The organism is Kineothrix sp. MSJ-39 (assembly GCF_018917935.1).
GTDB lineage: Bacteria > Bacillota > Clostridia > Lachnospirales > Lachnospiraceae > CAG-194.
This window is the reverse complement of the sequence record NZ_JAHLPN010000008.1, coordinates 1-115,343: the sequence shown is the minus strand read 5'-3', so window position 1 is coordinate 115,343 and position 115,343 is coordinate 1. Positions and strand designations below refer to the sequence as shown.

The 115,343-nt window shown below is 43.1% G+C and carries 99 protein-coding genes, 10 tRNA genes, 1 rRNA gene, 1 other RNA gene and 1 CRISPR repeat array (1 of these 112 running past the window's edge); of the genes, 28 read left to right on the top strand and 83 right to left on the bottom strand.

The window, feature by feature from the left end; genetic code table 11:
* The 3 genes in view from KQI22_RS07275 to KQI22_RS07265 are tightly spaced (at most 38 nt apart) and all read right to left on the bottom strand, a layout consistent with a single transcriptional unit that may run on beyond the window.
* On the bottom strand, positions 1-174 hold the 5' end (the start) of the coding sequence (locus KQI22_RS07275) for a galactokinase (RefSeq protein ID WP_216551432.1). Its footprint begins 1,104 nt before the window's first position; the window shows 174 of its 1,278 coding nt (coding positions 1-174); it begins with the start codon at positions 172-174; its stop codon lies off the left edge, out of view.
* Complete coding sequence (locus tag KQI22_RS07270; RefSeq protein ID WP_216551431.1) at positions 171-1,538, bottom strand: MFS transporter; 1,368 nt, start codon at positions 1,536-1,538, stop codon at positions 171-173. The genes KQI22_RS07275 and KQI22_RS07270 overlap by 4 nt, the downstream gene beginning before the upstream one ends.
* Before the next feature lie 38 nt (positions 1,539-1,576).
* Positions 1,577-4,615: a glycoside hydrolase family 2 TIM barrel-domain containing protein gene (locus KQI22_RS07265; RefSeq protein WP_216551430.1), complete on the bottom strand. Its 3,039-nt coding sequence runs from the start codon at positions 4,613-4,615 to the stop codon at positions 1,577-1,579.
* Between the two features lie 363 nt (positions 4,616-4,978).
* Between KQI22_RS07265 and KQI22_RS07260 the strand changes: the two genes are divergently transcribed.
* Positions 4,979-5,836, top strand: coding sequence for a helix-turn-helix transcriptional regulator (locus KQI22_RS07260; RefSeq protein WP_216551429.1), 858 nt, complete (start codon positions 4,979-4,981; stop codon positions 5,834-5,836).
* A gap of 447 nt (positions 5,837-6,283) precedes the next feature.
* Here the strand turns inward: KQI22_RS07260 and KQI22_RS07255 are convergent, their stop codons facing one another.
* The 5 genes from KQI22_RS07255 to KQI22_RS07235 are packed head-to-tail and all read right to left on the bottom strand — an operon-like array spanning position 6,284 to position 11,055.
* Entirely contained in the window at positions 6,284-6,793 is a 510-nt protein-coding gene (locus KQI22_RS07255) for a tRNA (cytidine(34)-2'-O)-methyltransferase (RefSeq protein WP_216551428.1), read from the bottom strand.
* A 23-nt stretch (positions 6,794-6,816) separates the two neighbouring features.
* The gene (locus tag KQI22_RS07250; protein ID WP_216551427.1) at positions 6,817-7,989 is read right to left on the bottom strand and encodes an aminotransferase class I/II-fold pyridoxal phosphate-dependent enzyme; all 1,173 of its coding nucleotides are present in this window, start codon (positions 7,987-7,989) and stop codon (positions 6,817-6,819) included.
* Positions 7,986-8,468 (bottom strand): Lrp/AsnC family transcriptional regulator, encoded by a 483-nt coding sequence (locus KQI22_RS07245; protein ID WP_022003418.1) that lies wholly within the window; start codon positions 8,466-8,468, stop codon positions 7,986-7,988. The genes KQI22_RS07250 and KQI22_RS07245 overlap by 4 nt, the downstream gene beginning before the upstream one ends.
* Before the next feature lie 2 nt (positions 8,469-8,470).
* Positions 8,471-9,457 (bottom strand): AIR synthase-related protein, encoded by a 987-nt coding sequence (locus KQI22_RS07240; protein WP_216551426.1) that lies wholly within the window; start codon positions 9,455-9,457, stop codon positions 8,471-8,473.
* A 29-nt stretch (positions 9,458-9,486) separates the two neighbouring features.
* The gene (locus KQI22_RS07235) at positions 9,487-11,055 is read right to left on the bottom strand and encodes a VanW family protein (RefSeq protein WP_216551425.1); all 1,569 of its coding nucleotides are present in this window, start codon (positions 11,053-11,055) and stop codon (positions 9,487-9,489) included.
* Between the two features lie 154 nt (positions 11,056-11,209).
* Between KQI22_RS07235 and KQI22_RS07230 the strand changes: the two genes are divergently transcribed.
* Positions 11,210-11,821 (top strand): tetratricopeptide repeat protein, encoded by a 612-nt coding sequence (locus KQI22_RS07230; RefSeq protein ID WP_216551424.1) that lies wholly within the window; start codon positions 11,210-11,212, stop codon positions 11,819-11,821.
* Here KQI22_RS07230 and KQI22_RS07225 read toward each other — a convergent pair.
* From KQI22_RS07225 to KQI22_RS07210, 4 genes are read right to left on the bottom strand one after another with little or no spacing between them, the layout of a single operon-like run.
* Positions 11,796-12,524 (bottom strand): 3'-5' exonuclease, encoded by a 729-nt coding sequence (locus tag KQI22_RS07225; protein ID WP_216551423.1) that lies wholly within the window; start codon positions 12,522-12,524, stop codon positions 11,796-11,798. The two genes, KQI22_RS07230 and KQI22_RS07225, sit on opposite strands and share 26 nt — an antisense overlap.
* A complete protein-coding gene (gene nth, locus KQI22_RS07220; protein WP_216551422.1) occupies positions 12,517-13,146 on the bottom strand; it encodes an endonuclease III in 630 nt (209 codons plus the stop codon). The genes KQI22_RS07225 and nth overlap by 8 nt, the downstream gene beginning before the upstream one ends.
* Positions 13,147-14,907, bottom strand: a complete 1,761-nt coding sequence (locus tag KQI22_RS07215; RefSeq protein WP_216551421.1) for a B12-binding domain-containing radical SAM protein — start codon at positions 14,905-14,907, stop codon at positions 13,147-13,149.
* A gap of 11 nt (positions 14,908-14,918) precedes the next feature.
* The gene (locus tag KQI22_RS07210; RefSeq protein WP_216551420.1) at positions 14,919-15,845 is read right to left on the bottom strand and encodes a carbohydrate kinase family protein; all 927 of its coding nucleotides are present in this window, start codon (positions 15,843-15,845) and stop codon (positions 14,919-14,921) included.
* A 165-nt stretch (positions 15,846-16,010) separates the two neighbouring features.
* Here KQI22_RS07210 and KQI22_RS07205 point away from each other — a divergent pair, with 165 nt between their 5' ends.
* The 10 genes from KQI22_RS07205 (at position 16,011) to KQI22_RS07160 (ending at position 28,784) form a co-directional block, all read left to right on the top strand.
* Complete coding sequence (locus KQI22_RS07205; protein ID WP_216551419.1) at positions 16,011-16,991, top strand: LacI family DNA-binding transcriptional regulator; 981 nt, start codon at positions 16,011-16,013, stop codon at positions 16,989-16,991.
* A gap of 287 nt (positions 16,992-17,278) precedes the next feature.
* Entirely contained in the window at positions 17,279-17,992 is a 714-nt protein-coding gene (locus KQI22_RS07200) for a LytR/AlgR family response regulator transcription factor (protein WP_216551418.1), read from the top strand.
* Positions 17,993-18,016: 24 nt separating this feature from the next.
* Positions 18,017-19,336, top strand: a complete 1,320-nt coding sequence (locus KQI22_RS07195) for a sensor histidine kinase (protein ID WP_216551417.1) — start codon at positions 18,017-18,019, stop codon at positions 19,334-19,336.
* A gap of 314 nt (positions 19,337-19,650) precedes the next feature.
* Positions 19,651-20,694, top strand: a complete 1,044-nt coding sequence (locus KQI22_RS07190; protein WP_216551416.1) for a sensor histidine kinase — start codon at positions 19,651-19,653, stop codon at positions 20,692-20,694.
* A gap of 247 nt (positions 20,695-20,941) precedes the next feature.
* On the top strand, positions 20,942-22,855 hold the full coding sequence (locus tag KQI22_RS07185) for a PTS beta-glucoside transporter subunit IIBCA (protein WP_216551415.1): 1,914 nt from the start codon (positions 20,942-20,944) through the stop codon (positions 22,853-22,855).
* 41 nt (positions 22,856-22,896) lie between these two features.
* Entirely contained in the window at positions 22,897-24,363 is a 1,467-nt protein-coding gene (locus KQI22_RS07180; protein WP_216551414.1) for a glycoside hydrolase family 32 protein, read from the top strand.
* A gap of 46 nt (positions 24,364-24,409) precedes the next feature.
* On the top strand, positions 24,410-24,667 hold the full coding sequence (locus KQI22_RS07175) for an HPr family phosphocarrier protein (RefSeq protein ID WP_216551413.1): 258 nt from the start codon (positions 24,410-24,412) through the stop codon (positions 24,665-24,667).
* A gap of 62 nt (positions 24,668-24,729) precedes the next feature.
* Positions 24,730-26,340 carry a phosphoenolpyruvate--protein phosphotransferase gene (ptsP, locus tag KQI22_RS07170; RefSeq protein WP_216551412.1) on the top strand — a complete coding sequence of 537 codons (1,611 nt, stop codon included), beginning with the start codon at positions 24,730-24,732 and terminating at the stop codon, positions 26,338-26,340.
* A gap of 83 nt (positions 26,341-26,423) precedes the next feature.
* The gene (locus tag KQI22_RS07165) at positions 26,424-27,503 is read left to right on the top strand and encodes an HD-GYP domain-containing protein (RefSeq protein ID WP_216551411.1); all 1,080 of its coding nucleotides are present in this window, start codon (positions 26,424-26,426) and stop codon (positions 27,501-27,503) included.
* 24 nt (positions 27,504-27,527) lie between these two features.
* Positions 27,528-28,784, top strand: a complete 1,257-nt coding sequence (locus KQI22_RS07160; protein ID WP_216551410.1) for an SPFH domain-containing protein — start codon at positions 27,528-27,530, stop codon at positions 28,782-28,784.
* A gap of 490 nt (positions 28,785-29,274) precedes the next feature.
* Here the strand turns inward: KQI22_RS07160 and KQI22_RS07155 are convergent, their stop codons facing one another.
* The 3 genes from KQI22_RS07155 to bglX form a co-directional block, all read right to left on the bottom strand.
* Positions 29,275-31,398, bottom strand: a complete 2,124-nt coding sequence (locus tag KQI22_RS07155; RefSeq protein WP_216551409.1) for a methyl-accepting chemotaxis protein — start codon at positions 31,396-31,398, stop codon at positions 29,275-29,277.
* A gap of 86 nt (positions 31,399-31,484) precedes the next feature.
* Complete coding sequence (locus KQI22_RS07150; protein ID WP_216551408.1) at positions 31,485-32,441, bottom strand: D-2-hydroxyacid dehydrogenase; 957 nt, start codon at positions 32,439-32,441, stop codon at positions 31,485-31,487.
* Positions 32,442-32,509: 68 nt separating this feature from the next.
* A complete protein-coding gene (bglX, locus tag KQI22_RS07145; RefSeq protein ID WP_216551407.1) occupies positions 32,510-34,732 on the bottom strand; it encodes a beta-glucosidase BglX in 2,223 nt (740 codons plus the stop codon).
* A 186-nt stretch (positions 34,733-34,918) separates the two neighbouring features.
* Here bglX and KQI22_RS07140 point away from each other — a divergent pair, with 186 nt between their 5' ends.
* The 3 genes from KQI22_RS07140 (at position 34,919) to KQI22_RS07135 (ending at position 36,663) form a co-directional block, all read left to right on the top strand.
* Positions 34,919-35,353, top strand: a complete 435-nt coding sequence (locus KQI22_RS07140; protein WP_216551406.1) for a hypothetical protein — start codon at positions 34,919-34,921, stop codon at positions 35,351-35,353.
* 37 nt (positions 35,354-35,390) lie between these two features.
* On the top strand, positions 35,391-35,516 hold the full coding sequence (locus tag KQI22_RS13955; protein ID WP_256447417.1) for a hypothetical protein: 126 nt from the start codon (positions 35,391-35,393) through the stop codon (positions 35,514-35,516).
* Positions 35,517-35,745: 229 nt separating this feature from the next.
* Complete coding sequence (locus KQI22_RS07135) at positions 35,746-36,663, top strand: calcium/sodium antiporter (protein WP_216551405.1); 918 nt, start codon at positions 35,746-35,748, stop codon at positions 36,661-36,663.
* A gap of 1 nt (position 36,664) precedes the next feature.
* On the opposite strand, the gene KQI22_RS07130 is transcribed toward KQI22_RS07135, so the two are convergent.
* The 9 genes from KQI22_RS07130 to KQI22_RS07090 form a co-directional block, all read right to left on the bottom strand.
* Positions 36,665-37,948, bottom strand: coding sequence for an ABC transporter substrate-binding protein (locus KQI22_RS07130; RefSeq protein ID WP_216551404.1), 1,284 nt, complete (start codon positions 37,946-37,948; stop codon positions 36,665-36,667).
* Between the two features lie 34 nt (positions 37,949-37,982).
* Positions 37,983-40,160 (bottom strand): hybrid sensor histidine kinase/response regulator, encoded by a 2,178-nt coding sequence (locus tag KQI22_RS07125; RefSeq protein ID WP_216551403.1) that lies wholly within the window; start codon positions 40,158-40,160, stop codon positions 37,983-37,985.
* Between the two features lie 207 nt (positions 40,161-40,367).
* The gene (locus tag KQI22_RS07120) at positions 40,368-41,699 is read right to left on the bottom strand and encodes an MFS transporter (RefSeq protein ID WP_216551402.1); all 1,332 of its coding nucleotides are present in this window, start codon (positions 41,697-41,699) and stop codon (positions 40,368-40,370) included.
* Positions 41,692-42,660 carry a metallophosphoesterase family protein gene (locus KQI22_RS07115; RefSeq protein WP_216551401.1) on the bottom strand — a complete coding sequence of 323 codons (969 nt, stop codon included), beginning with the start codon at positions 42,658-42,660 and terminating at the stop codon, positions 41,692-41,694. The genes KQI22_RS07120 and KQI22_RS07115 overlap by 8 nt, the downstream gene beginning before the upstream one ends.
* Positions 42,661-42,822: 162 nt before the next feature.
* Positions 42,823-42,990 carry a helix-turn-helix domain-containing protein gene (locus KQI22_RS07110; RefSeq protein WP_216551400.1) on the bottom strand — a complete coding sequence of 56 codons (168 nt, stop codon included), beginning with the start codon at positions 42,988-42,990 and terminating at the stop codon, positions 42,823-42,825.
* A 70-nt stretch (positions 42,991-43,060) separates the two neighbouring features.
* Positions 43,061-43,345: a hypothetical protein gene (locus tag KQI22_RS07105; protein ID WP_216551399.1), complete on the bottom strand. Its 285-nt coding sequence runs from the start codon at positions 43,343-43,345 to the stop codon at positions 43,061-43,063.
* Positions 43,346-43,387: 42 nt separating this feature from the next.
* Complete coding sequence (locus KQI22_RS07100; RefSeq protein ID WP_216551398.1) at positions 43,388-43,744, bottom strand: Rpn family recombination-promoting nuclease/putative transposase; 357 nt, start codon at positions 43,742-43,744, stop codon at positions 43,388-43,390.
* A 270-nt stretch (positions 43,745-44,014) separates the two neighbouring features.
* Complete coding sequence (locus KQI22_RS07095) at positions 44,015-44,506, bottom strand: hypothetical protein (protein ID WP_216551397.1); 492 nt, start codon at positions 44,504-44,506, stop codon at positions 44,015-44,017.
* Between the two features lie 15 nt (positions 44,507-44,521).
* Positions 44,522-45,196: a helix-turn-helix domain-containing protein gene (locus tag KQI22_RS07090; protein ID WP_216551396.1), complete on the bottom strand. Its 675-nt coding sequence runs from the start codon at positions 45,194-45,196 to the stop codon at positions 44,522-44,524.
* A gap of 315 nt (positions 45,197-45,511) precedes the next feature.
* Here KQI22_RS07090 and KQI22_RS07085 point away from each other — a divergent pair, with 315 nt between their 5' ends.
* The gene (locus tag KQI22_RS07085; protein ID WP_216551395.1) at positions 45,512-45,961 is read left to right on the top strand and encodes an L-2-amino-thiazoline-4-carboxylic acid hydrolase; all 450 of its coding nucleotides are present in this window, start codon (positions 45,512-45,514) and stop codon (positions 45,959-45,961) included.
* Positions 45,962-45,965: 4 nt separating this feature from the next.
* Here KQI22_RS07085 and KQI22_RS07080 read toward each other — a convergent pair whose 3' ends face one another.
* From KQI22_RS07080 to KQI22_RS07050, 7 genes are all read right to left on the bottom strand, one after another.
* Positions 45,966-46,895 (bottom strand): acyl-CoA thioester hydrolase/BAAT C-terminal domain-containing protein, encoded by a 930-nt coding sequence (locus KQI22_RS07080; RefSeq protein WP_216551394.1) that lies wholly within the window; start codon positions 46,893-46,895, stop codon positions 45,966-45,968.
* A 75-nt stretch (positions 46,896-46,970) separates the two neighbouring features.
* Complete coding sequence (locus KQI22_RS07075; protein WP_216551393.1) at positions 46,971-47,393, bottom strand: hypothetical protein; 423 nt, start codon at positions 47,391-47,393, stop codon at positions 46,971-46,973.
* A 14-nt stretch (positions 47,394-47,407) separates the two neighbouring features.
* Positions 47,408-47,623: a PF20097 family protein gene (locus KQI22_RS07070; protein ID WP_216551392.1), complete on the bottom strand. Its 216-nt coding sequence runs from the start codon at positions 47,621-47,623 to the stop codon at positions 47,408-47,410.
* 18 nt (positions 47,624-47,641) lie between these two features.
* Entirely contained in the window at positions 47,642-48,508 is an 867-nt protein-coding gene (locus KQI22_RS07065) for an Rpn family recombination-promoting nuclease/putative transposase (RefSeq protein ID WP_216551391.1), read from the bottom strand.
* Between the two features lie 300 nt (positions 48,509-48,808).
* A tRNA-Gly gene (locus tag KQI22_RS07060) sits at positions 48,809-48,881 on the bottom strand.
* A gap of 72 nt (positions 48,882-48,953) precedes the next feature.
* Positions 48,954-49,024 (bottom strand) — tRNA-Gly (locus KQI22_RS07055).
* 93 nt (positions 49,025-49,117) lie between these two features.
* Positions 49,118-49,190, bottom strand: a tRNA-Phe gene (locus KQI22_RS07050).
* 473 nt (positions 49,191-49,663) lie between these two features.
* Between KQI22_RS07050 and KQI22_RS07045 the strand changes: the two genes are divergently transcribed.
* Positions 49,664-51,274 carry an N-acetylmuramoyl-L-alanine amidase gene (locus KQI22_RS07045; protein WP_216551390.1) on the top strand — a complete coding sequence of 537 codons (1,611 nt, stop codon included), beginning with the start codon at positions 49,664-49,666 and terminating at the stop codon, positions 51,272-51,274.
* Positions 51,275-51,278: 4 nt separating this feature from the next.
* Here KQI22_RS07045 and KQI22_RS07040 read toward each other — a convergent pair whose 3' ends face one another.
* From KQI22_RS07040 to xylB, 9 genes are all read right to left on the bottom strand, one after another.
* Entirely contained in the window at positions 51,279-52,592 is a 1,314-nt protein-coding gene (locus tag KQI22_RS07040) for a sensor histidine kinase (RefSeq protein ID WP_216551389.1), read from the bottom strand.
* Positions 52,592-53,272, bottom strand: coding sequence for a response regulator transcription factor (locus KQI22_RS07035; protein ID WP_216551388.1), 681 nt, complete (start codon positions 53,270-53,272; stop codon positions 52,592-52,594). The genes KQI22_RS07040 and KQI22_RS07035 overlap by 1 nt, the downstream gene beginning before the upstream one ends.
* A 20-nt stretch (positions 53,273-53,292) precedes the next feature.
* Positions 53,293-55,047, bottom strand: coding sequence for a Na/Pi cotransporter family protein (locus KQI22_RS07030; protein ID WP_216551387.1), 1,755 nt, complete (start codon positions 55,045-55,047; stop codon positions 53,293-53,295).
* A gap of 430 nt (positions 55,048-55,477) precedes the next feature.
* Complete coding sequence (locus tag KQI22_RS07025) at positions 55,478-56,416, bottom strand: hypothetical protein (RefSeq protein ID WP_216551386.1); 939 nt, start codon at positions 56,414-56,416, stop codon at positions 55,478-55,480.
* A 655-nt stretch (positions 56,417-57,071) separates the two neighbouring features.
* The gene (locus KQI22_RS07020) at positions 57,072-58,010 is read right to left on the bottom strand and encodes a transketolase family protein (RefSeq protein ID WP_216551385.1); all 939 of its coding nucleotides are present in this window, start codon (positions 58,008-58,010) and stop codon (positions 57,072-57,074) included.
* Positions 58,010-58,855, bottom strand: coding sequence for a transketolase (locus tag KQI22_RS07015; protein WP_216551384.1), 846 nt, complete (start codon positions 58,853-58,855; stop codon positions 58,010-58,012). The genes KQI22_RS07020 and KQI22_RS07015 overlap by 1 nt, the downstream gene beginning before the upstream one ends.
* A 264-nt stretch (positions 58,856-59,119) precedes the next feature.
* Positions 59,120-60,604, bottom strand: coding sequence for an L-fucose/L-arabinose isomerase family protein (locus tag KQI22_RS07010; protein ID WP_216551437.1), 1,485 nt, complete (start codon positions 60,602-60,604; stop codon positions 59,120-59,122).
* Positions 60,605-60,689: 85 nt separating this feature from the next.
* Complete coding sequence (locus KQI22_RS07005; RefSeq protein ID WP_216551383.1) at positions 60,690-61,310, bottom strand: DUF4867 family protein; 621 nt, start codon at positions 61,308-61,310, stop codon at positions 60,690-60,692.
* 23 nt (positions 61,311-61,333) lie between these two features.
* A complete protein-coding gene (gene xylB / locus KQI22_RS07000; protein ID WP_216551382.1) occupies positions 61,334-62,806 on the bottom strand; it encodes a xylulokinase in 1,473 nt (490 codons plus the stop codon).
* Positions 62,807-63,164: 358 nt separating this feature from the next.
* On the opposite strand from xylB, the gene KQI22_RS06995 reads away from it, so the two are divergent.
* The 5 genes from KQI22_RS06995 to KQI22_RS06975 all read left to right on the top strand — a co-directional run bounded on the left by KQI22_RS06995 (position 63,165) and on the right by KQI22_RS06975 (position 70,414).
* A complete protein-coding gene (locus KQI22_RS06995) occupies positions 63,165-64,190 on the top strand; it encodes a LacI family DNA-binding transcriptional regulator (RefSeq protein WP_216551381.1) in 1,026 nt (341 codons plus the stop codon).
* A gap of 144 nt (positions 64,191-64,334) precedes the next feature.
* Positions 64,335-65,440: direct repeats of the CRISPR family, unit length 36 nt; unit sequence ATTTCATGAAAAAAGCCCGAGATATCGGGCATTAAC.
* A 174-nt stretch (positions 65,441-65,614) separates the two neighbouring features.
* Positions 65,615-66,613, top strand: a complete 999-nt coding sequence (cas1, locus tag KQI22_RS06990) for a CRISPR-associated endonuclease Cas1 (protein ID WP_216551380.1) — start codon at positions 65,615-65,617, stop codon at positions 66,611-66,613.
* Between the two features lie 11 nt (positions 66,614-66,624).
* A complete protein-coding gene (gene cas2 / locus KQI22_RS06985) occupies positions 66,625-66,933 on the top strand; it encodes a CRISPR-associated endonuclease Cas2 (RefSeq protein WP_216551379.1) in 309 nt (102 codons plus the stop codon).
* Between the two features lie 54 nt (positions 66,934-66,987).
* Positions 66,988-69,174 (top strand): hypothetical protein, encoded by a 2,187-nt coding sequence (locus KQI22_RS06980; protein ID WP_216551378.1) that lies wholly within the window; start codon positions 66,988-66,990, stop codon positions 69,172-69,174.
* Positions 69,158-70,414, top strand: a complete 1,257-nt coding sequence (locus KQI22_RS06975; protein WP_216551377.1) for a WYL domain-containing protein — start codon at positions 69,158-69,160, stop codon at positions 70,412-70,414. The genes KQI22_RS06980 and KQI22_RS06975 overlap by 17 nt, the downstream gene beginning before the upstream one ends.
* A gap of 46 nt (positions 70,415-70,460) precedes the next feature.
* Here KQI22_RS06975 and cas13a read toward each other — a convergent pair whose 3' ends face one another.
* The 10 genes from cas13a to KQI22_RS06925 form a co-directional block, all read right to left on the bottom strand.
* The gene (gene cas13a / locus KQI22_RS06970) at positions 70,461-74,456 is read right to left on the bottom strand and encodes a type VI-A CRISPR-associated RNA-guided ribonuclease Cas13a (protein WP_216551376.1); all 3,996 of its coding nucleotides are present in this window, start codon (positions 74,454-74,456) and stop codon (positions 70,461-70,463) included.
* Between the two features lie 32 nt (positions 74,457-74,488).
* Positions 74,489-76,804, bottom strand: a complete 2,316-nt coding sequence (locus tag KQI22_RS06965; protein ID WP_216551375.1) for a hypothetical protein — start codon at positions 76,802-76,804, stop codon at positions 74,489-74,491.
* A 241-nt stretch (positions 76,805-77,045) separates the two neighbouring features.
* Positions 77,046-77,405: a hypothetical protein gene (locus tag KQI22_RS06960; RefSeq protein ID WP_216551374.1), complete on the bottom strand. Its 360-nt coding sequence runs from the start codon at positions 77,403-77,405 to the stop codon at positions 77,046-77,048.
* Positions 77,406-78,106: 701 nt separating this feature from the next.
* Positions 78,107-78,253, bottom strand: a complete 147-nt coding sequence (locus tag KQI22_RS06955) for a hypothetical protein (protein WP_216551373.1) — start codon at positions 78,251-78,253, stop codon at positions 78,107-78,109.
* 245 nt (positions 78,254-78,498) lie between these two features.
* Positions 78,499-79,122, bottom strand: coding sequence for a GNAT family N-acetyltransferase (locus KQI22_RS06950; RefSeq protein ID WP_216551372.1), 624 nt, complete (start codon positions 79,120-79,122; stop codon positions 78,499-78,501).
* Positions 79,123-79,163: 41 nt separating this feature from the next.
* An RNA gene (ffs, locus tag KQI22_RS06945) (signal recognition particle sRNA large type) lies at positions 79,164-79,425 on the bottom strand.
* Positions 79,426-79,500: 75 nt separating this feature from the next.
* Positions 79,501-80,106, bottom strand: a complete 606-nt coding sequence (locus KQI22_RS06940; RefSeq protein ID WP_216551371.1) for a zinc-ribbon domain-containing protein — start codon at positions 80,104-80,106, stop codon at positions 79,501-79,503.
* A gap of 43 nt (positions 80,107-80,149) precedes the next feature.
* Positions 80,150-80,755 (bottom strand): tRNA adenosine(34) deaminase TadA, encoded by a 606-nt coding sequence (tadA, locus tag KQI22_RS06935; protein ID WP_216551370.1) that lies wholly within the window; start codon positions 80,753-80,755, stop codon positions 80,150-80,152.
* Positions 80,756-80,798: 43 nt separating this feature from the next.
* Positions 80,799-81,404 (bottom strand): hypothetical protein, encoded by a 606-nt coding sequence (locus KQI22_RS06930; RefSeq protein ID WP_216551369.1) that lies wholly within the window; start codon positions 81,402-81,404, stop codon positions 80,799-80,801.
* Between the two features lie 72 nt (positions 81,405-81,476).
* Positions 81,477-81,962, bottom strand: a complete 486-nt coding sequence (locus KQI22_RS06925) for a hypothetical protein (RefSeq protein ID WP_216551368.1) — start codon at positions 81,960-81,962, stop codon at positions 81,477-81,479.
* A gap of 198 nt (positions 81,963-82,160) precedes the next feature.
* Between KQI22_RS06925 and KQI22_RS06920 the strand changes: the two genes are divergently transcribed.
* On the top strand, positions 82,161-82,904 hold the full coding sequence (locus KQI22_RS06920; RefSeq protein ID WP_216551367.1) for an anaerobic ribonucleoside-triphosphate reductase activating protein: 744 nt from the start codon (positions 82,161-82,163) through the stop codon (positions 82,902-82,904).
* Position 82,905: 1 nt separating this feature from the next.
* On the opposite strand, the gene KQI22_RS06915 is transcribed toward KQI22_RS06920, so the two are convergent.
* From KQI22_RS06915 to KQI22_RS06875, 9 genes are all read right to left on the bottom strand, one after another.
* Complete coding sequence (locus KQI22_RS06915; RefSeq protein ID WP_216551366.1) at positions 82,906-83,745, bottom strand: hypothetical protein; 840 nt, start codon at positions 83,743-83,745, stop codon at positions 82,906-82,908.
* A gap of 177 nt (positions 83,746-83,922) precedes the next feature.
* Entirely contained in the window at positions 83,923-85,008 is a 1,086-nt protein-coding gene (locus tag KQI22_RS06910) for a PucR family transcriptional regulator (protein ID WP_216551365.1), read from the bottom strand.
* A 77-nt stretch (positions 85,009-85,085) separates the two neighbouring features.
* Positions 85,086-86,198, bottom strand: a complete 1,113-nt coding sequence (locus tag KQI22_RS06905) for an ABC transporter ATP-binding protein (protein ID WP_022004064.1) — start codon at positions 86,196-86,198, stop codon at positions 85,086-85,088.
* Between the two features lie 126 nt (positions 86,199-86,324).
* On the bottom strand, positions 86,325-86,816 hold the full coding sequence (locus KQI22_RS06900; protein ID WP_216551364.1) for a GNAT family N-acetyltransferase: 492 nt from the start codon (positions 86,814-86,816) through the stop codon (positions 86,325-86,327).
* Positions 86,817-87,749 carry a DUF1002 domain-containing protein gene (locus KQI22_RS06895; RefSeq protein WP_216551363.1) on the bottom strand — a complete coding sequence of 311 codons (933 nt, stop codon included), beginning with the start codon at positions 87,747-87,749 and terminating at the stop codon, positions 86,817-86,819.
* A 35-nt stretch (positions 87,750-87,784) separates the two neighbouring features.
* A complete protein-coding gene (locus tag KQI22_RS06890) occupies positions 87,785-88,726 on the bottom strand; it encodes an alpha/beta hydrolase (protein ID WP_216551362.1) in 942 nt (313 codons plus the stop codon).
* 16 nt (positions 88,727-88,742) lie between these two features.
* The gene (gene metG, locus KQI22_RS06885) at positions 88,743-90,731 is read right to left on the bottom strand and encodes a methionine--tRNA ligase (protein WP_216551361.1); all 1,989 of its coding nucleotides are present in this window, start codon (positions 90,729-90,731) and stop codon (positions 88,743-88,745) included.
* Positions 90,732-90,879: 148 nt separating this feature from the next.
* Positions 90,880-91,047 (bottom strand): hypothetical protein, encoded by a 168-nt coding sequence (locus tag KQI22_RS06880; protein WP_216551360.1) that lies wholly within the window; start codon positions 91,045-91,047, stop codon positions 90,880-90,882.
* A 92-nt stretch (positions 91,048-91,139) separates the two neighbouring features.
* Positions 91,140-92,795, bottom strand: coding sequence for a phospholipid carrier-dependent glycosyltransferase (locus KQI22_RS06875; protein ID WP_216551359.1), 1,656 nt, complete (start codon positions 92,793-92,795; stop codon positions 91,140-91,142).
* A gap of 111 nt (positions 92,796-92,906) precedes the next feature.
* Between KQI22_RS06875 and KQI22_RS06870 the strand changes: the two genes are divergently transcribed.
* Together KQI22_RS06870 and KQI22_RS06865 are read left to right on the top strand one after the other, a co-directional pair.
* Complete coding sequence (locus KQI22_RS06870; protein WP_216551358.1) at positions 92,907-94,259, top strand: ArnT family glycosyltransferase; 1,353 nt, start codon at positions 92,907-92,909, stop codon at positions 94,257-94,259.
* A 52-nt stretch (positions 94,260-94,311) separates the two neighbouring features.
* Entirely contained in the window at positions 94,312-96,096 is a 1,785-nt protein-coding gene (locus tag KQI22_RS06865) for a DUF885 domain-containing protein (RefSeq protein WP_216551357.1), read from the top strand.
* Here the strand turns inward: KQI22_RS06865 and KQI22_RS06860 are convergent.
* Positions 96,060-96,518 carry a restriction endonuclease gene (locus tag KQI22_RS06860; protein ID WP_216551356.1) on the bottom strand — a complete coding sequence of 153 codons (459 nt, stop codon included), beginning with the start codon at positions 96,516-96,518 and terminating at the stop codon, positions 96,060-96,062. The two genes, KQI22_RS06865 and KQI22_RS06860, sit on opposite strands and share 37 nt — an antisense overlap.
* 153 nt (positions 96,519-96,671) lie before the next feature.
* Between KQI22_RS06860 and KQI22_RS06855 the strand changes: the two genes are divergently transcribed.
* Entirely contained in the window at positions 96,672-97,619 is a 948-nt protein-coding gene (locus KQI22_RS06855) for an AEC family transporter (RefSeq protein WP_216551355.1), read from the top strand.
* Between the two features lie 7 nt (positions 97,620-97,626).
* Here the strand turns inward: KQI22_RS06855 and KQI22_RS06850 are convergent, their stop codons facing one another.
* The 4 genes from KQI22_RS06850 to KQI22_RS06835 all read right to left on the bottom strand — a co-directional run bounded on the left by KQI22_RS06850 (position 97,627) and on the right by KQI22_RS06835 (position 102,911).
* Positions 97,627-98,433: a class I SAM-dependent methyltransferase gene (locus KQI22_RS06850; protein WP_216551354.1), complete on the bottom strand. Its 807-nt coding sequence runs from the start codon at positions 98,431-98,433 to the stop codon at positions 97,627-97,629.
* 256 nt (positions 98,434-98,689) lie between these two features.
* The gene (locus KQI22_RS06845; RefSeq protein ID WP_022004075.1) at positions 98,690-99,610 is read right to left on the bottom strand and encodes a hypothetical protein; all 921 of its coding nucleotides are present in this window, start codon (positions 99,608-99,610) and stop codon (positions 98,690-98,692) included.
* A gap of 152 nt (positions 99,611-99,762) precedes the next feature.
* Entirely contained in the window at positions 99,763-100,566 is an 804-nt protein-coding gene (locus tag KQI22_RS06840; protein WP_216551353.1) for a PD-(D/E)XK nuclease family transposase, read from the bottom strand.
* Positions 100,567-100,934: 368 nt separating this feature from the next.
* A complete protein-coding gene (locus tag KQI22_RS06835) occupies positions 100,935-102,911 on the bottom strand; it encodes a leucine-rich repeat domain-containing protein (RefSeq protein ID WP_216551352.1) in 1,977 nt (658 codons plus the stop codon).
* 211 nt (positions 102,912-103,122) lie between these two features.
* On the opposite strand from KQI22_RS06835, the gene KQI22_RS06830 reads away from it, so the two are divergent.
* Together KQI22_RS06830 and KQI22_RS06825 are read left to right on the top strand one after the other, a co-directional pair.
* Positions 103,123-103,719 carry a nucleoside recognition protein gene (locus KQI22_RS06830; protein ID WP_216551351.1) on the top strand — a complete coding sequence of 199 codons (597 nt, stop codon included), beginning with the start codon at positions 103,123-103,125 and terminating at the stop codon, positions 103,717-103,719.
* 104 nt (positions 103,720-103,823) lie between these two features.
* Positions 103,824-104,348, top strand: coding sequence for a spore maturation protein (locus tag KQI22_RS06825; RefSeq protein ID WP_216551350.1), 525 nt, complete (start codon positions 103,824-103,826; stop codon positions 104,346-104,348).
* A gap of 12 nt (positions 104,349-104,360) precedes the next feature.
* Here KQI22_RS06825 and acpP read toward each other — a convergent pair whose 3' ends face one another.
* From acpP to KQI22_RS06730, 19 genes are all read right to left on the bottom strand, one after another.
* Complete coding sequence (gene acpP / locus KQI22_RS06820) at positions 104,361-104,594, bottom strand: acyl carrier protein (RefSeq protein WP_216551349.1); 234 nt, start codon at positions 104,592-104,594, stop codon at positions 104,361-104,363.
* Positions 104,595-104,699: 105 nt separating this feature from the next.
* Entirely contained in the window at positions 104,700-105,551 is an 852-nt protein-coding gene (rsmI, locus tag KQI22_RS06815; protein WP_216551348.1) for a 16S rRNA (cytidine(1402)-2'-O)-methyltransferase, read from the bottom strand.
* Between the two features lie 29 nt (positions 105,552-105,580).
* Positions 105,581-106,372, bottom strand: coding sequence for a tRNA1(Val) (adenine(37)-N6)-methyltransferase (locus KQI22_RS06810; protein ID WP_216551347.1), 792 nt, complete (start codon positions 106,370-106,372; stop codon positions 105,581-105,583).
* On the bottom strand, positions 106,362-107,291 hold the full coding sequence (locus tag KQI22_RS06805) for a PSP1 domain-containing protein (RefSeq protein WP_216551346.1): 930 nt from the start codon (positions 107,289-107,291) through the stop codon (positions 106,362-106,364). Before KQI22_RS06805 ends, KQI22_RS06810 begins: the two co-directional genes overlap by 11 nt.
* Positions 107,292-107,293: 2 nt before the next feature.
* Positions 107,294-108,286 carry a DNA polymerase III subunit delta' gene (gene holB, locus KQI22_RS06800; RefSeq protein ID WP_216551436.1) on the bottom strand — a complete coding sequence of 331 codons (993 nt, stop codon included), beginning with the start codon at positions 108,284-108,286 and terminating at the stop codon, positions 107,294-107,296.
* 83 nt (positions 108,287-108,369) lie between these two features.
* Positions 108,370-108,810, bottom strand: coding sequence for a YaaR family protein (locus KQI22_RS06795; RefSeq protein WP_216551345.1), 441 nt, complete (start codon positions 108,808-108,810; stop codon positions 108,370-108,372).
* A gap of 110 nt (positions 108,811-108,920) precedes the next feature.
* Positions 108,921-109,517 carry a guanylate kinase gene (locus KQI22_RS06790; protein ID WP_216551344.1) on the bottom strand — a complete coding sequence of 199 codons (597 nt, stop codon included), beginning with the start codon at positions 109,515-109,517 and terminating at the stop codon, positions 108,921-108,923.
* Between the two features lie 8 nt (positions 109,518-109,525).
* Positions 109,526-110,938, bottom strand: a complete 1,413-nt coding sequence (gene pyk / locus KQI22_RS06785; RefSeq protein ID WP_216551343.1) for a pyruvate kinase — start codon at positions 110,936-110,938, stop codon at positions 109,526-109,528.
* Between the two features lie 115 nt (positions 110,939-111,053).
* On the bottom strand, positions 111,054-112,664 hold the full coding sequence (locus KQI22_RS06780; RefSeq protein ID WP_216551342.1) for an aminotransferase class I/II-fold pyridoxal phosphate-dependent enzyme: 1,611 nt from the start codon (positions 112,662-112,664) through the stop codon (positions 111,054-111,056).
* Positions 112,665-112,688: 24 nt separating this feature from the next.
* Positions 112,689-113,162, bottom strand: a complete 474-nt coding sequence (locus KQI22_RS06775; RefSeq protein WP_253293550.1) for an HD domain-containing protein — start codon at positions 113,160-113,162, stop codon at positions 112,689-112,691.
* 347 nt (positions 113,163-113,509) lie between these two features.
* Positions 113,510-113,959: a hypothetical protein gene (locus tag KQI22_RS06770; protein WP_216551340.1), complete on the bottom strand. Its 450-nt coding sequence runs from the start codon at positions 113,957-113,959 to the stop codon at positions 113,510-113,512.
* A 261-nt stretch (positions 113,960-114,220) separates the two neighbouring features.
* Positions 114,221-114,293: transfer RNA gene (locus tag KQI22_RS06765), tRNA-Lys, on the bottom strand.
* Positions 114,294-114,341: 48 nt separating this feature from the next.
* Positions 114,342-114,414, bottom strand: a tRNA-Phe gene (locus tag KQI22_RS06760).
* Between the two features lie 5 nt (positions 114,415-114,419).
* Positions 114,420-114,493 (bottom strand) — tRNA-Met (locus KQI22_RS06755).
* 37 nt (positions 114,494-114,530) lie between these two features.
* Positions 114,531-114,612: transfer RNA gene (locus KQI22_RS06750), tRNA-Tyr, on the bottom strand.
* 34 nt (positions 114,613-114,646) lie between these two features.
* Positions 114,647-114,719: transfer RNA gene (locus tag KQI22_RS06745), tRNA-Thr, on the bottom strand.
* 24 nt (positions 114,720-114,743) lie between these two features.
* Positions 114,744-114,816, bottom strand: a tRNA-Val gene (locus KQI22_RS06740).
* A 16-nt stretch (positions 114,817-114,832) separates the two neighbouring features.
* Positions 114,833-114,906, bottom strand: a tRNA-Asp gene (locus KQI22_RS06735).
* A gap of 218 nt (positions 114,907-115,124) precedes the next feature.
* Positions 115,125-115,343 (bottom strand): 23S ribosomal RNA (locus tag KQI22_RS06730); the annotation flags it as partial.

Below are 115,343 nucleotides of genomic sequence, written 5' to 3'. Positions count from 1 at the left end.
CGGTGCACTAAAGACAAAGATTTCTCCCTCTCCAAAATTTTCTGTATAACTCTCTATCGCCTTAATATAACGCTCTCTTTCATACGATATTTTTTTCTCATCCACATAAACATCTTTCAATGTTTCATCATACATTCCATTTTTTATTTTTTTTATCAAATCATGTGTTATCATAAACCCATCTCCTTTTCTTTTTCAATCTTAGCATTTGTCTCCTCTACATTCATTACGGAAAGGATAAACATAATAAGCACATCAAAGATCAGTGGCAGCCAGAGATACATAAACTGCATCATATTCAACGCTGACTGTGGCTGAACAGCATACGTTCCCACATAGCCACTAAGTTCCAAAAGCCAGCCTACAACCGCCGTTCCAATACCTCCGCCAATCTTAACACCGAGCGAGGTGCAGGAATACATCGTACCATCCACACGCTTTCCTTGTGTCAGGTAAGTATACTCGGAGCATGAAGCAATCACTGCATTCATATCTCCCTGCCAAGGGCCCTGTCCCAATGCTGCTAATGCTGTAAATGCCATCATCAAAGGAATACTTCCCATATATCCGGCAACAACGACGAGAGCTCTGCCAATCACAGCAAGGATGTAACCTCTCAAATTCAGCTTATACATACCATTCCACTTTCCAACCAGTGTTGGTGTAAAAACCAATGCAATAATAAGAGGAATGTTTACCGCCCAGGCAAATTGTCCAAACAGGTTTTTGTTTTTCAAAACCCATGTCATATAATAAATACCGGCACCGATCATTGCACTGTATAACTGCTGTAAAATATAAGTACCACAGATCATCAGGTAAAATTTATTCTTTACCAACAGCTTGAATGCCTGAACCAGCCCATATTTTTCCTCTTCATCTGTTGTGTCTCTTTCATTTAATTCCTCTTCCGGAAGTTCTTTGACAGATAATACGGAAATAGTATTCACAACCAATCCGATCATGGCATAAATAATCGCAACCAGTCGCCATGCAGCTGCATCTCCACCACATTTTTCAACAAATCCAACGGTAACCGCCTGAATCAGAAGGCTGGTTGAAAAAGCAAAAATGAAACGGTAAGAACCCATCTGCACACGCTCTTTACTGTTCTTGGTAACAAGTGATGTCAGAGCAGAATAAGCAATGTTATTTGCCGTATAAAACACACCATTCAACAGCGTATACGCGATAAAAAACCACGCATACTGTGCCGTCCTGCCAAGACTTGTTGGAACTGCAAAACATGCTACCAATGTAATCACACAACCAATGTAACCATACAGCATCCATGGTCTTGCCTTTCCCATCTTACTATGCGTTTTATCAATCATTGATCCAAAAAAGATGTCTGTAAATCCGTCAAATAATTTTGAAACAGCAATCAGTGTTCCCACTATTCCGGATGCCAATCCAATCGTATCTGTCAGATATACCATCACAAACGATGTCAGAAATGCATACACTACATTTCCTGCAATATCACCAGATCCATATCCTATCTTGTTGTACCATTTTAAGCATTTCTTTTCCTCCATCAGAATCCTCCTTCACTATTTGTTATTCAGAAAAAATTTTATCCTTTTACAAACGGAATTAATTCGAACTGAAACTGAAATGCTTCCTCAGCAAACCGATATTTATCCAAAACATCCGGTCCGCAGCTATTTGAACCAATTCCATTCATTGCATAATCCATACAGAATACGATGCTATCCGATTCTTTCAATTCGTAATTGTGTGATACCCGTTCTAACTCCTCCTGTGTATAAACAGAAGCATTAAACGAAAATTGATTCTTTGAAACTGCTGCAATTCCACATTGACCATTTGTAAGCTCTACATAATCGCAGTCATAATGGCTTCCATTCTCCTGTGGACGAATATAATCCTCATGCATCTGAGCCACCTTAGAGCGGAATAATCCATGACAGGAAGCCTGATGTTTATCCCGGTAGCTTTCCTGTGGTCCCATTCCAAAATAAGTAATCTCATCCATTTTCTTATTCAAAAACATCCGGATTCCAAACCTTGGCAGATCTGGGAATTCTTTATCTTTTATTGCCTCTATAACTGCCTCTATTTTCCCGTCTTCATTGATTTTCCATGTCATTTTCACATCCAGAATCTTTTGTACGGTATCAGCTACTACTGCCACATGCTCCATGATCAACACCCCGTGCTTGTTCTGAAGTACTTCTATGCGGTATGCTCTGGTATAGGCAGCATCATAATGTGCCTTTTTCCATTCCTGTTTTATATACATATCGTTATCCGTCGGAGCCCGCCAAATATTCAATTCCATTGGATGGTTAATATAGCTTCTTCCGGCAAACTGCATGTCCTCAAACAATCCGGTACGCTTATCTAAAACGTAAGTAAAATCCTTTGCCTGTAATACGATCTGCCTATCGTTTTCCTTGACATTAATGGTTCCGATTGCTTCTTCCTGCTCCATCCACTTTACAGCCTGTCTGTTTCTATCATCCTCATTTGCAAGCTTCATTTCATCAAAACCTAATTCATACCCCTGTTCAAGCAACGGCATTTGCTTTTTCAACCGGTAAATAAGCTTCAGATAAATCTTACCGGTATTCGGAACCTGCAGCTTCAACTCCACCTCCGCATCACTATGGGGTGCTGCAACAACATTTGCCAGCTTTCCTTTTTCCACAGTCAAGCCATCCTGTGTCATTTCATAAGAAATATCCACATAATCCTTCAAATTGTCAAAATCCATATAATTGTGAAGAACTATCTGTCCGTTTTTCTGATCATAGGACACAACCCTAACCGGACGATAGACATTTTTATACTCCAGCAGTCCTGTATGCGGTGTACGATCCGGATAAACCAGCCCATCCACACAGAAATTTCCATCATGAATGGTTTCTCCATGATCCCCTCCATAATAATATCTGGTCTTTCCATTTTCTGCCGTTCCATGTGCGATCGCATGATCACACCACTCCCAGACAAACCCGCCACACATTCGGTCATCCTTATGAATCATCTGAAAATAATCTTCAAAATCTCCCGGTCCGTTTCCCATACTATGGCAGTATTCCACCAGCAGAAATGGTTTGCTTCCATCATTTTTCAGATAATCCTCTATCTCCTGTAATGACGGATACATCCGGCTGTAAAGATCCAGATTTTCATAATCATAGGTAATATCATAATTACGGTATCTTGCACTTTCGTACTGTGTGATCCTGTCCGGATCAAACTTCTTTGTCCAGGCAAGTGCCTTTTCAAAATTGCATCCATACGCACTTTCATTTCCCATAGACCACATTATAATGCTGGGACGGTTTTTGTCTCTCTGTACCATAAGCTGGACACGATCCACAATTGCCTTTTCCCATGCCGGATCATCTGCAATCTTTTCATTCCAATGTTGAAAACGGTTCTGGTCTGTGTCCTCCTTCCGGTACAGCATAAATGGTCCATGCGCCTCAATATCCGCCTCGTCAATCACCATAAATCCATATTCATCACACATCTGATAAAAATATGGTGCATTTGGATAATGACTGGAACGAATAGCGTTAAAGTTATGCTGCTTCATTAACATTAAATCCTTTTTGATCTGCCGGGCATCGATCACAAATCCTGTCTCCGGATCAGAATCATGACGATTGACTCCACGGAATTTAATCTTTTCTCCATTGAAATAAACAACCTTGTCCTTAATTTCAATCGTCCGGAAACCAATCCGATCCACGATCACTTCATCCGGCATTGTCAAAATAACCTGATACAAATAAGGATTCTCTGCATTCCATAAAACCGGATTTAACACGGTCAGTTCTAATACACCATTCTCTGCTGCTTCCCCTCTTGCTACGACGGCTCCATATTTATCTTCTATAGTAACTTTTGTTTCCACCGGTTCTGAAAAATGCATATCCAATTTCACAGCAACGCTGTCTTTTTCTACATCTGTCGTAATGTAATAATCTCTGATTGTCTTTTCCGGTCTTTTCAGCAAATAAACATCTCTGAAAATACCACTCATCCGAAACTTATCCTGATCCTCCAAATACGACCCATCACACCATTTGAGCACAAGAACCGCTAATGTATTTTCCCCCTCATTCAACAAGTCTGTTACATCAAATTCACTGGTAGCGTGGGGTACCTGACTGTATCCGGCATAAGCACCATTTACCCATACATAAAAACAGCTATCGACGCCTTCAAAATTCAAAAATGCTTTTGGTGCCTTTTTTTCTCTGTGATATTCAAAGTTATGAACATATGCTCCACATGGAATATCCTGTGGCACATATGGTGGATCAAACGGAAACGGATAACGAATATTCGTATACTGATGCGTGTCATAACCATCCATCTGCCATACACCCGGAACCGTTACCTGATCAAACCCGGAAACATCATAGCCTTTCTCGTAAAATGATTCCGTTACGTCATAAATACTGCTATAATACCGAAACTTCCACTCTCCGTTTAACAACTGAAAACGATCCGATCTTTCCCGATACTCCACCAGATCATTCATACGAACTGATGCCGGAATGTAATATGCCCTCGCCGACATTGTCTTATCGTGCATAACATTCAAATCTTCATAAAAGCGTGGTACAATCATTGCAAAAACCTCCTTTGACATATATTTTTTTATTCACTACAATAAGTAGTCAATAAAATCCCGTCTGTGTGTCATTACCTTCCGTCCTTTTATTACCTTGAAACTATCATACATTTTTATGAAAAAAGTGTCTATAAACAGAAATAGACAAAATATGCACAAAATGATACACTAAAGTGAATGCAGTTTTAGTTGTATCCCAATATTGACTGCTTGCAGTCAAATATTGGGATACGGCTAAAACTATATGAGCGCAGCTCTCACCGAAAAACCGCAGGTTTTGAGGTGGCATTCACTTTATAACTCCAGCTCATCATGAACTGCTTGCAGTCAGATATTCCACTTTCCAAAGGAGGATTCATAATGTATATAAATTCCGGTTATCACAACCACTCCCTTATAGACTTCAAAGACAAAAGCCGGCCACTTATTGTAGGAAGCTGTGGCACCTATCGTCTATCCTCACACCAAAAGCTTCCCACTTATCGTCCCAGAGGAAGACTTGACTTTCAAATCATCTATATAGCAGCCGGACGAGCGCATTTTCATTTTGACAACACAGATGACGATACTCTCGTTACAGCAGGCAACATAGTACTTTACCGCCCCAAGGAATTTCAGAAATATGAATACTATGGCATTGATAAAACAGAAGTTTACTGGGTACATTTTACCGGAAATGATGTAAAGAATATTTTAAGAAGTTATGGTTTCCCGAATGGCCAGCGCATCTTCCATGTTGGAACATCCCTGGAATATGAACGTATTTTTAAACGAATTATTTTAGAATTGCAAAGATGCCAGGATGACTACGAAGAAATGCTGGCACTATTACTGCGTCATTTACTGATCGTCTTTCACCGGGAGCTTACCCACAAACATGTACTAAAAAATGAATACCTCGATCATGAAATGGATACTGCAGCGTCCTATTTTAACGAAAACTATAACCGTGATATCAACATTGAAGAATATGCAGCTTCCAGAGGAATGAGTGTCAGTTGGTTTATTCGGAATTTCAAAAAATCTACCGGTACAACACCAATGCAGTTCATCACCTCCATCCGAATCACGAATGCCCAGATGTTATTGGAAACCACAAATTACGCCGTAAATGAAATTGCACGCATTGTCGGTTACGATAACCCACTGTATTTTAGTCGACTGTTTCATAAACTAAAAGGCTGTTCGCCATCCGAATATCGAAAACTTTTAAAATAAAGCAACAAAAAGAGGCTCTTTATGCGACGAATCTCTTTAGAGCCTCTTTTAATCCTATACTTTTATTTACTTTCCTTCTATCTCCAATCATTTAATGGTACATGACACCCCGCACCTATGCAATTATCTGGATAAAAAACAGGGGTTACCGCATAGAAACGCAATCACGTTTGCCTACCCTGCGATTTCATAGTTTTATTTACACGTGTTCCCCTGCCACAAGGAACCTCTGCGTATGCAGAATCGGCTTTGCCGATACGCAGAGGCTGCATAATGGAGTTACAAAAGTAACTCCATTACATTTAATAAAAGCGTCTGTGGCGGGAACCCGGTAAAAAAATATGAAATCTCGGTCGGCTACACTATCGATTGCTTATTCTATGCGGTAACCCCATTATTTGTTGTTTTTTGTTATTGGTTACTTGTTATTTATTCTGTATCATCTATTTACTTCTCTTCTTCCTCCGACTTCCAATGCAGCCTGTGCAGATTGCCTGCCAGTTCCATGCTCTCAAAATTGTTCTGGCGGAGTGCTTCGTAAAGCACGATCGCAACAGAGTTGGAGAGGTTCAGCGAACGGATCTGTGGCAGCATCGGAATACGGATACAGGTCGGCTCATACTCAACCAGTATTTCTTCCGGAATCCCCGCACTTTCCTTCCCGAACATGATGAAATCATCCGGTCCGAAGGATACGTCCGTATAACTGTGCTTTGCCTTTGTTGTCGCCATCCAGATCTTAGCGCCCGGATGCTTTTCCTTGAATTCCTCAAAATTCACATATCTTGTCACATCCAGATGCTCCCAGTAATCCATACCGGCGCGTTTGATCTCTTTTTCATTCAGGCGGAAGCCCAAGGGCTCGATCAGATGCAGGCTTGTTCCTGTCGCAACACAGGTTCTTCCGATATTTCCCGTATTTGCCGGTATTTCCGGCTGATGTAATATAATATGCATATCTGTTCCTTTTCCATCTATGATTATTTCTGACGAAGTCTTGTAATGAAATGCTGGATTCTTCCGATCGCAAGCTTCAGATCTTCCAGTGAATATGCATAGGAAATACGAAGGAATCCTTCACCGCAGTCACCAAATGCCGTGCCCGGAACAACCGCAACCTTTTCCTCCTGCAGAAGTCTTGTCGCAAATTCCTCACTCGTCATACCAAATTCCTTGATACATGGGAAGACATAGAAGGCACCGAACGGTTCAAAACATTCCAGTCCCATTTCCTTAAATGCATGCATCAGATATCTTCTTCTCTGGTTGTATGCCTCACGCATCATGAGCACATCTTCTTCTCCGTTTTTCAGTGCTTCTACAGCTGCATACTGGCTTGTGGTCGGTGCACACATGATGGCAAACTGATGGATCTTTGTCATCTGCTGGATAATTGCTGCTGGACCTGTTGCATAACCAAGTCTCCAGCCTGTCATGGCAAATGCCTTGGAAAAGCCGTTGATCAGGATTGTTCTTTCCTTCATGCCCGGCAGACAGACGATCGATACATGCTCACCGTTATAATTCAGTTCTGAATAAATCTCATCGGAGATCACGAACAGATCGTGCTTCTCAATAACTTCTGCGATCGCTTCAAGATCTTTGCGTTCCATGATCGCACCTGTCGGGTTGTTCGGGAATGGCAGGATCAGAATCTTGCTGTTTTCTGTAATGGCTGCTTCCAGCTCCTCTGCGGTCAGACGGAACTCGTTTTCATGCTTCAGCTCTATGATGACCGGTTTTGCTCCGGCTAAGATTGCACACGGCTCATAAGAAACATAGCTTGGCTGCGGGATCAGCACTTCTTCGCCTTTACCCGGATTGATCATGGCACGCAGTCCGATATCGATCGCTTCGGAACCACCAACTGTGATCAGTACCTCATGATCCGCATCATACGTTACGCCCAGCTTACGATTTAAGTAATTGCAGATCTCCTGTCTGAGCTCTTTCAGACCTGCATTGGATGTATAAAACGTTCTTCCCTTTTCCAGAGAATAAATACCCTCATCACGGATATGCCACGGTGTATCAAAATCAGGCTCACCTACACCAAGTGAAATAGCATCCGGCATTTCAGCCACCAGATCAAAAAACTTCCGGATACCGGATGGTTTCAAAGAAACAACCTGCTCTGCTAACGGATTTCTCATGGTGTCACCTTAATCCTTTCATCTTCATATTTCTTTGTCAGGATCGTTCCGTGATCCTTGTATTTCTTCAGGATAAAGTGTGTTGCTGTGCTCAGTACGGAATCCAGTGTGGAAAGCTTATCTGATACAAACTTGGAAACTTCCTTTAAAGTACGGCCTTCCAGCGTCACAAGCAGGTCATAACCGCCGGAGATCAGATATACGGAATTTACTTCCGGGTACTTGTAAATGCGCTCTGCAATATTGTCAAAGCCCTGTCCTCTCTGTGGTGTTACACGTACTTCGATCAGAGCAGATACCTTTTCGATGTTGGTCTTTTCCCAGTCGATCAGGGTATGATAGCCACAGATAATGCCTTCTTCTTCCATTCTTTTCAGCTCGTTAGCGACCTCGATCTCAGGCTCGCCCATGATGACTGCCAGCTCATGCAGATCAATGCGGCTGTTTTTTTCAATTATAGATAAAATTCTTTCTCTCATTTTTATTCTCCCTTACTTGCCATTTTTGCAGTATAATTTAATATTTTTCTGATCTGATCCGGTTTTGGCAGATCCAGATAGCGGATCTCCTCTCCGTTCTGAATGATCCTGTCATTCCCGTCCGTTGTCTGTCCGATCACCGCCGCAGGAATGCCAAGTGCTTCCAGTTTCTCACAAAGCTGCTGTCCCTGCTCCGCAAACAGAAGTGCCGATCCGGATGACAAGATCTCGTATGGATTCAGATCGTAATAGTTGCAGATTTCCACAACGGTCTGATCCATCGGAATTTTCATCAGATCTATATGTAGTCCAACGCCTGCTCTTTCTGCGAGTTCCCAGAGGGAAGCGAAAATACCGCCTTCTCTGACCGCCTGCATAAAGGAAACGCCGGACTTACCGGCGGTTGCAGCCTCCGGAAGGATAGAAAGATACTTTTCAAAGCCTTTCGCCTTTTCTACCATGACCTTCGGAAAACGTGCAAGCAGCTGTGCTTCCTTCTCCTGTGCCAGAAGCGCCGCCGCTTCCATTCCGATATATTTCGTTACAACAATATCCAGTCCCGCCGCTTTTTGCTCCGCCAGACCCGCGCCTGTTCCGATTGCTGTAACGCTCAAAACAGGTGTGGATACTGCATCAGAAACTTCTGTATGACCACCCAGGATCTGTAAATTCTCCTGTGTGCAGACATCCTGCGCCGCTTCCATCATGGCTTTCAGCTTGATCTCCCGCATGCGTTCCGGGATAGAAATGCCCAGCAGGATATTCTGCGGCGTATAACCCGCCGCCGCCAGTGCATTGACCGCCGCATAAATGCCATGGCGCATCAATACATCGCCCGCTACAGGCAGGGAGATCGTCTGCATTTTATATGCCAAAAAGGCGCAGTCTGATCCTGTCACTGCGCCATTTGCTTTTTTCTCAGTATGCGATTGGATTGGTTTTAAAACAGAACGCTTTAAGACATTCTCTGCGATCTTTCCCTGTTTCAATACTGTCCACCTGCCACGTTTTCAACAATTTACTGTGCCTGCTGTTGTGCCTGCTCAATTGCAGCCTGCTGTGCTGCGATTGCTTCCTGCTGCTGACGGATCGCTTCCTGCTGCGCCTGCTGTGCTGCAAGAGCTGCTGCCTGTGCAGGATCATTGTAAGTACCTGCATTGATCGCTGCTGCTGTTGCTCTGCACTGATCGATGCTTCCTGTTGCGATCGCCGCATTGATCGCCGCCGCCGCTGCTGGATTTGCTGTTGCGGTTCCGACCGTTGCGGTACGTGGTGTGGCTGCGTATGTACTCTTGTTGACCTGTGTACGGCTTTCTTCCTCACCATCCACAGTAACAACCTTCCAAAGCTCAGCGACGTAGCCTGTATGTGCGGACTGTACACTGACGGAACCTGCTGCCATAGAACCGTCTGCTACAATCTTTTCGCCTGTCGGCTCTGTTTTGCTGATCACTTCACTCTCATATCTGATCTTACGATTGGACGGTCTTGTCTCCTGTCCGTAAATCGTAAATGTAATATGCTTATCGGATGTGGTATATCCTTCGATATATACCGGACAATCCAGATTATTTGTAAATTTCAGATCCTTTGCGGTTCCTGAGATCGCTGCATCTGCGGACGGATCCACATAGTTAACGATCATGGAATGATTGAAACGTTCTGTCACATCAAGCTCTGCTAAAAGGACAGCATTGTATAATGTTGTGGATACCTGACAGATACCGCCGCCTAAGGACTCTACAACCATACCATTGCTGTAAGAACCGGCGAGATAATATCCGTTTTCTTCCGTAAACGGGCTGACTGTCTCATATGCGGAAAAGCTGTCTCCCGGATATAATAAAGTACCGTTGATCTTGCTGCAGCCGTTCTTTACGTTACCGCTTCTGTTTGCACCGGATGTAGAATAACTCGTCGTAAAAGTGCCAAGCACATCCTTGACCTTGGAAAGTTCTTCCTCCGTACCACGCGGCTGTGTTGTCTCTGCTACCAGATCAATGGAAGCTGCTTCCTTGTCCCAGTCGTTTGTCAGATAAGACTCGATCGCATCTACGGATTCATCTACATTGATCTCAACACCGGTCTGACCCGGCTCATAAACGAATGCACCGTTTTCTCTTGTCAGCGTGCCATCTACTGCTTCTACATTATACTGCAGACATTTTTCCTCAATGACAGATTTGACTGCCGTCTCATCAAAGGAAATAGAAAGCGGAAAGATCTCGTTCTGATGCTCCAGATCCTTCAGTGCCTTATAACGCTGTACAATATTCCCTGCTTTTCCAAGCTCTCCTGCTTCATCAACGACTTCCTTGTTATCCCATTCGATTCCAAGATCTTCAGCCGTTACGGTAACGGTATTGCCGTTTAAGGCATTTAAGGTGATCTCTTTTTCCTTCAGTCCGTCCACATAGGAATTGACTGCGTCCTCAGCCTCCAGCGTTGTCATACCGGAAACATCGATATCTCCGATAAATACACCATTTTCAATCGTATTAAAGGTTCCTGCTGCCTCTGCATCCATACCTGTCATAACAAGTGCAGCCAGTATAACTGCAGGCAGTAAGCTGATAAATTTTTTCATAACTCTTCTCCTAGAAAATACCCACTGCTGAAATAGCGAGCGGTACGACCATTGCAAGCACCAGAATGATAACAATAATAGTTGCTACAATGCGCCTTTTTTTGCTATTATTAAACATAGAATTTCACCTCGTCTTTACGAAAGGATATTATAAATGAACTTAATTGTTTTTGCAAGTTTTATCATCGTTGTACTCTGGCTTACCGTAAACCTGAAAAAAACGGAAAAAACCAATAAACAGATCGAAGAAGAATTCTGGGAACGGGAATCCAAGGCAAATTCTGTCAGAAAGAAAAGTCTGGATCATCTTCCTTATATTTCCTTTGATTTTGATGCGCTTCCCACCGCTGAATCCTTTACGGAAAGCGGCGCTCAGCTTCCGGAAAGTCTGGAAATTCTGCAGAATCTCCGTGATAAAAAGATGCTGAACTTAAATGGGATCTCCAATACCGATCTGAAGCTGAAATACGGAGCACCCAATATCACGCGCCTGTCCGAATATGAAGAAAACTTTACTGTCTTTTCCATTCATATCGTCAGACTTGCACAGGCACTTTATGATGCGGGGCGAAAATCCGAAGCCAGAACGCTTCTGGAAAAGACGATCGTGACCGGAACGGATATCAGTGAACACTACCTGCTGCTTGCCCGGCTCTATCTGGAGGAAGGCAGGCCCGGTAAGATCAATGACCTCATCCTGCTCGCCGAAAAGCTGCCAACCATGATGAAGGATACGATCCTCACTCGTCTGCAGGAGCTTTTATAACGCCGCTTCTGATCTGATCCGCCAGACGGCTTGCTTCGTTTTTGGTAAGCTGTGAAAGATCTCTGTCGCATGGAATTCCCCGTTCTTCTAAAAGACGACGGATCTGCTCGATCTGCTTTGGCATGACAGGCACTTCTCTTTTGATCTGATAATGCAGCGGAAAAGGGGCAAAAGCCGACGGTGTCTCTGCCTCATACAGATCCCACAGCTTTTCATATAGCAGAAAGGTCGCCTGTGCGTCCGCAAGTGCCCTGTGCGGCTCATGCGGGATCTGATAATAGGCAGTCAGCGCAGGAAGTGCTTTTTTCTGCTCCGCAGGCAGAAACCGCCTTGCAAGCTTCAGTGTATCCAGCCCATTTCGCTCAAAAGTAAAGCCCTTCGGCTGTTCATTGACAAGAGCCTTTTTCAGAAAGGCATAATCTGACAGGATACTGTGTCCCAGAAGCACATACTCTCCCAGAAACGCCAGCAGCTTCTCTGCAATGTCTGAAAAGACCGGTGCATTTTCCAGCATTTCATCCGTAATGCCTGTGATCTCCGTTGTCTGTGGCAAAAGTCTTCTGCCCGGACTGACAAGCGTTGAGAAAGTATCCCTGATCTCCCCATCTTCAACCAGAAGGGCTCCTATTTCTATGATCTTATCTGTTCTCGGGTTCAGACCTGTCGTTTCCAGATCCAGAACCACTGCTTTTCCTCTACTCATGCTTTTCCCTGCAAAATTCCTGTAAAAAACATTCCTCACATTTCGGGCTTCTTGCAAAGCAGATCTGCCTGCCAAATGTGATGATCTGGATATTGAATAAGATCCAGTGATCCTTCGGCAGAACCTTCTCCAGATCATGCTCGATCTTTTCCGGATCTGTTTCCTTCGTCAGTCCCAGTCTGTTGGAAATGCGTTTTACATGTGTATCCACGACAATGCTCGGCTCGTGGTAAATATTGCCGCGGATCACATTGGCTGTCTTTCTGCCCACGCCCGGAAGGGACGTCAGCTCCTCGATACTGCGCGGTACTTCCCCGTGAAATTCGTATACAAGCTTTCTACAGCAGCCTATGATATTTCTCGCTTTATTATGATAAAAACCGGTTGATTTGATATCCTGCTCCAGTTCATTCACATCTGCCCCGGCAAAAGCCTCAATGGTCGGATATTTCCGAAACAGATCCTTTGTTACGATATTGACGCGGGCATCCGTACACTGTGCACTCAGGATCGTGGCGATCAGAAGCTGCCACGCACTGTCATGCTCCAGATAACATTTGTATTCGGTTGTGTACACCTCGTCCAGTCTTCGTAAAATTTCTTTTGTTCGCTTTGTAGCCATCTACTCTGCCTCCGAAAGAGCCGTCACATCGATCACGGAAACTTCGCCCGTGAGCGGACTCTTCTTTGTATAATCATACAGGAAAAATGCTTCCTGTCCTCGTTTTTCTCCTGTTACCAGATCATAAAAATACGGTTCTATATGTGTCATTCTTGCGATCGATCTTGCATCACAGCCCTCGTAGCTTTCCGAAAGCTGCGCCGGATCCTTCGCTGCCCGCTGGCAGATCCTGCGGATCTCTTCCTTATATAACGCCGGATCTTTTGCAAATGCCGGTCTTGTCTTGCAGTTTTCACGCAGATACAGATCCTGCGTCAGTGTTTCCCGGAACAGCTCTGCAGACAGTCCCTTTTCTCTGATAAAATCATACAATACCTGATACCGGTAGCTTCTTGCCGGTGCTTTCAGGAAATAACCCTGTCCGGCAAAATAATCCGCCAGCTGCTCAAAAAAGGCAAACGGAGAAGCAAACTGCGGAACAAGCAGCTTTAAGGTTGTCACAAACTGATTGCTGTTATAATACAGCTCCACCATTTCCTCGATCTGTTTGAGCCTGCGTACTTCTTCATAACTGAGCCAGTTTGTATACAAAACCTCATAAGGCGGCTCATCCAGATAGACAAGCCCATATGTTTCACAGTTATCATGCATTTTAGAGCCCTTCAGCACTTTTAAAAAGCCAAGCTGCAGCTGCTCAGGCTCCATGGCATACACATCGTCAAAGGAATGTCCGAAGGAAGTATACCCCTCCAGTGGCAGTCCGGCGATCAGATCCAGATGAATATGGATATTATGACCTGCATGGATCTTTTGCACGATCTGTCTGAGCAGCCCGACATCCATATGCCTGTCAATTTCCCGGATTGTCTCCTCATTGGTCGACTGTACGCCGATCTCCAGCTGCACAGCGCCCGGTCTGAACTTATTTAAAAGCCGGATCTGCTCCTCATCCAAAATATCCGCCGCGATCTCAAAATGGAAATTGGTAATGCCATTGTCATGTGCCAGCAGATATTCCCAGATCTCCATGGCATGTTTTTTATTACAGTTAAAGGTACGATCTACGAATTTTACCTGTGCCACCTTCTGATCAAGGAAAAACTGCAGCTCCCGCTTCACAATGGAAAGATCCCGCAGCCTGACCTTCTTATCAATGGAAGATAAGCAATAGCTGCAGCGGAACGGACAGCCACGGCTCGACTCATAATACAGGATCTTATTTTCAAATTTCTGCAGATCGTCATATAAAAATGGAATGGCAGACAGATCGGTCAGCTCACGCGGTCTGGTCAGCATGGCTTTTCCGTCCTTTCTGATGGCAAGCCCTGCGATCCGGGATAACATATCTTCGCCGCTCTCACCGTTTCTGTAATGCTGTGCGAGCTCTAAAAAGGTCTGTTCTCCTTCACCGAGCATAATACCGGTAAGCTGTGGATAATCTTCCAGAACCTTTTCCGCATCAAAGGATACCTCAGGTCCGCCCAGCCAGATCTGCACCTGTGGCAGGAGCTTCTTCAACTCCCTGACGAGCTTTTTAATATACGAAATGTTCCAGATATAGCAGGAAAAGCCGATCACATCCGGTCTGTGCTCATACAGATCCGCCAGCACATCTTCCATCTGTTGGTTGATCGTATACTCTGCCACAAATATCTGTCCCTTCAGCGTCGGATCCTCCTGACAGGCATATGCCTGCAGGGAATACACCGCCGGATTTGAATGAATATACTTTGCATTAACTGCCGTCAGTAAAAATCGCATGTCTGCCTCTCTTATAAGAACTTTTCAATCTCTTCCTTTGTCGGAAGTGCAGGGATTCCGCCCATCTTCTGTACACAAAGACCGCCTGCTGCATTTCCGTAGGCAAGTGCTGTCTTTACCATATCCTCCGTCACTTCTTCCGGCTTTGTGATGCCAAACATCAGCATACGGGATAAAAAGCCACCCCAAAACGCATCGCCTGCGCCTGTCGCATCGACCGCATTTACCTTTCTGCCTGCTACGACATCACTGTTTCCATGAAAGAAATAACGTGCGCCCTTGCTGCCAAGTGTCTCTATTAAAACGGTGATCCCATGTTCCTTCATAAAGGCTTCGATATTGTCCTCTCCGCCTACAAAGTACAGCTCTTCGTCTGAGATCTTCATAAAATCAATGTAAGGCAGAAGCTTTTCCACTTCCTGTTTGCAGCGATCCATATCGTGCCAGATCATATCTCTGTAATTGACATCGAAGCTGACCAGCTTTCCATGCTTCTTTGCCAGAGAAAGGGCATATCCGATCGCTTCCCTGCTCGGATCATCAGAAAGAGAAACACTACCCGCATGGAGCATTCTGCAATCTGCGATGTCCGCTTCCTTCACATCTTCTTTGGAGAGCAGGATATCCGCACCCGGCTTTCTGGCAAACGTAAAGGATCTTTCCCCGCCTTCGTATAAGGTAACAAATGCCAGTGTTGTGATCGCCCGATCTGTCAGATCAGGACAGAGCATCTTCACATGATCCTCTTCCAGAACGCCCTGCAGCTTCTTTCCAAAATCATCATTTCCCAGAATACCGAGAAATGCCGTATCAAGCCCATTTCTTGCCGTTGCGATCGCCACATTTGCAGGCGCTCCGCCCGGATTTGCCATATAAGCTCCCGGCTGTTCCATCGGTGTAAAATCAATCAACATTTCTCCTGCACAAATAATATCCATAGGTTACCTCCTCTGTTGTATTTTCATCTACTTTACCATTTAGTATAACGACAACTCATTTTTTTCACAATAGAATATTGAAAAAAATGTGAAACAATTTTATACTATATATGATATCGTTTTCATATAGATCTATTGCATAACATTTGGAGGTAAGGGTAAAGCATGAATATCAGTGACATCGCAAAAATGGCAGGCGTTTCACCTGCTGCCGTTTCACGTTATCTGAATCAGGGATACATCAGTGAAGAAAAGAAAGAAGCGATCCGCCGCGTGATCGCACAGACCGGGTATACGCCGTCGCAGCAGGCACAGACACTGCGGACAAAACGCACCAAGGTCATCGGGGTTGTGATCCCCAAGATTGATTCGGAGTCTATTTCGCGTATTGTCGCCGGTATCAGCTCCGAGCTCAATGAAGCAGGCTATCAGCTTCTGCTTGCAAATACGGAAAACAATACCGATCAGGAGCTGACCTATCTCAAAACCTTCCGCCAGAACAATGTGGATGGGATCATTCTCATTGCAACCATGCTGACGCCGAAGCATAAGGCTCTTTTAAAATCCCTGACCATTCCGGTTGTTGTCCTCGGACAGAAAACAGATCTTGCCTCCTGCATTTATCATGATGATTACCATGCAGCCTACGATCTGACAAAGTACCTGATCGAAAAGGGGCATACACATATCGGTTTCATCGGTGTTACTTTGAAGGATATTGCTGTCGGAACGGACAGACGAAACGGTTTTCTGGACTGTATGAAGGATCATGATCTGCCGGTTTCCGAAGATCAGCTTGCAATCGGGGCTTTTGATATGGAAAACGGCTATGACAATGCCCGCCAGATCCGCAAAAAACATCCCGAGACAGACGCACTTTTGTGTGCGACCGACACGATCGCTGTTGGTGCCATGAAATACCTGCATGAATGTGATGTCAAGATTCCGGATGAGATTGCAGTCTGCGGCTTCGGAAACGGCAAAACCGCTGCTGTTGTGACGCCATCCCTGACTACGATCCACTATTATTACCGGACAAGCGGTATAGAAGGTGCCCGAATGCTGCTTGAAAAACTGCAGAAGAAAAATGTACCGTTGAAAACAACCATGCTCGGCTATGAAATCATGGAACATGCTTCCGTTTGATATGATATATCACAATAAAACAGGCATTTGCACCTTTCTTTCCAAGACCGGAAAGAAAGGTGCAAATGCCTGTTTTACTTTTATTTAATTCCCTCTCGATTATCCCCATCGAATGCATATTCAATATATGCATCTCTTTACATAGATTGCAATACTTTATGCACAAAACGACGCGAATCATGTATATAACGACCTGAATCAACGAAATACTTGTAGCCACATGTCGATTTTGCTATAATAATATCATTATATTGAGAATGCGAATATGAAAAGGAAATTTACACTCGATGCAAAAAATACTAATCGTTGAAGATGACCCGATCCAGCTTGAAATGCTTTACGAAACCATTCATACCCGGTATCCGGGCTGGGAGATCAAAAAGGGATCCTCTTTTGAAGCCGCACATGCATTTTTGCAGGACTCTATTACAGCAAATGAATATTTTACCCTGTTTTTACTGGATATCCAGCTGCGCAAAGATCCAGAAGACCGGAGCGGTTTTCAACTGGCACAGAAGATCCGTGAAATCAGCGTATATTATAAAACACCGATTCTCTTCCTGACATCTGTCTCAGAAGAATTGTCCAGGGCATTGACACAATTTCATTGCTACAATTTTATTACCAAGCCTTATCAGCGCGAAACAGTGCTTGAACAACTCAGACAAATGCTTCTGACCGGCTATTTACAGGATGTACTGGACATTGCGGACACACAGCGGATCCGTCACAGGATACAACCACAGGATATCCGTTATGTCGAATCCAGATCACATACTATTTTTATTTATACGGTCTATGGCTGTATCCAGACAAGAGAATATTCCCTTTCTGCCATAGCACAGCAGCTCGGAACATCCTTTGTCCGCTGCCACCGGCGCTATCTGATCAATCCTGATCATATAACAGGCTTTGACAGATCCGCCCGTTATCTGCTGACCGGAAAAGATACGATCCCTGTCAGCCAGAGTGGCATTGCACTATTGGAAGATTACCTATAACAAACAAATAGAAGGCATATAATTATGAACAGCATACTTACTATTATCATTACATATATCCTTAACCCGATTCTGGAAGCTTCTGCAGGAATCTTCGTGATCAAAATGCAAAGTCACCGGTCTCTGCGTCTTCGGTTCAGTGACCTTATTTTCTATCTATGTACAATACTGACACTGCTCCTGTTTCCTTCCGGCCATCCGGTTTTCAGATGGGTGTTTGGTCTTTTGTTATATCTTGTTTATATTTTTACAACAGTCAAAGATACGGCACTGAACCGTTTTCTGCTTTTCATGCTTGTTCATGGAAGTATCTTTCTTTTACAATGTGTGATTCTGGGCGTTATGTATTTTGTATTCCGGATCACGTCTTTCCATACAGTCAGTGTCAGCCTGCTCGGCAATTTCCTGACGGTTGTTTCTGCTGTCCTATTTTTCCGGCTGCCTTTTGCCAAGCATCTGTTTGACTATGTAAAACAGGCTTCTTTTCTACTCCGTATTCTGATACTGAATACCTATCTGGTTGTTTTATTTTGTTTGGCATTTTTTAAAATCTACCCCAAACAGATTTATGAAATACTGTCTCTTGTCATCACACTATTGACATTGCTTGCAGCCATCAATATCTGGATTCTTTACTACGACCAGCGCACCAGACTTCAGCAGCAGGAAATCGACAGCTATCAGAAAAATATGCCGATCTACGATTCCCTGATCCATGAGATCCGCGCCAACCAGCATGAGTATGTAAACCGCCTGCAAAGCCTTGCCAATCTTCCTGTCATATACAAGGACTATGATGCGCTTTCCAGAGCACTGCAGTCTTACGCACAGGAGTTTGTCAATCCCATGGCAAATTACCCGCTTCTACAGATCAATATGCCATTGCTCGCAGCTTCTCTCTACAGCCTTGCAAGCCACGCACAGGGAAAAGGGATCACGCTGCAGTTTGATATTGTTTCCGCAGTGCTGAAAAGCCATGTACCAGAGCATGAACTGACCGATTATATCTCCATTCTGACACAGAATGCGATCGAAGCCTGCAAAGAGGGCGATACGATTTATGCTTTGTTGGATTCTAAAGACGGAGCAGTACATTACGAGATCCGCAATCCTGTTCCTGCCATGATCTCACCGGAAGAAATCGGCAATTTCTTCAGACATGGATATTCTACGAAACAGCTACAGACAGATCATGATACTGCCACTTCTGATCCGCTGGATGGCAAACGCGGCCTTGGACTGTATTACTTACAGACGAATGTCACAAAAGCCGGTGGCTCTGTTGGAGCTGATTGTGTATGCCATGATGGAACTTATTATATGATATTTAGATTAATGTTATAAAAAATTAAATCTATATATAACAAATAGACAAGAGGTGCTTCACACAATGGAACTGGCAGTTACTATGTTTGACACGATATGTGAATTTTTTATTGCCTGCTATATCACAAAAACTTATCTGCATAAATCATATAAGCCACAGCTTCGGGATTTCGTTACCTGTTGTTGTCTGTATCCTTATTCCGGATCATAAAGGCATTCTGACCTGGGCATGTGCACATATCATTTATCTGACTTATGTGTGTACACAGCAAAAACGTGATGAGGTCTCTTTGCAGGATCGCTATCTGCTTTTTTGTCTGATGCACAACTCAATGCTTATCATAGAAGGCGTGTTTTCTATCCCGCTTACTCTGCTGATCCGTCTCATTCCAATGCCGGAGCTGCTGTTTATGCTGATCGCCAATATTGCTCTGACTATTATGACTCCCGTGCTCTTTCTGATTCCTGCCCTGCGCAACATGTATGACAACATCAGATATGCTGCACTTCCGTTCAGACTGATTTTGATCAACAGTTATATGATTCTTCTTTTTCTTCTTTTATCTTTTAGATTGAACTTTCTGACACTGTACAGCAGTTCCGTCTCAGCTCTTATCTATTGCTGTACAGCTCTCTTTCTTGTTGCACTCAATTTATGGCTTTTATACTATGACCAACGTAACAGACTTCAACAGCAGGCGATCAACAGCTATCATAAAAATATGCCGATCTACGATTCCCTGATACAGGAAATTCGTGCTAACCAGCATGAATACGTAAACCGCCTGCAAAGCCTTGCCAATCTTCCTGTTATGTATAAGGACTACGATTCCCTTTCCAAAGCGCTGCAGTCTTACGCACAGGGGTTTGCCAATCCGATGGCAAATTATCCGCTTCTGCAGATCAATATGCCGCTGCTTGCAGCTTCTCTGTACAATCTGGCAGGTCATGCACAGGAAAAGGGCATCACAATGCAGTTTGATATTGTTTCCACCACACTGGAAAGCCACGTCCCGGAGCATGAACTGACCGACTATATTACCATTTTGACGCAGAACGCAATCGAAGCCTGCAAACAGGGCGATACGATCTATGCCCTGCTGAATTCCAAAGATGGCTATGTGCATTTCGAGATCCGCAATCCGGTTCCTGCCATGATTTCTCCCGAAGAAACCGGCAACTTTTTTAAGCGCGGCTATTCTACCAAACAGATACAGACAGATCCCGATACTTCCAAATCGAATCAGGCAGGCAACAGGCGGGGACTTGGGCTGTATTATTTACAGACAAATGTTATAAAAACGGGAGGTTCCGTCGGTGCTGACTGTATAGCCTATGATAAAACCTATTATATGATTTTCAGACTGATGTCATGAATATAGTTCCCGTCCTGTCGTGAACCGTCATATTCCACAATTCTCCCTCAGATAATTTATTCATTTTTGACAATTTACAAGTGACATTTGCACTCTTATAATACAAGTATGAAATGAAATCGATTTCATATCTTGTTTCAATCATTTTCACATAATCAGTCGATTATATTGTTATAATCATATTTATAAATGTGATAACGATTGCATTTGATATGAACCACTACTTACAATTATTGGGAGGTGCCACATGGATTATAAGATCTGTGCCAAAGAAATTTATGAAGCAATCGGCAAAAAAGAGAATCTGATCTCTGCAGCACATTGTGCCACAAGACTTCGTCTTGTCATTGCCGATAACGAAAAAGCGGACGTCACAAAACTGGAAGCGATCGATGGTGTAAAGGGCGTGTTCAACGCTTCCGGCCAGTTACAGATTATCATCGGAACCGGAACTGTGAATAAGGTATATGATGAATTCATTGCCATTGCAGGAATCCAGGCAGCCACAAAAGAAGACGTTAAACAGGCTGCCAGTGCAAAAACATCCGTTTTCAAACGTATGATCAAAACACTCGGTGATGTATTTGTTCCGATCATTCCGGCGATCGTTGCCAGCGGTCTTCTGATGGGACTTTTGGAAGGTCTCTGCAATGTCTTTCCACAGATGGCAGATTCCCCTACTTATACGATCATCCACTTGTTCAGCAATGCAGCTTTCGTCTTTTTACCGATCCTGATCGCATTCAGTGCAGCAAGGGTATTCGGCGGTAATCCATATCTCGGTGCTGTCATTGGCATGATCATGATCCACTCCGATCTGATGAATGCCTGGAGCGTTGCGGGCGCAACCGATATTCCGACCGCAGATGTCTGGTTCGGTCTTTACAAGATCAATCTGGTCGGTTATCAGGGTCACGTCATTCCTGTTGTCATTGCGGTCTGGTTCATGAGTATTCTTGAAAAGAAGCTGCACAAGATCGTACCGGAGATCATAGATCTTTTTGTAACGCCGCTCGTTACCGTACTGGTAACCGGTTATTTGACACTTACCATTTTCGGACCTATCTTCTCTACACTTGAGAACTGGATCTTAAATGGTGTGCAGTATCTGATCACCCTTCCGTTTGGTATCGGTTCCTTTATCATCGGCGGTATTTACGCTCCGACCGTTGTAGCAGGTATCCACCATATGTATAATGCAGTAGAAGCAGGTATGCTTTCCGCAAACGGTATCAATACCTGGATGCCAATCGCAACTGCCGCAAATGTGGCGCAGGGCGCTGCTGCTCTGGCACTTGCTTTAAAGACGAAAAACCAGAAAACAAAATCCATGGCACTTCCGGCTTCTCTTTCTGCCTTCCTTGGCATTACAGAGCCTGCCATCTTCGGTGTCAATATGCGTTACTTCAAATGCTTTATCGCAGGCTGCATCGGTGGTGCGTGCGGCGGTCTTGTAGCAGGTCTGACACATGTCGGCGCGACTGCTTACGGAATTACCGGTTTATTTGGTTACCTGATCACAACACATTATACCCTGCAGTATACACTGATCATGCTTGTTGCCTTCGCAGTTGCTTTCCTCTGCTCCTGGATCATGTACAAGGAAGCTCCTGCTAACGCCGGAAATACTACAGTAGAAAATGCAGTTACAACAAAAACTGCCGAAACAGAAACTATTGATCCTGCAGTTACTTCTGATGCAGAAACCGCAGAAAAGCTTGTTTTCGCTCCATTAAACGGCAGCGTTGTCCCACTTGCCGAAGTTGCAGATGAGACCTTTGCCAGTGGTGCGCTGGGACAGGGATCCGCAATCCTGCCAAGCAGCAATACAGTATGTGCTCCGTTTGACGGAACAGTCACCATGGTATTTGATACAAAGCATGCCATCGGGCTGGAAAGCAAGGACGGCGTAGAGCTTCTGATCCACATCGGTATCAATACCGTAGAACTGAACGGAGACGGCTTTACCGCCTTAGTGGAAAGCGGACAGGAGGTCACAAAAGGACAGGAACTGATCCGTTTCGATGCAGAAAAGATCAAAAATGCAGGCTATGACCTGACAACACCGGTCATTGTCACAAACAGCGATGACTTTACATCTGTCAATAACTGCAAATACGGCGAAATCCGGATCGGTGAGCAGCAGCTTACGATCTCATAAGATCTGCCAGACCTAAACAATACAAAAGGAGTTTATCTATCATGGTTCACGATACATTACAGGACAACAAAAAGATCAAAGAACTGGAACAGGCTCACATGGCTAAGGTTTCCCATACAGATTCCGCACTTTCCTTTCATCTGATGCCACCATCCGGCTGGCTGAATGATCCAAACGGACTCTGCCAGCTGCATGGTACTTACCATATTTTCTTCCAGTATTCTCCTTACTCCGCCATCGGCGAAGGAGATAAATACTGGGGACACTATGAAACAAAAGATTTTGTAAACTATACTTATACAGGCATCTTTTTATCACCGGACTGCGATCTGGATAAAGATGGTGTATATTCAGGCAGCGCGCTTGTGGAAGACGATACCATGTATCTTTATTATACAGGCAATACAAAGGAAGACGGTGATTTCGACTTTACCTATGAAGGACGTGGCTCCAATACAACACTGGTCACATCCAAAGACGGCATCACAGCTTCTGCCAAGAAATGTCTTTTAACAAGCGCAGATTACCCGCATACCTTATCCTGCCATGTCAGGGATCCTAAGGTTTTTAAAGAAAACGGGAAATACTATATGGTACTCGGTGCCAGAACAAAAGATGATGTCGGCTGTGTTCTTCTTTATGAAGCTGCGGATAAAGAACATTTTCATTTTAAGCAGTACATCGGATCCGAAAAGCCTTTTGGCTATATGTGGGAATGCCCGGATCTGTTCCAGATCGACGGAAAACGTTTCCTCTCCATTTCTCCACAGGGTATTGCAGCAGAGGAATATCGGTATCAGAACGTTTATCAGTCCGGCTATTACCGCATCCTCGGAGATCTGGAAAATTACACCTTATCTCCTTTCACAGAATGGGATATGGGATTTGATTTTTACGCACCGCAGAGTTTCGTTGATGAAGCAGGCAGAAGAATCCTGATCGGCTGGATGGGCATCGGCGATATCGAATATGAAAATCCGACTGTTGCAGAAGGCTGGCAGCATACACTGACTGTTCCGAGAGAACTGACGCTTGATGCATCCGGCGACATCTGCCAGAATCCGGTAAAAGAATTATCCGCCCTGCGCAAAGAAGAAATCATCGTTCCTTCAGATCGTTTTCTGACAGAAGGTGCCTTTGAAATGCTGGCAGATATGACGGGAAATGAAGATTTTTCCATTATCATTGACAAAGGAATGCGCCTTCAGTATGATGCAGCTTCCGCTGTTTTCTCTCTTTCCTTCTTACCGGATCAGGAATGCAGCGCGGAAGATGCAAAAGGCTGTGGCCGTTGTATACGAAAGGCAAAAATCAGAGAAAATAAAGTGAGCAGTCTGCAGATCCTGGTCGATCATTCTACTATTGAAATCTTTGTCAATAACGGGCATTATGTATTTAGCAGCAGATATTACAAGACCGGGCATGCACATACAGTAGAGTTTGCAGGTGATATGAAAGTCAACGCTTACACACTCTCCGGCTTTGACTGCAAAGTGACAGACAGATAAAATACGAAACCATTTTTATTCAAATAATCTCAAGGAGGTAAAAGAAATGAAAGAATTTCAGTACACAATCAAAGACGAGATCGGAATCCATGCAAGACCTGCTGGACTGATCGTAAAGAAAGCAAAGGAATTTTCTTCCAAATTTACACTGACAAAGGACGGAAAGACAGCAGAGCTTACAAAACTCATGGCACTGATGTCCCTTGGTGTCAAATGCGGTGATACCGTTACTGTTGCAGTAGAAGGTCCTGATGAAGATGCAGCCGCTGCTGCTATGCAGGCATTTTTCGCTGAAACTTTATAAAACCAAAGCATCGATGTGCCTTACACGGGAGTTACTTTATGGTATAGCAAGGAGGATATGATATGGAAACCTATCAGGGAAAATCAATCTTTAATGGGATTGCGATCGGAAAGATCTGCAAATATGAAAAAGAACAACAGCAGGTTAAGAGAACAAAGATCACTGATCCGGAAGCTGAGATCAGCCGTTTCGACCGTGCGCGTGAAGAAGCAGGTGCCCAGTTACAGGCTCTTTATGACAAAGCACTTGCCCAGGTCGGTGAATCCGGTGCTATGATCTTTGAGATCCATATGATGATGCTCGATGATGATGATTACCTCGACAGCGTGTACCATATCATCCGCTCCCAGCAGGTAAATGCAGAATTTGCGGTTGCAAGCACCGGCGATAACTTCTCCCAGTTATTTGCATCCATGGATGATGAATATATGCAGGGACGTGCAGCCGATGTCAAAGATATCTCCGACCGCCTGATCCGCGTTCTTATGGGACAGTCCGGCGAGTCCGAGATCAAGGAGCCGGTTATTATCATGGCAGAAGATCTTGCACCCAGCGAAACTGTACAGATGGATAAAGATAACCTGCTTGCTTTTGTGACAACACTCGGCTCTTCCAATTCCCATACCGCTATCTTAGCCCGCACCATGGGGATTCCCGCTCTTGTGGGGATTCCGGTCAAAGACGAATGGAACGGCAAAATGGCGATCGTAGACGGGCATAACGGAACACTGATCATCGAGCCTGATGAAGTACTTCTTGCCCAGATGCAGGCAAAAAAAGAAGAAGAACTACGGCAGAAACAGCTTTTAGCGGAACTGAAAGGAAAAGAAACCGTTACAAAAAGCGGCAAAAAGATCAACCTTTACGCCAATATCGGTAACGTATCCGATGTTGCAGCCGCCCTTGCCAACGATGCAGGCGGAATCGGACTGTTCCGCAGCGAATTTTTATATCTGGAAGCACAGGATTATCCGACCGAGGAAGAACAGTTCCACGCTTACAAGACTGTTGCGGAAAATATGGCAGGCAAAAAGGTCATCATCCGCACACTTGATATCGGTGCAGATAAGCAGGTTGCTTATTTCGACCTGCCAAAAGAAGAAAATCCTGCAATGGGCTTTCGTGCGATCCGTATCTGTCTGGAAAGACCCGAGATCTTCAAGGTGCAGCTCCGTGCGATCTTACGGGCCAGTGCCTATGGTACGATCTCGATCATGTTCCCAATGATCACTTCTGTGGAAGAGGTCAGACAGATCAAAGAAATCCTTGCCCAGGTTCGCGATGAACTGACCACGCAGCAGATTCCGTTCGGAGAAGTTGAGATCGGTATTATGATCGAAACCCCTGCAGCCGTTATGATCAGTGATCTTCTGGCAAAGGAAGTTGATTTCTTCAGCATTGGTACGAATGACCTGACCCAGTATACACTGGCGATCGACAGGCAGAACGAAGCACTGGATACCTTTTATAACCCTCACCACGAAGCTATCCTGCGCATGATCCGGATGGTCATCGACAACGGCCATAAGGAAAACTGCTGGGTTGGTATCTGTGGTGAACTTGGCAGTGACACTGCTTTGACAAAACGTTTTATTGAGATGGGAATTGACGAATTATCCGTTTCTCCCGCTTATATTTTAACAATCCGTAATCTGATCAGAGAACTTCCGTAAGGGAGTTCTCTTTTCATTGACACGCATTCCAATTTCTTCTATGATATAGATAGTAATATTTCTGCAAAGAGGTGGGAATGCGTATGAGAAAACTTCTTGTAAAAGATCTACATCCCGGTATGATCACTGCGGAAGACATTTTTTCCATAGATGGACAACTGATCCTTCCGAAAAAGATCATCCTCACGCAAAACGGAATCGAAAAGCTGGAAGCCTTCGCAATTTACTCTGTCCGCATTGAGGACGAAGAAGTTGCGCCGCCGCAGACCAGTTTTTTTGACACGCCTTCTTATAGTGAACGTATCAAATCAAATCCCGATTTTATCAATTTCAAAAAGAGCTTTGAAGATCATGTGGAATCTCTGCAGACAGGGCTGAACCAGATCGCAGAATCCAATTCCAGCTTTGATGCGGAAAATCTGCTGTCCCAGACGCTTGCCCTGATCGGAGAAGGCAATGCTTCCTCCATCAGCATGATGGATATGCTGCTGAATATGCGGGATTACGACGATTCCACATATGCGCACAGTATCAATTCTGCCATTATCTGCAATATTTTTGCCGGATGGCTGAACCTGAGTAAGGATGAGCGTGTCCTTGCCACATCCTGTGGATTATTCCATGATGTCGGTAAGCTGAAAGTACCGGAAGCGATTCTGAAAAAGCCGGGCACTCTTACCAAGACCGAGTTCGAAGCGATCAAGCGTCATCCGCTTGACGGTTATAACCTGCTCGACCAGTATAATCTGCCTGAAGAAGTTAAGAATGCAGCTCTGATGCATCATGAGAAATGTGATGGCAGTGGCTATCCGTATGGTTTTACTGCCGATAAGATATCGTTCTTTGCCAAAATGGTCACGATCGTTGATATTTACGATGCCATGACGAGTAACAGATGCTATCGTAATCCGCTCTGTCCGTTCTCCGTGATCGAGTCATTTGAGCAGGACGGTTTTCAGAAATATGATCCGGAGCTGTTTCTGGAATTTCTGAGACATATCAGCAACAGCTTTATTGGCGAACGTATTTTATTAAACAATGGACTGGAAGGGGAAGTTGTATTTATGAATCCTTCTTATCTTTCCAAGCCGACGATCAAATGTTGTAATAAATTTCTGGATCTGGCAGCCAATCAAAATATTAAAATTGCATCAATCATATAATGCATACATATAAAGGAGGAAATTATGGGATTAATTAAAGCAACCGGAAATGCAATCGGATCTGCACTCGGAGATCAGTGGCGTGAGTATTTTTACTGTGACTCCATGGCGGCAGATGTACTGGTAACAAAAGGGGAAAAGCGCACCAGCAATAAGCGGTCAAGCAGCAACACAAAGGGCGAGGATAATATTATTTCCAACGGCTCTATTATTGCTGTCAATGACGGACAGTGTATGCTGATCGTGGATCAGGGTAAGATCGTGGAAGTTTGTGCTGAACCGGGTGAATTTGTTTATGATACATCATCCGAACCGAGTATTTTCTATGGTTCTCTGGGTGACAGCATCAAACAGACCTTCGCCATAATCGGAAAACGTATTTCCATGGGTGGTGATCCGGCTAAGGATCAGCGTGTGTACTTCATCAATACGAAGGAGATCCTCGGCAATAAATACGGTACAATGAATCCGGTACCGTTCCGTGTCGTAGACAATAATATCGGACTGGATATCGATATCGCGCTTCGCTGCAACGGTGAATATTCGTATAAGATCGTAGATCCGCTTCTGTTCTACACCAATGTCTGCGGTAATGTGACAGACGACTACACCAGAGACAACATCGACAGTATGCTGAAAACAGAGCTTCTGACAGCACTCCAGCCTGCTTTTGCAAAGATTTCCGAGCTTGGTGTCCGTTACAGCAACATTCCTGCTCATACTATGGAGCTTGCAGATGCATTAAATGAAGTTCTTTCCGAGAAATGGACCAATCTTCGTGGTATTAAAGTTGCTTCTTTCGGTGTCAATACAGTTACTGCTTCTCCGGAAGACGAAAAGATGATCAAAGATCTGCAGAAGACTGCAGTACTTCGCAATACAAGCATGGCTGCTGCCACTCTGACAAGTGCACAGGCAGAAGCAATGAAAGCCGCTGCCAGCAATACAAGCACAGGTCCTATGATGGCTTTTGCAGGCATGAATATGGCAAACGCTGCAGGCGGTTTAAATGCCAATACATTATTTAACATGGCTGCACAGGAACAGGCGCAGGCAGCACAAGCCCAGCCTCAGCAGGCAGCTCCGGCTCCACAGCAGAGTGCTCCCGCAGCAGGCGAATGGATCTGCAGCTGCGGTGCAAAGAACAGCGGTAAGTTCTGTACCGAGTGTGGTGCCAAGAAACCGGAAGAACCTGTGAAAATGCAGTGGTTCTGCCCGGAATGCGGTACAAAGAATGAAGGCAAGTTCTGTACCGAATGTGGAACGAAGAAGCCGATGTAATAGGCTTCGCCGTAAATAAAAAGAAAAAAGGAACTTTCCTCTGCCGGGAATGTTCCTTTTTTATATCGTAGACTCGCAAACCCACACCTTCGGTGCTCTATCGTCTGCTCCGCAGACGGTTTGACACTTGTAACAAACCGAGAGTACATTCGCAAAATCGCCTCTTCGAGGCTTCTCGCTACTACGTAGCTCATTTTGCTCATGTATGGCTTCGAAAAGAAAAAGGAACATTCCTCTGCCGGGAATGTTCCTTTTTTATACTGTAGACTCGCAAACCCGCACCTTCGGTGCTCTATCGTCTGCTCCGCAGACGGTTTGATATCTATAACAAACTGCGAGTACATTCGCAAAATCGCCTCTTCGAGGCTTCTCGCTACTACGTAGCTCATTTTGCTCATGTATGGCTTCGCCAAAAAAAGAAAAAGTGGAGTAATCCTCTGCAAGCAAGCTTGCTCGGATTATTCCACTTTTTCTTTTTCCTCTCAGTTTGTTACATCTTAAAAATCGCGAGGGCTTCGTCGAGTTTGCCGGCGAGCTGGCGAAGGTTTTCGGATGAAACCTCAAGGTTGTTCATCGTATCGCTCATGCCCTGCGCAGAGTTCATTGTACTTGTTGTAGAAGCCTCATTCTGCTCGGAAATAGATGCCAGGTTATGTACCACATCCTGGATAGCGTCTCCTGAATCACTCAGAACACTGACCTTTCCGCGGATATTTTCAATATTATCAAGTGAGTTGCTGACACCAACAGCCACTGCATTGGATTTCTCCATTGTCTCATCCAGTTTTTGCTGCTGCTGATCCATCTTCACTTTCACTTCTTCCATTACCTCAACCATACGGTTAGATTCGGAAATGATCTCTGCAATGATCTTTTCTACTTCCTCTGCCGTCGTATTGGACTGCTCAGCCAGCTTACTGATCTGCTGTGCAACGACTGCAAATCCACGACCTGCATCTCCTGCTCTGGCAGCTTCGATACTTGCATTTAAGGAAAGAAGATCTGTTTCATCCGCAATATTCTGGATCATTGTGATCGCGGACTGGATGGATGCAATGGAATCATGCAGTGTATTGATCTGCTCCGCAATCTTTGTTACTGAAGTACTTGCTTCCTCATTGGAAGCGTTTAATTCACCGATGATCACCTCAGAAGCCTTTTCTGCATCTGACATCTGTTCCGCATGTCTTGTCAGTGCATCTACCTCATCTGTAATGTAGGTGATCTGCTCGCCGATACGGTCAACATTATGCTTTGCAACACCTGTTTCGTCAGCCTGCGTTGCAGAACCCTTGGTAATTTCCTCCAGTGACTGGTATACTACATCTACAGTTCCTCTTGTATTGACCGCCATATTTGTCAGCTGATCTGCTGATGTGATCAGGTCTGAAGAGGATTTTTTAATATCTGATACGATACGTCTCAGCTCATTCTGCAACTGAATGGAAATATTGTAAATATCTCCCAGCTCGTCGTTTCGCTTTGTGATCTTCTTATTCACATTGGTAGAAAGCTCACCCTTTACGATCTGTCCCAGGAACTTTCTTGTCTCTTCCATAACAGATACCATCTTGGATGCCAGAAGTACAATGATGATCGATACAATACCCATCAGAACCACAGACATGATGATGATCTTTGTCGTCTGCTCCTTGATATTAGCCTGTACATCTTCTGCCTCTTTTGCAACACCGATCGCACCTGCCACCGAACCATCCGCATTTAAGAGCGGCTGATAATAGGCATAATATACATTTCCTTCGATCTCCGCATTTTCCACGAAAACGGATTCTCCGTTCTTGATCTTTTCGGCGATCTCTTTATCCAGTCTCGTTCCGGTAGATCTGCCGCCTTTTTCTCTCTTAACGGTTGTGATCAGTCTCATATTGTTGAAATACAGAGTCATTTCAAATCCGGTTCTTTCCTTCAGTGCATCAAGCAGCTTGTTATCACCCGTAATGAGCACTTCGCCCTTGGTCACACGTCCTGTCAGATCCTGCTTATAATCGCCCTCATACAGATTGCTGTATGTTTCGTCCAGAGAAGTTGCCACGATCTGAAGAGATTTCTCTATCTCCGCTTCCAGACCGGATTGCAATGATTTTGTGCTGAACATGGTGATCATGATACAGATTGCCAGCATCGGAACAAGTGCCAGAAGTAACATTCTGCGTGAGAAAGTGAAAAATCTCTTTTTCGTACCGATATCTGCAACCGGAACATATTCTTCCTGCCCACTTTCTTCTGCAGCTGCTTCCTCTGCTATATCTGAGCCCTCCTCCGGGAACGCATCTTCTGTGGCAATGTCTGCTTCCGGTACGGACTGCTCTTCCGCTTCTGTATCTGCCGGCGCTGCATCCTCCACAGCTTCTGTAATCTCTGCATCCGCAGGTTCTGCTTCTTCTGCCTCTATATCGTCTGCAGACTCTTGTGAAGGATTTTCTTCTGCCGTATCTGCAAGTGTCTCTTCCGCTTCCGCAGCTTCAACCGGCTCTTCTTCAGCCTGCTTGATCTCTTCTCCGCTGGCTGCTTTATCGGCCATCATTTTTGCAAAGAGCGCATCAATATCGATGTCCTCTTCCTGCTGATTCTTGTCTAATTCTTTATCTGCCATAGTAACTCCTTATAACAGCGCCTTCTCACACTGTTCCCATATTACATTCTGCCGTTTGTTATTACGGTTTATTTCAGATTATTATATCACACAATGATATTTCTGTCTTCACCTTTCAGGAAGGCTTCTACATTTTTATAAACCTCATTGACCAGTCTTTCACGTGCTTCTACGGAAGCCCATGCCATATGCGGTGTAATGATCAGTTTGTTGCTGTCCCAGATCTTTCCGAGCGGGTTGTCTGCCGCGATCGGCTCTTTTTCCAGTACATCCAGTCCTGCTGCCGCAATTTCTCCGCTTTCCAGCGCTTCATACAGATCCGTATTGTTGACAACCGGACCTCTTGCCACGTTGATCAGAAGAGCGGACTTCTTCATCCTGGAAAGTGCCTCTTTATCGATAAAGTCTCTCGTCAGGTCAGAAAGCGGGCAGTGCAGGGATAAAATATCGGACTGCGCCAGCAGCTCATCCTTGGATACCTGCTCATATTCCGTACAGGTGCTCTTTCCTGTTACGGAATGGAAAATAACTTTACAGCCGAAAGCTGTTGCGATCTTTGCAACCATTCTGCCGATATTGCCCATTCCGATAATGCCCCATGTCTTGCCTGCAAGCTCTGTGAAAGGCAGATCAAAATTGCTGAACCGATCCTGCGCTCCATAAGCACCGTCCTTTACATAGGTATCATAATGTGGCAGATGCTCCAATAAGTAAAGTGCCAGGGCAAATGTATGCTGTGCCACTGCGGCTGTGGAATAGTCTTTTACATTGGCAACCTTGATTCCTCTTTTTTTACAGTATTCCAGATCAATATTGTCAAATCCGGTCGCGAATTCACAGATCAGCTTTACATTCGGTGCATCTTTTAATGTCTCTTCGTTCATTGGCGCCTTGTTGGCGATGATAATATCAACATCTTTTACCTTTTCAGCCGTATCTGCCGCTACAGTATTTCTATAATAAGCAACCTCTCCAAAATCTTCAAAACAGGTTACGTCAATGTCTGTTCCGACACTGTTTCTCTCTAAAACCGCTATTTTCATTTATCAGTTTCCTCCTCATGTCATTTAATTTCCATATTCTTCTTTATTATAAACAAGACAGCAATATATTACAAGAAAAACTCCTGATACATGCCACTATCACTGCTGTCCGAAATCCATACACGGAATTTACCCGGTTCGCTTCCATAGCTTCCGTCCGAACGCACAAACCGGAGCATTTCTTCGGTGATTCGGAAGCTGATCTCTTTCTTCTCGCCCGGCTTCAGACTGACCTTTTCGATCCCTTTCAATTCTTTTACAGGGCGGGCAACAGAAGCTGTCACATCACGGATATAAAGCTGCAGTACATCGCTGCCTTCCCGTTCTCCCGTATTTTGTATGCATACGGATGCTGTTATCTCTCCGTCCTCTGTCAGTTTATCTGCAGAAAGGGTAACATCCGATACTGTAAACCTTGTATAGGAAAGCCCGTATCCAAATGGATATAGCGGCTCGTTGGGAATATCCAGATATTTTGACAGATACCGTTCTTTTTTCTGTGGATCATTCGGTCTTCCCGTTTCCAAATGATTATAGTAAACAGGAATCTGCCCTACACAGTAAGGGAAACTCATCGGCAGTTTTCCCGCCGGATTTACTTTTCCCGTCAGTACGTCTACGATGGCATGACCGCCTTCTGTTCCCGGAAGCCATACTTCCAGCACTGCTTTCGCATTTTCCTGCACTTCCCGCAGGTCAAGCGGTCTTCCGTTAAACAGCACGACCACAATGTTATCATTGACCTTTGCGATCTCCCGCAAAAGCACAAGCTGCGGCTCCGGAATCCGGATGTCCCCCCGGCTTGTTGCCTCGCCGCTCTGCAGATAATATTCTCCGATCGGCATTACAACGATCTCTGCCTGCTTTGCTGCTTCTATCGCTTCCCGCAGCATCTGCTCTCTTTCTGCTTCCGTATATTCCACAGGCAGCACGTTCCCTGCCTGATCAAATCCTTCAAATACATAGCCCTGTGGCATAAAAGCACTTCCCTGCACATATGTGGTTCTGGTGCTGTCAAATACTTCTTCTGCCGCCTCACGGATCGTCACACAGTCCTTTACATCGCCGGAGATCGCCCATGTACTGATCAGGCACTTGCTGTCTGTATAAGGTCCGATAAAGGCAATTTTCTTTTCCGTTGATAACGGAAGCAGTCCGCCTTCGTTTTTCAGAAGTACAAAGGTCTGTGCTGCTGCCTTTCTGGCAAGTGCTCTGTTCGCCTCTGTCAGCTGCACCTGCGCTTCTTTTTCAGCGCCCATGCCCTGATAAGGATCTTCAAACAGCCCGAGCTTGTTTTTGAGTGTCAGAATACGGAGCACACTTTCATCGATCAGTGCTTCCGGAATCGTTCCGTCTTCTACCAGTCTGACCAGCTCACTTCTGTAGCACTCTGTCATCATATCAATATCCACACCCGCAAGTGCTGCTTTATGCGCTGCGTCTTTGGCATCCTCCGAGCAGCCATGCGCGATCGTTTCATAAATAGCCGCAAAATCTGAGATCAATACCCCATTAAATCCCATTTCTTCCCGGAGCACTTTTTTCATCAGCCACTGATTGATCGTCGCCGGAACACCGTTTACCGTATTAAATGATGTCATCACCATACCGGCCCCTGCTTTGATCCCTTTTTCATAAGCAGGCAGATATTCATTGCGGAAGGAATTTTCAGATACTTCTACCGTATTGTAGTCACGTCCGCCTATCGCACCGCCGTATCCCGCGAAATGCTTCACACAGGCACAGACCTTTCCTTCCCGGCTCATGTCGTCTCCCTGCAGTCCCTGTACCATGGCTTCCGCAAACAGTCCGTTTAAATACGGATCTTCCCCGGTCGATTCCATCACACGTCCCCATCTGGGATCACGCACCAGATCTACCATCGGCGAAAATGCCACGTGGATTCCGCCGGCTGCAGCCTCCTTTGCAGCTACAGATGCACATTCCTTTGAAAGCGCCGGATCAAAGCTGGCTCCCTGTGCAAGCGGAACCGGAAAGATTGTCTTCATGCCGTGGATCACATCATACATAAACATCTGTGGAATATGATGCGGCTGATTTTCCATATAGCTTTTCTGGATCCTGGCAAGTTTTTCCCCGCCATATAAAAGGAGACTGGAACCTGCCATCTTCAGGTCTTCCTCCGTTACCTTCATATCCGCCATCATAGGTCCGGTTACAATTCCCTGCTCCTTTGCATCATAGAGCATTCCGACCATCTGTACCATCTGTCCGATCTTTTCTGTCAGCCACATATCCTGCAGTAGTGCAAGTATCTGTTCCTGCTTCATAAAACACCTCCGTGTCCGTTCTTATTCTTTCTTTATTGTAACTTGTCCCACCTGTATTTTCAATCTTTTCCCATCTGCAATCGCGCCGGGATTTTTTCCCTGTAATCTTAACTGGAATCCTATTGAAATCAGAAAAACAGGAGCATATAATGAAGCAGGATAAAATGCACGAAAGGAGGAGTCTATATGAAACAGGTATCTTACAGACGTGGCAGAACTGCCTGCCTGCTTCTTCTTGTTCTGCTCCTTCTTTCTGTTCTGGACAAAAATCCCGAAATGCCTTCTGCGGATGAAGTGCCCTATCTTGGTTATACACAGGCCGCTTCTGTTCCCTGTGTTCTGGAAGAAGATACGGGGATCATTCCGGATTTCATCAACGCGGAAGAAACCTTTTATGCAAGTCATGCGGTCGTTTTAAACCGCTCTACGGTAAGACGTCTTACCAATACCAAAGCCGATCTTACCTGTCATGAAGCAACAGTCTATGGTGCATTCTGCATCCTGATGACGCTCATGCTCTTTTATCTGGCAGCGGCATTTCTGTGCAGCCGTCAGTTTATCATCCGCTATATTCATGATCAGGACGGGCAGAAAAACAAACTCCTTTACTCTCAAATCTAACATACCAAAATAAAGAGAATAAAGGAGATTATTAAAAATGGGAACAGGATTAACAGGTGTATTACTTTGTGCAGGCATTACGGTAGCTTTGGCAGTTGCATGTATTTTGATCGGAAAGGGCTTATCCCTGATCACCGATAAAATGTTACCGGATAACAAATAAGACCTGCCAAACCTTTACCGGTTCTTTGCCGGCTTGTGGTTGACTTCCTGATACTCCTGCCATAGGATATTTACTATAAAAGGGAGTAGTTTGCATCTGCTGATGTCATAATGATCGTCATCACGCCGAAAGGCCGGTTATTGTGGGTAAGTAACGAGACTTTTATCGACTATTTTGTATGCGATAAAAGTCTCGTTTTTTATGCTTTTGTCGCGGAAAGGATGGAATTATGGAATATGTATGGTTAGTTGTAGGTTTTGTGCTCCTGATCAAGGGAGCGGATTTCTTCGTGGATGGCAGTTCTTCCCTCGCCCGGCTTCTGCGTGTCCCAAGCGTGATCATCGGACTGACGATCGTTGCCATGGGAACCAGTGCACCGGAAGCCTCCGTCAGCATGAGTGCAGCGCTGAGCGGAAGCAATGAGATCGCCCTCAGCAATGTCATCGGATCCAATATTTTTAACGGTCTGGTCGTTGTCGGCGTGTGCGCCTTTATGTGCGCTTTTTCTACCAACAAAGACATTTTAAAGCGTGATCTTCCTCTGAATATCCTGATCACTTTTCTTCTGTGTATCATGCTTGTAAACGGAACGCTCAGCCGCCTGGAAGGGATCCTGCTCCTGATTGGTATGGCAGCTTATCTGATCAGCATGGTCGTATCTGCCCTGAAAAACAGACAGGGCGAAGAAAATGGCAGGGTGTTATCCCTGCCAAAAAGTCTTCTGTATATTGCCGGTGGTCTGATCGCGGTTATCGCAGGCGGAAATCTCGTCGTGGATAATGCCTGCATCATTGCGGAAAGCTTCGGCGTCAGCCAGAATTTCATCGGTCTGACGATCATTGCGATCGGCACTTCCCTGCCCGAGCTTGTCACTTCTATCGTCGCCACCAGAAAGGGGGACAGCGGTCTTGCACTCGGCAATGCGATCGGATCGAATATTTTCAATATTCTGTTTATTCTGGGCATTTCCGCAGCGATCACACCACTTGCTGTCCTGCCCGAATCTGTGATCGACTGCATTCTGCTCCTGTTCAGTGCCATTCTGCTGTACATCTTTGCCCGCAGCAAAAAATCCATGTGCAGATGGGAAGGCGCAGTGTGTATCCTTTTATATATCGCTTATACGGGATATCTGCTCGTGCGATGATCTACTCTGCTTTCTGACCGCCGCAGGACTTTACAAAGTCCTGCAAAGCGGTATCTGTGTCTGCATATTTTCCGGTTGCATATCCATTGACACAAGTATACCAGTTTGTGACCAGATCAGCCGTGATCTTACCTTCATTTACACATTCTTTTTCCACTTTTTCCGGATTCATCACATTCCGGTAAATTTCCACGCCGTTTTCAGATGCAGCGACAGACGGAACCCCTTTAATGTCCGCCATTTCATTGATCTCATCCCTTGTCGTCAGAAATCTGATAAATTCAACTGCATAATCATATTCCGCACTGTTTTGATTGACTGCCATTCCGTACCATGGCTCCCTGTAAGCATACGCTCCTTTTTCGCCAAGCGGTGCATAAATAAAAGTATATGTAAACGGAGACGCTGTAAAAGCTTCTGATTTTGACTCTCTCTTCTTCATTCCACTGACTTTTTCCGTATTGCATACCCAGAACGGAACATCACCCTCAAAAAACTTCAGGATCGCCTCGTCATAATTATCTTGCGGGTAGGTCTGATTGAGTGCCAGATCTGTATAACCGTTATCTATGATCGTTTTCAGTTTATCCATCACCGGGGCAAGTTTTTCCGCCGCGCTGTCCCTGCCAGCCATCAGATCCTCATACAGTGCTTCATCCGACAGAAGCAGATCAAACAGCATGCTCTGTGTCAGTTCCGCATACACTTTGCTGTCCGGTCCCTGAATCGGCGTATACCCCTTTTCTTTTAATACGGAAAGGGCATGCAGAAATTCATCATATGTGCCCGGAACCTGCAGCCCTTCCTTTTCCAGCAATGATTCATTGACTACGATTCCATAAATATTCTGCCCGATCGGAATCGATGTCAGCTTTCCATCGTGATATTCCAGTTTCAGCATCTTCTCGTCTATATCACTTAAATTGATATCTGCCTTTGACAGATCAGCATAAACATCCGTCAGCTGATCTCCGAAATTGTGAAAGACCTGCTCGGAAGTCATCAGAATACTGACATCCGGATTAGCCTGTAAATATTCATCATAGCCTTCCATACTGATCTGTTCATAACTGAACTCTGCATTTGGATAATATGTGTTAAAATCAGCGGTCACCTGGTCAAGCGCTTCAAAATTCCCGAAAAATCCGGCCACGGATAACGTAACATCCTTCTCTGTATCCAGCCTCGGCTGAAATACATTTTCTTCTTTTTTCCCACAGCCTGAAAGTACCAGCAGACTTGCTGCCATACATACAAATATTCCCACTCTGCTATGTTTCTTCATATGGTATCCCTCCTATATTGGCATATCTGCCTGTTTACAATTGTCCTCTTTTGATTCTGGTCAGATATGCGATCAGTTTTTTCATATCGATCGGTTTGGCAATATGTCCATTCATACCAGCATCTGTACATGCCTGTACATCTTCTGCAAAAGCGTCGGCAGTCATGGCAATTATGATCGTATTTCGCTTCTTTTCATCCGAAAGCCGGCGGATCTTTCTGGCCGCTTCATACCCATTCATCACAGGCATCTGGATATCCATCAGAATCGCCTGATAGGTTCCCGCCGGTGCTTTCAGCAGCATATCAATACATTCCCTGCCATTTTCCGCGCGATCACATGTAACGCCCTGTCCTGCAAGCATTTCACAGGCAATTTCCCAGTTCAGCTCATTATCCTCCGCAACAAGCAGATGCATATTTTCCACTGCTTCTGGCGCGATCTGCTCTTCGCTGTCTTTTTTGCAGCCTTCCAGCACAGGGAAATCTACCGTCACAGTAAATGTTGTTCCTTTTCCCGGTGCACTTTCACAAGTGATCTCACCATTCATCAGTTCCACCATCTGTTTTACGATGGAAAGTCCCAGTCCGCTTCCCTGTGTGGTGTTTACCTGCGTTTTCACTTCCCGTGTAAAGGTACTGTACATCTGTGTCTGGAATTCTTCTGTCATTCCGATTCCCGTATCCTCTACACAAAATACAAGTCTTGTATATCCTACGCGTTCCGGTAATGCCTCTTCATAAAGCTGCAGTCTGATCTGACCGCCTTTTTCCGTATATTTTACAGCATTTGTCAACAGATTCATGTAGATCTGGCTCAGCCGCATTTTATCTGCACGGATGTATTTATCGGGCAGACGGCTGAAATCACTTGCAAACCGGATTTCCTTCTGCTCCATGACAGGCAGGATCATTTCCGTCAGATCATGTATCATTTCATCCAGAGAAACCTGTTCTTCATTCAGTGTTACCATACCGCTTTCGATCTTGGAAATATCCAGAACGTCATTGATCAGCGTCAGGAGCTGTCTACCCGCATGTTTTCCTTTATCCATACATTCCCTGACTGCTTCCGGATCATCCGCCTTTTTCTCCGCGATCGTCATCATACCAAGAACCGCATTGAGCGGCGTCCGGATGTCGTGGGACATGGCTGACAAAAACTGTGTTTTGGCTTTGCTTGCCTGTTCTGATGCTTTGGCAGCTTCCCGTAATCTGCGGTTCATACTGATCAGATATACACCGTCTATCACTGCCAGAATGATCAATATCCCACAAACGATTCCTATAATATACCATGCATCCAGCGTCGTTTTCAGTTGTTCCGTGCTCACCATACCAAGAATATCAAGCGCAGAATTTTCTCCAAAAGAAGAATAGTACCACAGGCAGTCTGTTCCTCTGAAATTTTTATATTCCAAAAGTCCGTTGTCAGTTGTCTGCAGCTTCTTTTTCAGTTCTTCCACTTTGGTATAATCATCCTGAAAATTATAACCACGGATATATTCCCGGAAATTCTGTGATTTCATGGAAGCTGACTGGATCACATAATCTCCTGTGTTGGTAATGATGCCTACTTCTGCAGAAGCATAATCCGTCGGAAATACCCATGTTTTTTTCAGATTATCCGTCGGAATAATACGCAGCAGCAGATATGCCTTTTCGCCGGCCTCTGTGGCGAGTGTTACTCTGGCTCCAATCCCGACAGCCATTGCATGTGTCTCCTGCAGGCGGTACTTTCCAAGCACAGTGAAATCTTCATCCGTTTCATTGAACATGCTTTCCATGATCTCGCCAAACGGTACATCCGCTTCTATATTTTTTTCTTTATACTGCACATAAGTATCGATCTTTTCTTCGCCCTTTGGATAAAAAGCAGAGTACGCTTCATAGGTATCCATATCCACAATATGTACATACCGGTCTTTATTTGTATTAATTTCCCGCAAAAAATCAAGAGCATCCTCCATAGTCATATGATGCTCTGTTATATAGGAAGCCCAGTTTTTCGCATATCCTCTTTCGCTGTCCAGATAATTACGGGAAACCTGCTTCATTGTTTCAATTGTTCTGACAAATTCTGCCGTCTTTGCTTCCTTCTGCACCTGATCCATATGGCTGGAATAGGCCCATGTGGCTGCTATTGTCGTAACGATCAGAAAAATGTTACAAACGAGTAGAATTACTTTTCGTTTTCTGTCTTTTTCTTTCAATTTCTTATCCCTGTAAATCCCGTTAAATTGCTATATTTTATCTTATCAACAATCCATTGTACCGTCAATATCGCAGCAGTGCAAATCAAAAAAAAGACCGCCAATGATTTTTCAATCGGCGATCCTTTTGCTTCGATGCAGCATACATCATATGACCATACAACATGTGTTATTGATGGAATATTCTCAAAAACCGTGGCAGAACTGTTAGTTACCTGCCTCTAATAATTCTCCTGCGGAATGATCCAGTTCCAGATCCTTTAATAAAATGGTATTGCCCTTCTGTACCATTGCAAGCGGCAATGCTGCGAGCAGTGCACAGACGATCGCATACAGATACAGATAACGATAACCGATAAATTCCATAACCGCACCGGAAAGGATCGGTGTAATGATCTGTGCTGACATACTGGCTGTATAATAGTATCCGGTATAACGACCGGTCGTTTTCTCGCTGGCAACCTCCATGATCATCGGATAGATTGTGGTAGCAACAGTTCCCATACCAACACCGGATATCGAAACAAATACATAGATCAGCGGACTATACCCCGGTGTCATAAAAATACAGAATCCGCCCAGGCACATCAGCCCGATTCCGATATAGGTAGTGAGTTTTCTGCCAATCCTGCAGGAAATGTTTGCCATAGGCATATAGGAGATCAAAGTTACCATTGTCGCAACAAGCTGGAAATTCGCAAAGCTTCCACCGCCTGCACCCCATACCTGACTGGCATATTTACTGAAGGCAGAGGTAACTGCATTGGATGCCATAAAGTAGAAGAATACGCAAAGCAAAATACCCAGAAGTGACCTGCGGACAACTGCATCTGTCTCCTTTTCCTTTCCGCCTTCATCACTTGCATCCATATCTGCTTCGGAAATCCCCATGGCAAGACTTTCCGCATGCATCTTTTCCACCGCCTGCTTTTCCCGGAAGAATACCGCAAACAGGACGGTACAAAGGACAATGATAGCTGATATGATCAGGAAAACCGGCATATAATTGGGATGTTCCACATCCGGAACCGCAAGGGAAATACTGATCAGGATCACAACACCGGAAGCTGCTGCCATCAGGGAATTGAACGCATCCGCTTTTGCACGGATCGGACGCGGTGTTACATCAGGCATCAGTGCCACACAAGGACTTCTGTAGCTGGAAAGTACCACCAGAAGCAAGCACAGAACCGTAAAGAAAAATGGCAGGCTCTGCATCTGATCCGCAACAGCCAGAAGTGGTATTAACAATGCTGCAAGCAGTGATCCGACCAGAATAAACGGTGTACGTCGCCCCAGACGGCTGTGACAGCGGTCACTGATACTGCCAAAAAACGGAAGCAAAAACAGGGCACACACATTATCAAGTGCCATAACAGCCCCGGCAAGTGTATCTCCCAGATGAAAGGTATCACGCAGGATCAGCGGAATAATACCGTCATATGCCTGCCAGAATGCCAGTGCTCCGGCAAAAGGAAGCGTTACCAGTAAGGTACGACGCATATCCAGACTTCGTAAGTTTCTCTCTTTTTTACGCATTTTCCAAATTCTCCTCATCTATCAATTCTGTTCTGCCCGGCCAACAGGTCGGTGTATGGGTATCGAAAAATTCCTTGATCCGATTCCCCGTATGCGGTGCTACAATGTCACAATAGCGGAGCAGCTTTGTTTCATAGTGCATCGGTCGATCCACATGGAAAGTCAGCAATCTTCCGCCGCGTTCTGCGCCCGGTCCATAGCAGGCAAAGCCGCCCGACGGTGTATACCCCAGATCAATACCGTCTACCTGTCCCACAAAATCATTTTTATGATCGTGTCCGCAAAATACTGCCATGACCTGCCCGCTGTCACGCAGCAGTTCAAACTCTCCCGCATTTTTCTCAGGACTGCAAATCCGTTCCTTCAAAGTAACATTCCTGCATTTTTTATATTCCGGCAGTGGAATATGCTGAAATACCATGGATGGAACCTGATCCTGGGAAAGTTTCTCTTTTAACCAGTCCAAAACTGTTGCAGTAGGCGGTGCATACTGCCCGTGCACAGTCTTATTTCCACTGTCGACCAGATAAAAACGAAGTACCTCTGCTCCGCTGCTGTTCCTGATCTTCAGATAAAATGTACCTGCATCCTGTTCTTCTGCCGGGCAGATACAATAAGGATAACTACGATAAATAGCAGCCTGCTCCTCATTAGACAGACCACACTGCAGATCATGATTTCCAAATGTGACCGCATAGGGAATACCACGTTTTTCCATCGGTTCTGTCAGCATATGTAATGTATTTTGAACACTTTCCTTTCCCAGAAGACGAAATGCCGGCGAATATCCTTTTAACTGATCTCCCGTCAGAATGACAAGATCCGGTTTCGCCGTATCCAGAAGTGCATGTAGCAGACGCAGCGTGTCCTTTTTCGGATGCACGCCCTCCTGCAGATCCGTAATATGTAAAACATGAAAGGTACCGTCTTCCCGAAATTCAAGATATGGTTTTCCGTTCATACACTATCCTCCTTTTCCTGTAGGATACTGCCTGCTATGAATTGATAAAATCAAGATAAGGTAAAAGATTTGTCTGGTTTTTGTAAAATTATTGCATAAAAAAGAAACCCTTTGTTTCCAAAAGGTTTCTACGTTCTTCACAATTAAAAATATCCCTCTTTCCTACATCAGGTTCTTTACATATTCCTCTGATCTGTCCAGATCCTCTGCAATCTCGGCAATTGTTTTTCCCTTTTGCAGCCACTTAGCGATCAGTTCCCTATCCCGGTTTTGCTCGCCTTCATTTTTCCCCTGTTCATATCTCTGATCCATTTTCATTTCTATCGTCATATAATTCTCCCTCCACTTGGAACATCAGCCCATGCAAATTTGCCTTTGGCAAATGGGCTGATGCTGCATATCAAGTTTTCATAGAAAACTTGATACATTTATCATCATCATTTCGAATAATCTGCACTTGCTTTTGAATATCTTTTGTATAATGATCTGTTGGTTGCCCGGTTTTGAAATAATCAAGCAGTTTCGTTGTATCTTCGCTGATTCCCTCTCTATTCCCATTCACATTTACAAAATACGTTTGCCGCTTATCTGCAAGCGCCAGCTCTTTATTTTCCTTACATGTCGTCTCAAACGTATAAATGCTCCTATCATCTGCAAAAGGATCAAAAGTACAAATAAATATCACAACCGACTGTTTCAGATTAAAATACTTCTGTCCTGCACGAATCTAGTAGCTGTCCATTTCACTGTGATAATACCGCGTTCTCAGGTGCAGATCTGTTTCTTCTGTCGTCTGCATTTCGATATCATACACATTACCTTCACTATCTTTTGCATAAATATCAATGCGGATTCCTTTTCCAATAAGAGTGGTTTTCATTATCTTCTGCGGCTCTACAACTTCAATCTCAACCAGTCTGATCTTCAATATTCTCTGGAGCAGTTCTTTACATTTTTCCTTATCCCGGAATACCGTACCAAACATGAAATCATTGGTAATACCAATTTCATCAAAATTGATCGTTTCCGTCTTGCCTTTTACTGTTCCCTTATCCGATACGACAGTTTTTCGTTTCTGTGTCATATGACCTCCTTTTCTGTAAGCCATGCTTACCCAGAGAGGTCTGTTATACTTTAAAACCTCCCTGCTATTTATTTTTGTGGAATTTAAGCAGTGAAGTTTCTTGAAACATTTAGATATATCATAGTAACTATTCAGAGCTACCTATAATAAATAGAAAATGGGATGGCAAGCCATCCCATGTAAAATATGATTTTGACTTTCTGCTTGTAATCAGTTTAACATAGATAACAGGCAGAAACAACCGATAATATTTCCTCTCCCTAATATTCTTTAAAAGAATGTACAGATCCAGCCGATCACAGCACAGATCGGGATATAGATAATAAAGTGCATGATATGTGTCTTCTTATTATAGCCAAACAAATACGGCTCCATGATGCCATCCACTTCCGGATAAAAGTGCGGGAAGAAATTGGAGTGACAAAGAAGTACCCAGTCAAAGAAGCATATATCATAAATTTCCATGACATAAAGTATAATCAGAAATCTTGCAAAGAAATTCCAAAAGCTGAAGCCATTTCTAATGCCATCCCAGACGCTCAGAACAGCCGCACCAATAAACAAAAGTACTGCGATTCCTGCAATGATCCAGCCAATTACATGCGCACCAGGAAATCTTTCCTTATGGTCAGGCACTGCATCCAAAACTTCCTTTGGCGCAGAAGAGAAGAATTTCTTGTCCTGAATAAACCCAACACCGCCATACAAAACAAGAAAATATGCTACCATAACCATAACTGCTGCAATAATTGTTATCAACATTTTAAGTATAACCTCCTATAAAGCATTCTCCGTATCATCATATATAAAGTTATAATCTTCAGATGTGATGATGTTTCCCTGAAAATCCAGCTCAAAATAAACATGCGTCATATAGAGTCTTTTCAGTTGATCTGCTGGCAAAGGCAATAATACCACATGTTCCCCATCCTTAATGCTTTTTGTGACAAGCAGCTCCGTTTCTTCCATTGTTTCGCTACCACTGGGAGTAGCAAACATTTTGATCGTATCGGGAGTTCCCACTTCCCATTGGATCATGATTCCAACAATGTCCGCCGCAGGATACCACAATGCCTCATCAAAGACATCATTCATATCTGCATCAAAAAATCTGATACTGATATCAGACGGTTCTTCCGTCTTAATCATTTCATTCTGTGATTTACATAGCAGAATCACCAGAACAGAAATGAATACCAACAAAATCACTATTCCGATTATTATAATGAACTTTCTCTTGCTGCCAGTCCCTTGTCCATTTTTTTGATGTTCCAGATCAACAGAAATATCCAAAACAGAATTGAGGCACTCCCTGTTAATTCCTGTCGGTATGGCTTTATTGCTTTCCCACTTTGATATTGCCTGTCTGGATACGCCGACCTCATTTGCCAGATCTTCCTGCGACATATTTTTTGCCATTCTCGCTTGCTTTATTGTTTCACCCAAAGTCATTTTCCCATCTCCTCAACTGAATTGATAGGCAGATTATATCCCGCAACCCCGGTTGCGTACCACCATTTTTATGCAACTCATGCAGTTGCTCTCTACATGATGCCAACTTACCATTGTACAAAATGCAGAATCGCGTTATTCTTTTACCAGACAATTAGCAAGGAGTAATAAACAATGCGGATCAAACAGCAAAAACAAATCAAAGCATTTCTGATCGGAGAATTCGGAAAAAGCAGAGGAGGTTCACTATTCAACAAACAGTCATCCATACTCCGCTCTCTGATTGAAAACACCCGGAATAAATCAAAAAACCAGATGAAAACGCTTATCGGCACCATTCTTCCGGGCATAGCCCTGTATAAAGCTCTGTCAGAAGAAAATCTCTCCAAAGAAGCGGTAACTACTTATATGGAGAAATACATGTTTGATCACGTTGCTGCAAATATGCATTCTTCTATGAAAAAAATGGAAATCATACCCGGCTTTTACTTCCTTTACAGCACAATATTCCTTCATGTCATGCAACACACAGATCTGCAGGAAAGTGTGCAAACCCACGGCAAAGATTACTTTGACGTAACGATCACAAAATGCCTCTGGCACACAGCATGCGCAGAAAACGGATGTCCCCAGTTATGCCATATATTCTGCGATGCTGATAATGTGACCTATGGCAGTCTCAAAAAGCTGGCTTTTTCACGAACAAAAACATTAGGGCACGGCAAAGACTGCTGCGATTTCCATTTTTATAAAAAACAGGGCTGACCTGTTATGATTCCTTCCATGCCTTAATTGCGGCAGAAAGCTTTTTATCAATATCTTTTCTGGTTGCTTCGCACTCATTCGGATAGTCTTTTGCAGCTTTGAAAATAAAGCGCAGTACGAATTTAAGCCCTACAGGTAATGCTTTTCGGAGCAGTGATTCCGGCAGAACAAAATGCGTTCCGTGCTCATATACCAGAATCTCATAGTCACAGCTATGCGGATGCTCTTTCAGACGCTGATCCATACGGCGGATATATTTTGCTGTTTCCCAGAAGGAATCATCCTCTGCACCGACAAGAATCAGTTTCCCTTTGATATTTTCAACCTTGATCATCTCTTCTTCCGTGTGTTCTCTTGCTTTTTCAGAATCAATGAACAGGCATGTACTACGTTCAAAATCACCGGAACCTTTCGTTTCTTCCATAATCTTCTGCCAGTAAACCGGATGTTCATACACAAATGGCATATAAGCGAGTGGTTCTCCCTTCCAGGAAAGAGTAGATGCGCCCGGAATCGGCCATTCACCGCAGCCATCCTTTTTTCCCTGTTCAAAGCCCTGCCATACAAAGTCACTCGGTGTCAGTCCAAAGGTCAATGTAATGTCAGGAAAATAAGAAGCAGCAACAATCGAATCCATACCTGCTGTACTCATTCCCATAATTCCGACCTTACGATTTCCATTGTTTTTCAGCCACTTGATCGCTGTTTCTATTCTCTCCAGTGGATAATTTACATGACTGTAATTCTTCTTTCCGGGAGACATACAAAGCACGTTTACACCGTTTTTATGTAACCATTTTGCACCACATTTTGCCATATAGTCATTCGGATCATCTCCGAATAATCCAATGACTGCACAATCCGAACCTTGTGGATTTTCATAATAAGTCCCATAAAAACCGTCTTTTTCCGTTTCAAAAAATAATTTTTTCATAGTTTTCCTCCAGTTTCTGCCCTCATCGCCTTTAGGTTAGTACAGTCTAACTGGATTGTCAACTTAAAATTTTATCTATTTGTCCGCCAGAGTCGCCTGCAATTTATCGTAATTCACAGTAAGTCTATCGAGCGTAATGATCTTCTTTCCATTTTGAGAAAGGATCATTTCAGATTTTGAACCATAGGCAACTTCAAGTCCTACAATAGGAACGATCTGCACTTTATGTAACATACGATGGATCTCCAGTTGCCCTTCTTTTACGATGATCTCCCATTTATCCGCATAAAGCTTAACATATAACCCAATCAGCGCAACAATGATCGCAAATACAAAAGTACCTATTGAAATATCAGGATTCTTACATATCTTAACCCATGCAAAGAGGATAAAAAGCAGAATCCCCACTACACACAAACATACATATACAGCTCCCAGTTCCTTAGGGAATTTCAAAACATAACTTTCCTGATGATTGTTTTCTTTTGTTTCATTCATTTTTATTTACTCCTTTATTTTTCTTCAAACGAAGCGAAGACCTTCATGCACTCATCACAATAATAGCCTTCCGCTTTTAATCTCAGATTTACCGTATTCTTTTTGAACATTTTGTTTTTATATTCCTCCGGATACCAGAATACCATTGTCAGCGACTGCGTCAGACTTCCTGCATCCTTTGCCTCAATGATTCCCTTTTCCAGCTCCCTTCCACATTCCGGACAGATCATGTTTTTCTCCTTTCCTCTTTATTTCTGAGAACAGATCAGACTTTTCACATATTCCTCTGATTGATCCAGATCCTCTGCGATTTCAGCAAGTGATTTACCCTTTTGCAGCCATTTGGTGATCAGTTCTCTTTCTTTACTGATTTCGCCTTCACTTCTTCCAAGTTGTATTCCCTCATTTTTACCCTGTTCATATTTCTGATCCATTTTCATCTCGATTGTCATATAATTCTCCCTCCAATCGTCATCATTTCGAATAATCTGCACTTGCTCTTGAATATCCTCTGTATAACGATCTGTTGGCTGCCCGGTTTTGAAATAATCAAGCAGTTTCGTCGTATCTTCGCTGATCCCTTCTCTATTCCCGTTTATATTTACAAAATACGTTCGCCGTTTATCCGCAAGCACAAGTTCTTTATTCTCTTTACATACTGACTCAAATGTGTAAATACTTCTATCATCTGCAAAAGGATCAAAGGTACAGATAAAAATCACAACCGACTGTTTCAGGTTAAAATATTTCTGTCCTGCACGGATCTGGTAACTGTCCATCTCACTATGATAATAACGCGTTCTTAAATGCAGATCTATTTCTTCCGTCGTCTGCATTTCGATATCATACACATTGCCCTCGCTATCTTTGGCATAAACGTCAATACGAATTCCTTTTCCGATAAGAGTGGTTTTCATCATCTTCTGCGGCTCTACAACCTCAATCTCAGTCAGTTTAATCTTCAGTATTCTTTGCAGAAGTTCCTTACATTTTACCTTATCCCGGAATACTGTTCCAAACATAAAATCGTTGGTAATTCCAATTTCATCAAAATTGATTGCTTCCGTCTTGCCTTTTGCAGTCCCCTTATCTGGTGTAACTTTTCTTTGTGTCATATGACCTCCTTTTCTGTAAGCCATGCTTACCCAGAGAGGTCCATATTCTTTGAAACCTCCCTGCTATTTATTTGTCTGTGAAATTAAGCAGTGAAGTTTCTTGAAATATTTAGATATATCATAGTAACTGTTCAAAGCTACCTATAATAAATAGAAAATGGGATGGCAAGCCATCCCATGTAAAATATGATTTTGACTTTCTGCTTGTAATCAGTTTAACATAGATAACATGCAGAAACAACCGGAATATACACGAAAAAAGGATATCCACATGGATATCCTTTTCGTGTAAAAAATAAGAGCGCGAGACGGGACTCGAACCCGCGGCCTCGACCTTGGCAAGGTCGCGCTCCACCAACTGAGCCACTCGCGCATGTTTTTGCATGTTGCCATGCATTGAAGGTATTAAGTTAATAATATGTTCTTCTCTGAGTTATTTCAGAGAAGCGGGTGATGGGAATCGAACCCACGTATCCAGCTTGGAAGGCTGGTGTTCTACCATTGAACTACACCCGCATATCTTTTGTCCTGTCTGGATAACCCGAACAAATAAGATAATAACAGAGAACTTGTTTCGTGTCAAGACACATTATCAATTTTCTGTTATAATGCCCAGAACCGGAATCGAACCAGTGACACGAGGATTTTCAGTCCTCTGCTCTACCGACTGAGCTATCTGGGCGAATCAATTTGCTTGCGCAAATTCAGAAAAATAATTTCAGATTCGATCGTGCAAATTTATTTGCTAAGATCGGAGATGAAATTATTTTACGTTTATTTGCATTTGCAAATAAACGGACATCGAGAATACGTAGTATTCGAGATGGGCTGAATTTCATACCTTTTCACGATGGGCTGAATTTCATGCCTTTTCACGATAGGCTGAATTTCATATCTGCCGAAAGCCAAAGTTATTTTATCCTGTTTTCCCCCTTCTGTCAACACTTTTGTGCGTTAAATTTTCACAGTGTTTTTCTTCCGCAACACAGGACATTTTTTAAATTATGGTAATAAATGGTCAGTTTATTACGGATTTGCATGGCTCTGAATAGTTATAAATTATGAAGTTTTATTTAAGATTCTCCGCACCCCCTTGTCCAAATTTTTCGACCATGTATACTGTTAAGTACCACACCAATGAAAAGAGGAAATTTCATGTCTGACAGCTTTTACAAACAACCGAATCGCTTCTCCTCCCGGCAGAATAAACGGAAAAGGCGCTCACAGAAGATCAAGATGCTCTGTGTGCTCCTTTTCGTCCTTTTTGCGATTTCCTTCCTGCTTTTTACCATCTGGAAGGTGAGCTCCGATTTCCGGAAAAGCGGAGATATGCAGACTGCGGATGCAGCTTCCAGTATGGCACCTGCTGAAATTGAAATTGCCGGGCAGGAAGAGGAAGATACCTCCCTGTTTACGGTCTGCATTGATGCAGGACATGGCGGAAAGGATATCGGCTGTGACAGCAAGGGGCGTATCGAAAAAGATGATACGCTGAAACTGGCAAAAGCGCTGTCAGACGCCCTCTCAGAAAGGCAGATCCGTGTTGTGATGACGCGTGAGGATGACAGTTTTCTTTATCTGTCACAGAGGTGCAAGGCTGCAACAGATGCGGGCGCACGCTACCTGCTCTCTCTCCACCGCAATAAAGGAAAGGGAAATGGTGCAGAAGCATGGATCAACAGCCGGGCTTCCGAGGAAACAACCTCTCTTGCCTCCAATATCCTGACTTCTCTGGAAAAAGTAGGCATTTCCCGGAACCGCGGTATCAAACAGGGCAGCTATAACAGTGACGAAGAGGATTATTATATTACTGCAAATGCTGAAATGCCTGCCTGCATTTTAGAGCTCGGCTTTATCAACGACAGCGATGATAACAGACTGTACGACTCCAATCTGACAGACTATGCAAATGCCATCGCAGATGCAGTTATGACGACCTATGAAGGCTATAAGGATCAGGAAACCAGCACAAATACAATTCCTGTCGCAGTACCTGACCAGAACGGAATGCAGATTACCAATGCTGTCATTGAAAATATAGAAACACTGGATACAGAATGTATCGGATATGGGCAGGGCGTAAATGTGGACGAAGAAAACCGTCCTGTCACCAGCGTACAATATGAAGAAAAGTACAAAGATTATCATGCCCACTTTGTCAATATGGACACGCCTTTGACAGACGATGGTGCAAAAAAGATCTATCTGACGATTGATGAAGGTTACGAATATGGTACAACAGCTTCTATGCTGGATACGCTGCAGGAGAAAGGCGTCAAAGCAACCTTTTTCGTGACGCTTCCGTATGCCCAGAGTGAACCGGATCTGATCCACCGGATGATCTCCGAAGGGCATGTGATCGGTAATCACTCCACCACGCATCCTTCTGCCGGCCTACCTTCTCAGGATATCGAAACACAGAAAAATGAAATCCTGCAGACAGATGCCTATGTAAAGGAACAATATGGCTACTCCATGTATCTGTTCCGCTTCCCAGCAGGAAAATTCAGTGAACAGTCTCTGGCAATCGTCAATAACTGTAATTATGAAAGTATTTTCTGGAGTTTTGCTCATCTGGATTATGACGTGGACAATCAGCCCGATCAGGCGGAAAGCCTTCAGAAAATGATAAGCAGACTGCATCCGGGCGCAATCTATCTGCTCCACGGTCAGTCTGCTACAAATGCTGCAGTGCTCGGTGATTTTATTGATCAGGCAAGAGAACTCGGATATGAATTCTGTCTGATCGAACCGGATGTACAATAGCGCTTTATACAAAAGTCACCTTAATTTCAGTTCCTTTGCCTTCTTTACTTTTTATATCCAGCTTTGCATGATGCTCCGCTACGATATGTTTTACGATCGCAAGCCCCAGACCGGTTCCGCCGGTCTGCTTGGAGCGGCTCTTATCGACACGGTAGAAACGTTCAAACACACGCTCCTGATTTTCCTTACTGATTCCGATTCCCGTATCACGGACTGACAAAAAGACATTATCGTCTTCCTCCCCGACCGTTACGCAGACAAGCCCATTTTCCACGTTATAACGGATCGCATTATCGCAAAGGTTATAGATCAAATCTTCCAGCATCTGCTTATTGCCATATACATAACATTTCTCACCCTCTAACTGCAGAGAAACATGGTGCTGCTGTGCACTCATGGCGAGCATATCGACGTTTACCTGTGCGGCCTCATAAAGATCCACCTTTTCAAAGGTCGTTTCAGGCGTACTGTCAAGCTGTGACAAACGAATAATATCATTGATCAGTGTGAGCAGTCTGTTGGCACTCTTGTGGATCTCCTTTGCGAAACGAATGGTATCATCCCCGGAAGCCATTCCATTCTCGATCAGCTCTGCATATCCCGAAATAGAGGTCAGCGGCGTTTTCAGCTCGTGCGATACATTCGCGGTAAATTCCTGCCGCATATTGGCATTTTTCATAATATCCTGATGCTGTGTATGGATCGTCTTTACAAATGGCTCAAGCTCCTCATACACCGGAATGGTATCCATATGATCCATATCCTGCGCCATCTGCTCGATCGGTTCCACCAGATGCCTTGTCAAAAGCAGCGAGATCGGTGCACAGATAATCAGCAAAAATGCACAGACGACCAACAGAAGTGGAAGGGAGCGCAGCAGAACCTGCAGAACATTTCCCGCGTCCTTGGAAACACGCAGTACACTGCCATCTTCCAGTCTGAGTGCATAATAATAGGTATTGTGGGAAAACGTATTGGATATACGGACTGTCTGCCCCTCTCCTGTTTCCATTGCCTGCGCAATCTCCGGTCTGTTTTTATGATTTTCCATCTCCCGGTAATCTGTCATATTATCATAGATCACACTGCCATCTGCATTTACAAGTGTGATTCTGATCTTATCCGATTTCAGAAGATCAGCTTCCTTTTCTTCCAGTTGTAATATATCACTGTTTTGTAAAATGTTGGCATAACCTTTCAGATCATCAATCACCTGCTCCTGCAAAAGATGATATACGATCACCAGAAGAGCGCAGACTGTCAGAAGCAGGGTCAGCGCAACCATCTGCATCATTTTGGCATTGATCTTCTTTTTCATTATTCTTCTCCTGTCAGAATATAACCGACATTTCGTACTGTCTTGATATACGCTCCTGCATCACCCAGCTTCTTGCGAAGTGTTTTGATATGCATGTCCAACGTTCTGGATTCGCCTTCAAAATCCGTTCCCCAGACTTTTTCCAGTATCGTATCTCTGCCGACTACGATGCCCGCATTGACCAAAAGGAGTTTCAGAAGCTCATATTCTTTAAAAGTCAGTTCACATGGTCTTTCACTTACACTGACAAGATGCTTGTCTTCTTCCATCTTAATATTCTGAAAGGTAAGCACAGGTGATGAAGCTGTCCGTCCACTACGGCGGAGAAGTGCCTTCACACGAGAGATCAATTCCATAACACCAAACGGTTTTGTCATGTAATCATCCGCTCCGATATCCAGACCTTTTACCTTATCAATCTCTGTTGTTTTTGCCGTGACCAGAATAATCGGCTGCATATTGGTCTTTTTATCCAGCTTCAGCTTTTTCACGATCTGCAGACCATCCTCATCCGGAAGCATGATATCCAAAAGAAACAGATCCGGGATCTGTTCCTTCAGTCCTTCATAAAAATCCTTCGCGCAGTAAAATTCCTTTGTTTCATATCCGGCATTTTTCAGTGCATAGCTTTCAATCTCGGATATGTTCTTATCATCCTCTACAATATATATGAGTGCCATAGAAACCGCCTTCCTTTCACTTACGGTAACATATATTTCTCTTTCAGTTTCTTAAAGCTCATTTCAAAATCTTCTTTGTTTTCAATACCAAGCTTGTATTCATGAATATCGAATGCATCATCATTGACTTCCATCAGACAGGCCGCAATGTTGGAACAATGATCTGCCACACGTTCATAGCTTGTGAGCACATCCGATAAAATAAATCCCATCTCGATCGTACACTTTCCTTTGCGCAGACGTTTGATATGGCGTCTCTTAAGTTCTGCCTGTAAATAATCGATCTCTTCCTCCAATGGTTCTACCTGTGCGGCTCTTGTCAGATCTTCTGTCTTAAACACATCAAAAGTAAGATCTACCACTTCCTTTAATGCATTTGTAAAAATTTCCAGCTCAACCAGTGCCTTATTGGAGAAATGCTGATCTTTTTTGGTCATTTCTTCAGCTGATTCTTTAATATTGATGGCATGATCACTGATCCGCTCAAAATCGCCAATGCTGTGGAGCAGGATAGAAAGGGAATGGGAGTCCTTTTCCGTCAGATTTTTGGATGACAGCTTGACCAGATAACTTCCCAGTTCATCCTCATATTTGTCTACCTTATCCTCCAGATCAAGCACCCTCTGTGCTTTCTCCTCATCATAATGCGCAAGCAGTGACATGGCGTCATATAATGCTTTTTTGGAAAGATCCGACATTTCAATCGTTGCAGTACGACACTGCTCCATGGCAACAGCCGGCGTCTCTAAGAAACGGCTGTCAAGCACGAGCACACGATCTTCCTCCGGCTGCTGTTCCGCATCTTCCGGAATAGTAAGGATCGCAAGCTTTTCCAATAGTTTTGCAAATGGAAGCAGTACGATCGTCGCAGCAATATTAAATGCACTGTGGATTACTGCAATCCCTGCTGCATTGGCACTGTCTGCAAGAAATGCAAAATGCACAAATTCATTAATCGAATAAAAGACCACCATGAAAAGAACGGTTCCGATCAGGTTAAAATACAAATGTACAACAGCTGCACGTTTTGCGTTTTTCTTTGCACCGATTGCAGAAAGCAGTGCTGTGATACAGGTTCCGATATTCTGTCCCATGATGATCGGAATGGCTGTGGCATAGCTGACTGCACCGGTTTTACAAAGTGCCTGTAAAATACCGACAGATGCAGAAGAACTCTGGATTACGGCCGTCAGAATTGTTCCTGCCAGCATACCAAGAACCGGATTGGAGAATTTTGTCAGCATTCCGGTAAATGCCGGTACATTTGCAAGCGGTTTCACTGCTTCTGACATGGCATCCATACCATACATCAACACTGCAAAGCCGATCAGGATCGTTCCGATATTGTGTTTTTTCTCTTTCTTGGAAAAAAGCAGCATACAGACACCAACCAGTGCCAGAACCGGCGAAAATGAGGTTGGTTTTAATAAGCGAACAAAGAAATTGGTGCTTTCGATACCACTCAGACTTAAGATCCAGGAAGTTACGGTTGTACCGATATTGGCACCCATGATGATACCAACTGCCTGGGAAAGCTTCATAATACCGGAGTTTACAAAACCGACAACCATAACGGTTGTGGCAGAAGAACTCTGGATCAGTGCAGTCACGCCCGCACCAAGTGCAACAGCTTTGATCGGATTATTGGTCATGCGTTCCAGGATTTTTTCCAGACGACCGCCGGATACGCTCGATAATCCCTCTCCAAGCAGGTGCATTCCATATAAAAACAGGGCAAGTCCACCTACCATTGATAATATTCCGAAAAAGTCCATAATAGCCTCCTCTTATGCTATAAATAGGTTTCCACGGAATTATTTTATAATACAATTCTCAATAACACCACAGGAATTTACATATTTTACTTACATTTTACATTCAGAGAATGCGTCATAACAATGAGGATTGTCTTATATATAGGAAGATTTTACCCAAATATCAGAGGGCATTTCTGCATAGTTATGTGTTTCAGATATATGAATGAAATAAAAATAAATACAAAATCCCGGGGCTGACAGATACATGCAATCACGTTTGCCTACCCTGCGATTTGCTATGAGCATATTTTGCTGCGCTTCGGTCGCAAAAAAGCGTTGCGATCTCTCCGCTGCAGCAAATGCTCCGCAAATCTCGGTCGGCTACACTATCGATTGCTTAGTATCTATCAGCCCCGGGATTTGGTTGATTGCCTGTCCGGCTATATATTTATTGGATTCCAAGCATTTGTTTTGCCTCAGTCTCTGTGATATTTTGAGATTTCATCAAGTTTTGAAGTAATCTCTTTTTCGTATCCTCTACTCTTTTTTCGCCCTCGGCCCTGCCAATTTCAAGTCCTTCACGCTTTCCATCCTCATATTCTTCTGCACGAATCAACTTCTCACGCCGTTCCCATGTATAATCAAGTACCATGCTTTTGGTCACCCCATTTCTGTTTTCCCTGAAAAAATTTTCCATGATGTGATGTTTTATACAATAATCAATTGCTTCATTAATCGAGACTTCCAAATCTTCCTCATACACAGCCACATCAAATATCAATGCATTCTGTGCAATCTCCCTCCGGTGTTCCAAATTTTCCCGCACACGATTCACAAAGATCATATAGCCATTCAAAACCTTACTTTTTGCAAGAAGCTGCGTATTATTATCCAAATTAATATTATACACTGTAACCGTCAGCTCAACCTCCGGCGTGTCCGTCTGATTAATAAATGCATCTGAAAGCTTCAATACTTCTCTCTCCGGTCTTTTCTCTGCTCCATTATAAAATACCGCAAAATGTGGTGTCGCAATCTGCATATGCTTTCTGCCATAAAGATCTCTCTTTCCAATGGTTTTCTCAAGCAGACTCGTTAAATAGATCAGAAAACGCAGAGGCGCATTCGGACTGTATGTAGACTGATGTTCATACAGATTCAGATAATTGCTGATGAAAAATGAAGCATCATTTCGTACAGATAATGAAATTCCATTTTCCAGCCGCATGATCTGAATCATGTCAGAATCTGTATAAGCCGAGTCGTTCATTGCATTGTAAACATCCAGCGCATACTCCGGTATTTGCAACATCATGGAAATCACGTCACTCTTGTATTCCCTGTTGCCATTGCTATGATAGTTTCTTTTTTTGTCTTTCTGTGCCATAAATATCCTCCTTTGGTATACTGCAGGAAGTTGCTTTGCTATGGCATTTTTCAGACATACTGCCTATCCTTTACAGACCAGATACTCTCATATATATCTTTTTCTGCCCTGTAAGCTGTCTTGTTATCTTTCACAAATCCCTGCTCTTATTTAGTTTCAAGCATGGATTTTCTAAAAGATGAACAGATATGCCACACATGGCATCATAAAGATATGGTTCACGAAAGCAGAAAGCTTCCGAAAAGAAAATATGCTTTGTAATAACTATATCATTATCGCAAAGCATTAACAATTACTAATAAACTTTTTTACATAATTCTCTGTCCGATTCCAATACGTTATAGTAATGGGGATCGTCTTATATATAGGAAGATTTTACCCAAATATCAGAGGGCATTTCTGCATAGTTATGTGTTTCAGATATATGAATAAAATAACAATAAATACAAAATCCCGGGGCTGACAGATACTAAGCAATCGATAGTGTAGCCGACCGAGATTTGCGGAGCATTTGCTGCAGCTGAGAGACCGCAACGCTTTTTTGCGGCCGAAGCGCAGCAAGATATGCTCATAGCAAATCGCAGGGTAGGCAAACGTGATTGCGTGTATCTATCAGCCCCGGGATTTAATTGATCCATTTAATTATTCATTGCTTCTATACAAACTCTTTTACTTTCTTGTAAACGCCTTCCGCATCTAAGCCGTATTTTGCAACAAGTGCTGCTGCAGGGCCGGATTCGCCGAATTTGTCATACATACCGATCTTGCAAACCTTTGTCGGAGCCTTTTCGCTGAGTACGTCACATACTGCGCTGCCAAGACCGCCGATCACGGAGTGCTCTTCTACGGTAACCACTTTGCCTGTCTTCTTTGCCGAAGCAAGTACAAGCTCTTCATCCAGTGGCTTGATCGTGTGGATATTGATAACTTCTGCATCGATGCCGTCTGCTGCCAGCTTTTCTGCTGCGCCCAGTGCGGAATCTACACAGATACCGGTTGCGATGATCGTTACATCCTTGCCTTCTTTTAAGACAACACCCTTACCGATCTCAAACTTGTAGTCCGGCTTGTCGTTGATCACCGGAACTGCTGCACGACCGAAACGAAGGTAAACAGGACCGTTCATTTCCAGTGCTGCACGAACTGCTGCTCTTGCTTCGATATCATCAGAAGGAACAATAACTGTCATGCCCGGAATCGTGCGCATCAGAGCGATATCTTCGTTACACTGATGTGTTGCGCCGTCTTCTCCGACTGTAATACCGGCGTGTGTTGCACCGATCTTTACATTCAGATGCGGATAACCGATTGAGTTACGAACCTGCTCAAAGTTTCTTCCTGCTGCAAACATTGCAAAGGAAGAAATAAATGGGATCTTACCGCAGGTAGCAAGTCCTGCTGCGATTCCTGTCATATTACATTCTGCAATACCACAATCGATGTGACGATCCGGATATGCTTTTTTGAAAATACCTGTTTTGGTAGCACCTGCAAGGTCTGCGTCAAGAACAACTAACTGCGGGAAGTCTTCTGCGCAGTCAACAAGTGCGTTACCATAGCTTTCTCTGGTTGCAATTTTCTTTACATCTGCCATTATACTTCACCTGCTTTCTCTAATTGCTCATCAATTTTCTTAAGATCTGCCATTGCGATTTCATATTCTTCATCGTTTGGTGCCTTGCCATGCCAGCCTGCCTGATCTTCCATGAAGGAAACACCTTTTCCTTTGACTGTATGCATGATGATCGCTGTAGGCATACCCTTTGTTTCTCTTGCTTTCTGCATAGCAGCACGGATCTCATCAAAATTATGACCGTCAATGTTGATCGCCTGGAAATTGAATGCTTCAAACTTCTTATCGATCGGATATACGGAACATACGTCTTCTACTTTACCGTCGATCTGCAGACCGTTGTTATCTACGATCACAACAAGGTTGTCAAGCTTTCTGGCGCCTGCAAACATGGCAGCCTCCCATACCTGACCTTCCTGGATCTCGCCGTCACCCAGCAATGTGTATACACGGTAATCCTTATTATCAAGCTTTCCGGCAAGTGCCATACCAACTGCTGCGGAAATGCCCTGTCCCAGGGAACCTGAGCTCATGTCAACACCCGGTGTTTCCTGCATACAAGGATGTCCCTGCAGGTAAGAACCAAGGTGACGCAGTGTCTTTAAATCTTCTACCGGGAAATATCCTCTGTTTGCAAGTGCTGCATAATAGCCCGGTGCTGTATGACCCTTTGATAAAACAAAACGGTCTCTGTCTTCCATTTTTGGATTCTTAGGATCAATATTCATTTCTTCAAAGTAAAGGTATGTGAACATATCTGCTGCAGATAAAGATCCGCCCGGATGACCGGCCTTTGCGCTGTGAACACTTGTGACGATACCTTTACGAACTTCGTTTGCCATTTTCTGAAGCTCTAAATTTGTCATGTGCTTTCTCCTTTTTCATTCTATATGGTTGCAATATACTGCTTTTGCGAAACACCGATACCTTTCTGCCCTGTCTGCGGTTTATTCGTAGACAGACAGAAGTGCTCCGCAGCAGCTGTTCCGATAAGAGCCAGGAGCGAAAGACTACCGTTTCTCCTTACCCTATGATAGCAACCGATCAACTATATGACCGGTTGCTACCCCTATAAACATTCTGATTGTATCATTCTCCATGCTTTTGGTCAAAGCATTTTGCATAACTGCTTATGCAAATGGATTTTCTGTCGGATATCTGACACCCTTAGGCTGGTTGTATCCGATCTCATCTACATCTACACCGATGTACTTGAATACTTCATAAATTGCTTTTCCGTAATGTCCGAAAGCAACTGCTCCATGATGCGGGAAGTTCTTCTCGATCAGTACATGACGGTAGAATCTGCCCATTTCAGGAATTGCGAATACACCGATCGCACCGAAGGATTTTGTTGCAACAGGAAGTACTTCACCATTTGCAATGTAAGCACGGAGCTTTGCATCTGCTGTAGACTGCAGACGGAAGAATGTGATGTCGCCAGGAGCGATATCGCCTTCAAGTGTTCCCTGTGTTACTTCTTCCGGAAGGCTTCTTGCCATGATCATCTGGTGCTGCATAGAGCAGAATGCCAGTTTCTTGCTGCATGTATTACCACAATGGAAGCCCATGAATGTATCTTTATGTGTGTAATCAAATTTGCCCTTGATGGATTCTTCGTACATATCTGCCGGTACAGAGTTGTTGATATCAAGCAGTGTAACGATATCTTCGCTGACTGTATATCCGATGAACTCACTGAGTGCACCATAAATATCAACTTCGCAAGATACAGGAATACCCATACCTGTTAAACGGCTGTTGACATAGCAAGGAACGAATCCGAACTGTGTCTGGAATGCAGGCCAGCATTTTCCGGCGATCGCTACATATTTACGATAGCCTCTGTGCTCCTCTACCCAGTCAAGTAATGTCAGCTCGTACTGTGCAAGTTTAGGAAGGATGCCAGGTTTGTTGTTACCCTTTCCTAATTCTTCTTCCATTTCTTTTACTTTAGCAGGGATTCTTTCATCGCCTTCATGCTTCTTGAATGCTTCGAAAAGGTCAAGCTCTGAGTTCTCTTCGATCTCAACATTTAAGTTGTAGAGCTGTTTGATCGGTGCATTACAAGCAAGGAAGTTCAGTGGTCTTGGACCAAAGCTGATGATCTTTAAGTTTGCAAGTGCATCAACTGTACGTGCGATCGGAACGAATTCATGAATCATATCTGCACATTCTTCTGCAGTTCCAACAGGATATTCCGGAATATAAGCCTTTACATTACGAAGCTTTAAGTTGTAGCTTGCATTCAGCATACCACAGTAAGCATCGCCACGTCCCTGTACCAGATCATTCTGGGATTCTTCTGCTGCTGCACAGAACATAACAGGTCCGTCAAAATGTTTAGCCAGTAATGTTTCAGCGATTTCAGGTCCGAAGTTACCAAGATATACGCAAAGTGCGTTACAGCCTGCTTTCTTGATGTCTTCCAGAGCCTGTACCATATGGATCTCGCTCTCTACGATACAGATCGGACATTCATAGATCTGAGAAGCGTCATATTTCTTTGTGTAAGCCTCTACCAGGGCTTTTCTTCTGTTTACGGAAAGTGATTCCGGGAAGCAGTCACGGGAAACTGCTACGATACCAATTTTTACATCAGGTGCATTGTACATATTTTTTTCCTCCATTTTCTTTCATACTTAAAGTTCATTTTATTTTCTTTATTCCAACAGGTCTGACCTGTTTATCACGTATCGCTTATTCGTTGATATTTAAGTTCTTTCCGACCAGTCCGATGAAAGCTGCCGGATCCTGACCGCCTTCTGCATGTGCGATCAGCCATTTGTTCTTTGCTGTGATGAGCTTATCCTCACCATCTTTGTGTGCTTCGTCAAGCGGTTCGTTTGTGCCCTTTGGCAGAACAACCGTTACCTTGAAGCCTTCATTATTGAGATCGCATGGTGCATAGTGAAGCGTTGTGCCATAAATCTCAACTGCTGTTCCTTTCGGGATCTTGAACGCTTCCATCAGGGATGTATCATAATGGAAATCATCTGTAATATCCTGCTCGGAGCCTAAGATCAGCACTGCATCTGTTGCAGCTACGTTGATCTCTGAACTTCTGTGGTATTCTACTGCATTCAGCAGTATGTTATGACCATTGCAGTAACCGATCTGAATAGGAAGCTCACCGTAAGTCACCTTCTGAAGCTCCTGCATTACAGGAAGTGCTTCCAGTTCCGGAACAGAGGCAACATACTCTACGCCATCCGGGAGAGGTGTGCTCTGCATTGCTTCCACAAGGCCTGTAAAATCAACATTTTTTACGATTCGTCCATACTTTTTAAAACGTGCGTCTGTAACATCTAAAATCTGCATTGGTTTGTCCTCCTTTTACTACATTATTTTGTAATGATATCGAAAAGTGGTTTGCAGGCAGGATAGATTTCCTTGAACTGCTGATACTTCTCTTCATATTTTGCAACAAGTGCCGGATCAGGCTCTACCGTATCGACAACCTTTACGATCTTTGCTGCTGCATCTTCTACAGAAGCGAATTCACCGTTTGCAACAGCAGCGAGCATTGCACCGCCGAGCGCAGGTCCTTCTTCACTTTCGATGACATCTACTTTTAAGTTCATGATATTGGCGATCATCTTCTTCCACAGCGGGCTCTTTGCACCACCACCGCAGATCTTTGTACGTTTGATATCAATACCAAGGCTTCTTGCAACTTCCAGAGAATCACGCAGTGCGAAGGCAACACCCTCTAATACTGCCTGTGTCATATCTTCTCTCGTGGTATCCATTGTCATACCGATGAAAGTGCCTCTTGCATTCGGATTGTTGTGCGGAGAACGCTCTCCCATTAAATATGGAAGGAAGAATACATGGTTTTCACCAAGTTTTGTGATACCCTTCTGTTCTGCCGGATAATCCTTTGTGCGGATGATCTCATCCATCCACCATTTATTACAGCTTGCTGCGGAAAGCATACAGCCCATCAAATGATAATGTCCATCCGCATGTGCAAATGCATGCAGCGCATTGTTCTTATCTACACCAAATTTCTCAGAGGAGATAAAGATCGTGCCACTTGTACCAAGTGAAATATTGCACATGCCGTCTCCGACTGTTCCTGTACCGACTGCTGCGGCTGCATTATCGCCTGCACCGGCAACTACCTTACAGCTTTCCGGAATACCGAGCTCTTTTGCGATCTCCGGTAAAACAGTTCCGACTGTCTCATAGGATTCATAGATCTTGGCGAGCTGTTCTTCTTTCACGCCACAGATCTCGCACATTTCCTTAGACCAGCATCTGTTCTTTACATCAAAGAGCAGCATACCTGATGCATCGGAAACATCTGTGCAATGTACGCCTGAAAGCTTGTATGCGATGTAATCCTTTGGCAGCATGATCTTTTCGATCTTAGCAAAATTCTCAGGTTCTTTATTTTTTACCCATAAAACCTTCGGTGCTGTAAAGCCCGTGAAGGAAATATTGGCTGTGTACTGGGAAAGCTTATCCTTTCCGATCACATTATTTAAGTAATCACATTCCTCTGTGGTTCTGCCGTCATTCCAAAGGATCGCCGGACGGATCACATTGTCATCCTTATCCAATATAACAAGTCCGTGCATCTGACCGCCGAAGCTGATGCCTGCAACCTGCGATTTATCAGCATCTTTGATCAGTTCCTTGATGCCTGCCATAACCTGCTCATACCAATCCTCAGGCTTCTGTTCACTCCAGCCCGGATGTGGGAAATAAAGCGGATATTCTTTCGATACGATATTCCGGATCTTACCTTCTCCATCCATTAACAGCAGCTTTACTGCGGATGTTCCTAAATCTACCCCGATATATAACATATCCATCCTCCTGTTTTATTTTCTTTTGCGTGATCCCTTCCCGGATCATTTGTCATTTACGTTTTTTTCTTCGTCACACGAGTCTCAAACACAAATGCCGTGCTTTCTTGTGCCCGTGCACATTTATACTATAATATGCCCGTTTCAAAAAAGCAATATCTAGTTGAAAAATTATTTCAATTCGTCATTCTTACCAATGATATCCTCTGTTTTTTCACTTCCAGACGTTCTCTTTTGTTACTTTTTTATAAATCATGTGCACGTATCACATAAAGACACTTATTTCATTGACATTACACGTGGAGTATGATAATTTTGAAAGAAGAAGGGGCGTTTTTGCCCGTGAAAGGAGATCGTTATGGCAACGATTAAAGAAATCGCCGATCTTGCAGGCGTATCGCGCGGTACGGTAGACCGTGTTTTAAATAAAAGAGGCTCTGTCAATCCACAGACCGCACAAAAGATCATGGAAATCGTGCATGCACTTGACTATAAGCCAAATCGTGCAGGACTTGTGCTTGCTGCACAGAAGAAGAACTTAAAGCTTGGTGTGATCTTATTTGGAGAGGGAAATCCTTTCTTTGATGAAGTGATCGCGGGAATCCGCCAGAAAGAGGAGGATCTTGCCTGCTACAACTGTACCGTACAGATCAAGCGCGTCAATGTTGATACACTGGAACAGCTTCAGGCGATTGATGAGTTTGTAAAGGAAGGCATCAATGGCATTGCCATTTCACCGACCAACGATCCACGTCTTGCCAAGCGTATCGACGAGCTGTTTGAGCAGGGCATTCCGGTAGTTGCCCTGAATACAGATATTAAAAATTGTAAGCGTATCGCTTTTGTCGGCAGTAATTATTATCAGTCCGGTGCTACAGCCGCAGGTCTGATGCGCCTGATGGCAAAGAACGAATCCACGAAAATCGGTATTATTACCGGTTCCGAAGAGATCCTGTGTCATACAGAGCGTATTGCCGGCTTTACAAATGCGATCCAGTCATATCCGAATATCGATGTTGTCGAAACGATCACAAATGATGATGATGATTTTATCAGCTATGATCGGACAACCCAGCTTCTGAAGGACCATCCTGAGATCAATGCCCTTTTCTTTGCTGCAGGCGGTGTTTACGGTGGCTGCCGTGCAGCCCTTGCCATGCGCGGACAGAAAAAGGACATGACGATCATTACTTTTGACAAGGTTGCTACCACTAAGGAAATGGTCGCAAAGGATGTGATCTCTGCCACGATCTGTCAGGAACCGTTCGTACAGGGAAGCAAACCGCTCGATATTCTGTTTTCTTACCTTGCAACGGGTGATCTGCCAAAATCAGAGTACAATTACACAGCGGTAGATATCCGGATCAAGGAAAATATGGATTAGTTTTGCCACGCATTCCGAAAAACCGCATATTTACTGCATTTTCTGTATTTATCTATTGAAAAAATATATTATATCGTGCTAAAATATTTTTAACACGCAAATCGCCTGTTCATCCCTCTTTTTTACTAGGGTTGAGCGGGTAGGATTTCATGAAAAAAGCCCGAGATATCGGGCATTAACGGTAGAAACTGATTGTTACGTTATTTTTGGTCCCAATTTCATGAAAAAAGCCCGAGATATCGGGCATTAACGTATTTGAACAGAATTCTTTACACATAACTTTGCTGTTATTTCATGAAAAAAGCCCGAGATATCGGGCATTAACTGGTAGATCCTGTTCAAACTATTTCTGTGCAGGAAATTTCATGAAAAAAGCCCGAGATATCGGGCATTAACGTGATGCATTACTCCAGTTTATTTTCTTTTTGTTATTTCATGAAAAAAGCCCGAGATATCGGGCATTAACTCAACTTTGCGACCTTTAAAGAACATACGAACAAATTTCATGAAAAAAGCCCGAGATATCGGGCATTAACTTTGCTGTGCCAGCATTCATAGTATCTTTTTCTACGAATTTCATGAAAAAAGCCCGAGATATCGGGCATTAACGCACTGCTCTTTTTTGAGAGCAAAGATTTAGCAGATTTCATGAAAAAAGCCCGAGATATCGGGCATTAACATTCTTCTAGAAAGGTCTCATCGGTTCCCCACATATATTTCATGAAAAAAGCCCGAGATATCGGGCATTAACATTTGTCGGTATTTTTAAAGTTAATAGTTGTCAATTTCATGAAAAAAGCCCGAGATATCGGGCATTAACCCTACGTAAGTTTTGTTGATAGTTACTTTCTTTGATTTCATGAAAAAAGCCCGAGATATCGGGCATTAACTGTTGGTAGAATCTTCGACGACTTCTGCTTCGTATTTCATGAAAAAAGCCCGAGATATCGGGCATTAACTTGTAGGAATACCGAATGCCCAAATTTCTGTAGGATTTCATGAAAAAAGCCCGAGATATCGGGCATTAACCATTAACGATAATTTTCTGTCCATAAACAGGCATTTTGTAAATTTCATGAAAAAAGCCCGAGATATCGGGCATTAACACCAGGATTCTGGTAGACTCTGCGCAAACTATCTCTGATTTCATGAAAAAAGCCCGAGATATCGGGCATTAACAGGAATTTCAGCATCCGACGGAACCATTGAAATATATTTCATGAAAAAAGCCCGAGATATCGGACTTTTGCTTTTTTATACAGCTCCGAACCAATTTCATAAAAATAGAAAAGACAGACTGTCTACGCTTTTAACAAATGTAGTCAGTCTGTCTTTTTCAGGAAAAATAACAACTAATCATACATGATACTCTTTTTATATAGAAAACAAGTAACCGGTATTGGTCTATGAGAGGAGGGCTCTGTATGAGCTTATTGTATGTAGTTGAAAATGGTACAACACTCGGAGTCAATGGTGGATGTTTTGTTTTAAAACATACTGATCAGCACGAAGAAGCTATCCCTAAGGAAACGATCAGTAGCATCTGTATCTTTGGCAAGACACAGATCACAACACAATGCACGGAGTTCTGTCTCAAAAAAGGAATACGTATCAGCTACTTTTCACAAAGTGGCTCCTTCTATGGCACACTTCTGTCTCCCGGTCAGACAAATATCAAAAGATTGCGCAAACAGCTTCAACTAACTGACGATCCTGCCTTTTCTCTCGCTATGGCAAAAAAGATAATTGATGCCAAGATACACAATCAATTTGTCATTGCCAATCGTTACCAGAAAAATCATTCTATCGAAGCCGGGAAACAATTCTTTCAGATGAAAAATGCCAGAAAACATGTCCAGCAATCCCTTACTACTGAAGAACTGATGGGATACGAGGGAATTGCTTCCAGAAACTACTTCGAAATACTCGCCATGCTCATTGATCCGGCATTCACATTTTCTTCCCGTAACCGCAGACCGGCTCAGGATCCTTTTAACTGTATGCTTAATCTTGGATACTCTATCCTGAATAAAGAACTCTATGGGCAGATAGAAAACCGCAGTCTGTCCCCCTACGCCGGTTTTCTACACAAGGACAGGAAAAATCATCCCTCCCTTGCCAGTGATATGATTGAAGAATGGCGTCCGGTCCTTATAGACTCCTGTGTTTTATCTTTAATACAAGGGCATGAAATATCACTTTCCCATTTTTGCAGACAGGGCAATGCAACCTGTATGACAAAAGAAGGTATTAAGCTATTTCTGACTAAACTCGAACAAAAAATGTATGTACAGACGAAATATCTTCCCGACATTGTTTCTCCCATTGATTTTCGTCACGCAATCTGGCACCAGGCAGAAGCTATGACGCAGGCAATCGAAAAAGAATCTACTTCTCTCTATAATCCTATCCGTATCCGATAAGGAGGCATTTTATGTTACGGTATACTTTTCACAACAATAAAGAAACAAAACATATTTTACTGATTTACGATATTCATAATGACATCAGACGCAGAAATCTCGCAAAGCTACTGGAATCATATGGGGAACGAATACAGGAATCCGCTTTTGAGTTCCACATTACTGCTGCACAATACAATCAATTGTCGCAAAAAATAAATACTATTATGAATGAATCAGAAGACAATATCCGTATTTATATGCTTCATCCTGATCAGGTGATTATTCAAAAAGGAATTTCCATCCAGACACTATCCGATTGTGATCTACTCATTTGTTGATTTCACTTTCAGAGCATGTTACTATAACCATAAACAGTAATGGAGAAAAAGTGTATGACAAACGAAATGCAGAACAAAACCATTGAAATAGTCTTAGAACGTACAAAAAATAATGCAAAAGTATATGAATGGGATTTGGAAAGGGAATTTTATATTTCCAATAAAACCTTTCAAAATCACACTGCTGCCATCCGTTCAGGCAATGACTCTCCGGCTTTGATTACAAGTGGCTGCGACGTGGGTCTGTACTGGCATCTGGACTATAATGCTGCCATGAATCTGTTCTTAACAAAAGAATCTATTCTGGAGGATAAATCACAAAGAAAAAAATCGCAAAAAAATGAGGCTTCTCTTTTTTCGCTCTATTTGCAGGATTATTTCTTTACAACCGGCTATATCCAAGAACTGACTTCTCATTTATATCCCCATGTCAAGTCTGTACTTTCCATGTCAGATTTACGAAAAATATTGTCAGATTTGCTATCCGATAAATCTATTACTTTGTCTGAATATTCTCTCCCTAAAAATATCTGGAAAAAAATCCGTCAAGAATTGGATCAAGTATATATTCTTCCTATCCGCCAGCAGATACCGGACAGTGAAAAGAGAAAAGATTCCCATCCTTGGAAATTGGATTTTCTTTCGTTGCAAAAGAATACAATTTTCCCAAAGTTTTTGCTTGCACAGGGAGAAAAAGGGCAGGAATTTCTTTTTTACTATTTATCAAAAGCTTTTGATGATAATTATCAAAAAGAGCTTGCCTCAGAAATAGAAAGCTATATAAAACAGAAAAAAATAAGCGCATTTTCCGCCACAGATTTCACAAAAACGGTTATCTCTGCTCTGAATCACGGTGAAGACATCTTACTTGATGCAATACCGGGCAAAAATGCAGAGAATCTGTGCAGTCAATATGCTGTTTCGCTCAAAACACTTCGTGACCTGAAAAAAATCATCCTACAGAGTAAATATCCGCTTTCTGTTTCAAATCAGCGCATTTACTGGACCCGCCTGCAGGAGGAATCTACTGCAGCCACATCAGTATTTGAGCAGAGTGACGACCGCAGTGTCCGGTCTGCCTTTATTCTTTTAATACTCAGCGCTGAAGGAAAAAAAATAACGCAATCCAGTCTATATCAAAAATATCGGGAACTACTGTCGAACGCTGAACAGACCTCGTTAAGAGCGTCTCAGGATAATACGTTCAAGGCATGCTTACAACAGCTTTTAGATCTTAGATATATTGATTCCCAAACACGGCAAAAAACTGTCTTTTATCGTATAACAAATAAGGCTCCCCTTCTTTTAGAGAAAAAAGAAGAAGAATTATTGGATATCATGCATTATCTGGAATTATTTAGGAGCAGCACTATGACACACACAAGCTTACGTAAATTAGCGGATTATATGAATAACCTTTTTATCGATCCATCAAAGGAATTCTGTGAATGGGACACTGATAAAGACATGTCTATTCATTTAGGCAAGCAGCCTGCTGATTCCAGAGAATATCAGCATGTCAAAAAACTATTCCACAATATTGACTATAAAAATTATGCTATCCGTGTGAACTATTCCGGTAAAGATCCGTCCCGGAGCCGAAGCGATATTATTTTTACAGTTTCTCTATATTATACAGATGAGAAGAATCAGTTTTATCTGTTTGGTATAAGATGGAAGTCAAATATGAAGAACAGCATAGAATACAAAGCAATACCGGTTAACCGGATTTCTTCTGTGGAAATATGCCAGGATATTCCAAATACAACCCAGGCTGCCCGGCTATATGTACCGGAAAATAAGGAAAATAAACCACCCAAAAAACACCTTACTTTCCAAACAGCTTCTCTTTATCATAACCCTCAATACATGCAGGTTTATTATGAAATGATATCCGGTTCTCCAGGTGCAAAGGATGGTTTTTTGACCAAACTTCGTTTTCCCGGTCTGGCAAATACCGAAAATACACCTGAACAGGAAAAAACGTATCAGGAACTGAACCATCTGGTGGAAAGCCGTAATCATAATGCCCCGGATCAGAATATTGCATCACTGGAGAAACAGGAGAATGATATTATCTATTCAGATACCATACGGGACTTATCTGAATTTAATTATTATATGCGTAAGTTTCTTCATCAATATGAGATTATAGAACCGGAATCTCTAAAGAAAATACAACGTGATTCTGCCCGGCGAATTTTAACAAGATATGGAGACTATCATGAATCAAGAGAATAAAATTAACCGACTTTTTCAATTGATCAGCATACTGTCAAATCAGCTCGGATCATCTGATTCGGAAGATAACAAAGATAACAAAGATAACGAAAATTATAATTATTTTTTGCAATACTACTCCATCTTCCGTCTGCAACGGATCACACACATTCCCATTAATATTTTACGGGAAGATCTTTACCAGCTTTCTCTGCATCCATGTGGATTGCTGCCACTTGATACGGACGATATAAAAATAAATGACAGCTATAGAGATTTCCTGGCATCAGATCTGTTTCTTCAGAATTTTCTTGACAGAAACGATTATCCTGACATTGACACACTAAATGACCTTTATAATTTATATGACACTATCAACGACACCCCAAACGGAAGTACGGCTGAACGGCGGAAGTTATTTCACTCCGGAAAAATCGATGCTTTACCCTTTTGCCTAAGTAACCTTACTATATTTTCCAAAAAATACGTCCACATTGCACTTTCCAGAAAAGAATATGATATTCTGGACGATTTTCTGATCATCCACAGAATTTCTTCTGTTCAAGAATCAGATTCCTTCACATACGATGAAAAGCTTATGGAAGGCTATATTTCAGATGAAGAGAGGGAAGCAGTATCTACCAAGTTACCTAAACTTTATGGCAACATTATTATGGGTTATGATATCAAGTTTCACTATAAGTCCTATAAAAGATCCAACTGCCCTGATACAGAACGCCAACAGAACATAGAAACACATTACATATGCCTTATTTTCTTCCCACATACCGGAAAATATTACATGGCAGGCATTGCAGATGAAAAAATATCTCTCTATGATCTTCAGAAAATGGAAAACATAGATACTGGCTATCTTTCTCCTATTTCAACCGAAGAAGAACAAATAAAAAATGATTTTATGGATCATGTTCTGCCGCATCTTTTCGGTCCTTCCTATGAAGATAAGCCAACCACCGTAGAAATTGATTTTTATGACGATCATGATGGACGGCTTTTTCAAAAAGTCAACCGTGTTTTAAACCAGTATCCTTTGCTGAAAGACGAAACATCAGAAGTAGATGATCTCGTCTATCATAAGGGTATCATTAAAAAGCGCCATGTGGAAATGCTTGTATATGACCGGGAAAGCTTTTTTGACTGGATCGTCATGCTTGGACAATCTGCTGTTCTTCTACAACCCCAGGATTTACGAGATCGTATTATTTCTTATTATACTCAGATTCTAAATTCTGATTCTTAAAGAAAGAGGGGGGTTCTCCTATGGGAAACACCCTCTTTACGTTATTTTACTCTTTTTTATAAGCAAGCAGCGCTTCTACTTCTTCTAAAAATCTCTTTTCTCTTGCCGCTAACTGATACGGATTGCCTTGCTCTGTCCGATCTGCTCCCATCCTGTTTTGCTTTTTCTGGATTGCTCTTTTATCTTCCTCTTTTATAGCACCACCCATCATTGAATTTGCCAGACATGTAATATCGATTGATCCCGGCTTATCTGTTTCTTTCTCAATCTTTACAGCCTGTCCCGGCTTGTAAGTAAAGTAGTCTGATTTTATATCTTTCACACCAAGGCAAACTGTTGTATGACTCCCATTTTTCCCGGGTACTTCTCTTCTGCCAAATTCCAGCTGTACATTAACAAAATAAGAAAGCAGTATATTAGGCAGTATATAAGAAACACTCTTTTTCAGCTTTGTATCATAAGAGAAAAATCCACCATACATGCTTCCATACATTTCCAGAAGACTCTTCTCATGATTCGCAAAGTATTTGAAATGATCAATATAATTACGAAGCAGGATATATTCACCATGTCTGCCATCTACATCCTCAAAAAAACAAAGTCCATTATCATATTCTTCTGCACTGTCACAATAGGATTCGGTAAATACATTTATCTTTCCTGAAATCTGTCGTTCAGAAGATTCTGTTGCTTTTCCTTCCTTCCATTTATAAACCGGCTGATCATAGTTATATAAAGCCATCAGCTGGTATAGAACCGCCCCATCTCTTATATCACAATCTCCCTGTAAGACACGCAGCTTATCCTGTGCAGGAATGGAGTCTGTATAAAACAGTTTTGTGTAGTAAAAACCAAGCTGCATAAACATCAGATCTCTTTCCCGCAGACAGGAATAGCTGACAAGCTGTCCATACAAATCATTCATAAGTTCCGTCATGATCAGCACATCAACAAATTCCAGTCTGTTTTTCATATTCTGAAATTGTTTCAGCTTTTGCTGATCTTCTTTATTTTCGCAAACTCCTTTTTCAAAAAGTCCGGACAATTCTTTTTTCTTTTTGCTGAACTGTTTAAAATCCTTTTCTGTGATCTTCTGCATTGTATTTTCCAGTATTTCCCGATTGCCATACATAGTTGACAATACAATGTTTCTGTTTGGAACCGGATTCTGTCCATCGTAATAGTTTGCTTCCGGTACCTCGGCACAGAATGCCTGCAGCCCGGCAATTCCCGGATTTCCATAATCCACGAAGCAGGAAATATATTTGGCATAAGCTTCTTTATCTTCAAAATAATCATCTATACAATTCGACACTTGTCCACAGTACAGCTTGACAAATTCAAGTATTTCCACCAGCTTTGTGTATTTCTCTGTTTCTTCCATATAGGTATCACAGGTTCTATTGCCTGTGATTCTGGCTCTTTTCTCTATATCTGTCCTGAACTGGATATAATTTTTGAATGTACCGATCAGATGATTTAGATTTTTCGGATCCAGAAAATGTGCTGTTACATACCATGAAGAAAACAGCATATCAGTTAATAAATGCTCCCGCAAAGGAAGGAATACATCTGTATGCCAGTTCTGACAAAAGCTCTCTTCCGATACTATCCTGTCCATTCTATCTTCCGGTTTCTTTAAAAATCCATAATCTGCTATGTTTTCTCTGATAAATGTAAAGAAGGCTTCCCGGATTCCAAGGTACAGCAATGTCCTGTAATGCTTATAAATCTGCGTATTATCCTCTATTGCTTTTATAACCTGTTCTTCTGTTCCATCCTTTTTCTTTATCTTAACTTTCACGCCGGACGGTTTTTTTGCTTTCTGATTATTCTGCAGGTTATATTCTGTCATGATCTCCTGACAGAATTCTCCGAAAGAAAGTCCTGCTTCCTGTAGCAAATCCGCTCTTCCACAAAAGCTTTCATATGCATTTTTCCTTGCTTCCTGCTCATGACGGGAAGCACGTTTGAGCTCTCTTATATGTGCAGTATCCAACGCGCTTCTGAAGCGTTTCATCATGTCAGACTGTCTTAAGAAATCATAATAATAAATTTCCTTTAAGAGAAAATACAGCGTACTTCTGTAAATATCCGCAGTCTCTGCCTTTAAAACGCTGCTTCTGCTTTTTGTATCCAGAAATGCTCCCACAAACTCAAGATAAGGATTCCCTTTTCTGGCAATTACTTTATTAAAAGACGGAATCTGTGTCATATTCGGCTTTTGTGCTGTATACAGGCGATCCATCAGCATATTAATATCTGTTTCAGCATAAAACCCCGGTACATTGTTAGAGTAATACCTTTTCCGATAAACAGCACCTACTGAAGCGTATTCTTTCCGAAGTAATATTTCTACAACCTCGCGGCCGACTGCTTTCGATTCTCCTGCCATAAAATGAAAACAGCTGTTTCTGGCTGCATATAGCTGTTCCTTGAGTGCAAAGATCATTGCTATATCATCCATGCTTTCTATTTCTGATCCTGCATAGCCCGATGCACCGCCAAAATATCTCAATATATTCTTTTTTACATTTTTATTGGCAATAATCTCATTCTCATTTAAAGTTAAAATATCTTCTTTTCTTTTTTTCTGCCTTTCTTCACTGCTTCTGACAGATTCATCAAAATGATTTACAGCAAATGAAACATAACGGGAAAGCGCTCGTTTCATCGCTTCCTCTGCTTTATTTCGCTCATAATCAAAGCTTGAAATACCGTCCCGATACTGATCTGCTGCCTGCCCGATATTTGCCGGTTCATTCCTCGTTACCTTATCCACATCATCCATGGCAAAGTAATAAACACCCTTTCCAAGATCTATGTATTTCCGGGCAATATAGGCTGTCCATTCCTCCCATATTTTTTTGCACAGATAGGACTTGCATAGTTTTTCCTCTGTAAGGCGCTTTCCTTTCAGGACAGCAGCAACACGATCTGAAATAAAATTGATCCATCTTCTGTCTGTATCAGAAATGCCTTCAGTGTTTACAGCTTGTTGATAATGCTGTACCAGAATATCTTTACATTCTATTGCAATCTGGTCATTATACCCTCTGATTTCCGTTTTAAATCTGCTTGGCGTATTATCTCTTGTCCGTATCAGATCCAGAAGCGTTTCCGATATAACCCCGTCATTTTCTTTTAACGAGATACCAAAACTGAACGGCCTTAAATCCGTCTCTCTGGCTTCATCCGCAATCTGTTCTCCATATACATACAACAGAATCAGATAGCGCATATGTTTTAATAACTCTTTCTGCTGTTCCTTTTCGCATCCTGCATATTCCTTCATAAACTCAAAAATATATTTTTTCTTATCATTATATGCACTGGAAAGTACCAGATGTTTCCCATCCTCTCCTATCTGGACAGGAACATTCTGGTTTTCTATAGATTTTGCAATTTTTGCAATCTGTTCTTCCTTTGTATAATCAGCACGAATCCCCTTTATTGCAAATAACAGATCTGTCCTGTCGATTTGTCCAATCTCCCTGTCACATTCTTCACCGGATAAAGCGGCTATGCAGATCTGCTTTATGACATCTGGAATATAAACGGATTTTTCCTCTTTATTCCCCTTATAACTACGCCTAAGGCTCTGTCTCAGGTAACCATTAACAACTCTGTCTGCCTTATCCACCGGATCTGTAATCCTCCAGAAAGTTTTCCACTCCCTGACAGCTTTTTCCTCTTTTTGAAAAGGTTTTGTATTTGTTTTTACAAGTATCTGCTTTTGCATGATACGTTTTATATTATCTACAATCTGCTCGTCTGTCCTGCCTTCCGATATCGGCTTGATCAGTATTTTTCTGAAAAGTACAGTAAATGCATCTGTGATTGATTTATCTTTATCAGTACAGGGGGTAAAAAGATTGTATAGATTCTGTGCTTTTTTGTTCAGATTCCTGATATAATCTGTCAGTTCTGCCTCTTTTCTCTTTTCTTCTGCCTTCCCCGGATATGAATACAGCATTCCACCTGCTTCTACCGGTTGTCCTGATATTCCTGCTTTTTTGTGATTTACTTTTGATACTTTCATATTTTTGTCCCCTTCTTTTTCCTATGTGTGATTTAATGATACATAAATGTAAATTTATTTGCAAAATACTGATATTTTCTTTCAGGATCTGTCGGGATATCTCCGGCTTCCGCTATACTTATAAAATAATGATCCGGATTTTTCAGATAAGCTTCCAGCTGGTCTATATAAGCATCTCTACTCTTTGTATCATTAGTTATATGGCAAATCTCCGCTTCTCCAAAGATCTCTATCGCATTGACTATCTTTTCATGACCCTTATGTGATTCTTTATCATATTTTCTGTAAAGTTTTTCTGCCTGTTCATCTGACCGCTCTTTTGCCAAAAGTCTCATATATTTACAGATCAGATAGCTTGGATGTCCTTTAAGTGTATCCCATCGTTCTACATATGGATTATTCTTCCCGTTCTCTTTTATGTAAGTCACGATATCTGCAAGAATTTCCCATAAATCGTCCTCTATCTGATCTTTTTCAAACAGATATAGACCTCTGACAAACACATAGAACCCAAATGTAAAATGATAAGCTGCATTTTCGCAAAAGCTGTGTGAAATCAGATATTCTAATCTCTCCAATGGTTTATCATAATTACCAAAATATTTTGTTGCCCAAAGCTCATATTTTTCCTGCCATCCCATATCCATGTAAAAATGCAGCAAATAGGATAATGTTATATTATAATCTGCAATATTTCCCTGCATACCTTCCAGGGCAGATAGATAATAGGTCTCCGCCTTTGCATTCCGATATAAACTCAAAACCTGTGCCATCTGACTCTTTGCTTTTTGATGCGGCAAATAACTCTTGTTAGGTGATGTACATGCTATTTCATACCTGACTTCTTTTAAGGAAATATAACCATTTAATACCTGTTCTGCCTGTTCTCTGGCCTTTTCCCACTGGAAAGAATCTGTCAATATGACAACTGACTGATTTTTACAACGCAGAATATCTTCTGTACTGACCGCTCCGAAATAGTCCTGACATTTTTCATAACATTCCCATGCCTTTTTTGTATCTCCTACATGTGAGTATAAGGAAATTCCCAGATTGTAAAACCAATATAACAATCTTCTCTTCTCGTCAGGGCATTCTTCTGTTGTATATTTCTGCATAACCTGCTCTATAAAATGATAGATAAAAAGTTCTCTTTTCTGCTCCAGTTCATTACTGAAAATATTACTCTTTATATGGGATATTGCCTGCTTCCATGCATTTAGGTCATCTGCCTGCTTCATTTTATTTTCCAGAAGCAGAAACCATTTATTCTGATAATACCTGGCAAAGGCTCCTTTTTGCTCCTTTGCTTTATAAGAAATTGTCAAAGCTGTATGATAGTCTCCTTTTTCATATGCCTTCCATGCATTGGAAAAAAGAATGTCTATACGATCATATGCAAACAAAAGTACATGATCTTCTCCTACCACCATATCATTTGCCAGTGTATTGATTTCTCCGATCCACTGAGATGGCTCATGCTGTCTGACCGTTCCATGCACCGGATGGGTATCCCCCAGATAAGAACAGATGCTATCTGCCAGATACAGGTATTCCATGTTTGCTTTTTCATTATTATAATTAATGGAACATATATTAAATTCGCCTTCTTTTATTTGCGGATAACACGGGGTATACATCATCTTCTGGGTAAAGAGTGTTCTGTAAACATCTCCATTCATAAAAGAAAACTGCGTTTTTTCTTCATTATTCCTTTGTTTCTGCGTCTGGTTTCGACGATATCCAAGTCTGGAATATGTTTCATAAGCTGCATCCTGATGACTGATCCATCCGGAAGAACGCGTTGCAATGTATGGATGTAATCTTTCTATTTTTCCAAGAACAGGATTATGAAAAATAATATGTTCCAACACTTCGTCTGCCATATGATAATATAGATTATCCCCCTCCTCTTCCCTTAATAAAAACTGTGGTTCTATCTCATTCTCATCCTGCATACCGCCTTCGCTCTTCAAAACAAGCCAGATGTAATATTCGCCCTCTCTTTTCGGCTCTTTTATTGTATTTCCAAATAGCGTAGAACTAAATTCCTTTCCGTAACATGTTCCCTTTTTCAGAAACTCCGGTAAGGTTTTTACCACTTCGGCTTTCACACCCGGAACCAATTCATCTGCTCCCTGTCCACTATGTAGACCTTTTGGATAACGTTGATCAGCATTTTTACCGCCTGATTTTTCAAACAATTGCTTATAATACCATTTAATTCTGGCTCTTTCCTTTTCACCTTCCTCTTGTATACCATGATCATCATATAAAATACCACCGATAAATACAGGACTGTTTGTGTTTGCAAAACCTGCTGATTCGTCTAATGACATTATAATCATGTGAATCCCCTCCTTGGTTTTATTTTTATTACAGATTCGTACTTAACAAATTATGTTTTTATTGTACCACATATCTCCGAAAATGACCTTTTTATCTTAACATTTATTTCCGCTTTTATATATTAATCTATAATTCGCCGTCGCTTGGCACAATATGGGCACCATATGTATCCTTTTTCCAAACTTACAATATAAAATTTATGGCATAACGGACATTGTATTTTTCTTCTGTGTTCTTTTTTCATGATTTTTCCTCCTTTGCAAATCTATTGGCAATATTCCACCCAATCGTCTCAGTCAATGCCGCTGCCGTTGATGCATTTACCACATTAGAAGCACCCGGCAAAAAGCTGATCAACATCTGGGATATACATCTGCCCGCAGCTGCCGCATTAGCACTGGCTACAACTCCCTTGGCTGTACTCTTATCAAGCTCAATATGAAATACTCTGCCTAACGATATTGCCATCGCAATCTGGATAGGGGTAATTACCACATTGTCGCTGCATGGTATCTGTGCCAGTCCTGCTCCCACTGCTCCCGCTGAAACACTTGCTGAATGAATGATACTATTACATAATGCTATCTCTTTATTTGTCATACTCTATTCCTCCATTCTGTCGCTGGATGACTCTGACTCAGCCAGTTCCTCTCCTATAATCATCAATATGTTACCAATTACCTTAGCCAACTGCGATGTATCAAGTTTCATTACAATTCCTCCTTCTGGTTTTCCATGATTTTCTCTGCAACATACACCAAAACTTCACCTACAATTTTTACTACCTTTCCTACATTTACATTCATTTCGTTTCCTCCTTCTGGCTTTCCATAATTAACTCTGCAACACGCACCAAAACTTCACCTACAATTTTTACTACCTTTCCTGTATTTACATTCATTTCGTTTCCTCCTTCTGGTTTTTCATGATTTCCTCTGCAACATACACCAAAACTTCACCTACAATTTTTACTACCTTTCCTGCATTTACATTCATTTCGTTTCCTCCTTCTGGTTTTTCATGATTTCCTCTGCAACATACACCAAAACTTCACCTACAATTTTTACTACCTTTCCTACATTTACATTCATTTCGTTTCCTCCTTTTCTTTTTTCCCATTTTCCATAACAATGTCTCCAATCAGTACTAAAATTCTTCCAGCAACTTTAATCCAACAGCTTACATCTTTATTCATATCAGTTCCTCCTTTAAAATTGTTTTTATCTTATATAATCAGTATCGTATATGTATTTAGCTTACATTTTTCTTGATTTACATTCATTTCTTGTTTGTTTCTAATACTAATTATGTATTTTTAATTTAGTTTGCATTTTTCTTAGTATATACACTCCTTCATTTCCTTTTTTCCCATTTTCCATAACAATGTCTCCAATCAGTACTAAAATTCTTCCAGCAACTTTAATCCAACAGCTTACATCTTTATTCATATCAGTTTCCTCCTTTAAAATTGTTTTTATCTTATGTAATTATTATCGTTTATACATTTAGCTTACATTTTTCTTGATTTACATTCGTTTCTTGTTTGTTTCTAATACTAATTATGTATTTTTAATTTAGTTTGCATTTTTCTCAAAATACATATTTACTATAATTTTCATGTTTTATCACAATAAAAAAGAGATGCACTCCTTCCGAATGCATCTCAAGTTGTTATTTATATTAACTCATTCTTCTAAACTCTCTGCTCATAAAACAGAAATTCCATATCCTCATAGCCACGGATAGACAGATGTCCGGTATCACAAAATACAAAGCCCTGTGAGGGATATAGTTTTTTAGCTACGGTATTGGTTCCGATCACATCGAGACGCAATACCTTTTTTCCGTTTTCTTTGCATAAGCGGAGTGCTTCGTGGACCAGCTGCCTGGCAATGCCCTTTCCCTGATAGTCTGGGTTTACGCCAAGGACGTGCAGCTCTGCAGCTTCCGTATCTGCGGCTTTTGTGATCCAGTTTATGGTCCGGTAAGTTTCGCTGATGCCATTGGCAAGAGCCATCATACCGGCGATGGCTTCATGATCCCAAAGAATATAAAATTCGCCTTTATTTATGTAGGATAAGATTGTTTCTTCAGTTGGATGCTGTCCCTTCCGCCACATGGCGAGGTGCTCGATATCCGGTGTTTTGTCAATGATTTCTTCATAGCACTGCATTGCCTTTGGAAGATCTGCAGCGGTTGCTTTTTGTATATGCATGGTGCGCCTTCTTTCTGTAATTCCCGATTCTTTAGCAAGTTCGTCAGCATCAATCCAGCCTTCTCTTTGTGCCCTTATTTCAGCATTCTGTAACTTTAACATTAAACTTTCCACTAGAGACCCCATCTCCCTAACTACAAGAACCGTGCGACCTGCTTCGAGCGAAACCCCCATACGTTACCTTAACAGTTAACTCGGCCCAGGCACCCTCACGGCACACAGGAGCTTCTGCTTAGTGCTGCTTTGTTCCCAACCTGACACGGTTCACAGATTCCTGTTGCGCAAGACCCAGACGTCATCGCCACTTATTAAGGGCAGCTATGAAAGCCAAAACCCTCTGCCGGCCATCACCCCTACTAGAGCGGATTGTAGGTACAGGGCGCCGCTACTGCCCCGGCTGCACGGTTCTTTATAGTATATCGAATTTTCCCTTATCTGTCAAACGCCATATAGCACCAAAATTATTTCTGTTTTACATATTTACGCATTGATATAACTGCCACAATACGGACACTTACTGGAATAACCCGTTGCAGCCTGGAAACTGGAACCACAGTTCGGGCAGGAAACAGCCACCATTTTCAGCTGCATCGGATCTACCGGCTTGTCATCCATCAGTTCTTCCTCTCCCGGCAGATATTCACTCCTGACAGATTTTGGATCATAGTCATATTTATCCCGGTAGCAATAAATGTCAACGGTCATTCCAATGGGAAGCATTTTAGAGGAACCTTTCTCAAAACAGGTCGGAATGACAGCCTCCCTTTCCACATGCGTTTCATCAAAATAGTGTACCACTGTATTGACCGTATAAGATTCATTCACCATAAAAGAGGTATTTTCCACATAGCTGTACACTTTCGCCGCATATTTTTTCCCCTTTTTCCGAATTTTCCCTTTGATACTCTTATGTATTACAATTCCCGCCAGAAATCCAATGCCCAGCACAACAAAAATAAGCGGGATAAAAATCGCTCCTCCTGCCTCAGACAGACCTTCAGATGTCACAAACACCAAGAAGATACTGCCACCAATTACCACATACATCCCTCCCAGAAGTCCCAGAATCAAATACACCACACTCATCTTGTTGTTTCCTTTCCCACATCACATATCTGAATAAACATCATCATTTCTTTTCGTAGATACCACTACCATCCGTTTCATGCAGACGTTTTCTAAGTCCGGCAAAAAACTGCTTCAAAATCCGGCTGCATTCCGCTTCGCAGACACCATAGGTTGTCTGCACCTGATGGTTGAACTGCTTCATCGTAAACAGATTCAGAATTGAACCGGCACAGCCTGCTTTCGGATTCATCGCTCCGATCACAACCTCTTTGACCCGCGCCTGCACGATCGCGCCCGCGCACATCTGGCAGGGTTCCAATGTCACATAAAGTACGCAATCCTCCAGCCGCCAGTCATTCAATTTTTTACTTGCTTTCCGAATGGCCGTGATTTCCGCATGCGATAACGTGCTCTTATCGGTATTGCGTCTGTTATAGCCGCGTCCGATCACCTTTCCGTCATGTACGATCACACAGCCGATCGGTACTTCACCAAGCTCTTTTGCTTTTTTTGCCTGCAAAAGAGCCTGTTTCATAAACTTTTCATCCGTTTTTTGTTTCAGTATAAGTGCCTGCTGCCTTGCTTCTTCTTCCCTGCGCAGCTTCTCTTCTTTTACGCGGAGCCGGTTTTCCCGGCGTTTTAATTGCTTTTCTGTCAATTCATGCATATCTGTTTTCCCATTTTCACTTCTTTCTGTTCTGCCAGAGTACTTATAGAAAGCTCAGTACATGAACCATCAATGCCGCAGATATCAGAAGGGAGACTACCATAACTTTTCCCCATACAGGCTTTCTATTCTCGTCCTGCTCCTTTATCCCTGCAAAAATACAAAGCAGTGTCAATAGAAAAGCAAATACGCAGACCAGTTTTTTCACCGCAAAGGTTTTATAGTCTGTATCCAGATATGACGAAGTACCTGTGACTAACTGAAGCCCTGTCATATCCATATTGGAAAATGAATCATTAAACTCACGCTCTACCTTATAATCCAGCTTCCGTTTTTTTGCCTTCAATGTATAGCTTCCGCCTATTGCCTTGCCATCTGCATCAAAATTTTGATCCAGCCACTTTTTCGTTGCACGTACAATATAGATATTACCTTCCTCAGAATTAACACCTATATAGTAATACTCATTTCCTATCGGAATAAGTCCATTGATGGAATGCTCGACCGTAAGGTTTCCACCTGCCATGTCAATCTCTGCTTCCACATAATCACTCTTGCTTGTCAGATCTGTAATCCCTGTGATCAGTAAATACAGACCAAAGCCGATAAATAACACAGCCACAAAAATCTTCGCTAATTTCTCTTTCATCTTTTTCCCTCACTATTCTCTTTTCTGTTTTCTTTTTGTATTGACCGCCTTAGCGTGTTCTTCCGGTTATTCTTATCGCAGATATTCCTCCGGAACAGGATAACCCGCCTGTTTCAGCTTCCATGCATAATCAGGATTTCGCAGACGCGCTACCGACTGTTGTCTCTTCTGTTCCCATTTTCTGGCTTTACTTCCACTTATGATACGGATCAGTTCAATGATTCCACCAATGATCAGGACCAGTCCCATCACAGTAAATACAACCGGTAATAACCATCTGCTGACTACAGTATCCGACATACCAAGCTCCCTGTATCCCATCAGGTGAATTCCTCTATACAGTACAAAAACACCCAGTGCAATCAGAAACAGATACGATCCTTTAGAAAACTCACTGCCCGGCAATCCCTCAATCGCCAGTTCATGATATCTTTTATCGATATAACTGCCTCCGCATTTTCTGCACGTTCTGATCGGACTTCCACAAAAATACTGTCTGCTGTCATAATAAAAAAACTTCTTATTACAACACGGACATCTGTCTGTTGCTACCTGCATTTTTTCCCTCACTTTTTCCTTTGAAATAAAATAAACCACCTGCCTCTATCATACGGGGTATGTACAAAAATAACAAGCATTTCTGCATAAATTGTCCAGATCTGCTATACCCTCAGGCCTTTAAAGTGTTATACTGTTTATCTAGGACATCGCATCCCCGCGGAGCGTTTCTTTATGTAATAAGAAAGAAGGAAGCTTATGTTATTTTGTGGTTTACAAAAGACAACTTTATTAGATTATCCCGAGCACGTGGCAGCTACTGTTTTTCTCGGTGGCTGTAATTTCCGCTGCCCATATTGCCAGAACAGTGACCTGTTATTAGACCCTGCTTCGTATGCTGCATACACAAAACAAGATATCCTTTCTTATTTACAAAAAAGAAAGAATATCCTGACAGGTGTCTGTATTACCGGCGGTGAACCGACGATCTATCATGATCTGCCTGATTTTCTAGCTGAGGTCAAAGAACTGGACTATCTGGTCAAACTTGACTCAAATGGCAGCAATCCTTTCATGCTGCAGACGCTTTATGAGCAGAAGCTGATCGACTATGTGGCAATGGATATCAAATCCGGCCCATCCGATTATCTAAAGGTTGCAGGACTGACTGATCCGGCAGATCACAGCACTTCTTATGCTTTTTCCGATGAAATGCTTGCCCGCATCCGGGAAAGTGTATATTTTCTGATGCATGAAACAGACGAAAAACGTTTTACCTATGAATTCCGCACCACTGTCGTACGCGAGCTGCACAGCGCAGACACTTTCCGTGAGATCGGCGACTGGATCAAAGGTGCAAAAAGATACTTCCTGCAGTCCTACAAAGAAAGCGAGCAGGTTCTATGCCCCGGCTTTTCTGCCTATTCCCGCATGGAACTGGAGAAATTTATAGAAATATTGAAGCCCAATATTCCTTCGGTCGCACTGCGGGGCGTAGACTGAACTATCCGACTTTACACAGGAAATAGCCATACGTCCCCATCTGCGGCATTTCCGTTCTGGTTTCTTCTCCAAACTCACAATTTTGCAGATTTTCAGCCTCAATGAAAAGCGGAAAACCCATCATTTTTGCAGCGATCGCCTCCCGCTGGCTGAAATTGCCCGGAACACCGATAAATCCTTTTCCTGCTACCACATGTCTGTACTGATAATAGCCGTGCAGCAGAAAACTGTTATAATACAGCTCTCGCTGCTTTTCTCCCATGGAAAGAAGCTGTGTCAGATCCTGAATATAGAGCACTTGATTTTCCGGTATTTCAAGTTCCTTCCTGCTTTCTTTTCCTTCTATCCGGCTCTCGTTTTGACTCGCTGATAATAGCTCCTCATTTCTTGGCATTACTTCTGATTTTGATTCCGGTTTCTTTATCTGTTGTTCCTCTGCTTCTGATTTCTGCTTTGTTTCCTGTATCTTCACAGCCGCCTCTTCCACATTCTGTTTTTCTTTTGTGACAGCATCCGCTTCTCCGCGGATTTCCTTCCCACCTGGCAGGAAGATCCTACAATCCGCAATTCCTTCAATTTCTCCCGCTTCCTCCAGCTTTTGTAGAAACTGCATCTGCCCTCCGCCGGATACAAACGGAATCTCCCAGCTTTTTTCCTTCTCCTTTCCGCCCAGAAGATAACGCAGCCTGCATTTTCCTTTTCCGCCTACAACCGGCAGATCCTGCAGCAGAAATTCCACCTTCACCTTGCGCTCCATGACCGTCAGCTTCCGCAGTCCTGCCTCGGACAGCTTCTGCTCTCCTTTATACACATAAACATAATCTCTATTCTGCGTAAACAAAAAAGCACTTCCTTATATTGAACCGTTTAGTCCAATATATGAAAGTGCTTATAATGTCATGCATTACTTGTCGCATATTTGCGTAGCAAATGTGTGACCGGGAATGCATGATGCAGCCTCAGCCCATCACCGAAGGTGATTATGCATGGGCTGAGGTTCCCGTAATGTCATGCCTATTTAATAATCCATACTCTCCAGATAACGCATATACCGCACCACCATAAGTGCGATCTTCAGTGTCAGCGCATCATCGAAAATACGGATATCCAGTCCTGTATATTTTTCCAATTTTTCCAGACGGTACAACAATGTATTTCGATGGACATATAATTGTCTGGAGGTTTCCGATACATTTAAGTTGTTTTCCAGGAATGTATTGATCGTGGTAAGTGTTTCTTCATCCAGTTCTTCCGGAACCTTTCCGCCAAAGATCTCCTCAATGAACATTTCGCAGAGATTGATCGGCAGCTGATAGATCAGTCGTCCGATTCCGAGTGTGCTGTATGCAGTGACCGTCTTTTCCGCATAGAAGATCTTGCCGACATCCAGCGCCATTTTGGCTTCCTTATAGCTCTTGGAAACGTCCTTCAGTTCTTCTACGATCGTACCATATGCCACACGCACATTGATCATTGCTTCTGTATTCATCATTGCAACAGTCGTTTCCGCTACTTCTGCCACTTCCGCATAGGAATCCTTAGCCTCTACCTGCTTGATGACGATCAGTGTATTTTCATCTACCGCTGTCACATAATCGCCTGACTGTGCAGAAAACATGCTCTTTAAAAATTCCATGGCATAATTTTCTTTTCCCGCCGGGATTTCCAAAAGCAGAACCACTCTCGGCTTCTGGATCTCAATATGCAGCTTCTTGGCACGATTATAGATATCTACCAGAAGCAGATTGTCCAGGATCAGATTCTGGAAGAAATTATTACGGTCAAACCGCTCCTTATAGGCTGTGATCAGATTCTGGATATTGGATACCGCAACCTTTCCGATCATATATTCCTCACTGGAATCGCCGCAGAGCAGTACATAAGCCGGATCTTCCTCATCATAGATCTTCAGATACTGGCAGCCCTGAAGCACCTGGCTTCCCGCCGGAGAAGCGGCAAATTCCGTTACAAATTCCACATTCTGATCAAATCTGTCCGAGTTCTTTGCCACCATAACGCCTTCTACGTCAACGACTGCAAGATCTACCTTTGTAATTGTCTTTAAATCATCCAGACAGCTCTGTATTACCTGTGCTGTTATCAAATGCACACATCCTTTCTATCTCGATACAAAGAAAGGGAGATACATACAATGTATCTCCCCAAGTAAACTTGTTTGGATTAGTTGGTAATTACTAATTCTGTTTCTTTATCAAAGATATGAATCTTCTCAACATCAATAGCGAATTTAACAACATCACCTGGTCTGGCTGTTGTACGAGGATCAACTCTTGCTGTCATCTGGAACTCATCAAGATCGAAGTATAAGTAAACTTCTGCACCAAGTAACTCGTAAACCTTAACTGTAGCTTCGAATGTGCTCTGTGGTGAAGCTTCTACCATCATTTCTGAATCATATACATCTTCCGGACGGATACCAAATGTAACAGTCTTTCCGTTGTAACCACCTTCGATCAGCTTTTTAGATTTTGCAGGTGGAAGTGGAATGAAGTGACCAGCAACCTTTAATACTGCTGTATCATCAACTACTTCTACGATTGCATCTAAGAAGTTCATCTGTGGAGATCCCATGAATCCTGCAACGAACAGGTTCTGTGGCTTCTCATATAAGTTCTGAGGTGTATCTACCTGCTGGATGATACCGTCCTTCATAACTACGATTCTTGTACCAAGTGTCATAGCCTCTGTCTGGTCATGTGTTACGTAGATGATTGTTGTACCTAATCTCTGATGTAATTTAGCGATCTCGATACGCATCTGTACACGAAGTTTTGCATCCAGGTTTGATAAAGGCTCATCCATAAGGAATACCTTAGGATTACGAACGATTGCACGACCCATGGCAACACGCTGTCTCTGACCACCTGATAAAGCTCTTGGCTTACGATCAAGGAGTGGAGTCAGGTCAAGGATCTTAGCTGCTTCTTTAACCATCTTGTCGATTTCTTCTTTTGGAACTTTTCTTAACTTAAGACCAAAAGCCATGTTATCATATACTGTCATATGAGGATACAGAGCGTAGCTCTGGAATACCATGGCGATATCTCTGTCCTTTGGTTCTACGTCGTTTACTAATTTCTCACCGATTCTTAATTCACCGGAAGAGATATCTTCCAGACCTGCGATCATACGAAGTGTAGTAGATTTACCACATCCTGAAGGTCCTACGAAGATGATGAATTCCTGATCTGCGATCTCAAGATTGAAATCTTTAACTGCTTCAAATCCGTTAGGATATACTTTACATACGTCTTTTAATGATAAGTTAGCCATTAAATTTTCCTCCTAAAATTATGTTTGGTGTTATTCTGTCACCCGATAATGGTATTATATAATACACTTCTGATTTTTCCTATAACACAAGTACACAAAGATTTTAACCTTTCCTATACATGTTGCCTAATCTGTCGGATTCCCTGTAAAAGATGCGAAAGTCCACTCCATCGGAGTGTAGGAAATCCCTTCTTTTGTGCACATCCGATCCGTGTCCGTAAACCCGATCTTATGGTAAAATTCCGTCGCATACGGTGCTGCATTCACGGTCAGGGATGTCCGTCTTCCGTCTGCAGCAACCAGCTCTTTCAGACTGTGCACCAGCTCTGTTCCGATCCCTTTTTTGTGATAATCGCTGTCCACAAACAAAAGTGAAATATGGTTGATGCTCCGCATGGATGCCACACCGACCATCTTCTGATCACAAAAAGCTGCCATGACAGGATATTCTCCTATCATATGCAGCTTCTTTAACCGTTCATCCGTGATAAAATCCAGAAAGCTGCGGACACCCTCTTCTTCATAATCGCACGCTTCATATTTCAGAAATGTGCGCCAGACGAGTGCCATCGCATCTTCCCATTCTTCTGTTCTGATATTACGGATCTGATATGTCATTTACTGAAACAATCCTGCAAAAAATCCCTTGATCGCATCACCGATCTTTGCAAAAAAGCCGGATGCCGCACTTTTGGCAACTTCCTTGGCGATCGCGTCCGTATCAAGATTTTTCAGGAAATCCTTTCCAAATTTGCTGTACAGATCTTCTGCCTGCGAAACCAGCACATTCGGATCCAGTCCGAGCTGGTTGATCTTCTGCATGATGGCGATGATCTGATTGATCTCATCTTCTGTCAGTGTCACACCGAATTTATCTTCGCCTTCTTCAATGGCACTTCTGATCTGGTCATCGCTGTCGAGTCCGCCTGCTGCCACTTTTGCTTTGACAAAAGCGATCAGCTCTTCAATATCCTGGCTGTCCGCATCCTGCATGGCAATCTCACCGGTCGTGATCAGCTCATTCATCGCTGTATCGAGTGTCGTATCGGAAACGGATTCTCCCGACATGGCTTCATAGCCCTTGATCGCACCGATCAGCGCTGCGGTTCCGGAAATTTCCGTCGGGCCTACGACCAGGATATCCGCATCGGAAACGCCTGCTGTCAGAAGCGCATTCCGATACATACCGGTCGTACAGTAATTGATATTTTTCGTAGTGACAAGTACACCATGTCCGCTTTCCGCCGGCGTAATCTTTACGCTGGAAAGCGATTTGGAACCGATCACGGATGCATCCATATAAGCATCCAGATACTGATGTTCCATATCATTGGTGATCGTAATGACCTGATAATTAGCAAGATCTGCCTCCGTTACATCCATGAGCGATAATACGGTCGCTCTCTGCTCTGCGGAAAGATCTGCACCAAGTGCGATGATCGACTTGGAAGCATCAATATTGACGATCTTGCTCTGGTCGACTTCTGCTGCCATAACAGGCATGGAAAGCAGTAAAACTGCGGAAACCAGCAGTGTGATAAATTTTTTCATATGATTCAAACCTCCTGTGAAATAACCTGCTGCATCTACTGCAGCTCATTTAACACAATTTCCATCCAGTTGTACAGTTCGTAATAAACGGTCTCTTTGATCTTTTCATTTAACAACTCATGACGTGCGCCATTATACAGCTTCAGAGTTGTTTTGGTAATGTCCAGATGCAGGAGCGTATCGTAAAGTGCCTTCGGTGCTTCTCCTCTGTCACCAACCGGATCTTCTGTACCTGATACGATCAGAATCGGTAATTTTTTTGGTATTTTCGCAAGATTCTCTTTCTTCTGCATGCGATGTGCCAGCTCATACAGGGTATGATAGCCATTGACAGTAAAGGTAAAACCGGAGCAAAGCGGATCCTTTGCATAAGCCTCCTGCACTGCCCGGTCAGAGCAGAGCCAGTCAAGCTCCGTTTCCATTCCTTCGCCGCTCATGTAAGCCTTTGTGCTCATCTCATTGACCAGCTTGCTGACATACGTTTCGCCTTTCAGCCTGCCAAGGATTGCCGTCAGCAGCTTGCCACCTATAAGCTGGCTCTTTTTCGGCGTTCCGGTACCACAAATGATCGCACCGCTGATGCCCGTTCCGTATCTGGTGATATAATTACGCAGGATAAAAGAACCCATGCTGTGTCCCAGAATGAGATAAGGCAGTGTCGGATAGTCCTGCTGTGTCAGCTTCTTTAATCTGTGCACATCCCTGACTATGACTGTCGCCGGATCATTTTCACAGAAATAACCGTAAGTGCCCCCTTCCGGAACACTTTCGCCATGGCCGAGGTGGTCTTCTCCCACTACGGCAAAGCCTCTTTCCGCCATATAGGTTGCAAATGCATCGTAGCGGCGGATGTATTCATTCATCCCATGAATGATCTGCAATACAGCAACAGGCTCCCCTTCGGGAAGCCAGCGCATTGCATGTAATTTTGTTTTCCCGTCACGGGAATCAAATGTAAATTCTTCAGTCCGGATCAAATTTATCCCCTTTCGGTTAGCAGATCTCTGCGCCTGCAGGCATCGGTTTTTCAGGTGTCACAAGTGCCAGATTGCCTTCTGCATCTTCTGCACACAGAAGCATACCTTCACTTAATACGCCGGCAAGTTTTGCAGGCTTTAAGTTCACAAGAACCATAACCTTCTTACCAACCATTTCTTCCGGTGTGTAATGTGCTCTGATACCGGATACGATCTGTTTTGTCGCAGAACCGATCTTTACCTGTGAGCAGAGCAGCTTTTTGCTCTTTGGAACAGCTTCGCAGGAAATGATCTCTCCTACCTGGAACTGCATTTTTCCGAAATCATCAAATGTGATCTCCGGCTTTGCTTCGATATCGATTACAGCCTCTTCCTCTTTTGCTTCTTCTGCAGGAATTCCGGCTTCTTTTCTTCTCTGTTCAAACATTTCGTCAGCCTTTGCAACAACTTCTGCCACATCCTGACGGGCAAATAAGATCTCCGGTTTTTCCGTTACTTTATTGCCGCTTGGATACAGACCGAATTTCTCAATATCATCAAAGCTTCTGATCTGAGTATTCAGCTGTGCCACGATCTTTTCTGCTGTTTCAGGCATATATGGCTCGAGCAGGGAAGCGCCGATCGTAATGCCTTCTACCAGATTGTAAAGAACGGTCGCAAGACGATCCTTCTTTGCCTCATCCTTGGCAAGTACCCATGGCTCTGTTTCATCAATATATTTATTGCATCTCTTAAAGAGAACAAAGATCTCTGTGATCGCATCTGCAACACGCAGATCGTCCATCTTCTTTGCAACTCTCTTGTAAGTATCTGTTACAACTGCCTTCAGATCCGCATCGATCGCAGCCTGCGCCGGATCATCGGATTCACCCTTGTTTTCCACAACGCCGCCAAAGTATTTGTTGCTCATGGAAATGGTTCTGTTTACAAGGTTTCCGAGTGTATTGGCCAGATCGGAATTCAGACGTTCTACCATCAGCTCCCAGCTGATCACGCCATCATTTTCAAATGGCATCTCATGCAATACAAAGTAACGGACTGCATCTACACCGAAGAATTTGATCAGATCCTCTGCGTAAATGACATTGCCCTTTGATTTACTCATCTTGCCATCGCCCTGCAGAAGCCACGGATGTCCGAATACCTGCTTTGGCAGCGGCTCACCGAGTGCCATCAGGAAAATAGGCCAGTAGATCGTATGGAAACGGATGATGTCCTTTCCAATCAGATGGAGATCAGCCGGCCAGAGCTTCTTGTACTGCTCTGTGCTGTTTCCGTCCGCATCATAACCGATACCTGTGATATAGTTTGTAAGGGCATCCAGCCATACATATACGACATGCTTGTCATCAAAATCTACCGGAATACCCCATTTGAAAGAAGTACGGGATACGCACAGATCCTGCAGGCCCGGCAGAAGGAAATTGTTCATCATTTCATTCTTACGGCTGACAGGCTGGATAAATTCCGGATGTGTATTGATATGCTCGATCAGACGATCCGCATATTTGCTCATCTTGAAGAAGTATGCTTCTTCCTTTGCAGGCTTACATTCTCTGCCACAGTCCGGGCATTTGCCGTCTACAAGCTGTGACTCTGTCCAGAAGGATTCACAAGGTGTACAGTACATACCTTCATAAGCACCTTTGTAAATATCTCCCTGCTCATATAATCTCTTAAAGATTTTCTGTACCTGTTTTTCATGATAATCATCTGTTGTACGGATGAATTTGTCATAAGAAGTATTCAGCATATCGCAGATCTCTCTAATCTGACCTGCTACCTTATCCACAAATTCCTTTGGAGATACGCCTGCTTCCTCTGCTTTGAGCTCTATCTTCTGACCATGCTCATCTGTACCTGTCTGGAAGAATACATCGTATCCGTCCGCTCTTTTAAAACGTGCGATTGCATCTGCCAGCACGATCTCATAGCTGTTTCCGATATGCGGTTTGCCTGAGGTGTAGGCGATCGCCGTTGTCATATAATATTTGCCTTTGTTCATCTTTTTCTCTCCTTTTCCTTCCTCACTACAAAGAAACGCCTTCTGAAGGTTTCCCTCCAGAAGGCGAATAAACGCGTTACCACTTCTGTTTTATTCCGGGCTCACGCCCGAAACCTCAGCAAGTATCGATCAATTCGATACTCCTCCGCTATAACAGGCGGAACCTGTCGCAGCCTAAGCCCTGCGGCCTCGGTGCGCTGCTCAAAAGCCATCTTCCAAGTGCATTCCATCCATCCCTCACAGCCCGGACATTTCCGCGGATCAGAACCGTTTCTGCTTTTCTGCCCGTAGGACGTTCTCTGAAAACTTCCTGCAAATGTACTCTCTTTCTCACTGCCTTTTTATGAGTATACCCGATATGTAATAAATGTAACACAGCAGATATTAGATGTCAAACCCTATCAATGATCAGAGGAATCTCCAGTTTGGAAGCCATGGGATCACCTGCCTGATATAGGATGCAGGCACGATAAGCCCCGATATGACCGGGTAAAAAAGCAGGAATAAAAGAACCGAACCTGCAAACAGCCCCCAATAAGTTCTCTTTTCATGCCTGCCTTCTTTTTGACAAACACTGTGGCAGAGCAGCAGGATAAGTACAACCGAGCAGACGTAATACTGATAGATAAAAACCGTCCGCCTGATAAAGATCCACGGAAGCAGCATGACCGTATAATACAACACAAGCACCGCCGCATTTTTATCTTTATTGCGGAACATGCGCCAAACTTCCCTTCCATATGCAAAAAGCCCTGCAAAATACAAGACAGGATTGCCAAAAGTCGCGATCACGCTGACACGGTCTCCCGACAGATATTCCCTGCTGTCAAGCAGCGGTTTCCAGTCAAACAGCCAGCTATACCACGGTGAAGCATACGGATGATCAAAAATCGTAGCTTTATGATAGGAAAGCATCAGCTCCCCGTTGGAAAACACATGTTGCAGCAGATTCTGATCCGGATATACACGGACAAACGGAATATAGGACAGCGTATAGATTGCAAAAGGCAGGAGCACAAAACAGCCGATACACTGCAGGCAGAGCATAATCCAGTAACGTCTTGTTTCCTTCTTTACACCGATCTCCCTGATTTTTCCGATCATCCAGAGAAGAAAAACGACAAAGAGTCCGCACAGCGCATAGATCCCCGTCCACTTTGTTGCACAGCCAAGTCCCGTAAACAGACCGGCAAGCAGCAGATACCGCCGGTTTTCCGACGATATAAATGCATACATAAAATAGAACATACCCAGAATAAAAAACGCTACAATGATGTCGATCGTGGCAATTCTGGAAAGCGTAAAATGCATAAAATCAGTTCCGAGCAGGACTGCTGCCAGACAGGCATATCTTGTTTTTCCCGTCAGACGCAGACCGAACAGATAAATAAATGGCATCATCAGACTTCCGAAAACAACACACATAAACCGCCAGCCAAACGGATTCATGCCAAAGACAGCGATCCCGACAGAGATCAGTGTCTTTCCGAGCGGTGGATGCGTATTTTCATAAATAGGCAGTCCATGCAAAAATTCATAAGCTGTTCTGCCATGATAAATTTCATCAAAAATCGTCTGATCCTGATAGGTAATACCGCCTTTATAAAGCTCCTGTTCGTCGAAGAGCTCCGGATACTGCATGGCATTCACCGGCAAAACAGGCTCCCCATCCTCATCCAGACAGACCAACTCCATTAAATTCACTGTTGTATCCGAAAACACCAGCCCCAGACAGGATGTCCGGTACGAGACCGGAATCTCATTCCATGCAAATACAGAATCAAGTTCTTCTCCGCTTTGTACAATCTGCCAGTCCGTTCCCGCCGCAACAGATACTGTCACTTCCCCTGCTGCCCGATATCCCGTAAACAACAAAAGATTTGAAAGCTGCTGCCCATCTTCAAAATAGAGCACAACCTCCTTTGCGCCGTCATCGCGCGGCGTCAGCTCCTGCTCTGTCTGCGGAATGCAGTGGCTTCCAAGCCCCCAAAGTGCAATACAGAAAAAGCCGATTGTGAAAAGAAAGAGAAATATCATATCTTTTCTGCGGATTTCCATTTCCATTCCGGTATATTCTCCCTTCGTGTCCCTTTTTATAATGTAAGTATATCAAAAATATTTGTGCTTTGACAGTCCTTTCAGTTCATGATACAGTTTTTAAGGAGGATTTTTCTGATGAAATTACAAAAAACAGAGTTAAAATCGAATATAAAAGCATTCTTTTCTCCCCGTATGATTTGTCTGATGCTCCTGCTTCTTGGTGCAGCTGCACGCTTTTTCTATGCTTATGCCGTCCCTTACTATAATACAAATCATGATCTTGGCGACCCGTCCGACTGGCAGTCTGTTACCTATGGGCATCTTGGCTATATCCAGTACTTATATCAATATCAACATCTGCCGGATTTCTCACCTGAATTTATGGGGCAATATTATCATCCGCCCTTGTTTTATATCATAGGAGCCATTGTCCTGCGGCTCTTTTTCTACCCTACAGGTGATCTGACATATGCATTTGAAATGTTGCAATATGTCAATATGGCATTTTCGGTTCTGATCTCTGTTTTCCTCTATCTTATTCTGAAACAGCTTAAAGTTCCGGAAAAACTGCTATGCTGTCTGACTGCCCTTGTATCCTTTTTCCCGACTTTATTTTTTCTGGGTGCGCAGCTGAACAACGATTGTCTGATGACACTTTTCTGTGTAATGGCTCTTTTTTACACTCTACGCTGGCATATTGATCCTGATATCGGAAATATTCTGAAAATTGCCGCCGCAGTCATTCTTGCTACCTTGTCCAAAACATCGGGCGTCCTCATCGCACCCGGTATCGGTGTTGTTTTTCTGTACCATCTGATCAAAACAAAGGACAAAAAGGCATTACTCAAACAATACATTCTGTTTGCCGTAATCTGCATTCCGCTTTCTCTTTCCTGGGTAATCCGGAACCGGCTCCTGTATGGTCTTCCCTTTTCTTATGTTGTAGACGCAACAGGCTATGCCACCTGGCAGAATGTGGCCGGCTACGGCTTTGCCTATCGCATGGGCTTTCCCACACTCCGCATTTTCACAGCACATACGATCGACTGGTGGGATCTTTCAAACAGTGCCAATATCTGGGGACAGACGATCCTGACACTGCTTTATGATGAAGGGATCCTTGTATTCCGCACGCCTTTTATGGAAATGCTTGCATCTGTTTTCACACTGCTTGGCTTTGCCCTGTCCCTGATCCTGTTCTGCACAAGCGTTTCTTACTGCTTTTCCAAAGAAGGAGATCCTGCCATCAGGCTCCTGATCGGGATTGGAAATGGTGCACTTCTGCTCAGCTACGTGATCTTCTGCTTCCGCTATCCACTTATCTGTACCATGAACGCACGCTATATTTTCAGCGGCTATGCTCTTTTGTTTCCGGGCTATGCGCTGTGGCGGATGCAGCATCCTGACAGAAAATACATCCTGTTTGAGGTGCTGATGCCCTTCTTCGGTTTTTTGTCTCTGCTTCTCTACCTCTTTTGTCCGGTATAATTTCAGTAAGCTCCTGCATAAGATAAAATAACGTTTCCTGCAGGAGCTTTTCATGTATCCCAAGAAAAAACTACGTTCTTCCCTGTTTTTGATCGCTCTGACCTTTGCCTTTCTGCTTTCCCTGTATCTCATCCGAAACAATGCACCGCAGGAGCAGTTTGCCCGTTTTTCGGACAGCTATCTCCAAAGCGCCTATGAAAATGACAGCCTGAGCCTCCATTTTACGCTGACAGATCCTTCCGCATTTGGGATCGATCCGGCTGTGTGCAGCCTGCCCTGCTATGACCGGGAAACCTATCTTGCCGAAGGGGAAAATCTGCAAAATCTCCGCCGGACGCTTTCCGGTATTTCACCGGCGCATCTGCCCGCCAATACACGGGAAACTTATGAAATCCTGACTGCCTATCTGGAAAAAAGGCAGGAAGGCACAAACTTTCCTTATTTTGATGAACCCCTCAGTCCAACCAGTGGAATTCACACCTCCCTTCCTGTTCTGCTCGCAGAATACAGCATGGAAGAGGAAAAGGATGTCAAATCCTATCTGGCACTTCTGTCGCTGATCCCTTCTTATTTTGACAGTCTCGCTGCTTATGAAGCGGATAAAGCGGCTGCTGGCATGTTTATGGCTTCCGAGGACGCTTCCATGGTTATTTCCCAGTGTGATTTTATGGCATCGGACAGCGGAGAAGCCCTTTTTACGGACTGCTTTTTACAAAATCTGAAGCATGTCTATGAAACAGATTCCGACCAATATGCCTACTATGCTTCCGATCACGCCCGTATCCTGCATACGCTTGTTCTGCCGGCTTATGAAAAGCTGGGGGACTCTTTGTTACTGCTGAAAGAAGAGGGAAAAGAGCAGCGCGGACTCTGCCGGTATCAAAACGGAAAAGCCTATTACACCTATCTGGTGCAGCAGCAGATAGGCTGTGATCTGACAACCGAAGAGCTTGCAAAGCAACTTTCCGAAAGATTGCAGACACTCTATGCGGAGCTTGCGGCGTATCGGCAGAAATATCCGATAGACACTCTGTCTGATCTTTCCGATACCTCTGCCAAACTGCCTGCTGCAGATGCCTACTTATCCACCTTACAGAAGCAGATGGCGGCTCTTTTTCCACCACTGCCGGCTTCTTCCCCCGTTACGGTAAAGGAAATCCCCACAGCACTTGCGCCGTATACCGCACCTGCCTACTATTTTACACCGCGTCTTTCCCTTTGCAGACCGGGTGAGATCAACAACATCAACAATGTGATCTATGTCAATCCCGAAACCGATTATCTGACAATGTACACCACCTTGGCACATGAAGGATTTCCCGGTCATATGTTCCAGAATGTCTATTTTCTTGCCTCGCAGGGTGTTACGCGGGAAAATATCCTGCGCTATGTTATGAATTTTCCGGGCTACAGCGAAGGCTGGGCGATGTATGTGGAGCTTTTGTCCTTCGATCGCGCCTATGAAAAGGAAGAACAGAAAGCATATGCCCATATGCTCCGGCTTTCCCGTGAGATCCAGATCTGTCTGCTCTGCTATCTGGATATCCGGATCCATGCAGAAGCCGCTTCTCTTCCCGACATTGCCCCTTATCTGGCAAAGATCGGTATTACCGAGCCACAGGCTCTTGCGGATGTTTACACTTACCTCATCAATGAACCGGGCACATATTTGAAATACTACGTCGGCTATTTACAGCTCCTTGCCTGCAAAGAGCAGTATCAAAAAAAATGCGAGAAAGAGCAGATTCCCTACTCAGATCTCGCATTCCACACCTTCTTCCTGTCACATGGACCCGACAGTTATACACGTCTTTCCTCGATCATACTGTCCAGATAGCCTCTGTCCCAGAGGAGGATCTTCAGCTTTTTGGCTGCTGCGACCGCAGGAGCGGTAAAATACTGGTTCGTCAGAACCGCTCCTACCATACGGTCATAATATTCCCTGCCCGCAAATGCTTCCTGCACTGCCTTCACGCCGACCGGATCCGCATATCGCTTGCATTGGATGGCATAAGTCACGCCATCCTTTTCTGCCAGGATATCCACTCCAAAATCACCGCTTGCCTTCGTAAGCTTCACATCGATAAATCCTCTGTTTCGTAAAAGTTCTGCACAATACTGCTCAAATTCCACGCCTTCCATTTCATCCAGGGGCGTTTCCTTTTTACGCAGAATCCACCAGAGGATCCATCCAAACAATACTGCTGCCACAAAGGCAGCAATGACGATTCCCAGTATCTGTATATTTTCTGCCTGCATTTCTGTTTCCTTTCCTGATATACGCCCATCTTTACAAATAAATGTATTTGTACTAAAATCGCATAGGTACTTGACATATTATAGCTTATTTCATAGAGATTTGTAACCGGGAAATCCCGGTTCTGCTGTTTAGAAAGGAAATCCAGACCTGTCATGGAAAATTTAATCTTCAGTTTGAATGTAACTTTACCTATCTTTTTAACGATCGTCATTGGCTACGTGCTCAAACAGATTCATATGCTGAATGACAGTTTTGTGACTGTCGCCAATAAATTCAACTTCAAAGTGACACTGCCCGCCCTTCTGTTTCTGGATCTTTATCAGGCAGACTTTTTCAGTGTCTGGGACACAGGCTATGTTCTGTACTGCTTTTTTGCCACACTGATCTGCTTTACCGTGATTATGATCGGTGCTTCTCTTTTCCTGAAAGATAAGGATATCATCGGTGAATTTGTACAAGGCAGCTATCGTGGCAGTGCTGCTGTCCTCGGACTTGCCTTTATCCAGAATATCTATGGCAAAGCAACGATCGCACCACTCATGATCATCGGAAGTGTGCCACTTTACAATATTCTTGCTGTCCTGATCCTGTCCTTTACAGGTCCGGGCGAACACAAACTCGATAAAAAAGGACTTGCCAGATCCCTCCGGGGGATTGCGACAAATCCTATCATTTTAGGTATTCTGTTCGGTCTGCTGGCTTCTGTTTCCCATATCAAGCTGCCATTCCTTGTGACAAAAACGATTTCCAATCTGTCTGTCATGGCAACACCGCTCGCCCTGATCGCACTTGGTGCGGGCTTTGAGGTCAAAGCAGCCTGCGGACGGATCAAGCCTGCACTTGCAGCTTCTTTTATCCGCCTCTTTGTGCAGTGTGCGGTCTTTCTGCCGATTGCTGCTCATTTCTCCTTTACAGGCGAAAAGATGGTATCCCTGCTCATCATGCTCGGTGCTCCAACAACACCAAGCTGCTATATCATGGCAAAAAATATGGGACATGAAGGCGTTCTCACCTCCAGCGTGATCGTTCTGACAACGCTGCTCAGCTCCGTTTCCCTGACCTTCTGGCTGTTTATCCTGAAAACAATGGGGCTGATCTAGTCCATTTTTATGCCTTTTCAAATACCAGAATTTTCTGTGACATTTTCTTCATGACCGGAAGCCAAGTCACCAGCTTAAACGCCGGATTTAACACCCACATACCACGCAGGATGTTGTCATTCTTTACCTTGCAAAAGCCCTTTGCCACATCTCCCAGCTCCTCAAAGCTGTTTGCGCCCCAGGTAAAGACTGCGCCGGTGGACTGGATGGATTTTTCCACCTTCTCTTTATTCACAAATTTCGGACACAGACATTCCATGATCACATAGGCATTGTCAAAGTTATCCCGGATGATCGCAAGCATCTGCGTCACCTGCTCCTTTGTCAGATACATGGTCAATCCCTCTATGATAAAGAGCATTTTTCCTCTTTTTGCCACCTTTTCCGGCCATGCAGGATTAAAACAGGAACAGCCGATCGTTGAAACACGCCCTTCCTCTCTGTATACGGAATCCCGCACCTGTATCGTTTCAGGCAGATCCAGATTGTACCAGGTAATCCTGCCATTATCCATCCGGTAAAACCGTGTATCCAGACCACAGGCAATATTCACAACCGTGCAGTCAGGATTTTTTTGGATAAAATCAGATACAAGTTCATCCAAAACTGCAGTTCTGGCAATGACACCGCCACTCATTGTCTGATCCTTTCCTGCTTTGGAAAAATCGTAGTCCAGCTTTGCCACGATCTCCTCTGCCTTCTTATCCTTAAAACGATGTTTCGGATTTTTACTGTACATCGCCCTCGCATAAAAGCTTTGCAGCATAGTCTCCGCTGCTCCGTTTAATACCGGTTTAATCTTTTCTTCCTGCATTTTCTTTTCTCCTCTTTGAATAGTCTTACTTTTGTTAGTTTATTCTAACTCTTATATATGGATTTTGTCGACTATTATTTTTATAGTGTCTTATTTTTCTCGTCGCCATAACAGAGACGAGATGCGCTCTGCGAATCTCGCTCTGATTAGCGGTCGTCAAATGCACCGCATAAATGCGTGCATTTTCCTCGTCGCCATAACAAAAAATCTGTATCCTTCTGAAAAGAAAGATACAGATTCTTCAGTCCACATTATGTTATTTATTGCTCATTTCGCAAAGCTCAGCCAGCATCTTCGGAAGCTCTGTTTCCATTGTCTCATCCGTAAACTGACAGGTTCCGACTGCTTTATGTCCGCCGCCGTTGTATTTCAGCATCAGGCTTCCGACATTGACATCGGATGTTCTGTTCAAAATGCTGTAACCAACTGCTGCACTGCAGCCATGTCCGCCCTTACCGTTTACGATCCATGCAGAAATATTCTGCTCCGGATACATGGAATAGATCATGAAACGATTACCGGAGTAGATCGGATCTACACCGCGCAGATCGGAAATAATGACCTTTCCGTCTACTTTTGTATGCGCCTTGACCATTTCTTTGAACTTTTCTGTCTGCTCAAAGTATACTTCGATACGTTCCTTCACATCCGGCAGATTTAAGATCTCGTCTGTTGTCATAGTACGACAGGCATCAATCAGTTTTTCCATAAGCTGATAATTGCTGATCGTGAAATCTCTCCAGCGTCCAAGTCCTGTACGTGGATCCATTAAGAAGCCGATGAGCACCCAGCCCTTTGGATTCTGTACATCATCGATCGTCAGATTACCGCTGTCTACCTTATCAACAGCTTCCATCATATCGTCAAACTGCGGAAACTTTTCTTTTCCGCCGTAATATTCATAAATAATACGTGCACAGGAAGGTGTCACACGGCTTTCGCCTTTATATTTACCCTCAAGCTGCATTCTCTCATGTTCACTGGAATGATGGTCGAACCAAAGACCGCAGCCTTCTACAAATGGCACATTGGCAAGGCAGTCATCCTCTGTTACCTCTACAAGTCCATCCTGCAGATCCTTTGGATGTGCAAATTTCCAATGATCGATAATCCCTGCTTCCTTTAAAAGTGCACCACATGCAAGTCCATCAAAATCCGAACGTGTAATCAGTCTCATTTTGCTATTCTCCTTTTCTTTCATCACGATACCTATTTAGAACCCCTGTATAAAAGATTATAGATGATGAAGCAAAGTTTTTCAACATTCCATGCAGAATTTAAGCGAAAAGTACCTGATGCCATAAGCAGCCTGTTTTTCTTTTATGTCAGTTACTTAGCAAATATGTCATAATATTCCTGCGCTTTTTCTTTTGTCAAGTCAAATTTCTTTATAAGTCTGGCAATTGTTTCTTCCTTTGGTCTGTCAAATTCGACAGCCGATTCTATTGCTTCTTGAATTACTTTCTCTCTTGCATATTCCTCAACTAATGAACACATTTTCTCTGCCTCCTTTGAATCATGTTTCATTTCCTGTACCCTTTTGGATTGTTTCGGGAACTCCGGATTATTCATATCCGGATTCTTATATTCCTTCATCAGCCTTGCAATCTTGCTGTTATCTTTTCCAATAGTTGTAACGAATATCTCATGTAGTCCGTCATTCAATGTTACACCTGTTTCCATACATGTCATTTCCGCATGACTGATCGTCCTTCCATTGCGTATTACATCGAAATCCGCAATGTATATAACAAACAGTTCCTGCACCTGTTCAAACAAATCTCCCGGTTCCGAACGGTTTACCGTTATCACGGAAGCATTGTACCTTACTCTCTTCACATGATTTTCATTATCAGCCCTTTGGATTTCAATATTAAATATCGTATCCTCATTACCTTCCGCATAAGCATCCACTCGAATAGAACGCTTTCCGATGATCCGGATACTCTTCTGACCTGAAACAGTTTCTTTCTTTATTCTTAACAACGGATTTTCCAAAACGACCTGCAATAATTCCTCACAGGCTTCCGGATCCTCCATCATTACTTCAAAAAAGCAATCATCTATCGGTCGAAGCTGCCTGACGATTTCCAACTGTCTTTTCTCGGTTTTTCTTGGTTTTTTCTGATCCATTCCTCTTTCCTTTCTCTGTCTGTTTATGGTTACCTCTATATAAAAACAGAGAAAAACATAGACGAAATAGGGTTTACCCTATTATATGTCATTCCAGCATCCTTATCAACATGACAATTCAAGTCCATTTATGGCATTTACTGTTGATTTCCCTGTTGTATTTTAAAATTAAAAACCCGGGCGAAATGCCCTTTTCAGATGAGCTAAAGCTCTGAGATAATCGTTGCCGGAAAGGCGGCGGTGAATATGGTTATGATAGCAGAGGAAAATCTTGAGCTCAACTGTAGAAATGCAGAAAATAAAACAGGAACAGCATATAGCCAAACGTGATTGCGGCTATATACTGTTCCTGTTTTTATATCAACTTTCTATTTTGTGATCTTCACAGATTTCTTCTGCCCTTTTCCCTTGAACAGGCTCTTGTAAGACTTCAACTGTTTCTTCGGTACTTTAATGACACATTTCTTATTGATACCTGTGAATGCACCTTTTCCAACTGTCTTTATCCTGGCACCCTTGACAGTTATCTTTTTGAGGTTTTTACAATTCTTAAAAGCACTCTTACCGATGGAGGTTACATTCTTTCCAATCGTAATGCTCTTTAAGTTTTTGCAGCCTTCAAAACTGCCGGTTCCGATTTTTGTGATCGTATCCGGAATAACAACGCTCTGCAGCTTCTTGTTGTTCTTAAATGCTTTTGCCGCAATACCTGTTACCTGATATTCCACATTGTCGATCGTAACTGTTTTCGGAACTGTAACCTTCTTTGCCTTCTTATCTTTGGCAGACAGCTTTGTAAGCATGACAGATGGCTTACTTTCAGAAGAACCGGATTTAATCACCTGAAACTCTCTACCTGTTTTCTCTTTCAGTTTTGTTCCTGCAGCAGCTGTAGTCTCTGTTTTCTTCGCTACAGACTCTGTCTTTGTCTTGCCACATGTCGTGCAGGTATATGTCTTGATGCCTTCCGCCTCTACGGTCGGCTCTTTTGTTATTTTTCCTGCATCCCATGTATGTCCCAAGGCATTTGTTTCTGTCTTTTCCATGACCTCTCCACAGATCTTACACTTGTAAGTTGTAGAGCCTTTTTCTTCACAGGTCGCAGCTACTGTCGTGCCCGCGTCTTTTACATGCGTATGGATCCCATCAGGCATTGTCGCATTATAATGTATTGTAACGGTATCGCCAAAATCATAGAGAGCTGCTGCCTCATACTGCTCCTTGCTTCCTCCGTAATAAACATCCTTTAACTTGGAACAAAAGGTAAATGCTATGGGATCTATACTTGTCAGGCTGGCTGGCAGACCAACATACTCTAAAGACTCACATTGTGAAAACGTATCTTTCTCAATCTGAGTCACACCTTCCGGGATTTTGATACTTGTTAAGCTGCTGCATTTGTGAAAAGCACTGTACCTAATACTCGTTACACTTGCAGGGATCTTTATATCTGTTAAGCTGCTGCATCTATCAAAGGCTACGATTCCTATGCTGGTTACGCCGTCCGGTATTGTGACACCTTCCAGATTTTCACAGCTTCTAAACAGACCACTCGGTATATTTGTCATACCGCTTGGAATGACAATCTTTTTCAGACCGCTGAGGCAAAATGCCTCATAGCCAAGCTCTGTGATACTGTCCGGAAGTACAATTTCCTCCAGACTGCTGCAGCCGGTGAATGTTTCATCCAAAAGTCTGGTCAGTCCATCCGGTAATTCCACATGTGACAGATCTTTACATTGCTTAAATGTACATGGTCCTATATATTCTACGCTGTCCGGAATTTTGATGCTTGTCAGCCCGCTTTCACTGAATGAATCATTATAGATATATTTGAGACTGTCCGGTAATGTGATCTCCTTTAGACCACTGCAGCCATAAAATGCATATGGCTCTATGCTTGTCACATCATTCGGAATAACTGTATTTTTACAGCCGGCGATCAGTTTCACATCGCTTTTACCGTCTTCTTTTTTTCGGATAATTGCATTTCCGCGGCTTTCAAATACGGTATTTCCCTCTGCCACTACAAATGTCTCAATTTTATTACAGCCGTGAAATGCTGTCTGTGTTTTTATTTCTGTTACCGGAATACCATTGATCTCACTCGGAATTGTCACAGAAGTAGCGTTCTCATCACAGCCCGTGATCCTGATGTACTGCTCCGTTTCCGATGTTATGATGACATATGTCAGACCATCCGCTGTCTGAAGGTCATCGGATACCTGCTGCTCTGCCTCCAATGTATTCTCCGATAATGTCTCTGCACTTACCGGTATCTGTGTAACAGACATTGCTGCCATCAGACACAATGCCAGTCCCTTTCCCAAGCTGCTTTTCTTCATCTCGCCTCTCCTTTTTTCATGTTCTCTCCTGCATGGTGATTCTATTTTATACAATATTGCTCCGGAAACTTTATACCGGATGTTTCAATCATACACTTTCCAGTGTTTTCGGTAAAGAGTTTGTCCAAAAGTATTTCCCAAAATCAGCAGTATTTTGCCCATGCCCTGCCTCATATACTGAAATAGCAGAACGTGCAGGAAAGGAATTTTTATGCTGAATTATATCTGGGCATTTATGATCATCATTGGCATTATTTACGGATCGCTGACAGGACATATGGCAGAACTCAGTAATGCGGCACTTGACAGCGCAAGAGAAGCCGTAACACTCTGTATTACAATGCTCGGTGTCATGGCACTCTGGGTCGGGCTCATGCAGATCGCCCAAAAGGCAGGTATTATTGCATCCATGACAAAAAAGCTCCGTCCGTTTCTTTTGTTTCTGTTTCCGCGCCTGCGTTATGAAGATATTGCTCTCGAATACATTTCGACCAATGTGGTCGCCAACATTTTAGGACTGGGCTGGGCATGTACCCCCGCGGGACTGAAAGCCATGGAGGAGCTTGGCAAAATACAGCGAAACAACAAAACCTGTAAGGATCCGACTGCTGCCAGCAATGAAATGTGTAACTTTCTGATCCTGAATATCTCGTCTTTGCAGCTCATTCCGGTCAATATCATCGTCTACCGGAGCCAGTATGGCAGCGTAACACCGACTTCTATTATCATGCCCGCCATACTTGCCACGACCTGCTCCACCCTTGCAGGTATTTTGTTTATTAAATTTGCCGACAAAAGTCCTTCTTAAATGCAGCCTGATATGCCAATCATGCAGTACATAGCAGTCTTTTCAGTAAAAATCTGTCGTCTGCTTTTCATGCATAAATATATAAAACGGAAAGGACCTGAGCCATGAACATTCTCGCCAATCTCTCCAACATCATCATTCCACTTCTCATTTTCTATATCGTAGCATATGGGATCAGTGCACATGTCAATGTCTATGATGAATTTTTAGAAGGTGCCAGGTCTGGTATGCAGACTGTTATCTCGATCGCGCCTACCATGATCGGACTGATGATCGCGGTCGGTGTCCTGCGTGCTTCCGGCTTTCTGGATTTTGTGGGTAATCTGTGCAACCGGCTGTTTTCCGGTGCTGATATCCCAGCTCCCATCATGCCCCTTCTGCTCATCAAAATGTTCTCCTCTTCTGCTGCAACAGGGCTTGTCCTCGATATCTTCAAGGAATATGGCCCGGACAGCCAGACAGGACTTCTGACCTCCCTCATCATGAGTTCAACCGAAACCATCTTTTACACCATGTCCGTTTATTTTATGGCGGCAAAAATAAAGAAAACCCGCTACACGCTGCCCGGTGCACTTGTTGCAACCTTAGCAGGCGTGATAGCGAGTTTCCTGATCGTTCGCTTTTTATAAGAAAACAGAGAATTAAACTTCTACACCCTTAGACTTCATATATTCTACGATATCTCCGACTGTTGCGATCTTTTCCAGATCTTCAGATGGGATCTCAACACCGTATTCTTCTTCAAATGCCATAACAAGTTCAAATAAATCTAAGGAATCAGCTCCTAAGTCATCTTTGAAAGAAGAATCTTCTGTAATTTCCACTCCGTCCAGATTTAGCTGTTCTCTGATGATTTCAATAACTCTTTCTAACATATTTTCGTTCTCCTTTAAATTCGTAAAATAAGTATTGCATTATCATATTTGCGCTCTTTGCTACATGATTATAATATGCACTGATTGCATTGTAAATAGAATTCCCTATTTTTTTACATTTATTAAATAATTGTATACCTCACGTTTGCTGATCCCACGGTCTTTTGCAACCGCTTTCATCGCTTCCTTGTGATCCATTCCCTGCTCTTCATAACGTGCCATATGTTCCTCGATCGACATTTCCTCGTAAACAGCCCGTTGATCCGCTAAAACCGCTTCTTGGCTCTTGCCCTCGATCACCAGCACATACTCACCGCGTGGTTCATTTGCTTCATAATAGGAAAGTGCCTCTGCAAGTGTCGTTGGCATAACTGTCTCAAATTTCTTTGTCAGTTCCCTGCAGATCGTAATGCGCCTGTCACCCAGTGTATCAAACAAAAGCTGCAGTGTTTTGATCAGATGATGCGGTGCTTCATATAAAATGATCGTTCTTTTTTCTGTTTTCAGATCTTCTAAAATAAGCTGTCTTTCTTTTTTATCCGCCGGCAAAAAAGCTTCAAAACAGAATCTTCTCGTTGGCAGCCCTGACAGAGTAAGCGCCGTGATGCACGCGGCAGGACCTGGCAGGGAAGTTACGGTAATGCCTGCTTCCTGACACATCTTTACTAAAACTTCTCCCGGATCGGAGATCGCAGGCGTTCCTGCATCTGTGATCAGTGCAATATCCGCCCCCTCTTTCATTTTTTCTATTAAAGCATATGCCTTTTCCACCTTATTATACTCATGATAGCTTGTCATCGGCGTATGAATTTCAAAATGATTCAAAAGCCTGATGCTGTTTCTCGTATCTTCAGCAGCGATCAGATCAACTTGTGATAATGTCTCCCTGATACGGGGCGACATATCTCCCAGATTTCCGATCGGCGTTGCACACAAATATAAAGTTCCCTGTGCCATGTTGTTCCTCTCTGTTTCTCCCGGATTTATTATTTCTGCTTTTCACCAGATTCTTGCCCGTCATGATTTCTTTTATCATACACTTCCGGCTTATAAATATCGTAGATCTCATCCGTATACTCACCCACTGCTTTGTATACGATCAGCGGTTTTTCCACCGTCACACGGGAATTTGCTCCCTTTTTTGCCTCAATCAGTACCATATTCGGCTCTTTATCCACATATGGATATACAAAACGCATCCGCTTCGGCTCTAACTGGTATTTTGTCATTGCTGTGATGATCTCTGCCAGACGGAACGGTCTGTGTACCATGTAAAAATAACCGCCCGGTACTAAGACCGTTGATGCAGCCCTGACCACATCCTCCAGATTACAAAGCACTTCGTGTCTTGCGATCGTTTTGGGCATGGATGGATTCTGCAGCCCATGTCCGCCGATCATGTACGGCGGATTCGAGGTCACAACGTCAAAAGAAGCAGCGCCAAACAGGCTTCCTGCTTCTTTGATATCACCCGTTACAATGGAAATCTTATCCTCCAGATCATTGTAGCGCACACTGCGCCTTGCCATATCCGCACTTTTTTCCTGAATCTCCAGTCCCGTCAGATGGGAAGCCTCTGTTTTTGCTTCCAGCAGGATCGGAATGATTCCCGTTCCGGTTCCGAGATCCAAAACACGCTGCCCTTTTTTGACTTTCGCATAGCCTGACAACAGCACTGCATCCATGCCAAAACAAAAACCATCCGGATTTTGGATTATTTTGTAATTTTTTCTACCCAGATCATCAAGCCTTTCGTTTTCTAAAAGCTCAATCTTCATCAAGTTTTGATTTTCCTTCCTTTTTCTCCAGGTTTTCCAGTTCCTTTAATGCCTTATCTTCCGCACTCTGTTTTTTATCACCGCGCTCTTCCTTGTCACGTCTTCCTCGTCTGCGGAATTTCAACTGTTCTACTTTATATTCGCGGATCTCTTTTTCTTCTCCGTCATCTACTAAAACCTTCACAAGCTGACGCAGTACATTGACACTATGTACTTCACCCTTCATACCATCATCTGTTGTGACACGGTCACCCACATTCGGAAGTCTTCTGTTCAGCTCCTCGTAAGTCTCTTCTTCATTTTTCAGACAGCACATCAGTCTGCCGCAGACACCGGATATCTTTGTCGGATTCAGGGAAAGATTCTGTTCCTTTGCCATCTTGATGGAAACCGGTGCAAATTCATCCAGAAATGTATGACAGCAGAGTGGACGACCACAAATACCGATCCCGCCTACAATCTTTGTCTCATCTCTCACACCGATCTGACGAAGCTCAATTCTGGTCTTAAAGACTGCTGCCAGATCTTTTACAAGCTCACGGAAATCCACACGACCGTCTGCAGTAAAATAAAATAACACTTTATTATTGTCAAATGTGTACTCCGCGTCGATCAGCTTCATATCCAGCTTATGTTTTTTGATCTTTTCCAGACAGACTGCCATTGCACTTTTTTCTTTCTCGCGATTGGCAGCTTCCTGTTTGTCATCCTTTGGTGTCGCAATGCGGATCACCGGCTTGAGCGGTGCTGTGATATCATCATCCACTATTTCCTTGATGCCAAGTACCACTGTTCCGTATTCCACGCCACGGGCAGTTTCCACAATAACATGCTCCCCTTTTTTGATATCAAACTTCTGGGGATCAAAGTAATAAATCTTTCCTGCGCTGCGGAATCTGACTCCTACAACTTTTATCATGCTTAATTCTCCTTTATTGTCAGTAAAAGCAATTCCATTGTCAGATCAAAATTAACGTTCGCACGTAATCTTGATTTTGCCTTTTCCAGTGCATCCAAAATGATCTCAATGCCTTCATAGGCACTCTGGTTTGCTATTTTTTTAATATACTGCAACTCGTCTTTAAAAATCAACTGATTTGCATCATTCGTCGCTTTAAAGAGCAGTACATCACGATACCAGACAGATAAAATGTCCAGATAATCGTTGATATCTATTTTATAGTCGTTGATCTTTTTGATCGCTGACATGATATCCGTAATTTCCATATCATGGATATATTTGAGCAGGCTGACAGCCTCTGTTTTGATATTGTCAAATTCTTCACTGGCTGCAAGTGCCTTGGCTTTGCCGAGATTGCCTCTTGCAAAAGCGGTGCAGACATCTGCCTTATAATCCGGTACGTGGATCTCTTCCATCAGATATTTTTTGATGATCTCGTCCTTTACAGGCTTCATATTTAAAACCACGCATCTGCTCAGGATCGTAGACAGCATGGAATCGATATTGGAAGTCAGCAAAATGATCACTGCATATGCAGGCGGCTCTTCGAGTGTTTTTAACAGTGCATTCTGCGCCTGCACGGTCATCTTCTCCGCCTCACTGATGATATAGATTTTCCAGTCGCTGCTGTACGGCTTAATGATGATATCGTCATTGACGCCTGTACGGATATCCTCTACACCGATCGTTGCAGGCTTTTCATGTGTGACTCTGATAATATCCGGATGATTACCGGAAAGAGCCTGCTTGCAGGAATGGCATTCATTACATGGCTTTTCCTGCCCGGTGCTTTCACACTGCAATGCCATGGCAAACACATTGGCAATAAATTCCTTACCGCTGCTGCGCTCTCCATTGATAATATAAGCATGTGAGATCTTGCCCGATGCAATCGCATTCTGTAAATGATCTACGATCTGTTCCTGTCCGTAAATATCTTTAAAGTTAGGCATATCCTTACCCCTTTTCATTTCGCACATTATGATATTCGTTTTCGCTTATGAGTTTCTCTCTTGCGACCACCGGATGATCATTCTTACGTAAAAATATCTAACAATAATCCCCGGATCTCACCGATCTTATTCAGGATCGCAATGTGATCCTTTTCGTCCTTTACCAGCTCTCTTGTAAGCTCATCCAGTGTATCATCCACCTGCTTGATGATCCCGTAAACACGGTGTCTGCCGCGCCTGTCCAGAAAATTTTCTCTGGAAAACTTATGGCTTCTTGTGACCACTTCATTTAGGAAAGATTTCACCAGCGAACGGTACTTCCGCATATCTTTGATATCCATCTTTTTGGAAATACGGTCACCCTGTCTGGTGATCTCCTCCATCATGGCAGTCAGACGAACCTGCAGATCCTGCTCTTCAATGTGGCTGGCCAGTGTGAACTTAAAGCTGCCATCGGTCTGCTGCGTCTGGCTGACTGCATCTGTCTGCGCCACGGGCATCGTCTGATTTACTTTAATGTCCATCTGTCCACCCCCTTATGCCTTAGCATAGTTATATGCTATCTACGCTATATTTTAGTATACCATGAAATGCATCTGCAAGATAGATATTTCTATGCACAATAGTTGTTAATTCAGGCTCTTTTTCCCATATGCGCCAAAATATATTCTTTGAGCTCTGCAATACAGGCTTCCAGATCATTATTTTCAAATTCCTTTTCTATACCTGCTTCTTTTTTCTTTTCCGGTGAAAAATCTGCCGCATCCGCCAGATAACGTCTGCACATTTCATCGTATTTCGGCTGATCCTGCGCCATTTCCCGATCAAGTGCGCGGCGCAGTCTGATCCCGTCGTCCAGCTCTATCATAAGCGGGATTACCTTTTCTTCTCCGTAAAATGCTTTTGTTTTGCAGAAGGATTCGATCGTTCCGATGATCAGATAATTTTCCCTGTCTAAATCGATATGTGCATCTACTGTACAGTATTTCCAAATACCAAAGCAGGTATCATAGGCGCGAAGCTCTATGATCCTGCCCTCTTTTTCCAGATTTGCTAGCTGCTCTTCTGTTATGAAATGATACTCGATACCTTCCTGTTCTCCCTGCCTGATCGGCCTTGTCGTGTACAGTACGATGTTTTTCAGATGCAGATCTTCATCTGCCATTAGCTGTTTGTATATTGTATCTTTGCCTGAGGAGCTTTTGCCCATCAGATAAAATATTTTACCCATGTCTGTTCCTATACTTCAATGACTCTGATCATATTGGTTCTGCCGGAAATACCGAGCGGAACACCTGCTGTCAGAACAACGATATCACCTTTCTTGATGTATCCTGCTTTTTCTGCTGCTCTTGTTGCTTCTTCAAACAGAACATCTGCTTTGTCCTCTTTTTCGATCAGGATCGGTGCTACGCCCCAGGAAAGAGACAACTGTCTGCAGACTCTCGGATTAACGCTGCAGCCAATGATCGGACAACCCGGTTTGTATCTGGAGATCATACCGGCTGTAAAACCTGACATTGTTACTGTGATGATCGCGCTGGCATTCAGATCCATTGCTGTTGTACAGCATGCGTGTGAAATAGCTGTTGTGATGTCTGTATTGTCTTCGTTTTCCACCTTTTTCAGTCTGCTCTTATAATCGATATCCTGCTCTGTACGTTCTGCAATTCTTGCCATCGTCTTTACTGCCTCGATCGGATATGCACCTGCAGCACTTTCGCCGGAAAGCATGATCGCTGTAGTACCATCGTAAATGGCATTGGCAACGTCGGCTGTTTCTGCTCTTGTCGGTCTTGGATTTGTGATCATGGATTCAAGCATCTGTGTTGCAGTAATAACGTGTTTACCCTGTGCAACTGCCTTTTTGATCATCTGCTTCTGCAGAACAGGTACTTCTTCCAGCGGGATCTCAACACCCATGTCACCTCTGGCTACCATGATACCATCGGAAACTTCAAGGATCTCATCCAGATTCTGGATACCCTGCATATTTTCAATCTTTGCGATTACCTTTGCTTTGCTGTTATATTCGTCTAAGATCTTTCTGACCTCTAAAATATCCTCTTTTGTTCTGACAAAGGAAGCTGCCAGGAAATCATAACCCATTTCTGCACAGAATTTGATATCTGCATAATCCACTTCTGAAATGTATGGCATGGAAAGAACTGCGCCCGGTACATTGATTCCTTTATGGTTGGATACTTTACCGCCATTGACAACACGGCACTGGATCTCTGTATCTGTGATCTTTTCTACACGCATTTCAATCTTTCCATCGTCGATCAGGATCATGCTGCCTGTACTGACATCATTTTTCAGCCCTTTATAGCTGATTGCAGCCTTCTCACTTGTACCCATGATCTCTTCTGTTGTCAGTGTAAATATCTGACCCGGCTCAAGCATTGCTTTTCCGCCTTCAAAATCACGTAATCTGATTTCCGGTCCTTTTGTATCTAATAAAGTTGCAACAGGAAGTCCCAGCTCATTGCTGACCTTCAGTACTCTTGCAAACTTTGCTTTCTGTTCTTCATGTGTTCCATGGGAAAAATTAAATCTCGCCACATTCATTCCGGCAAGCATCAATTCCCTTAACTTGTCCTCTCCCTCACTGGCCGGTCCGATTGTACAGATTATTTTTGTTTTTCTCATTTATATTTTTCCACCTTTCGCTTTTTCCTGTATTATCTCATTTTTAATAAGGGATTGCAATGCGTATTTACCCTGCTGCATGTAAATAAACGGCAAAGATACGGTAAAGTTTTTTCTATTCCGTAACGATACGGATTCTTTGCAATGCCCTGTCCTGCATTCCCTGCAGATTCAGTCCCAATGCATGATAATGCTTTACCTTCTCATACAAAGCCTGTGTGATCACTTCTCCCGGAACCAAAAGAGGCGCGCCCGGCGGATATACGATCACAAATTCCGCACTGATCCGTCCGACAGCTTCCTCCCAGCCAACAGCCTTCTGCACATGGTCCATTGCCTGACGAATTGTGTATATTGTCTGTATGCTGTCAGCTCTGTGTTCTGCTTCCTGTTCCTCGTCATTCAACATACTATTCTGTCCTGCCGATTGACCTGCATCATTTTTCACAATTTTTTCCGTTTTGCAGGAGAAATCTCTATTTTTTTCTTCATCTGATGTTCTCCGGGCAGACAACTCTGTCCCTCTGTAACCTGACGGTGTTATCTCAATTTCCTCATTTTCAGTTACTGACAACCTACTGTCAATTTCCAATAACGCTGCTTTCAGCCGGTCAAAGCCCTCCTGCGTATCCATCACAGAAGTCATTGCGATCACATACTGCTCTGCTGTCATTTCCGTTTCGATATGATATGTCCGCAAAAGCTCCGCTGACAACATTTTCCCTGTGTAGATACTGCCATCTCTCATGCAGCCTGCAACACAAATATTGATCTTTGACGGATCCATATAAGCATGATAGGTATTCCATGCCCATGCAGCATCCAGTATCATAATATGTTTTAATTGTTCCCTGATTTTATAAAAATCCTGCAGCTTCTCATAAAAATTTGCAAATAAACAGTCTTTCTCTTCATCGATCAGATGCAGGCACTTACTCATGGAAGCCATCATGACATAAGATGGACTGCTTGTTTCATAGATATCCAGATATTGCTGCACACGCCGCGGATCCACTCTGTTTCCGCATACATGAAGAAGCGCGGTCTGTGTCATCGCCGGTAGTGTCTTATGCAGGCTCTGCACAACAAGATCCGCTCCCTGTCTGACCGCCGACTGCGGAAACTCTGCCGAAAATCCAAGATGTGCACCATGCGCTTCATCCACAATCAGCACCGCATGATGCGCATGTACTATTTCTGCGATCGCCGGAATATCGGAAAACACCCCTTCATAAGTGGGTGACGTCAGAATCACTGCCCTGGCAGCCTGTTTTTGCGCCGCGTGTTGCAGTGCATTTTCAATCTCTTCTGTCAGCACAGGTCCTGCAGGATAGTCTTCCGCACTTCTTAGCGGCTCTACATATTCTATTTGCAAGTTCTGAAGATATGCGGCATGATAAGCCGATTTATGACAATTTCTCGCCATAACGATCGTATCGCCCCAGCGACATACTGCACTGACCGCAGTCAGAATACCGCAGGTACTTCCGTTTACAATATAATACGTATGGTCTGCCCCATATAACGCAGCAGCAAATTCCTGTTCTTCCTTCAGAATCCCTTCCGGTTCATGCAGATCATCAAAATCCGTGATTTCTGTAATATCAATCTTTGTGATTTCATCAAACGGCTTTTCCCGTAATTGTCTTTTATGCCCCGGCATATGAAAAGGATAGATATCCGATTTTGCCAGTTCATTCAGTTTTTCATATAAATTCTGCTTCATCTTGTATACAAAATCCAGTCAAATTTATTTTCTCGTTTTCTTCCCATGCAGATGCAGGGTTTCCATCAGAGAGCAATATTTATCCGCAGCCGTCACAATCCATGCTTCCCTGCACATCGGTGGAATGACTGTCAACGGCCACATATGCTTCTTTATGATATCCTGCTCTCTCTTGGTCAGCCTGAAATCCTTTTTTGCATTTTCCAGTGCTGTGCCCGGATGGGTAAAGCCATGCATCTCATAAAATTTATAAAATCTGCTTGGCCTGATCTTATTTTTATGCCAGTCATACAGGAAATAATCATGCAGAAGCGCACCTCTGACAATGGCTTTATCGTTTGTGTGAAATGGCAGCATATGACTGATCCGCAAGGCAGTCAATGCTACACTGATACTGTGTTTTCTTACGGATACATCCCCATGCTGGACGAATTTGGCTGTCTTTTTAAAATTAGGCTTTTGAAAGATATCACTGCCATAATGTTTTGTTCTGTTCATTAGCCCATGTTGCAACATTTTCAAATATTTTTTTCTTTTCGTACGCCAGTTTTTCCATTTATTTATATAATCATATCCCATACTATCCGCGTCCTTTTGCCATAACTTATCATACCTATTTCAATCTCATTTTATAGTTATCTCACCATTTCTCACATATATACAGGCACTATTGATCTTATCATATTCTCATATATAGGCATTACAAATCCTATCGACACTGTCTATCGATAATCGGATCTTACTATATCAGTATACCATACGCTCCTATAAACAAAAAGCACACGCAAAGAATATTTCGCATTCATCCAATATCCTATGCATGTGCCCTCACTTCTGTTTCTATACTATTGAATTGCCTTTAACAGATCCGGGTAATATCCAACCGTTTTCTCCGTTCTGTTTCCAATCTTAACACTGCCCGTATCATCTATTGTGACCGGATATTCATATGCCTTGGCATTTTCATAATCCTTGTCCTTGATCAGTACAAATATAAGTTCATCTTCATTGCCCTTTGATACATTATATGTATAAGAGTACTTTTGAATATAAGTATTACTGAAAATATTATTTTCAAATCTGGATGCGGATTCGGAAAGTGCACCATTCATAATGAGATATTTCCATTCATATCCCTGACTCTGATCCGCTTTCAATATAGCTTTTACCGTTTTCCCGTCTGTATCTACAGATACCTGTATCGTCGTTTCTGCCTTTGCGAAAGAACATCCTGTCAGTAAACACAATGTCACCATGATCAGTGCAATTGATACGCCTTTTTTCATCCTTTTCATTATAATTCCCCTTTCTTTTCTGCTCTATTTCACTACTTTATTTTCATTTCCCTATTTTTCTTAAGTAAAATAGCTTTTTCCTTTTCATTCCCCAAAGTATAACTATACTTATTTACCCTTTCTAATTGTCAGTTATTTTATTTGTTTTTCTATTATAATATATTTATTTTGTATAGAATAGTATTTTTTGAAAATTTTTATAATTATTATGTAATTTAGACAAACAAAAAAGCTTACTTCTTTTCAGAAATAAGCTTCCAATGAGCCACCGGGGACTCGAACCCCGGACAACTTGATTAAAAGTCAAGTGCTCTACCACCTGAGCTAGTGGCCCATATATATAATTTGCATTTCCTATGCTTTTATTATAAACATAAGAGAATGCCCAGAACCGGAATCGAACCAGTGACACGAGGATTTTCAGTCCTCTGCTCTACCGACTGAGCTATCTGGGCATGAGTAGCGGGGACAGGATTTGAACCTATGACCTCCGGGTTATGAGCCCGGCGAGCTTCCAGACTGCTCCACCCCGCGATATACGATTGTAACAGTACTAAATCTCTTAGTACAATGGGCGGAGAAGGATTCGAACCTTCGAAGGCATTGCCAGCAGATTTACAGTCTGTCCCCTTTGGCCACTCGGGAATCCACCCATATGAAAAACAAGATAAATCAAGCTTTTCACAAAGCCGATGATCGGACTCGAACCGATAACCTGCTGATTACAAATCAGCTGCTCTGCCAATTGAGCCACATCGGCATATTCAATTGATACATAATAAAATGGGACCTACAGGGCTCGAACCTGTGACCCTCTGCTTGTAAGGCAGATGCTCTCCCAGCTGAGCTAAGATCCCTCATTCGTGATATAAACGACCCAGATCGGACTCGAACCGACGACCTCCGCCGTGACAGGGCGGCGCTCTAACCAACTGAGCCACTAGGCCTAATGAAGATATTGTTCATACCTTCAAAACCGAATACTGAAATCTTTCTTTACATCGTATGCAAACTCTTTTGACTAATTCATCGATCTTTCATTTCTTACTGGATCATTTCTGTCCACACTCTCATCATTTCTTGATGATTTCTGTTCTGTAACAGGCTTCGCCTATTACCTGGCGGCAAGATCACTTCCCACTTCCGTGGGCCCCTTCTTGTCGCAAAGGATAAGCCCTCGACCTATTAGTACTTATCAGCTGAACACATTACTGTGCTTACACCTTAAGCCTATCTACCTCATACTCTCTAAGGGGTCTTACTTATTGGGATATCTCATCTTGAGGGGGGCTTCACGCTTAGATGCCTTCAGCGTTTATCCCTGCCAGACTTGGCTACTCTGCCATGGTGTTGGTCACCAACAGATACACCAGCGGTCTGTCCA

Bases quoted from the DNA above. Each gene is read 5' to 3' on its own strand.
- KQI22_RS07270 (WP_216551431.1), bottom strand. From the start codon at position 1,538: ATGGAGGAAAAGAAATGCTTAAAATGGTACAACAAGATAGGATATGGA.
- KQI22_RS07265 (WP_216551430.1), bottom strand. From the start codon at position 4,615: ATGATTGTACCACGCTTTTATGAAGATTTGAATGTTATGCACGATAAG.
- KQI22_RS07260 (WP_216551429.1), top strand. From the start codon at position 4,979: ATGTATATAAATTCCGGTTATCACAACCACTCCCTTATAGACTTCAAA.
- KQI22_RS07255 (WP_216551428.1), bottom strand. From the start codon at position 6,793: ATGCATATTATATTACATCAGCCGGAAATACCGGCAAATACGGGAAAT.
- KQI22_RS07250 (WP_216551427.1), bottom strand. From the start codon at position 7,989: ATGAGAAATCCGTTAGCAGAGCAGGTTGTTTCTTTGAAACCATCCGGT.
- KQI22_RS07245 (WP_022003418.1), bottom strand. From the start codon at position 8,468: ATGAGAGAAAGAATTTTATCTATAATTGAAAAAAACAGCCGCATTGAT.
- KQI22_RS07235 (WP_216551425.1), bottom strand. From the start codon at position 11,055: ATGAAAAAATTTATCAGCTTACTGCCTGCAGTTATACTGGCTGCACTT.
- KQI22_RS07230 (WP_216551424.1), top strand. From the start codon at position 11,210: ATGAACTTAATTGTTTTTGCAAGTTTTATCATCGTTGTACTCTGGCTT.
- KQI22_RS07225 (WP_216551423.1), bottom strand. From the start codon at position 12,524: ATGAGTAGAGGAAAAGCAGTGGTTCTGGATCTGGAAACGACAGGTCTG.
- nth (WP_216551422.1), bottom strand. From the start codon at position 13,146: ATGGCTACAAAGCGAACAAAAGAAATTTTACGAAGACTGGACGAGGTG.
- KQI22_RS07215 (WP_216551421.1), bottom strand. From the start codon at position 14,907: ATGCGATTTTTACTGACGGCAGTTAATGCAAAGTATATTCATTCAAAT.
- KQI22_RS07210 (WP_216551420.1), bottom strand. From the start codon at position 15,845: ATGGATATTATTTGTGCAGGAGAAATGTTGATTGATTTTACACCGATG.
- KQI22_RS07205 (WP_216551419.1), top strand. From the start codon at position 16,011: ATGAATATCAGTGACATCGCAAAAATGGCAGGCGTTTCACCTGCTGCC.
- KQI22_RS07200 (WP_216551418.1), top strand. From the start codon at position 17,279: ATGCAAAAAATACTAATCGTTGAAGATGACCCGATCCAGCTTGAAATG.
- KQI22_RS07195 (WP_216551417.1), top strand. From the start codon at position 18,017: ATGAACAGCATACTTACTATTATCATTACATATATCCTTAACCCGATT.
- KQI22_RS07190 (WP_216551416.1), top strand. From the start codon at position 19,651: ATGCTTATCATAGAAGGCGTGTTTTCTATCCCGCTTACTCTGCTGATC.
- KQI22_RS07185 (WP_216551415.1), top strand. From the start codon at position 20,942: ATGGATTATAAGATCTGTGCCAAAGAAATTTATGAAGCAATCGGCAAA.
- KQI22_RS07180 (WP_216551414.1), top strand. From the start codon at position 22,897: ATGGTTCACGATACATTACAGGACAACAAAAAGATCAAAGAACTGGAA.
- KQI22_RS07175 (WP_216551413.1), top strand. From the start codon at position 24,410: ATGAAAGAATTTCAGTACACAATCAAAGACGAGATCGGAATCCATGCA.
- ptsP (WP_216551412.1), top strand. From the start codon at position 24,730: ATGGAAACCTATCAGGGAAAATCAATCTTTAATGGGATTGCGATCGGA.
- KQI22_RS07165 (WP_216551411.1), top strand. From the start codon at position 26,424: ATGAGAAAACTTCTTGTAAAAGATCTACATCCCGGTATGATCACTGCG.
- KQI22_RS07160 (WP_216551410.1), top strand. From the start codon at position 27,528: ATGGGATTAATTAAAGCAACCGGAAATGCAATCGGATCTGCACTCGGA.
- KQI22_RS07155 (WP_216551409.1), bottom strand. From the start codon at position 31,398: ATGGCAGATAAAGAATTAGACAAGAATCAGCAGGAAGAGGACATCGAT.
- KQI22_RS07150 (WP_216551408.1), bottom strand. From the start codon at position 32,441: ATGAAAATAGCGGTTTTAGAGAGAAACAGTGTCGGAACAGACATTGAC.
- bglX (WP_216551407.1), bottom strand. From the start codon at position 34,732: ATGAAGCAGGAACAGATACTTGCACTACTGCAGGATATGTGGCTGACA.
- KQI22_RS07140 (WP_216551406.1), top strand. From the start codon at position 34,919: ATGAAACAGGTATCTTACAGACGTGGCAGAACTGCCTGCCTGCTTCTT.
- KQI22_RS13955 (WP_256447417.1), top strand. From the start codon at position 35,391: ATGGGAACAGGATTAACAGGTGTATTACTTTGTGCAGGCATTACGGTA.
- KQI22_RS07135 (WP_216551405.1), top strand. From the start codon at position 35,746: ATGGAATATGTATGGTTAGTTGTAGGTTTTGTGCTCCTGATCAAGGGA.
- KQI22_RS07130 (WP_216551404.1), bottom strand. From the start codon at position 37,948: ATGAAGAAACATAGCAGAGTGGGAATATTTGTATGTATGGCAGCAAGT.
- KQI22_RS07120 (WP_216551402.1), bottom strand. From the start codon at position 41,699: ATGCGTAAAAAAGAGAGAAACTTACGAAGTCTGGATATGCGTCGTACC.
- KQI22_RS07115 (WP_216551401.1), bottom strand. From the start codon at position 42,660: ATGAACGGAAAACCATATCTTGAATTTCGGGAAGACGGTACCTTTCAT.
- KQI22_RS07110 (WP_216551400.1), bottom strand. From the start codon at position 42,990: ATGACGATAGAAATGAAAATGGATCAGAGATATGAACAGGGGAAAAAT.
- KQI22_RS07100 (WP_216551398.1), bottom strand. From the start codon at position 43,744: ATGACACAGAAACGAAAAACTGTCGTATCGGATAAGGGAACAGTAAAA.
- KQI22_RS07095 (WP_216551397.1), bottom strand. From the start codon at position 44,506: ATGTTGATAACAATTATTGCAGCAGTTATGGTTATGGTAGCATATTTT.
- KQI22_RS07090 (WP_216551396.1), bottom strand. From the start codon at position 45,196: ATGACTTTGGGTGAAACAATAAAGCAAGCGAGAATGGCAAAAAATATG.
- KQI22_RS07085 (WP_216551395.1), top strand. From the start codon at position 45,512: ATGAAAACGCTTATCGGCACCATTCTTCCGGGCATAGCCCTGTATAAA.
- KQI22_RS07080 (WP_216551394.1), bottom strand. From the start codon at position 46,895: ATGAAAAAATTATTTTTTGAAACGGAAAAAGACGGTTTTTATGGGACT.
- KQI22_RS07075 (WP_216551393.1), bottom strand. From the start codon at position 47,393: ATGAATGAAACAAAAGAAAACAATCATCAGGAAAGTTATGTTTTGAAA.
- KQI22_RS07070 (WP_216551392.1), bottom strand. From the start codon at position 47,623: ATGATCTGTCCGGAATGTGGAAGGGAGCTGGAAAAGGGAATCATTGAG.
- KQI22_RS07065 (WP_216551391.1), bottom strand. From the start codon at position 48,508: ATGACACAAAGAAAAGTTACACCAGATAAGGGGACTGCAAAAGGCAAG.
- KQI22_RS07045 (WP_216551390.1), top strand. From the start codon at position 49,664: ATGTCTGACAGCTTTTACAAACAACCGAATCGCTTCTCCTCCCGGCAG.
- KQI22_RS07040 (WP_216551389.1), bottom strand. From the start codon at position 52,592: ATGAAAAAGAAGATCAATGCCAAAATGATGCAGATGGTTGCGCTGACC.
- KQI22_RS07035 (WP_216551388.1), bottom strand. From the start codon at position 53,272: ATGGCACTCATATATATTGTAGAGGATGATAAGAACATATCCGAGATT.
- KQI22_RS07030 (WP_216551387.1), bottom strand. From the start codon at position 55,047: ATGGACTTTTTCGGAATATTATCAATGGTAGGTGGACTTGCCCTGTTT.
- KQI22_RS07025 (WP_216551386.1), bottom strand. From the start codon at position 56,416: ATGGCACAGAAAGACAAAAAAAGAAACTATCATAGCAATGGCAACAGG.
- KQI22_RS07020 (WP_216551385.1), bottom strand. From the start codon at position 58,010: ATGGCAGATGTAAAGAAAATTGCAACCAGAGAAAGCTATGGTAACGCA.
- KQI22_RS07015 (WP_216551384.1), bottom strand. From the start codon at position 58,855: ATGACAAATTTAGAGCTTCAGAAAATGGCAAACGAAGTTCGTAAAGGT.
- KQI22_RS07010 (WP_216551437.1), bottom strand. From the start codon at position 60,604: ATGTACAATGCACCTGATGTAAAAATTGGTATCGTAGCAGTTTCCCGT.
- KQI22_RS07005 (WP_216551383.1), bottom strand. From the start codon at position 61,310: ATGCAGATTTTAGATGTTACAGACGCACGTTTTAAAAAGTATGGACGA.
- xylB (WP_216551382.1), bottom strand. From the start codon at position 62,806: ATGTTATATATCGGGGTAGATTTAGGAACATCCGCAGTAAAGCTGCTG.
- KQI22_RS06995 (WP_216551381.1), top strand. From the start codon at position 63,165: ATGGCAACGATTAAAGAAATCGCCGATCTTGCAGGCGTATCGCGCGGT.
- cas1 (WP_216551380.1), top strand. From the start codon at position 65,615: ATGAGCTTATTGTATGTAGTTGAAAATGGTACAACACTCGGAGTCAAT.
- cas2 (WP_216551379.1), top strand. From the start codon at position 66,625: ATGTTACGGTATACTTTTCACAACAATAAAGAAACAAAACATATTTTA.
- KQI22_RS06980 (WP_216551378.1), top strand. From the start codon at position 66,988: ATGACAAACGAAATGCAGAACAAAACCATTGAAATAGTCTTAGAACGT.
- KQI22_RS06975 (WP_216551377.1), top strand. From the start codon at position 69,158: ATGAATCAAGAGAATAAAATTAACCGACTTTTTCAATTGATCAGCATA.
- cas13a (WP_216551376.1), bottom strand. From the start codon at position 74,456: ATGAAAGTATCAAAAGTAAATCACAAAAAAGCAGGAATATCAGGACAA.
- KQI22_RS06965 (WP_216551375.1), bottom strand. From the start codon at position 76,804: ATGATTATAATGTCATTAGACGAATCAGCAGGTTTTGCAAACACAAAC.
- KQI22_RS06960 (WP_216551374.1), bottom strand. From the start codon at position 77,405: ATGACAAATAAAGAGATAGCATTATGTAATAGTATCATTCATTCAGCA.
- KQI22_RS06955 (WP_216551373.1), bottom strand. From the start codon at position 78,253: ATGAATAAAGATGTAAGCTGTTGGATTAAAGTTGCTGGAAGAATTTTA.
- KQI22_RS06950 (WP_216551372.1), bottom strand. From the start codon at position 79,122: ATGTTAAAGTTACAGAATGCTGAAATAAGGGCACAAAGAGAAGGCTGG.
- KQI22_RS06940 (WP_216551371.1), bottom strand. From the start codon at position 80,106: ATGAGTGTGGTGTATTTGATTCTGGGACTTCTGGGAGGGATGTATGTG.
- tadA (WP_216551370.1), bottom strand. From the start codon at position 80,755: ATGCATGAATTGACAGAAAAGCAATTAAAACGCCGGGAAAACCGGCTC.
- KQI22_RS06930 (WP_216551369.1), bottom strand. From the start codon at position 81,404: ATGAAAGAGAAATTAGCGAAGATTTTTGTGGCTGTGTTATTTATCGGC.
- KQI22_RS06925 (WP_216551368.1), bottom strand. From the start codon at position 81,962: ATGCAGGTAGCAACAGACAGATGTCCGTGTTGTAATAAGAAGTTTTTT.
- KQI22_RS06920 (WP_216551367.1), top strand. From the start codon at position 82,161: ATGTTATTTTGTGGTTTACAAAAGACAACTTTATTAGATTATCCCGAG.
- KQI22_RS06905 (WP_022004064.1), bottom strand. From the start codon at position 86,198: ATGGCTAACTTATCATTAAAAGACGTATGTAAAGTATATCCTAACGGA.
- KQI22_RS06900 (WP_216551364.1), bottom strand. From the start codon at position 86,816: ATGACATATCAGATCCGTAATATCAGAACAGAAGAATGGGAAGATGCG.
- KQI22_RS06895 (WP_216551363.1), bottom strand. From the start codon at position 87,749: ATGAAAAAATTTATCACACTGCTGGTTTCCGCAGTTTTACTGCTTTCC.
- metG (WP_216551361.1), bottom strand. From the start codon at position 90,731: ATGAACAAAGGCAAATATTATATGACAACGGCGATCGCCTACACCTCA.
- KQI22_RS06875 (WP_216551359.1), bottom strand. From the start codon at position 92,795: ATGGAAATGGAAATCCGCAGAAAAGATATGATATTTCTCTTTCTTTTC.
- KQI22_RS06870 (WP_216551358.1), top strand. From the start codon at position 92,907: ATGAAATTACAAAAAACAGAGTTAAAATCGAATATAAAAGCATTCTTT.
- KQI22_RS06865 (WP_216551357.1), top strand. From the start codon at position 94,312: ATGTATCCCAAGAAAAAACTACGTTCTTCCCTGTTTTTGATCGCTCTG.
- KQI22_RS06860 (WP_216551356.1), bottom strand. From the start codon at position 96,518: ATGCAGGCAGAAAATATACAGATACTGGGAATCGTCATTGCTGCCTTT.
- KQI22_RS06855 (WP_216551355.1), top strand. From the start codon at position 96,672: ATGGAAAATTTAATCTTCAGTTTGAATGTAACTTTACCTATCTTTTTA.
- KQI22_RS06850 (WP_216551354.1), bottom strand. From the start codon at position 98,433: ATGCAGGAAGAAAAGATTAAACCGGTATTAAACGGAGCAGCGGAGACT.
- KQI22_RS06845 (WP_022004075.1), bottom strand. From the start codon at position 99,610: ATGAGACTGATTACACGTTCGGATTTTGATGGACTTGCATGTGGTGCA.
- KQI22_RS06840 (WP_216551353.1), bottom strand. From the start codon at position 100,566: ATGGATCAGAAAAAACCAAGAAAAACCGAGAAAAGACAGTTGGAAATC.
- KQI22_RS06835 (WP_216551352.1), bottom strand. From the start codon at position 102,911: ATGAAGAAAAGCAGCTTGGGAAAGGGACTGGCATTGTGTCTGATGGCA.
- KQI22_RS06830 (WP_216551351.1), top strand. From the start codon at position 103,123: ATGCTGAATTATATCTGGGCATTTATGATCATCATTGGCATTATTTAC.
- KQI22_RS06825 (WP_216551350.1), top strand. From the start codon at position 103,824: ATGAACATTCTCGCCAATCTCTCCAACATCATCATTCCACTTCTCATT.
- acpP (WP_216551349.1), bottom strand. From the start codon at position 104,594: ATGTTAGAAAGAGTTATTGAAATCATCAGAGAACAGCTAAATCTGGAC.
- rsmI (WP_216551348.1), bottom strand. From the start codon at position 105,551: ATGGCACAGGGAACTTTATATTTGTGTGCAACGCCGATCGGAAATCTG.
- KQI22_RS06810 (WP_216551347.1), bottom strand. From the start codon at position 106,372: ATGAAGATTGAGCTTTTAGAAAACGAAAGGCTTGATGATCTGGGTAGA.
- KQI22_RS06805 (WP_216551346.1), bottom strand. From the start codon at position 107,291: ATGATAAAAGTTGTAGGAGTCAGATTCCGCAGCGCAGGAAAGATTTAT.
- holB (WP_216551436.1), bottom strand. From the start codon at position 108,286: ATGCCTAACTTTAAAGATATTTACGGACAGGAACAGATCGTAGATCAT.
- KQI22_RS06795 (WP_216551345.1), bottom strand. From the start codon at position 108,810: ATGGACATTAAAGTAAATCAGACGATGCCCGTGGCGCAGACAGATGCA.
- KQI22_RS06790 (WP_216551344.1), bottom strand. From the start codon at position 109,517: ATGGGTAAAATATTTTATCTGATGGGCAAAAGCTCCTCAGGCAAAGAT.
- pyk (WP_216551343.1), bottom strand. From the start codon at position 110,938: ATGAGAAAAACAAAAATAATCTGTACAATCGGACCGGCCAGTGAGGGA.
- KQI22_RS06780 (WP_216551342.1), bottom strand. From the start codon at position 112,664: ATGAAGCAGAATTTATATGAAAAACTGAATGAACTGGCAAAATCGGAT.
- KQI22_RS06775 (WP_253293550.1), bottom strand. From the start codon at position 113,162: ATGAACAGAACAAAACATTATGGCAGTGATATCTTTCAAAAGCCTAAT.
- KQI22_RS06770 (WP_216551340.1), bottom strand. From the start codon at position 113,959: ATGAAAAGGATGAAAAAAGGCGTATCAATTGCACTGATCATGGTGACA.